The sequence below is a fragment of the Pantoea sp. USHLN298 genome, assembly GCF_037149395.1.
GTDB lineage: Bacteria > Pseudomonadota > Gammaproteobacteria > Enterobacterales > Enterobacteriaceae > Pantoea > Pantoea astica.
In genome coordinates, this window is sequence record NZ_JBBCRO010000002.1 from 1 (window position 1) to 115343 (window position 115343).

The 115343-nt window shown below is 57.4% G+C and carries 104 protein-coding genes (1 of these 104 running past the window's edge); 51 read left to right on the plus strand and 53 right to left on the minus strand.

What is annotated here, in order from left to right; all coding sequences use genetic code 11:
* The 9 genes from WFK59_RS04665 to WFK59_RS04705 all read left to right on the plus strand — a co-directional run.
* Nucleotides 1-1307: GA-like domain-containing protein (locus WFK59_RS04665; protein WP_442956295.1), on the plus strand; the 1307-nt coding region annotated here is incomplete at its 5' end.
* A 244-nt stretch (nucleotides 1308-1551) separates the two neighbouring features.
* Nucleotides 1552-3717 (plus strand): type I secretion system permease/ATPase, encoded by a 2166-nt coding sequence (locus WFK59_RS04670; protein ID WP_336755141.1) that lies wholly within the window; start codon nucleotides 1552-1554, stop codon nucleotides 3715-3717.
* Complete coding sequence (locus WFK59_RS04675; RefSeq protein WP_336755143.1) at nucleotides 3707-5095, plus strand: HlyD family efflux transporter periplasmic adaptor subunit; 1389 nt, start codon at nucleotides 3707-3709, stop codon at nucleotides 5093-5095. Before WFK59_RS04670 ends, WFK59_RS04675 begins: the two co-directional genes overlap by 11 nt.
* Before the next feature lie 3 nt (nucleotides 5096-5098).
* Entirely contained in the window at nucleotides 5099-6424 is a 1326-nt protein-coding gene (locus tag WFK59_RS04680) for a TolC family protein (protein ID WP_336755144.1), read from the plus strand.
* Between the two features lie 453 nt (nucleotides 6425-6877).
* Entirely contained in the window at nucleotides 6878-7297 is a 420-nt protein-coding gene (gene umuD / locus WFK59_RS04685; protein WP_336755534.1) for a translesion error-prone DNA polymerase V autoproteolytic subunit, read from the plus strand.
* A 2-nt stretch (nucleotides 7298-7299) separates the two neighbouring features.
* The gene (gene umuC, locus WFK59_RS04690; protein WP_336755146.1) at nucleotides 7300-8562 is read left to right on the plus strand and encodes a translesion error-prone DNA polymerase V subunit UmuC; all 1263 of its coding nucleotides are present in this window, start codon (nucleotides 7300-7302) and stop codon (nucleotides 8560-8562) included.
* Between the two features lie 440 nt (nucleotides 8563-9002).
* Complete coding sequence (locus WFK59_RS04695; RefSeq protein ID WP_233984426.1) at nucleotides 9003-9281, plus strand: hypothetical protein; 279 nt, start codon at nucleotides 9003-9005, stop codon at nucleotides 9279-9281.
* A gap of 291 nt (nucleotides 9282-9572) precedes the next feature.
* Nucleotides 9573-10103 carry a TetR/AcrR family transcriptional regulator gene (locus tag WFK59_RS04700; RefSeq protein WP_442956296.1) on the plus strand — a complete coding sequence of 177 codons (531 nt, stop codon included), beginning with the start codon at nucleotides 9573-9575 and terminating at the stop codon, nucleotides 10101-10103.
* 477 nt (nucleotides 10104-10580) lie between these two features.
* A complete protein-coding gene (locus tag WFK59_RS04705) occupies nucleotides 10581-10721 on the plus strand; it encodes a hypothetical protein (RefSeq protein WP_293000984.1) in 141 nt (46 codons plus the stop codon).
* 203 nt (nucleotides 10722-10924) lie between these two features.
* Here WFK59_RS04705 and WFK59_RS04710 read toward each other — a convergent pair whose 3' ends face one another.
* From WFK59_RS04710 to WFK59_RS04720, 3 genes are all read right to left on the minus strand, one after another.
* A complete protein-coding gene (locus WFK59_RS04710; protein WP_233984424.1) occupies nucleotides 10925-11197 on the minus strand; it encodes a hypothetical protein in 273 nt (90 codons plus the stop codon).
* A gap of 404 nt (nucleotides 11198-11601) precedes the next feature.
* Nucleotides 11602-11832: a YgdI/YgdR family lipoprotein gene (locus tag WFK59_RS04715; RefSeq protein WP_031377364.1), complete on the minus strand. Its 231-nt coding sequence runs from the start codon at nucleotides 11830-11832 to the stop codon at nucleotides 11602-11604.
* A 14-nt stretch (nucleotides 11833-11846) separates the two neighbouring features.
* Entirely contained in the window at nucleotides 11847-12080 is a 234-nt protein-coding gene (locus WFK59_RS04720) for a YgdI/YgdR family lipoprotein (protein ID WP_233984423.1), read from the minus strand.
* 305 nt (nucleotides 12081-12385) lie between these two features.
* Here WFK59_RS04720 and WFK59_RS04725 point away from each other — a divergent pair, with 305 nt between their 5' ends.
* The gene (locus WFK59_RS04725; RefSeq protein ID WP_233984422.1) at nucleotides 12386-13066 is read left to right on the plus strand and encodes an SOS response-associated peptidase family protein; all 681 of its coding nucleotides are present in this window, start codon (nucleotides 12386-12388) and stop codon (nucleotides 13064-13066) included.
* A gap of 81 nt (nucleotides 13067-13147) precedes the next feature.
* On the opposite strand, the gene WFK59_RS04730 is transcribed toward WFK59_RS04725, so the two are convergent.
* The gene (locus WFK59_RS04730; protein ID WP_031377361.1) at nucleotides 13148-13351 is read right to left on the minus strand and encodes a hypothetical protein; all 204 of its coding nucleotides are present in this window, start codon (nucleotides 13349-13351) and stop codon (nucleotides 13148-13150) included.
* 189 nt (nucleotides 13352-13540) lie between these two features.
* On the opposite strand from WFK59_RS04730, the gene WFK59_RS04735 reads away from it, so the two are divergent.
* From WFK59_RS04735 to pdxY, 4 genes are all read left to right on the plus strand, one after another.
* Nucleotides 13541-13855 carry an MliC family protein gene (locus WFK59_RS04735; RefSeq protein ID WP_336755148.1) on the plus strand — a complete coding sequence of 105 codons (315 nt, stop codon included), beginning with the start codon at nucleotides 13541-13543 and terminating at the stop codon, nucleotides 13853-13855.
* Between the two features lie 25 nt (nucleotides 13856-13880).
* A complete protein-coding gene (gene pdxH, locus WFK59_RS04740; RefSeq protein WP_336755149.1) occupies nucleotides 13881-14537 on the plus strand; it encodes a pyridoxamine 5'-phosphate oxidase in 657 nt (218 codons plus the stop codon).
* Nucleotides 14538-14677: 140 nt separating this feature from the next.
* A complete protein-coding gene (tyrS, locus tag WFK59_RS04745; protein WP_233984420.1) occupies nucleotides 14678-15952 on the plus strand; it encodes a tyrosine--tRNA ligase in 1275 nt (424 codons plus the stop codon).
* Nucleotides 15953-16003: 51 nt separating this feature from the next.
* Nucleotides 16004-16864, plus strand: a complete 861-nt coding sequence (gene pdxY, locus WFK59_RS04750) for a pyridoxal kinase PdxY (RefSeq protein ID WP_233984419.1) — start codon at nucleotides 16004-16006, stop codon at nucleotides 16862-16864.
* A 49-nt stretch (nucleotides 16865-16913) separates the two neighbouring features.
* Here pdxY and gstA read toward each other — a convergent pair whose 3' ends face one another.
* The 3 genes from gstA to WFK59_RS04765 all read right to left on the minus strand — a co-directional run bounded on the left by gstA (nucleotide 16914) and on the right by WFK59_RS04765 (nucleotide 20812).
* The gene (gene gstA / locus WFK59_RS04755) at nucleotides 16914-17519 is read right to left on the minus strand and encodes a glutathione transferase GstA (RefSeq protein ID WP_336755150.1); all 606 of its coding nucleotides are present in this window, start codon (nucleotides 17517-17519) and stop codon (nucleotides 16914-16916) included.
* 144 nt (nucleotides 17520-17663) lie between these two features.
* A complete protein-coding gene (gene dtpA, locus WFK59_RS04760) occupies nucleotides 17664-19160 on the minus strand; it encodes a dipeptide/tripeptide permease DtpA (protein ID WP_233984417.1) in 1497 nt (498 codons plus the stop codon).
* A gap of 746 nt (nucleotides 19161-19906) precedes the next feature.
* Nucleotides 19907-20812 carry a LysR family transcriptional regulator gene (locus WFK59_RS04765; RefSeq protein WP_336755151.1) on the minus strand — a complete coding sequence of 302 codons (906 nt, stop codon included), beginning with the start codon at nucleotides 20810-20812 and terminating at the stop codon, nucleotides 19907-19909.
* Nucleotides 20813-20980: 168 nt separating this feature from the next.
* Between WFK59_RS04765 and WFK59_RS04770 the strand changes: the two genes are divergently transcribed.
* Together WFK59_RS04770 and WFK59_RS04780 are read left to right on the plus strand one after the other, a co-directional pair.
* Nucleotides 20981-21994: a zinc-dependent alcohol dehydrogenase family protein gene (locus WFK59_RS04770; RefSeq protein WP_233984415.1), complete on the plus strand. Its 1014-nt coding sequence runs from the start codon at nucleotides 20981-20983 to the stop codon at nucleotides 21992-21994.
* A gap of 301 nt (nucleotides 21995-22295) precedes the next feature.
* A complete protein-coding gene (locus tag WFK59_RS04780; protein WP_336755152.1) occupies nucleotides 22296-22994 on the plus strand; it encodes a CTP synthase C-terminal region-related (seleno)protein in 699 nt (232 codons plus the stop codon).
* A gap of 37 nt (nucleotides 22995-23031) precedes the next feature.
* Here the strand turns inward: WFK59_RS04780 and WFK59_RS04785 are convergent, their stop codons facing one another.
* From WFK59_RS04785 to ydgT, 12 genes are all read right to left on the minus strand, one after another.
* Nucleotides 23032-24378, minus strand: coding sequence for an enolase C-terminal domain-like protein (locus tag WFK59_RS04785; protein WP_336755154.1), 1347 nt, complete (start codon nucleotides 24376-24378; stop codon nucleotides 23032-23034).
* Nucleotides 24356-25699 (minus strand): MFS transporter, encoded by a 1344-nt coding sequence (locus tag WFK59_RS04790; RefSeq protein WP_336755155.1) that lies wholly within the window; start codon nucleotides 25697-25699, stop codon nucleotides 24356-24358. Before WFK59_RS04790 ends, WFK59_RS04785 begins: the two co-directional genes overlap by 23 nt.
* Before the next feature lie 199 nt (nucleotides 25700-25898).
* Nucleotides 25899-26621: an HPP family protein gene (locus tag WFK59_RS04795; protein WP_336755156.1), complete on the minus strand. Its 723-nt coding sequence runs from the start codon at nucleotides 26619-26621 to the stop codon at nucleotides 25899-25901.
* 186 nt (nucleotides 26622-26807) lie between these two features.
* Nucleotides 26808-27440, minus strand: coding sequence for an endonuclease III (gene nth / locus WFK59_RS04800; protein ID WP_233984410.1), 633 nt, complete (start codon nucleotides 27438-27440; stop codon nucleotides 26808-26810).
* Nucleotides 27437-28141 (minus strand): electron transport complex subunit E, encoded by a 705-nt coding sequence (locus WFK59_RS04805; RefSeq protein ID WP_233984409.1) that lies wholly within the window; start codon nucleotides 28139-28141, stop codon nucleotides 27437-27439. The genes nth and WFK59_RS04805 overlap by 4 nt, the downstream gene beginning before the upstream one ends.
* Nucleotides 28134-28766 (minus strand): electron transport complex subunit RsxG, encoded by a 633-nt coding sequence (gene rsxG, locus WFK59_RS04810; protein WP_233984408.1) that lies wholly within the window; start codon nucleotides 28764-28766, stop codon nucleotides 28134-28136. The genes WFK59_RS04805 and rsxG overlap by 8 nt, the downstream gene beginning before the upstream one ends.
* 3 nt (nucleotides 28767-28769) lie before the next feature.
* Nucleotides 28770-29828: an electron transport complex subunit RsxD gene (rsxD, locus tag WFK59_RS04815; RefSeq protein ID WP_336755157.1), complete on the minus strand. Its 1059-nt coding sequence runs from the start codon at nucleotides 29826-29828 to the stop codon at nucleotides 28770-28772.
* Nucleotides 29829-32714, minus strand: a complete 2886-nt coding sequence (rsxC, locus tag WFK59_RS04820) for an electron transport complex subunit RsxC (RefSeq protein WP_336755158.1) — start codon at nucleotides 32712-32714, stop codon at nucleotides 29829-29831.
* Nucleotides 32707-33285: an electron transport complex subunit RsxB gene (gene rsxB, locus WFK59_RS04825; protein ID WP_233984405.1), complete on the minus strand. Its 579-nt coding sequence runs from the start codon at nucleotides 33283-33285 to the stop codon at nucleotides 32707-32709. The genes rsxC and rsxB overlap by 8 nt, the downstream gene beginning before the upstream one ends.
* Nucleotides 33285-33866, minus strand: a complete 582-nt coding sequence (rsxA, locus tag WFK59_RS04830; RefSeq protein WP_031377346.1) for an electron transport complex subunit RsxA — start codon at nucleotides 33864-33866, stop codon at nucleotides 33285-33287. Before rsxA ends, rsxB begins: the two co-directional genes overlap by 1 nt.
* A 123-nt stretch (nucleotides 33867-33989) precedes the next feature.
* Nucleotides 33990-34433 carry a DUF2569 domain-containing protein gene (locus WFK59_RS04835; protein ID WP_233984404.1) on the minus strand — a complete coding sequence of 148 codons (444 nt, stop codon included), beginning with the start codon at nucleotides 34431-34433 and terminating at the stop codon, nucleotides 33990-33992.
* A gap of 111 nt (nucleotides 34434-34544) precedes the next feature.
* Nucleotides 34545-34760, minus strand: a complete 216-nt coding sequence (ydgT, locus tag WFK59_RS04840) for a transcription modulator YdgT (RefSeq protein WP_233988181.1) — start codon at nucleotides 34758-34760, stop codon at nucleotides 34545-34547.
* A 604-nt stretch (nucleotides 34761-35364) separates the two neighbouring features.
* Between ydgT and ytfQ the strand changes: the two genes are divergently transcribed.
* From ytfQ to yjfF, 4 genes are read left to right on the plus strand one after another with little or no spacing between them, the layout of a single operon-like run.
* A complete protein-coding gene (gene ytfQ / locus WFK59_RS04845; protein ID WP_336755159.1) occupies nucleotides 35365-36321 on the plus strand; it encodes a galactofuranose ABC transporter, galactofuranose-binding protein YtfQ in 957 nt (318 codons plus the stop codon).
* Between the two features lie 54 nt (nucleotides 36322-36375).
* Entirely contained in the window at nucleotides 36376-37896 is a 1521-nt protein-coding gene (locus tag WFK59_RS04850) for a sugar ABC transporter ATP-binding protein (RefSeq protein WP_233984402.1), read from the plus strand.
* Nucleotides 37889-38905 carry a galactofuranose ABC transporter, ATP-binding protein YtfT gene (ytfT, locus tag WFK59_RS04855; protein ID WP_233984401.1) on the plus strand — a complete coding sequence of 339 codons (1017 nt, stop codon included), beginning with the start codon at nucleotides 37889-37891 and terminating at the stop codon, nucleotides 38903-38905. The genes WFK59_RS04850 and ytfT overlap by 8 nt, the downstream gene beginning before the upstream one ends.
* Complete coding sequence (gene yjfF / locus WFK59_RS04860) at nucleotides 38902-39888, plus strand: galactofuranose ABC transporter, permease protein YjfF (protein ID WP_233988180.1); 987 nt, start codon at nucleotides 38902-38904, stop codon at nucleotides 39886-39888. The genes ytfT and yjfF overlap by 4 nt, the downstream gene beginning before the upstream one ends.
* A gap of 36 nt (nucleotides 39889-39924) precedes the next feature.
* Here yjfF and WFK59_RS04865 read toward each other — a convergent pair whose 3' ends face one another.
* The 4 genes from WFK59_RS04865 to WFK59_RS04880 form a co-directional block, all read right to left on the minus strand.
* Nucleotides 39925-40392: a GNAT family N-acetyltransferase gene (locus WFK59_RS04865; protein ID WP_336755160.1), complete on the minus strand. Its 468-nt coding sequence runs from the start codon at nucleotides 40390-40392 to the stop codon at nucleotides 39925-39927.
* 708 nt (nucleotides 40393-41100) lie between these two features.
* Entirely contained in the window at nucleotides 41101-41253 is a 153-nt protein-coding gene (locus WFK59_RS04870) for a hypothetical protein (protein WP_336755161.1), read from the minus strand.
* A gap of 355 nt (nucleotides 41254-41608) precedes the next feature.
* Entirely contained in the window at nucleotides 41609-43108 is a 1500-nt protein-coding gene (araA, locus tag WFK59_RS04875; RefSeq protein WP_233984397.1) for an L-arabinose isomerase, read from the minus strand.
* 146 nt (nucleotides 43109-43254) lie between these two features.
* Nucleotides 43255-44952, minus strand: a complete 1698-nt coding sequence (locus WFK59_RS04880; protein ID WP_233984396.1) for a ribulokinase — start codon at nucleotides 44950-44952, stop codon at nucleotides 43255-43257.
* Between the two features lie 365 nt (nucleotides 44953-45317).
* Between WFK59_RS04880 and WFK59_RS04885 the strand changes: the two genes are divergently transcribed.
* From WFK59_RS04885 to WFK59_RS04905, 5 genes are all read left to right on the plus strand, one after another.
* Nucleotides 45318-46301: an arabinose ABC transporter substrate-binding protein gene (locus WFK59_RS04885; RefSeq protein ID WP_312056167.1), complete on the plus strand. Its 984-nt coding sequence runs from the start codon at nucleotides 45318-45320 to the stop codon at nucleotides 46299-46301.
* A 102-nt stretch (nucleotides 46302-46403) separates the two neighbouring features.
* A complete protein-coding gene (araG, locus tag WFK59_RS04890; RefSeq protein ID WP_336755162.1) occupies nucleotides 46404-47924 on the plus strand; it encodes an L-arabinose ABC transporter ATP-binding protein AraG in 1521 nt (506 codons plus the stop codon).
* 12 nt (nucleotides 47925-47936) lie between these two features.
* Nucleotides 47937-48923 carry an L-arabinose ABC transporter permease AraH gene (araH, locus tag WFK59_RS04895; RefSeq protein WP_031377613.1) on the plus strand — a complete coding sequence of 329 codons (987 nt, stop codon included), beginning with the start codon at nucleotides 47937-47939 and terminating at the stop codon, nucleotides 48921-48923.
* Nucleotides 48924-49000: 77 nt separating this feature from the next.
* Nucleotides 49001-49918, plus strand: a complete 918-nt coding sequence (gene araC, locus WFK59_RS04900; RefSeq protein ID WP_094121553.1) for an arabinose operon transcriptional regulator AraC — start codon at nucleotides 49001-49003, stop codon at nucleotides 49916-49918.
* Between the two features lie 226 nt (nucleotides 49919-50144).
* Nucleotides 50145-51191 carry an oxidoreductase gene (locus WFK59_RS04905; protein WP_233984393.1) on the plus strand — a complete coding sequence of 349 codons (1047 nt, stop codon included), beginning with the start codon at nucleotides 50145-50147 and terminating at the stop codon, nucleotides 51189-51191.
* Between the two features lie 304 nt (nucleotides 51192-51495).
* Here WFK59_RS04905 and add read toward each other — a convergent pair whose 3' ends face one another.
* The 3 genes from add to malX form a co-directional block, all read right to left on the minus strand.
* A complete protein-coding gene (gene add, locus WFK59_RS04910; protein ID WP_336755163.1) occupies nucleotides 51496-52491 on the minus strand; it encodes an adenosine deaminase in 996 nt (331 codons plus the stop codon).
* Nucleotides 52492-52634: 143 nt separating this feature from the next.
* Nucleotides 52635-53807, minus strand: coding sequence for a MalY/PatB family protein (locus WFK59_RS04915; RefSeq protein ID WP_336755164.1), 1173 nt, complete (start codon nucleotides 53805-53807; stop codon nucleotides 52635-52637).
* 16 nt (nucleotides 53808-53823) lie between these two features.
* The gene (malX, locus tag WFK59_RS04920; protein ID WP_233984390.1) at nucleotides 53824-55413 is read right to left on the minus strand and encodes a maltose/glucose-specific PTS transporter subunit IIBC; all 1590 of its coding nucleotides are present in this window, start codon (nucleotides 55411-55413) and stop codon (nucleotides 53824-53826) included.
* 174 nt (nucleotides 55414-55587) lie between these two features.
* Between malX and malI the strand changes: the two genes are divergently transcribed.
* Entirely contained in the window at nucleotides 55588-56613 is a 1026-nt protein-coding gene (gene malI, locus WFK59_RS04925; protein ID WP_233984389.1) for a Mal regulon transcriptional regulator MalI, read from the plus strand.
* Between the two features lie 42 nt (nucleotides 56614-56655).
* Here the strand turns inward: malI and WFK59_RS04930 are convergent, their stop codons facing one another.
* Together WFK59_RS04930 and manA are read right to left on the minus strand one after the other, a co-directional pair.
* Nucleotides 56656-58155: a YdgA family protein gene (locus WFK59_RS04930; RefSeq protein ID WP_233984388.1), complete on the minus strand. Its 1500-nt coding sequence runs from the start codon at nucleotides 58153-58155 to the stop codon at nucleotides 56656-56658.
* Nucleotides 58156-58288: 133 nt separating this feature from the next.
* Complete coding sequence (gene manA, locus WFK59_RS04935; protein ID WP_336755166.1) at nucleotides 58289-59464, minus strand: mannose-6-phosphate isomerase; 1176 nt, start codon at nucleotides 59462-59464, stop codon at nucleotides 58289-58291.
* Nucleotides 59465-59664: 200 nt separating this feature from the next.
* On the opposite strand from manA, the gene fumC reads away from it, so the two are divergent.
* On the plus strand, nucleotides 59665-61062 hold the full coding sequence (fumC, locus tag WFK59_RS04940; RefSeq protein ID WP_233984387.1) for a class II fumarate hydratase: 1398 nt from the start codon (nucleotides 59665-59667) through the stop codon (nucleotides 61060-61062).
* Between the two features lie 48 nt (nucleotides 61063-61110).
* On the opposite strand, the gene tus is transcribed toward fumC, so the two are convergent.
* On the minus strand, nucleotides 61111-62040 hold the full coding sequence (tus, locus tag WFK59_RS04945) for a DNA replication terminus site-binding protein (RefSeq protein ID WP_233984386.1): 930 nt from the start codon (nucleotides 62038-62040) through the stop codon (nucleotides 61111-61113).
* A gap of 204 nt (nucleotides 62041-62244) precedes the next feature.
* Here tus and WFK59_RS04950 point away from each other — a divergent pair, with 204 nt between their 5' ends.
* The 4 genes from WFK59_RS04950 to WFK59_RS04965 all read left to right on the plus strand — a co-directional run bounded on the left by WFK59_RS04950 (nucleotide 62245) and on the right by WFK59_RS04965 (nucleotide 64900).
* Nucleotides 62245-63429 (plus strand): MFS transporter, encoded by a 1185-nt coding sequence (locus tag WFK59_RS04950; RefSeq protein ID WP_336755169.1) that lies wholly within the window; start codon nucleotides 62245-62247, stop codon nucleotides 63427-63429.
* A gap of 206 nt (nucleotides 63430-63635) precedes the next feature.
* Entirely contained in the window at nucleotides 63636-64130 is a 495-nt protein-coding gene (locus WFK59_RS04955; RefSeq protein ID WP_233984384.1) for an RrF2 family transcriptional regulator, read from the plus strand.
* A 137-nt stretch (nucleotides 64131-64267) separates the two neighbouring features.
* Nucleotides 64268-64450 carry a type II toxin-antitoxin system HicA family toxin gene (locus tag WFK59_RS04960; RefSeq protein WP_336755170.1) on the plus strand — a complete coding sequence of 61 codons (183 nt, stop codon included), beginning with the start codon at nucleotides 64268-64270 and terminating at the stop codon, nucleotides 64448-64450.
* Nucleotides 64451-64474: 24 nt separating this feature from the next.
* The gene (locus WFK59_RS04965; RefSeq protein WP_336755171.1) at nucleotides 64475-64900 is read left to right on the plus strand and encodes a hypothetical protein; all 426 of its coding nucleotides are present in this window, start codon (nucleotides 64475-64477) and stop codon (nucleotides 64898-64900) included.
* Between the two features lie 207 nt (nucleotides 64901-65107).
* Here WFK59_RS04965 and oqxB read toward each other — a convergent pair whose 3' ends face one another.
* Nucleotides 65108-68260: a multidrug efflux RND transporter permease subunit OqxB gene (gene oqxB / locus WFK59_RS04970; RefSeq protein WP_336755172.1), complete on the minus strand. Its 3153-nt coding sequence runs from the start codon at nucleotides 68258-68260 to the stop codon at nucleotides 65108-65110.
* Nucleotides 68261-68272: 12 nt separating this feature from the next.
* The gene (locus WFK59_RS04975; RefSeq protein ID WP_336755173.1) at nucleotides 68273-69427 is read right to left on the minus strand and encodes an efflux RND transporter periplasmic adaptor subunit; all 1155 of its coding nucleotides are present in this window, start codon (nucleotides 69425-69427) and stop codon (nucleotides 68273-68275) included.
* A gap of 300 nt (nucleotides 69428-69727) precedes the next feature.
* On the opposite strand from WFK59_RS04975, the gene WFK59_RS04980 reads away from it, so the two are divergent.
* The 3 genes from WFK59_RS04980 to WFK59_RS04990 all read left to right on the plus strand — a co-directional run bounded on the left by WFK59_RS04980 (nucleotide 69728) and on the right by WFK59_RS04990 (nucleotide 70859).
* The gene (locus WFK59_RS04980) at nucleotides 69728-70069 is read left to right on the plus strand and encodes a helix-turn-helix domain-containing protein (protein WP_009090299.1); all 342 of its coding nucleotides are present in this window, start codon (nucleotides 69728-69730) and stop codon (nucleotides 70067-70069) included.
* Between the two features lie 86 nt (nucleotides 70070-70155).
* Nucleotides 70156-70590, plus strand: coding sequence for a ribonuclease domain-containing protein (locus WFK59_RS04985; RefSeq protein ID WP_233984379.1), 435 nt, complete (start codon nucleotides 70156-70158; stop codon nucleotides 70588-70590).
* Between the two features lie 2 nt (nucleotides 70591-70592).
* Nucleotides 70593-70859: a barstar family protein gene (locus WFK59_RS04990; protein ID WP_094121570.1), complete on the plus strand. Its 267-nt coding sequence runs from the start codon at nucleotides 70593-70595 to the stop codon at nucleotides 70857-70859.
* Here the strand turns inward: WFK59_RS04990 and WFK59_RS04995 are convergent.
* The 4 genes from WFK59_RS04995 to WFK59_RS05010 form a co-directional block, all read right to left on the minus strand.
* Nucleotides 70856-73225, minus strand: coding sequence for a virulence factor SrfC family protein (locus WFK59_RS04995; RefSeq protein WP_336755174.1), 2370 nt, complete (start codon nucleotides 73223-73225; stop codon nucleotides 70856-70858). The two genes, WFK59_RS04990 and WFK59_RS04995, sit on opposite strands and share 4 nt — an antisense overlap.
* Entirely contained in the window at nucleotides 73222-76185 is a 2964-nt protein-coding gene (locus tag WFK59_RS05000) for a virulence factor SrfB (protein WP_336755176.1), read from the minus strand. The genes WFK59_RS04995 and WFK59_RS05000 overlap by 4 nt, the downstream gene beginning before the upstream one ends.
* Nucleotides 76186-76187: 2 nt before the next feature.
* Complete coding sequence (locus WFK59_RS05005; RefSeq protein ID WP_336755178.1) at nucleotides 76188-77501, minus strand: SrfA family protein; 1314 nt, start codon at nucleotides 77499-77501, stop codon at nucleotides 76188-76190.
* 162 nt (nucleotides 77502-77663) lie between these two features.
* Nucleotides 77664-78839 carry a benzoate/H(+) symporter BenE family transporter gene (locus tag WFK59_RS05010; RefSeq protein ID WP_336755180.1) on the minus strand — a complete coding sequence of 392 codons (1176 nt, stop codon included), beginning with the start codon at nucleotides 78837-78839 and terminating at the stop codon, nucleotides 77664-77666.
* A gap of 118 nt (nucleotides 78840-78957) precedes the next feature.
* Between WFK59_RS05010 and WFK59_RS05015 the strand changes: the two genes are divergently transcribed.
* The 3 genes from WFK59_RS05015 to WFK59_RS05025 all read left to right on the plus strand — a co-directional run bounded on the left by WFK59_RS05015 (nucleotide 78958) and on the right by WFK59_RS05025 (nucleotide 80578).
* On the plus strand, nucleotides 78958-79512 hold the full coding sequence (locus WFK59_RS05015) for a helix-turn-helix domain-containing protein (protein WP_233984374.1): 555 nt from the start codon (nucleotides 78958-78960) through the stop codon (nucleotides 79510-79512).
* 68 nt (nucleotides 79513-79580) lie between these two features.
* The gene (locus WFK59_RS05020; protein ID WP_336755181.1) at nucleotides 79581-80012 is read left to right on the plus strand and encodes a MarR family winged helix-turn-helix transcriptional regulator; all 432 of its coding nucleotides are present in this window, start codon (nucleotides 79581-79583) and stop codon (nucleotides 80010-80012) included.
* Nucleotides 80013-80023: 11 nt separating this feature from the next.
* Nucleotides 80024-80578: an isochorismatase family protein gene (locus WFK59_RS05025; RefSeq protein WP_336755182.1), complete on the plus strand. Its 555-nt coding sequence runs from the start codon at nucleotides 80024-80026 to the stop codon at nucleotides 80576-80578.
* Nucleotides 80579-80640: 62 nt separating this feature from the next.
* On the opposite strand, the gene WFK59_RS05030 is transcribed toward WFK59_RS05025, so the two are convergent.
* The 4 genes from WFK59_RS05030 to WFK59_RS05045 all read right to left on the minus strand — a co-directional run bounded on the left by WFK59_RS05030 (nucleotide 80641) and on the right by WFK59_RS05045 (nucleotide 87460).
* On the minus strand, nucleotides 80641-83757 hold the full coding sequence (locus tag WFK59_RS05030; protein WP_336755183.1) for an autotransporter outer membrane beta-barrel domain-containing protein: 3117 nt from the start codon (nucleotides 83755-83757) through the stop codon (nucleotides 80641-80643).
* Between the two features lie 446 nt (nucleotides 83758-84203).
* Nucleotides 84204-86330: a TonB-dependent receptor PqqU gene (gene pqqU / locus WFK59_RS05035; RefSeq protein ID WP_336755184.1), complete on the minus strand. Its 2127-nt coding sequence runs from the start codon at nucleotides 86328-86330 to the stop codon at nucleotides 84204-84206.
* Nucleotides 86331-86559: 229 nt separating this feature from the next.
* A complete protein-coding gene (locus tag WFK59_RS05040; protein ID WP_233984369.1) occupies nucleotides 86560-87117 on the minus strand; it encodes a diguanylate cyclase in 558 nt (185 codons plus the stop codon).
* Nucleotides 87118-87124: 7 nt separating this feature from the next.
* The gene (locus WFK59_RS05045; RefSeq protein ID WP_336755185.1) at nucleotides 87125-87460 is read right to left on the minus strand and encodes a hypothetical protein; all 336 of its coding nucleotides are present in this window, start codon (nucleotides 87458-87460) and stop codon (nucleotides 87125-87127) included.
* Nucleotides 87461-87471: 11 nt separating this feature from the next.
* Between WFK59_RS05045 and WFK59_RS05050 the strand changes: the two genes are divergently transcribed.
* Nucleotides 87472-88335 carry an NAD(P)-dependent oxidoreductase gene (locus WFK59_RS05050; protein WP_233984367.1) on the plus strand — a complete coding sequence of 288 codons (864 nt, stop codon included), beginning with the start codon at nucleotides 87472-87474 and terminating at the stop codon, nucleotides 88333-88335.
* Nucleotides 88332-89108, plus strand: coding sequence for an AraC family transcriptional regulator (locus WFK59_RS05055; RefSeq protein ID WP_336755186.1), 777 nt, complete (start codon nucleotides 88332-88334; stop codon nucleotides 89106-89108). The genes WFK59_RS05050 and WFK59_RS05055 overlap by 4 nt, the downstream gene beginning before the upstream one ends.
* Here WFK59_RS05055 and leuA read toward each other — a convergent pair.
* Entirely contained in the window at nucleotides 89035-90744 is a 1710-nt protein-coding gene (gene leuA, locus WFK59_RS05060; RefSeq protein WP_336755187.1) for a 2-isopropylmalate synthase, read from the minus strand. The genes WFK59_RS05055 and leuA overlap by 74 nt on opposite strands.
* Before the next feature lie 189 nt (nucleotides 90745-90933).
* On the opposite strand from leuA, the gene WFK59_RS05065 reads away from it, so the two are divergent.
* The 8 genes from WFK59_RS05065 (at nucleotide 90934) to WFK59_RS05100 (ending at nucleotide 98378) form a co-directional block, all read left to right on the plus strand.
* Nucleotides 90934-91950, plus strand: coding sequence for a dipeptidase (locus tag WFK59_RS05065; RefSeq protein ID WP_233984364.1), 1017 nt, complete (start codon nucleotides 90934-90936; stop codon nucleotides 91948-91950).
* A 145-nt stretch (nucleotides 91951-92095) separates the two neighbouring features.
* Nucleotides 92096-92167 carry a pyrroloquinoline quinone precursor peptide PqqA gene (gene pqqA, locus WFK59_RS05070; RefSeq protein ID WP_009090272.1) on the plus strand — a complete coding sequence of 24 codons (72 nt, stop codon included), beginning with the start codon at nucleotides 92096-92098 and terminating at the stop codon, nucleotides 92165-92167.
* 54 nt (nucleotides 92168-92221) lie between these two features.
* Nucleotides 92222-93139 (plus strand): pyrroloquinoline quinone biosynthesis protein PqqB, encoded by a 918-nt coding sequence (gene pqqB, locus WFK59_RS05075; RefSeq protein WP_233984363.1) that lies wholly within the window; start codon nucleotides 92222-92224, stop codon nucleotides 93137-93139.
* Between the two features lie 3 nt (nucleotides 93140-93142).
* Entirely contained in the window at nucleotides 93143-93898 is a 756-nt protein-coding gene (pqqC, locus tag WFK59_RS05080; protein ID WP_233984362.1) for a pyrroloquinoline-quinone synthase PqqC, read from the plus strand.
* Nucleotides 93899-93901: 3 nt separating this feature from the next.
* Nucleotides 93902-94180 carry a pyrroloquinoline quinone biosynthesis peptide chaperone PqqD gene (pqqD, locus tag WFK59_RS05085; RefSeq protein WP_094120093.1) on the plus strand — a complete coding sequence of 93 codons (279 nt, stop codon included), beginning with the start codon at nucleotides 93902-93904 and terminating at the stop codon, nucleotides 94178-94180.
* Complete coding sequence (gene pqqE / locus WFK59_RS05090; protein ID WP_409520415.1) at nucleotides 94143-95309, plus strand: pyrroloquinoline quinone biosynthesis protein PqqE; 1167 nt, start codon at nucleotides 94143-94145, stop codon at nucleotides 95307-95309. Before pqqD ends, pqqE begins: the two co-directional genes overlap by 38 nt.
* Before the next feature lie 2 nt (nucleotides 95310-95311).
* Nucleotides 95312-97675 carry a pyrroloquinoline quinone biosynthesis protein PqqF gene (pqqF, locus tag WFK59_RS05095; protein WP_336755188.1) on the plus strand — a complete coding sequence of 788 codons (2364 nt, stop codon included), beginning with the start codon at nucleotides 95312-95314 and terminating at the stop codon, nucleotides 97673-97675.
* A gap of 118 nt (nucleotides 97676-97793) precedes the next feature.
* Nucleotides 97794-98378, plus strand: coding sequence for a YceI family protein (locus tag WFK59_RS05100; protein WP_336755189.1), 585 nt, complete (start codon nucleotides 97794-97796; stop codon nucleotides 98376-98378).
* A gap of 113 nt (nucleotides 98379-98491) precedes the next feature.
* Here the strand turns inward: WFK59_RS05100 and WFK59_RS05105 are convergent, their stop codons facing one another.
* The 13 genes from WFK59_RS05105 to WFK59_RS05165 form a co-directional block, all read right to left on the minus strand.
* Nucleotides 98492-99517 carry a HoxN/HupN/NixA family nickel/cobalt transporter gene (locus tag WFK59_RS05105; protein ID WP_336755190.1) on the minus strand — a complete coding sequence of 342 codons (1026 nt, stop codon included), beginning with the start codon at nucleotides 99515-99517 and terminating at the stop codon, nucleotides 98492-98494.
* The gene (hypF, locus tag WFK59_RS05110) at nucleotides 99504-101840 is read right to left on the minus strand and encodes a carbamoyltransferase HypF (RefSeq protein WP_336755191.1); all 2337 of its coding nucleotides are present in this window, start codon (nucleotides 101838-101840) and stop codon (nucleotides 99504-99506) included. The genes WFK59_RS05105 and hypF overlap by 14 nt, the downstream gene beginning before the upstream one ends.
* A 129-nt stretch (nucleotides 101841-101969) precedes the next feature.
* On the minus strand, nucleotides 101970-104141 hold the full coding sequence (gene fdhF / locus WFK59_RS05115) for a formate dehydrogenase subunit alpha (protein WP_233984356.1): 2172 nt from the start codon (nucleotides 104139-104141) through the stop codon (nucleotides 101970-101972).
* Nucleotides 104142-104164: 23 nt separating this feature from the next.
* Nucleotides 104165-104710 (minus strand): electron transport protein HydN, encoded by a 546-nt coding sequence (gene hydN, locus WFK59_RS05120; protein WP_233984355.1) that lies wholly within the window; start codon nucleotides 104708-104710, stop codon nucleotides 104165-104167.
* A 214-nt stretch (nucleotides 104711-104924) separates the two neighbouring features.
* Nucleotides 104925-105410 (minus strand): hydrogenase maturation peptidase HycI, encoded by a 486-nt coding sequence (gene hycI / locus WFK59_RS05125; RefSeq protein ID WP_336755192.1) that lies wholly within the window; start codon nucleotides 105408-105410, stop codon nucleotides 104925-104927.
* On the minus strand, nucleotides 105403-105882 hold the full coding sequence (gene hycH, locus WFK59_RS05130; RefSeq protein WP_336755193.1) for a formate hydrogenlyase maturation protein HycH: 480 nt from the start codon (nucleotides 105880-105882) through the stop codon (nucleotides 105403-105405). The genes hycI and hycH overlap by 8 nt, the downstream gene beginning before the upstream one ends.
* Entirely contained in the window at nucleotides 105882-106679 is a 798-nt protein-coding gene (locus WFK59_RS05135) for an NADH-quinone oxidoreductase subunit B family protein (RefSeq protein WP_336755194.1), read from the minus strand. Before WFK59_RS05135 ends, hycH begins: the two co-directional genes overlap by 1 nt.
* A complete protein-coding gene (locus WFK59_RS05140; RefSeq protein ID WP_233984351.1) occupies nucleotides 106679-107233 on the minus strand; it encodes a formate hydrogenlyase complex iron-sulfur subunit in 555 nt (184 codons plus the stop codon). The genes WFK59_RS05135 and WFK59_RS05140 overlap by 1 nt, the downstream gene beginning before the upstream one ends.
* Nucleotides 107234-107246: 13 nt before the next feature.
* Nucleotides 107247-108971, minus strand: coding sequence for a hydrogenase large subunit (locus WFK59_RS05145; RefSeq protein ID WP_233984350.1), 1725 nt, complete (start codon nucleotides 108969-108971; stop codon nucleotides 107247-107249).
* A 43-nt stretch (nucleotides 108972-109014) separates the two neighbouring features.
* The gene (locus tag WFK59_RS05150) at nucleotides 109015-109968 is read right to left on the minus strand and encodes a respiratory chain complex I subunit 1 family protein (RefSeq protein WP_336755195.1); all 954 of its coding nucleotides are present in this window, start codon (nucleotides 109966-109968) and stop codon (nucleotides 109015-109017) included.
* A 10-nt stretch (nucleotides 109969-109978) separates the two neighbouring features.
* The gene (locus WFK59_RS05155; protein ID WP_336755196.1) at nucleotides 109979-111883 is read right to left on the minus strand and encodes a proton-conducting transporter transmembrane domain-containing protein; all 1905 of its coding nucleotides are present in this window, start codon (nucleotides 111881-111883) and stop codon (nucleotides 109979-109981) included.
* Nucleotides 111880-112491: a 4Fe-4S dicluster domain-containing protein gene (locus WFK59_RS05160; protein ID WP_336755536.1), complete on the minus strand. Its 612-nt coding sequence runs from the start codon at nucleotides 112489-112491 to the stop codon at nucleotides 111880-111882. The genes WFK59_RS05155 and WFK59_RS05160 overlap by 4 nt, the downstream gene beginning before the upstream one ends.
* Before the next feature lie 153 nt (nucleotides 112492-112644).
* Nucleotides 112645-113112 carry a formate hydrogenlyase regulator HycA gene (locus WFK59_RS05165; protein ID WP_233984347.1) on the minus strand — a complete coding sequence of 156 codons (468 nt, stop codon included), beginning with the start codon at nucleotides 113110-113112 and terminating at the stop codon, nucleotides 112645-112647.
* Nucleotides 113113-113467: 355 nt separating this feature from the next.
* Here WFK59_RS05165 and hypA point away from each other — a divergent pair, with 355 nt between their 5' ends.
* The 4 genes in view from hypA to hypD are tightly spaced (at most 30 nt apart) and all read left to right on the plus strand, a layout consistent with a single transcriptional unit that may run on beyond the window.
* A complete protein-coding gene (hypA, locus tag WFK59_RS05170) occupies nucleotides 113468-113812 on the plus strand; it encodes a hydrogenase maturation nickel metallochaperone HypA (RefSeq protein ID WP_336755197.1) in 345 nt (114 codons plus the stop codon).
* Between the two features lie 30 nt (nucleotides 113813-113842).
* Nucleotides 113843-114622: a hydrogenase nickel incorporation protein HypB gene (gene hypB, locus WFK59_RS05175; protein WP_233984346.1), complete on the plus strand. Its 780-nt coding sequence runs from the start codon at nucleotides 113843-113845 to the stop codon at nucleotides 114620-114622.
* Complete coding sequence (gene hypC / locus WFK59_RS05180; RefSeq protein ID WP_233984345.1) at nucleotides 114613-114891, plus strand: HypC/HybG/HupF family hydrogenase formation chaperone; 279 nt, start codon at nucleotides 114613-114615, stop codon at nucleotides 114889-114891. The genes hypB and hypC overlap by 10 nt, the downstream gene beginning before the upstream one ends.
* Nucleotides 114891-115343, plus strand: the start of a protein-coding gene (gene hypD / locus WFK59_RS05185) for a hydrogenase formation protein HypD (RefSeq protein WP_336755198.1). 720 nt of this gene lie beyond the right edge of the window; 453 of the gene's 1173 nt are visible here — the first part of the coding sequence; the start codon lies at nucleotides 114891-114893; its stop codon lies beyond the right edge, outside the window. The genes hypC and hypD overlap by 1 nt, the downstream gene beginning before the upstream one ends.

Below are 115343 nucleotides of genomic sequence, written 5' to 3' on the forward strand. Positions count from 1 at the left end.
TCACGCCGGCCGGGGCGAAGGCGGTGGAGGACGCGAACCAGGCGCTGGCCGCGGCGAAGCAGGCGGCGCAGGACGCGGTCAGCCGGGTGCCGGATGAGGCCGGAGAGAAGGGAGATCTTCAGGCGCGTACTGATGCGCTGAAGGCGGCGGACGTGCCGGCGATCACCGATGCGGACGGCAACGGCGTGGCGGACTTTTTTAAAGCCAATAACGATTTCGCAAATTACATCATTCCTAAATCTGCAGTTAAACCTAAAGAAACATTTGTCTCTGGTTCGATCAAAGACAACCAATCCAATACCAATAATGGTCTGAGTCTGTTCTTCAGATTTGGTAACAAACCAGAAATTAATGTGACAGTAGATAAAAATACCACAGGGAAAGTGATTGCCACCTTTACTGGCATTAACATCAAGCTCGGAACCCCCTATCTGGAGGTCTACAGGTTAGAGGGTAACGGAAAAGAAACGTCCGTTAAAACTATCAATGGAGAGGCCGAATCATGGATTGGCTCTATTATAGGGGGCATTACTGATATCATTCCAAAATATGCCACCTTAGACTTGAAAGATTTGACGCCAGGGAATTATAAAGTAAAAGCGTGGGGGAACTCAGGGATCGCCGCCGGTATCGATTCGACTGAAATCACTCTCGACAAGGTCAGAGTTGAAACGTATGACGTACCTGAGGCTATAAATAAAAACGCATTACCTTTGTTAAAAGGCGATGTGATTAAAAACGATGCTAACGATGGCGTGAAAAATATTAAGGTTTCGGCTGTTGAGGGTAAAGAGATCGCACACTCCAGGGGTTCAGATTCGGTGACAATAAAAGGAAAGTATGGAGAGCTTAAGGCTTTTGCTAACGGAAATTACGAGTATAAAGCAAATAATCTGAGCGTTAATGATATCAAAAAAGAAAATGTCGATAAGTTTACCTATAAGGTCTCTTCTCCGGATCTGCCCGGTTTAGAATCTTCTGCGGTGCTTGAAATTAAAATTCAGAAATTTGATGTTACGGCAGTTGATAGTCGTGTCAAACGCGCTGTCAGCGACGATAACCCTACTCAAAGTGCAGAGGCTGAAAGTCACAATAACAGTAAAGCAACTGAGGTAAATAAACCGACTTTATTTGGTAAATTGCTCACCACCAGTAATGGCCATATAAATCTTGACAGCTTATCAGGAAAAGATAAAACGTCGGACCTGAAAGTCGTTACTGCAGATAGCCGCGAAATGTACTCAGGCGGCGCCTGGCATTCTGACGTCAAACTCAACCATGATGAGCATACTTTAATCGATATCTGATAGCAGTTGAAACCACGGTGAACCCCATCTGCCTTTGCAAAAACAGATGGGGTGTAAAGAAGTAATTAAAAAAACATCCTCTCAATGTATAGATGCGAAGGGGATAGAGGTTTTATATATTCTTTTTTTGAATGTTTAATATCCAGGGCTTTGAAAGAAATTATTTAAGTGGAAGGTGTGGCCTGCCAGCGCGATAAAACTTTTAAAGAGAGTCACTAGCAACATGATGATGAACAGGTAAAGAATGGGCGCACCAAATAATGATAATCAGGCATCGCATTCAAATCGTGATTTTCTTAATCTCTATCGGGAAGCAATACTGTCTATAGCAAATTATCACCGTCTGGATTACTCACCTGAGAATGTTAAGCTGGCAGCCGAATGGTATCAGTGTCTCGATAAAGAAGTAAATCTCCAGAGTATTATTATGATCATGGCCAGAAAAACCGGCATGGTAGCAAAGTTTATCCCCCGCAATCAGGTCAGATTTAATACATGGAGTTTGCCTGTCGTTATTGAATTGAAAAATGGTCGGGTAGGCGTTGTGACAAGTTGCTCAGAGGCTGGGGGAACGATACAGTTCAGCGGCCAATATGGCACATCTGCTGTGATAAGTCTTGCTGAAATAGAGCTGAATCTCAAGCATGCTTTTATTTTGCAGCCACTGGTGAATGCCCCTGACCCACGGGTCGATACTTACATTAAACCAGCGGAACGCCATTGGATTTGGCGTCTTCTGATGCGGGATAGTGCCCCCTATAAGTACATCATCCTCGCCTCTTTTTTAATCAATGTCCTGGGACTTGCCGGCATTACCTATTCGATGCAGACATACGACCGTATCATTCCGGCACAGTCATATCCGACTATGGCGGTTCTTCTGACCGGCGTTTTGCTTGCGTTTATTATGGATTATGTCCTCAAAATGTTGCGCTACAGCATTATCGATATTTTGGGTAAACAAGCAGATTTGAGGATTTCAGACAGGGTGTTTGGTCATTCTGTGCGTATCAAAAACTCACACCGTCCTGGCTCTACGGGAACCTTTATCACGCAGCTCAGGGATCTTGAACAGATCCGGGAAATGATGACCTCATCGACTATTTCAGCGATAGCCGATTTGCCATATTTTATATTCTTCCTCTGGGTTCTTTACATGATGGGAGGTGTGGTTGTATTCGTTCCGCTGGTTGCATTTTTTATTATGGTGCTGCCGGGAATATTGCTACAAAAGAAACTTTTCCTTCTTTCGAATGAGTCAATGCGAGAGGCATCACTGCGCAGCGGTATGCTTGTCGAGGCTATACAGGGGCTGGATGATATTAAATCCATGCAGGCAGAACACCGATTTCAGGCGCAGTGGAACCACTATACAAAAACGAGTGCAGAAAGCAGTCTTCGGCTCAAGCATCTCACACATCAGTTAGCAAGCTGGGCGTACCTTATCCAGAATGGTACGTTTATTGGCGTGATTTGCGCCGGAACTCCGCTGGTTATCGCCGGTGAGCTCTCTACAGGAGCCTTAGTTGCCTGTTCAATCCTGAGCTCTCGTATGATGGGTCCTGTATCTCAAATAGCGAGCCTGATTACCCGGTGGCAGCAGACAAAAGTTGCCGTGAAGGGTATTGATGTGCTTATGGCACTGCCAGTAGATCAACCCGAAAAACAAAAAAAAATCCATAAAAATTGCATAGAAGGACTCTTTTCACTGAATAATATAGATCTCTATTACCGGGCTGAAAGTCGGGTAAGCGCACTACATATCGATAAGCTGAATATCTATCCCGGGGAAAAAATTGCTGTACTTGGGCGAAACGGCGCCGGGAAAAGTGCATTGCTGAATGCATTATACGGCAATATGATCTATTCAACAGGCTCTTTGAAAATAGATGGTACGGAAATTTCACTTATAGATCCGGCGGATGTCAGAAGAGATGTTGCTTATTTATCGCAGAATGCCAGGCTATTTTACGGGAGCCTTCGTGAAAATATTGTCATGGGAAACCCCAGTGCCAGTGAACACGATATTATTCGTGTGTTGAAAATGACGGGTTCGGCTGATTTTATTAACAGGCTGCCTGAAGGGCTTAACTATATTATTCAGGAAGGGGGCAATGGCCTGTCAGGCGGGCAAAAGCAATCCATTCTTCTCTGCCGTATGATGCTCAGGGAACCCACCGTTTTACTGCTTGATGAGCCAACCGCTAATCTTGATGAGATAACAGAAGCAGAACTGATTGATCAGCTCATGGCATTTACTGCCTCCAGAACGCTTATCATCAGTACGCACCGAATGAAAGTGCTCGAACTGGTCGATCGAATTATTGTTATTGATAGTGGAAGCGTTGTTCTTGATAAACCTAAAGCTCTGGCATTGCGTATTTTATCAGGAGCAGATAATGACTGTTAATCGATCTCGCAGATGTCGGAAAAACAGCACTATAGAAAACAACGATCAAGAAATCGCTGCCTGTTCTGGCTGTAAATTTTTTCATTCCGTTCTGCATTTCTTCAAAAAAAAACGTCTTCGCAAGCGTAAGCGACAGAATTTATTTAATGTCGAAAGTGATACGGGAGATACTGGCTTTCTCGGCCTAAAGGATGATGTTCGGTATACTCGCTCAACGCGAGTTGTGATGGTGATAAGTATTTTTTCTTTTGCTTTTTTTATCTGGTCTTATGTCGGGGAAATAGCAGAAGTGACCAGAGGAACCGGGATAGTTATACCCAGTCAGAAGGAGCAGGTAATACAGTCGCTTGATGGTGGGATTCTGGAAAGAATCAATGTCAGGGAAGGGGACGTAGTACAGGCTGGGCAGGTTGTCGCTGAACTGGATACGATTCGCACTATGTCGAGTATTAAAGAAAGCCAGGCAAGGTATCGTGCAGCACTTGCTACTTCAGTCAGGCTTAAAGCCGAAATTAATAACCAAAGCGTTGACGAATTAAAGTTTCCAGACGAGTTGCAAAATTATCCTGACCTGATAAGCAGAGAGAGAACCTTTTTCATTAATAAACGGCAAAAACTTTCAGAGCTGACACAAAATTTTCGGCAGTCAGGGAAGCTGATTAATCGGGAACTTGCCATTAATCAGGAGCTGGTCAGCAAGGGAGCAAGCAGCGAGGTGGATGTTCTTCGCCTGCAGCGTCAGTTGGTTGAACTGCATACTAAAGAGGAAGAGGCTGTACGGGAGTATTACATTACCGCCAGTCAGGAGCTTGCCAGAGCAGATGCTGAGGTACAAACTCTGGCTCCGGTCATTATCGGGAAAAGAGATTTAGTTAATAAATCTAAAATAAGATCGTCGGTAAAGGGCATGATAAAAAGCATCAATATTTCTACGCTAGGGGGTTCTATCCCTCCTAATGGTATATTAATGAATATTGTCCCTATTAATGACCGGCTTCTGATTGAGGCGAAAATTTCCCCCAGAGATATCGGCTTTATTCGCGTGCGGCCAGAAAAAGAAGATAAAGCTAAATTACTCCCAACCCAAAAAGCCAGAGTGAAAATTACCGCGTACGATTATTCGATTTACGGCGGTCTCGAAGGAGAGGTGGTGTTTATTTCACCCGATTCCACAAAAGATGAGCACAAGCCAGGGCAGTACTATTACAAGGTTTTTATTCAAACCTACAAAGATTATATGGAGACGAAATCAGGACGGAAAATGTATATCTCTCCCGGGATGATGGCCACCGTAGAGATTACCACCGGTAAAAGAACGGTATTACAGTATCTTATTAAGCCGTTTAATAAGCTCAACGAAGCTATGAGGGAGAGATGATCTGTGATTAAAAGGATTTTCTGGCAGGTTTTAATAATGTTTTTGGCTTCCACCAACAAAGGCGCAGCTGCCGTGGTTACCCCTGACAGCATTACGGATGATAGTGTTCAGCACCGGCAGAAAGCGCCAACCCGTACGGTGAAACATTATGATGTGGACATGGCGATGAAGATTTCGCTTTCAGCACACCCATCTATTGGGGCCGGTCAGGCATTAGTAGCCAGCGCCGAAGCTGCAGGGCGTGTTGCCAGGGCTGGATACTTTCCAGAATTAAACCTGAGTACAGCTAAAACACTTGATGAAAAGGATAACGGTAATCAGTTTATAGTGACACTGGAGCAGCCGCTGTATACCTTTGGTAAGATATCCGGTCGTGTCGATGTAGCCGAATTAAATGAGATCAACGCCAGACTGGATTTAGATAAAGAGGCTACAGACCTGGCTTACAATGTAGCGAAGGCCTATATCTCTGTGCAGCAGTACCGGATGTTGATGGGTATTGCCGAGAAACAGCTACAGGGCTTTGAGGCGATAAGGACCCTGGCCCGTGACAAAGTATCGGCTGGAGCGTCGGCTGAATCAGATTTAAGCCAGACCGAAGCGCGGACTGCCTCTGCGACCGCATCCTTATTTACCTATAAAGCTGAATTTAAAAAATGGAGTGAAGAGTTGTCAGGGCTGACGGCTCATCGCGTGTCGGAGGCAGATGTTTTACCCGGCATAACCCACTTTTTTCGTGACAGCTGTAAAACAATGTTCTCCGATGAGTCTGCCAATGTAAAAAAAGCGAAAGTGGAAATGCTCATTAAGGAGAAGGAACTCGAACTGGCTAAGAACAATATGTATCCTACCGTCTCATTGAGAGCAACTTATGAAAAGGGGGCGGGGCATCAGCGGAATCGTTATAGAGATGACAAATCAGTTTCGGTGAACCTGTCAATGCCTGTTAGCGTCGGGAATTTTTACGAAATTGAAAAAAGCCAGTATGAATTTCAGCGCAACAGATATCACTTTGATGATGTATCTTTAAGAGAGAAGACGAGCCTCAATGCAGCCAGAGAGCAGTTGCCGGGTTATCAGGGCCTGATGGTGGCGGCGAGGAAAAGAGCAGCCGCAGCGACCAGAACCCGTGATATTTATCGGGAACAATATACCCGCCTTGGCAGCAGAACGTTACTGGATTTCCTGAATGCTGAAAGTGATATACACCAGGCCGGTATTGAAGTTGTTATTAGCCTTTCACGAATACAATTACTGAATCTTGATTGTCAGTATTATAGCGCCCGGCTTATAGCCGGTCATACGGAAATGAAAGAGGCGATCAATTAAATATATTTTTTTTCAGCAAGAATGATTGCTGTTTATTTAATCTCAACAAGATCGAACTCAGATTTACTGACACGTTAAATGTGCGTAATTTTTTGGATGAATATCCAGATACTCATTAGTACATCTGCATGATGCTGAGCTGGGCAAGCAGATGTTGTGATTGAATTTTGTTCTGCCTTTCCGTCAATACCCGCAGCCTGTCCGATAGGGCTGCTCATCCTGAGATCCAGACAGGCCGGTTACATTAAAATGCTGATAATTTCTGGTTAATTACTGATGGAAAAATTAACAAAGCCTAAGAAAGAAGAGTGATTCTACTGTGATATCAGCGGTTTTGTTTAGTTAATTAACTTATTTTTCATGTATTTAATCGCTATTTTTGACAAGGGGATTGATCTGCCGCTTTCTATGGCAAATACTGTATATAAATACAGTTTAAAGGGACTCAACATCATGCTGCTCATTCGACCTGTGGAGAGCGTCCTACCCGTTCTTCTGCCACTTTTCACTGAACGAGTAGCCTGCGGCTTCCCCAGTCCCGCCCAGGACTATGTCGAAGATAGGTTGAACCTCAATACGCTGTTGATAGCCCATCCGGGTGCAACCTACTTTGTCAAAGTGAGTGGCGATTCTATGGTGGGGGCCGGAATTGGCGACGGCGATCTGCTGGTCGTCGACCGGTCGCTGTCGGCTTGCCATGGGAACATCGTTATCGCCGCCGTCGACGGTGAATTTACGGTCAAGGAGTTACGGAAGCATCCCTATCTGCAACTGGTACCACACAACAGTAACTATTCGCCCATTACTTTTCAGGATGCGGAAGAGCTACAAATATTTGGTGTGGTGACATTTTCAATTAAGTCGCATAAATGAAGATGTTCGCGCTAGCTGATGTCAACAGCTTTTATACCTCATGCGAAACCGTGTTCCGACCAGATTTAATCGGAAAGCCGGTGGTGGTGGTATCCAATAACGACGGCTGTGTCATCTCCCGATCGGCAGAGGCAAAAGCACTCGGTATTACCATGGGCGAACCCTTCTTTAAATTGAAAAATAAATCCTTCTCGTCACCAGTACATATTTTCAGTTCAAACTATGCGCTCTATGCCGATTTGAGTGAGCGTGTTATGCAGACCCTGACGGATATGGCGCCTGCAATTGAAATCTACTCGATTGATGAAGCATTTATCGATCTTTCCGGTGCCGCTCGTTACCTCTCCTTGACGGCGCTGGGCCATCAGATGCGCAGCCAGGTGCTGAAAAATACCGGCCTGACGGTCGGCATTGGCATTGCGCAAACCAAAACGCTGGCAAAATTAGCCAATTATGCCGCCAAGAAGTGGCCAGCCACTGGCGGCGTGCTGGATCTGTCCGACGCGGCTCGCCAGCGAAAGCTAATGGCTCGGGTACCGGTGGACGAGGTATGGGGAGTCGGAAGACGTATCAGCAAGCAGCTGAACAGTATGGGGATCCACTCCGCGCTGGAACTGGCCAACAGCTCACCCTGGGTGATTAAGAAACATTTCAACGTGGTTCTTGAAAGGACATTACGCGAGTTGCGCGGCGAGTCGTGCCTTGAGCTTGAAGAGTTTGCCCCGGTCAAGCAACAGATTATGTGCAGCCGATCTTTTGGTCATCGCATCACCGGCTATGCAGATATGCGCCAGGCGATCTGTACCTATGCTGAACGGGCGGCAGAAAAATTGCGCCGTGAGCATCAGTTTTGCGCTTTTGTCAGCGTTTTTGTGCGCACCAGCCCGCATGCGGATAATGAAATTTATTATGGGAATCAGGCCTCGATGAAACTGATGACGCCATCTAATGACACCCGTGACATTGTCCGTGCCGCAACTGAATCACTGGATCGAATCTGGGTTGACGGCTATCGCTACATGAAAGCTGGCGTGATGCTGGCTGATTTCTTCAGCCGCGGTACCGCACAGCTGAACCTGTTTGACGATATTGTACCGCAGGCAAACAGCGCCACCCTGATGGCAGCGATTGATAGCATCAACGCATCAGGTAAAGGTAAGGTCTGGTTTGCTGGTCAGGGGATTCAGAAAAGCTGGGCGATGAAGCGAGAGATGCTCTCACCAGCCTACACCACGCGCTATGCTGACCTGCCCGTGGTCAGATAAAGTCCGCTAACCGGTAACAGTGCATCATTCGATAGCAGCACGTTTTTGCTGGCCACCGCTACCAGCCTGAGCACTTTTTTAGCCAGCATCTGGCTGGCATTACGGTCCCGATGAGCAGTATGGCTTTTATCCGCCAGACGTGACGACTCTGCCGACGACTGCGCTATTTCCCGACGCCAGCGCAATAGCGTTAAGGCTCATCTTTCGCTTTGGTCAGCAGCCCTCTGCATGCGAGGCTCGATCAGCATCAGCATCAGCATCAGCATCAGCATCAGCATCAGCATCAGCATCAGCATCAGCCTCTATTCACCTTTCCTCACCGTCAGCCCGACCAATAGCTTTTTTTATCACGCAGCGAAATTATTGCAGCGCTATCCTTTACCTGGCCCGACCAGTTGTTAGCTGATCGGGTGTATTGATAAAATATTTAGGTAAATGTGATGAACTTTAGACAATTTGAAGCCAGAATTAATCTTTGGCCTGCAATACATTTCACGGCGATAGTCAAAACCCGTCGCGATGATGAATATGAAATTTATGCGGTCGATGAGAACAATAATATAAAATCTCAGCTGTTTATCTGTTTTGCAGATAATGAGAACCATGCCAGCCTGCTGAATAAACAATTTATGCTGTGGCTGACCAAAATAAATAGTGAGCGGCGCAGGCAGCAAAAGGCCGATCGTCAGGCTGAGGCCACACTTTTCCCGGATAAATAACCGGCAGATTTTTTCGCTGCCTGAGAAAATAGTGCCGGACTGAAAGTGATAAATTGAGTAGCGATGTTAACCATTGAGGTGATTAATTGATGGATCATCCGTCCGCGCGGCCGGTGAAAATAATCAGCGCGGTATACTTATTATCAGTGCCTGAGATACAATCCCCCGTTGATTTTACGGGAGTGCATTTTCCCCTGGCCGGTAATGATGATCACGATAGCCACAGAGCACAAAAACAAAGAGCGGGGCCGTCCCAGAGAGTTCAATATTGAACAGGCTCTGGATCAGGCCATGATTGTTTTTCGGCAAAAGGGGTATCACGCAGCATCGCTGAACGATCTGGGTGCGGCGATGAACCTCTCGGCAGGCAGTATTTATAAGGCGTTTAAAGATAAGCGCTCCCTGTTTCTGCAGGTATTTGAACGTTATCTGCTGTTGCGTAACGCCGAGCTACGGCGTCGGCTGCAGCCGCTTGACAGCGGGCGGGCGAAGATCGCTGAACTGTTGCAGTTCTATCTGGACTCAGCGCGCGCAGTAGAGGGACGTCGCGGCTGTCTGGTGGTTACCAGCGCGATTGAATTACAGACGCTGGATGGCGCACTGGCGCAACGCATCGGTCAGGTGGTGTCGCGCAATCAGGGCTTACTGGTCTCGCTGCTGGAGCAGGGGCAACAGGATGGCTCCATCTCCGCCACGCTGGATGTTGAGGCCGCCGCCGGGCTGATTATCTGCCTCGCCTACGGGTTGCGGGTCGCGGGCAAAGTCAGGGATGTGGCCAATGAACAGCAGACTCTCGCCCTGGCACTGAAAGTATTGGGTTGAAATTTCCCCAATTAGGAGGTGATCGCTTCCTAAAGTGGCCGTTAAACGGGCGTCAGTAATGCACGGCAAAAAAAAGCAAAAAGAGCAAAAAAGAAAAAGCGAGGGGACTCACCCGCTTAATCACTGGCGTGACCATTGCCGCCAGCCAGACGTCAGGGAGTAAGCAGTGACAGACGACGACCTAACCATCAATGATGAGATCCGTGCTCTGATAGGAAAAGTGGTCTCACGCCTTATCAGGCCAGATGAGCCGCTGAGTGTGCATGAAATTATCAACGCGCTGCACAGCCTGCGTGTTCGCTCTCCCGACCGGAATACACGCTTATCCTGCAGGAAAGCGATTCGTATTCTGGCGCGTAAACTTCACTAGCCCGGCCGTTTCCGGCCAGAGAAATCGCGTTCCGGTCTTTCCGATTACCCCGTAGTGTGCCAGGCTTCCTGCTCCATTATCCTGCGTAAAATATTAAGGCCTGTTTTGTGAAAACCTCTATCTTACTGACGCTTGTGGCAGCCATTGGTTGTTCCGTTTTTGCTGCCCGTGGCGGATTCGAAACCGATGCGGCGAAACATCCGTTGCACCAGAGCGTCACCGAAAACGGCGAACCAGTCGCTGAGTAGCAGGCCAGCCACGATGACCCTGACCGCCGTGCCCGGTGCAGCACCTGATGCTGCGGCACAGGGTGCCCTGAGCACAGCGAATCAGCGGCCGGAGAGGCACTTTTCTGGCTGTAGGACGGCATAAAGATGTCAGAGGGCGATAAGGTGGGGCGAGGCGGGCACCGGATGAGGTGCCCTCGGCTGAACGGCAGCCAGAGAAAAGGTTAACGGGTGTTTTTAAGTTCTACCGGTTCCTGTCCGGTCACCACCAGCCAGTTCAGCTCGGCGCGATCGCGGGTAGAGGCATTGATAAAACTTTTCAGCCAGTTGCGCGCATCAGCAATCTGCGCCACGCGATCGTCGTTACTCTCATTTTCAGCCATCTCACCCAACTGTCGGATCAGCGATACCAGCGTAATATCCTGTTGTTGAAAGGCCAGGTTAATGGCTGCTTCACCAAGAATCATATGTCCGGTTGATTTATCGTGAAATACCATGGGTAACCTCCTGAGTGAAAACGTAAATAACACAATAATTATTCTAGTAAAAAACAGCCTGAACGAAAGGTTACTAACCCAGGGCAGAGACTATTAAAACCATCAGGAAATAAAATGAACTTTTTTTAATCGCTTTAAATGGCTGATATTGTTCTGAAAGAAACGTCGCTGCTTTTTTTATAGCACCGGGGGAATGAATGAGAGTGGTAAAAAATTGCGGATGTGCCTGAAATTCAGATAAGCGAAGGGGCAACCAGCGGACGTTATTTCAGCTGAATGCCCGGGTGAGAAAGGGTGAGACAGCCGCGCAGACGAGGCATATCCTCAGCGGCGGGGTTATTTCGGCAGCCAACAGGCAAAAATAAAGCCGCACAGCGGCGGCTTTATAACGGGATGGCCAATAATTATTTATTTGGCACTTCAGATACGGCTTTGACGTCAGCTTTATTAATCTGTTGCTTCACGCCATTGGCATCTTTATACGCCAGCAGACCGGCATCTGATTCAGACGGTTTGCCGTCACTAATAATGGTACGGCCGTCATTGGTGTGAATAGCGTAACTGGTACGGGTGCAACCGGTTAATACGGTCATACCGATCAATGCAGCAAGAGGTAAAATCAGCGCTTTTTTCATCGTATTCACCTTTATTAGTTGTCGAGTTCACTCATGTTACTAATTTCATTGCGATTGATTTGCTCAGTTTTGCCTGTCTGAGCATCGCGATAGGACACCAGACCGGTATCATCATCAATTTGTGGCTTACCATCGGTGACAATAGTGCGGCCATCAGTAGTCTTAATCGATTGGTTAGACGCGCAACCTGCCAGCGTACCTAAACAAAGTGCCAGCAACGCGACCGCTGACAGAGATTTCATTTTCATTTTTTCTTCTCCTTGAAGTGAATCCAGACGTATACAGCATAGACGCCTTTATCATTTTTGCTGGCCCTGCCGCGCTTCGTTGCGCGATTTTTAATCAGAAACCGGCGTAACAGGGAATAATCGCGCTGCTGCCGCCGGGATATAGCATTTATTGCCAACGAAACGTGCCGCGCAGAATATTTCTTCACTCGGTTAAATCTTACGCAAATAATCCGCAGGCCAGAGGTTTGACCAGTGGAATAATAGTGCTGCCGTTGCCCACGTTGTGCCGCCAGCGTCAGCTATGCTTGATGAGGGAGGTGATTATGTGTGGACGATTTGCGCAGTACAGCAGCCGGAATGACTATTTCGATGCGCTGGCGATTCCGGAAGATGAGATTATTTACGATCCGCAGCCGATCGGACGCTACAACGTTGCGCCCGGCACCCGGGTGCTGGTACTGAATCAGCGTGACGACCAGCTGCAGCTGGACCCGGTGCTGTGGGGGTACGGTCCCGACTGGTGGCATAAGGCGCCGCTGATCAATGCGCGCAGCGAAACCGCCGCGCAGGGGCGTATGTTTAAACCCTTGTGGGCGCACGGTCGGGCCGTGGTGCCGGCAGATGGCTGGTATGAGTGGCAAAAGCACGGCAGGCAAAAGCAGCCGTGGTTTATTTATCATCGCCAGAAGCAGCCGCTGTTCTTTGCCGCCATCGGTAAAGCGCCTTATGACCGTGAGCATGGCAAAGAGGGGTTTGTGATTGTCACCGCCGCCAGCGACAAAGGAATGGTGGATATTCACGATCGGCGGCCGCTGGTGCTGGCTGCCAGTGCCGTGGCGGAGTGGTTAAGCCCGCAGACCACGCCAGAGCGGGCGGTTGAGATTGCGCAGCAGGCGGCGCTGCCGGAACAGGAATTTGCCTGGCATCCGGTAAGCCAGGCGGTGGGCAATATTCATCATCAGGATGCCAGTCTGATTGCGGAAATTGATGACCCGGTAGCCTGATGCGCTACCGGGCCGGAGCGTGAGGATCACGCGTGGCGATGAACCGTACCGATCGGTCAGACGGTTCAGCAGGCAGAGCCATCAGAGCAGCGAGTCTTCCCCGGCTTTGGCGGCCGCTTTCTCGGCTTTCATCGCATTGATCGGATCGGAGGCGCTCAGCCAGCGATCGAATTTCTGGTAGGTGTCGATAAAGGTTTTAAAGTAGCTGCTGGCTATGGTGGCATTCTCTTTGTGGTTCATAAAGGCCACCGCCAGTTTAAACGCATCTTCGTTATCAAATTTCATTTTTGTCTCCCTCGCTTCAGATCTATAGAGCGTAGCCTGATTAAGCCGCGCGTGCATTCAGACAACCGGCTGATAAACCGCAATAAAGCACCTCAATGTCAGCTGTCGGCCAGATTGGCGTGGATTCCCACTTACTTCACGCCAAATCCTTCTTATAATGCCAGCTTCACTCGTGAAGGAGACCCGCTTATGTTGAAAGGATTAACCGTTGCCGCTGCGCTGCTGCTGTCGGGCTGTAGCCTGATGCATAAACAACCGCCGGCCCCCCAGACGCTGCACTACCGCTGTGGGACGCTGCCGCTGACCGTCACGCTTGATGAAGCGCAGCAGCAGGTCAGTTTTATTATGGATGGTCAGCCGCTGACGCTGAAACAGACGGTGTCCGCCTCTGGCGCCCGCTACAGTGACGGCAACTACGTCTTCTGGTCCAAAGGAACCGGCGCGTTTATCGAACGTAACGATAAAATTGTCGTCAATGATTGTGAGCTGCAACCCGCCAGCTGACTGTTTATCTGAATAGGCGAACATTATGAGCGACAGCGAAACGCTACACACCATCGCCCACCTGCGGCGTGAATATACCCGCGGCGGGTTGCGCCGCAAGGATCTGCCGGACAATCCGATCGCGCTGTTTGAACAGTGGCTGAGCCAGGCCTGCGAAGCGAAACTGCCCGATCCCACGGCGATGACCGTGGCGACGGTGGATGAGGAAGGGCAGCCGTGGCAACGCATCGTTCTGCTGAAGCATTTTGATGCGCAGGGCATGGTGTTTTATACCAATCTGGGCAGCCGCAAGGCACTGCAGCTGGCGCACAACCCGCGCATCTCGCTGCATTTTCCGTGGCATTTCCTGGAGCGTCAGGTGCTGGTGCTGGGCGAAGTGGAAAAGCTGTCGCCGCTGGAGGTGCTGAAATACTTCCACAGCCGTCCGCGTGACAGCCAGATTGGCGCCTGGGTCTCGAAGCAGTCGAGCCGCATTTCGGCGCGCGGCATTCTGGAAGGCAAGTTCCTTGAGCTTAAACAGAAGTTCCAGCAGGGCGAGATCCCGCTGCCCAGTTTCTGGGGTGGCTACCGGGTGAAATTTCACACGGTGGAGTTCTGGCAGGGCGGCGAACATCGCCTGCACGATCGTTTCCTCTATCAGCGCGGTCACGACGGCTGGAAAATCGACCGACTGGCACCCTGAATCGGTAACATTCCCGCCTTTCAGCGCTGGCACAGAAGGCGTCAGCGCTTTATGCTATAGCCCTTATTTTTTTCGATTCCGCAACTCAGCGGAAAGCTGTGTACCAGCATAGGTGCAGTCTGATCAATTTGGAGTCAGTGATGACCAGCAGTAACCTGATACAACAATTGCAAGAGAGGGGCCTGATCGCCCAGGTGACGGATGAAGACGCGTTAACAGAGAAACTGGCGCAGGGGCCAATTTCGCTCTATTGCGGCTTTGACCCCACTGCTGACAGCTTGCATTTGGGCCATCTGGTACCGCTGCTCTGCCTGAAGCGTTTTCAGGATGCCGGACACAAGCCGGTGGCGCTGGTTGGCGGGGCGACCGGCCTGATTGGCGACCCCAGCTTTAAAGCCGCAGAGCGTAAACTCAATACCAGCGAAACCGTCAATGAATGGGTTGAAAAGATCCGCCAGCAGGTGGCGCCATTCCTTGATTTCGATTGCGGCAGCAACAGCGCTATCGCCGCCAATAACTACGACTGGTTTGGCAGCATGAACGTGCTGACCTTCCTGCGGGATATTGGCAAACACTTCTCCGTGAACCAGATGATCAATAAAGAAGCGGTGAAGCAGCGTCTGAACCGTGACGACCAGGGCATCTCTTTCACCGAGTTCTCCTACAATCTGCTGCAGGGCTACGACTTCGCCTGTCTGAACGAGCGCCACGGCGTCTCGCTGCAGATTGGCGGCTCGGATCAGTGGGGCAACATCACTTCCGGTATCGATCTGACCCGTCGTCTGCATCAGAACCAGGTGTTTGGCCTGACGGTTCCGCTGATCACCAAGTCTGACGGCACCAAATTCGGTAAAACCGAAGGCGGCGCAGTCTGGCTGGATGCGAAGAAAACCAGCCCGTACAAGTTCTATCAGTTCTGGATCAACACCGCGGATGCTGATGTCTACCGCTTCCTGAAGTTCTTCACCTTTATGAGCATTGAAGAGATCAATGCGCTGGAAGAAGAGGACAAAAACAGCGGCACCGCGCCACGCGCGCAGTATGTGCTGGCTGAGCAGGTAACGCGCCTGGTACACGGTGAAGCCGGACTGGCCGCCGCAAAACGCATTACCGACAGCCTGTTCTCCGGCGCCATCAGCGAGATGACCGAAGCAGACTTCGACCAGCTGGCGCAGGATGGCATGCCAACCATCGTGCTGGGTGCTGACGATGATCTGCAGCAGGCGCTGGTGAAAGCGGAGCTGGTGCCGTCACGCGGCCAGGCACGTACCATGATCGGATCAAACGCAGTCTCACTGAACGGTGAGAAGCAGTCGGACGCCGAGTACCGCTTCAGCGACAGTGATAAGCTGTTTAATCGCTACACGCTACTGCGTCGCGGCAAGAAACATTACTGCCTGATTAACTGGCAGTAAGATTTCAGGGCCGGTTTCCGGCCCTTTTTTATGGCAGGACAGGGCAAACAAGTGAAAAATATTTTAGCGATTCAGTCGCACGTTGTTTTTGGTCATGCCGGTAACGCGGCGGCTGAGTTTCCGATGCGCCGCATGGGCGCGAACGTCTGGCCGCTGAATACCGTACAGTTTTCTAACCATACCCAATATGGTCACTGGACCGGCACGGTGATGCCCGCCACCCACTTAACCGATATCGTGAAAGGCATTGCTGACATTGACCGCCTGAAAACCTGTGATGCGGTGCTGAGCGGCTATCTGGGATCGGCGGAGCAGGGCGAACAGATATTAGAGATTGTCCGTCAGGTGAAAGCGGCCAATCCCGACGCCTGGTATTTCTGCGATCCGGTGATGGGTCACCCGGAAAAAGGCTGCATCGTGGCACCGGGCGTGGCGGAGTTTCACTGCAAAATGGCGATGCCCGCCAGCGATATCATCGCGCCGAATCTGCTGGAGCTGGAGATGCTGAGCGAGCGCAGCATTACCGATGTCGCTGCCGCGGTGGATGCCGCACGGGCGCTGATCGCCCAGGGACCGAAAGTGGTGCTGGTCAAACATCTGGCACGTGCCGGCCGTCGCAGCGATCGCTTTGAAATGCTGCTGGTGACCGCTGAAGATGCCTGGCACATCAGCCGTCCGCTGGTCGATTTTGGCGTACGTCAGCCGGTCGGCGTGGGCGATCTGACCAGTGGCCTGCTGCTGGTCAATCTGCTGCATGGCAAAAGCCTGCAGGATGCGCTGGAGCACGTAACGGCGGCAGTGTATGAAGTGATGCTGAAAACCCATCAGATGGGCGAGTATGAACTGCAGCTGGTGGCGGCTCAGGATGCGATTGCCGCGCCAACGCAGCACTTCGCGGCAGAAAAACTGTAAAACGGAACAGGGCCGCTTCAGCGGCCCTGTTTATTAAGCGGTTCCCTTCTTACTGTAACCCTTCGGCTTTTAACGCCGCCTGCACCGCCGGACGCGCCGCTACCCGACTGAACCAGCTCTCCAGTGCTTCACATCCCGATAAATCGAGCTTCAGCGCTTTCGCCCAGCGCGTCACCACATAGAGATACGCATCGGCCACGCTGAAGCGCAGCCCCATCAGCCACTGTCTGTCATGCAGGCTCTCATCGACGTAGCGAAATTTCGCCTCCAGCTGCGTACGTGCCCGCGCTTTCTCCTCGTCCGTGGTGTCCGGACGAAACAGCGGCGTAAAGCCTTTGTGCAGCTCGCTGCTGGTGTAGCTCAGCCATTCAATGGTGTGATAGCGCGTCAGGCTGCCGGCAGGCGCCAGCAGATGGCGATCGGGCTTGAGATCTGCCAGGTACTGCACAATCGCCACGCCTTCAGTCAGTACCGTGCCATCACTGAGCTGCAGCGCCGGTACCTGACCTTTGGGATTGATTTGCCGAAAATCGTCGCCCCGTTCCGTGAGTTTTTTTGCCAGATCAACGTTCACCTGAGTGAAGTCGAGCCCGCATTCGCGCATGATAATGTGGGGTGAGAGAGAGCAGGCACCCGCTTTGCAAAACAGTTTCATGACCAGGCCTCCTTGATGCGATGGGATCACAGCATAGTAAAGGCTCAGCGAAGAATTGCCAGTGACGCGGATCAGGATCTGCGACCGGAGCCGCCGCCGCAAAAAAAAAGCCGGGCAGAGCCCGGCTGGAGAAGCGTCAGGAAATTACGCCTCAGCTTTTTTCGTTTCTGCGTCAGTATCCTGGGTCATGCGGTTAAGCAACGGCGCAGTAACCAGCATCAGCAGAGCAATCACCGCGGTAACGATACCGATCTGCTGGAATACGCGGCTGTAGGTCGCCAGCGACATCAGCGGATCGGTCACGTTTTCCGGCACCGCCATCAGATTCGCCACTTTACCGGCGATCACTGCCGCGCCAGCGGTGGTCAGGAACCAGGAGCCCATGATAAAGCCCATCAGACGCTGCGGCACCAGCTGGGCCACCATCGCCAGGCCGAGACCGGAGATCATCAGTTCACCGATACTCTGCAGCGCATAGCTCAGGATCAGCCAGTTAACCGAGACAATACCGGCATCGCTGGCGAACTTCGCGCCCACCGGCAGCACCAGAAACGCCCCTGAGCAGAGCACCATGCCGAAAGCAAACTTATGCGGCATCGGCAGCTTATCGCCCAGCTTGTTGTAGAGCGCCGCCAGCAGCGGGCTGGCCAGCATGATCCAGAACGGGTTCAGTGCCTGGAACTGTTCCGGCGCAAAGGTGATGCCGAGAATGCTGTGTTCAACGTTGCGGATTGCAAAGAAGTTCAGCGAGGTGGGCATCTGCATGTAGAGCACAAAGAACAGGATCGCTTCCACCATCAGCAGGAAGGCCACAATCATCTTACGACGCGCGGCACCCTGCAGGGCAAAGGCCTCTTTGGCAAACACCAGTACGATACCCAGCGCAATCACTGCCAGCACCAGGCGGGCGATAGACTGGTGATGCAGCATCCAGTTAGCCAGCGCCACCAGCACCACCACGCCAACCAGCGTCATCAGCAGCTTACCAATGTGCAGGGGGGCGAAGTCCGGTTTAGAACCGTAATCTTTCACCATGCGCTTGCAGAACAGGAAGTTGAACAGGGTGATCACCAGACCAATCACCGACAGCGAGAACGCCACGTTATAGCCATATTTCGCCGCTAACCACGGGGTCAGCATCATCGAAAACAGCGAACCGATGTTGATCGACATATAGAACATGGTGAAAGCACCGTCGATACGCGGGTCATCTTTGTCGTAGCAGGTGGAGAGCAGCGAAGAGGGGTTGGCTTTGAACAGGCCGCTACCGACAGCGATGGTCGCCATGCCGATATAGACAATGCTCACGTTGTGACCGGAGAACGCCACCAGCGCATAACCCAGCGCCAGCACCAGGACACCCAGCACAATCACGCGTTTGGTGCCCAGCACTTTATCGCCGAGCCAGCCGCCAATCGCCACCAGCCCGTAGACCAGGGCGCTGAACGAGGAGAACAGCGTGATGGAATCGGATTCAGACATCCCCAGCTGTTTCACCAGGTAAACCGCCATGATGGCCTGAAGACCGTAAAAACCAAACCGCTCCCACAGCTCAATCGAGAAGATTAAGTAGAACGCCTTTGGCTGTTTAAACGCATTGAGACTAACGGTCTCATCAGTGTGTTTGTTTGCAGTTGACACATGTACCTCAGTTTTATCACACCCTGTTTCGGGACAGGAATTAAGTCCGCGTCATGTGAGTTGTCCATGCGCAAGATTGTTATTAGAAGGGAAAAGCGGCGCCTAATTTGGCTGATTAAGCGCGACAGGGCAAGAATTTTCTGACCACTGGATGACCCTGATATTATCGGGTTAAAAAACTTATAACAAACTGTTAATCGGATTTAAATATGGCAAGCGGGGATTATAGCAGTATAAATAGGGTGGGTGCGAGTCACGGCCTGGATAATATTGATATTAACTGCTAATAGACGATTATCCAGATTAATAGTTTGTTGAATAATCACTATCCAGCACTATGAGTCAGTCAGCGGCTATTTATCAGGCGAAGCGATGAAAAAACCCTCATTTACCCACCTGCTTTGCGCTAAAAGTGAGCAAATGACGATCCTGCGCACAAACAGATGATTTAATTCAGGAAGAAAAAGAAGAAACCGTTTGCGTGGCGGAAATCTACGCAGCAAAAGCGGTGCGCGAGTGGCAATCGAAGCATAAAACTTCTGTCTGCGGCAGTTATCAGGTGCGCGGGTTATCCGGCAAAAATCGACCGTGATGAAGAGGCCGCCGGGCAGACTCGACAAAAAATTAACATTTAATCACCTTCCCGCGCCCGTCATAAGGCTCGTCCCAGGTGCTCTCCTTTACGTTGTTCTCCCGCTGTGATTACCGCGCTGATGTTATTGCCGCAGCCTGTCTGTCGAGCAACATTAACGCTGGTAATACTGCTTAAATAATTCATCGAACCATTCGATAAAAACCCTGACCTTAGGAGGAAGATAGCGTCGGTCAGGATAGAGGATGGAAACCGGTTTGGTTACCGTTGCGTAGTCAGATAACAGTTCCGTCAGCCTGCCCGCTTCAATGTCAGTTTCTAATGCCGCGCGTATGGCATGAAGTATACCAAGGCCTTGCAGGCCGCAGGATAACAACACATCTGAATTATTAACCCGCATACTGTGTGCCGGTCGCCGTGAAATAACCTCACCGTTAACAACAAATCTCCATTCATGGAGGTCACGGCTATGCTCGCTAAAAAAACAGACGGCTTTATGATCAGCAAGATCATCCGGCGTCTGAGGCGTGCCATATTTTTTCAGATAGGAGGGGGCTGCACAGGTCACCATCTGCAGATCGCCGACACGACGCGAAATAAAATTTGAATCCGCAAGCTCACCGAGACGTATAACACAATCGACGCCTTCGGAAATCAGGTCAGTCAGACGATCTGAAGCCGTTAAGACAATGTCAATCTGCGGATACAGAGCCTGAAAATTAGCCAGGAAGGGGATCAGAATACTGTGCGTCAGGGCCAGCGGAGCATCAATGCGAAGCTCGCCGTGCGGCAACTGATCGGGCGAATAAGAGGCCATCATCTCGCTGACATCGGTCAGAAGCGCTTTGGCTCGCTGATAAATTTCCTCTCCTTCAGCCGTCACACTCAGACTGCGTGTGGTGCGATGCAGCAGTTTAACGCCCAGCGTATCCTCCAGCTGCTTCACCGACTTGCTGACCGCAGGGCGATGCAACTGCAAAGCGTCAGCGGCACGGGTGAAGCTGCGCAGTTCTACAACCTGAACAAAAATGTCCATCAACTCAAGCATGTTCGGGCGCACGTTTTTAACTCCGCTGAAATAGTATGACCAAAATTGTGATAGCCGGGAGTATAACCCAGCTCAATTGTTTCTCCTGCAGAAACACTGAACCTCTTTTTGATGGCTTTTTACCCGCGATCGCTTTGCTTATCATGCCTCTCTGATACAGGCACACAGGAAATGACAGAAATGAAAGCATGGTTATTAAAAGATTTTGGTCTTGAAAACTTAAAACTGGAAGAGGTTGAGACCCCCACACCCGGTCCGGGTGAACTTCTGGTAAAAGTTGGCGCGGTTTCGCTGAACTTCAGGGACAAAGCCATCGTGGAGGGTTTTTATGAGCCACATCTGGTGCCAAAGCCCCTTATCCCGGTCTCTGATGCGTCAGGAACCGTGGTTGCCACCGGTGAGGGGGTAACCCGTTTCAGCATTGGCGATCGCGTTAATTCACATCTCTATTCCCGCTGGCTGGATGGCGAACCGGCTGCCGACGAGCCAGCCTGGTGTATAGGCATGCCGTTACCTGGCGGACTCGCTGAGTACATGATTCTTCATGAAGATAGCGCGGTCAAAGCCCCGGACAGCATGACAGATGAGGAAGCCTCCACTCTTCCTATTGCGGCGTTGACGGCATGGTACTCGCTAATGGATATCGGTAATTTGCAGCCCGGACAAACCGTGCTGGTACAGGGAACCGGCGGTGTATCCGTGTTTGCTGCTCAGATAGCGCATGCCTATGGCGCGCGGGTGATTGCGACATCCAGTAACGATGCCAACCTCGAACGGATTAAATCGCTGGGGGCGGATGAGGGGATTAATTATAAAAAATGGCCTCAATGGCAAAATAAAGTTCTGGAACTGACCGGGGGTAAGGGCGCTGATGTCACGGTGGAGGTTGCCGGTGGCAGCGGCATTAACCAGTCAATTACGGCAACCAAAGTGGCCGGAACGATTGCACAGGTAGGTTTTCTTACCGGTCAGACAGCGCAGCTTGATTTAATGCCGTTAATTTTCCGCCAGACAACCATCAGAGGCATTGCAGTGGCACCCCGTTCCTCGTTTGATCGGATGAACCCATTCCTGAATAAACACCATATCAAACCCGTTATTGAACAGGTTTACCGCTTTAGCGAGGCAGTCGACGCTTTTGAGCATCTCTCCCGGGGTGCATTTGGCAAAATCGTTATTAAAATGGATAGCTGATAACGTCAGTCGTCGTTGTCAAAAAGAAAAGGTACCCGACGTGGGCGACAATGATCGCCTGCGTTTGCCCTTCCGGTTTTACCCGGATCAGCAGGGTGACAAGCGGTAAGGCAGCGAGCAGACCGCCCGGTCGATCGCTGTGCTTCGCCGTTTCGGAAATCAGCACCACCTTAACAGCGGCTATCAGGTCGTTAAGATGAGCCAGAGCCGCGTTTTCCGGTAAAGTTGAGGCGTAGCAAGGGCGCTAGACAAGAAATTAACATTCCTGTAACCTCTTAATTTCCCTCATAAGGATCGTCCCATGTCTTCCCCTTTACGTTTATCTCTGGTTGGCGACTACCGTGCTGACGCCGTAGCCCATCAGGCCATTCCGCTGGCGATTGAACGTGCCGCCGCCCATCTGAATATCCGCGTTGACGCTGAATGGATTGCCACTGAACAGCTGGGCGATCTGAGCCGCCTGCAACAACGTGAGGCGATCTGGGTGGTACCTGGCAGTCCTTACCATAATGATGCGGGCGTTTTCGCCACCATCCGGCTGGCGCGGGAACAGGGCAAACCCTTTCTCGGCTCCTGCGGCGGATTTCAGTACGCGGTGATTGAATATGCCCGCAACGTGCTGGACTGGCAGGATGCGGCACATGCTGAGACCGATCGGGCCGGGCGGATGGTGATAGCGCCTCTCAGCTGTTCGCTGGTGGAGCAGCGGGGCGCGGTGAGATTTGAAGCCGGTTCACGCATTGCGCAGGCCTACGCTACGCTCAGCAGCGATGAAGGCTACCACTGTAACTTCGGCGTTAATCCTGAGTTCACGGCAGCGCTGGCCGGTAAGACGCTGGATATTACCGCATGGGATGCCGACGGTGACGTGCGCGGCGTAGAACTGCAGGATCACCCTTTCTTTGTAGCAACGCTGTTCCAGTCAGAGCGTGCGGCCCTGCAACAACAGGATTCACCGCTGGTGATTGCCTGGATGCAGGCCGCACTGGCACAACGCTAATGCGCGGCACGCTGTGACACTGTCACAGCGTGCCCGGTTAATCACGCAGCAGCGCCGGGCGTCTGGCGTCAAACGCCCAGTTTTCGATCAGAAACTGCATCCCGATCGCATCATTGCGATTTTTATCCGGCAGCGCGTTGTAGAGCGCATGTGCCGCGTCGACCCGCTTCATATCCAGCGTAATCCCCAGGCCGGGTCCTTCAGGCAGCTCCAGAAAGCCGTCGCGGATCTGCGGTGCCTGCTGCGTCAGCTGCTGTCCATCCTGCCAGATCCAGTGCGTGTCGAAGGCGGTCAGCCGATCGCCAGGTGCTGCGGCACCCAGATGCGCTACCATCGCCAGCGATACATCAAAATGGTTATTCGAGTGACAGCCGGTAGTCAGTCCCCATTCATGGCACAACTGCGCCACGGTGTGCGCATTGCGCATCGTCCAGAAGTGCGGATCGGCCAGCGGGATGTCGATGGCATTGAGCTGTAAAGCGTGCTGCAACTGACGCCAGTCGTTGGCGATCATATTAGTGGCAACCGGGATACCGGTAGCGCGCTTAAATTCCGCCAGCGTCTCACGGCCGGAATAGCCGTTTTCCGCGCCACAGGGATCTTCCAGATAGGGAATACGGCCCGCCAGCTGACGACCGTAGTAAATCGCTTCATCCAGTGACCAGCTGGCGTTGGGATCAACAGTGACCCGCGCCGTGGGGAAGCGCGCCAGCAGCGCATTCACCGTCTCCACTTCCACTTCGGGGTGATGCACGCCGCCTTTGAGTTTGAAGTCACGGAAACCGTAGCGATCGGTGGCGGCTTCTGCCAGCCGCACCACCGCTTCGGCATCCATCGCTTTTTCATGGCGCAGGCGGAGCCAGTCATCGCCACCGGCCTGGCCCGGCTGGTAATTCATGGTGGTCAGATGCCGGTCGGCGATATAGAACAGGTAGCCGAGTACCGGCACCCGATCGCGCTGTTTGCCGCTGGCCAGCAGCTCGGCGACCGGCAGATCGAGGTGCTGCCCCAGCAGGTCGAGTAACGCCGCTTCAATCGCCGCGGCGGCGTTGTAGAACTTCTCCGGATTCATCTGCGGAATATGAATATCATCGGTATGCGCACTTTGCTGGTGGCGCGCATCGCTGGCGAACAGCGTCGAAATCGTGGCGTTGAGCCGCAGCAGATCGCTGCCCTCAATCTGTGGCCGAAAACGCTCAAGCAGTGCCAGCGTCGAGGCGTGGCACGGGCTTTCGCCGACCCCGGTGCGGCCGGCGGAGTCAGTAAGAATCACCAGAATGCGGGTGAAAAAGCAGTTATGCGCGCCGCCAATATTCAGCAGCATACTGTCATAGCCGGCGACCGGCACCACCCGCATAGATTTAATGACTGGACTGGCTGACATGTTGATTCTCCATAGGGACAAGGGAAGACGGGGCCGGTTTGCGACGCAGCAGCAGCCACAGACCGGTCAGCAGCGAGACGCTGGTCAGGGCGTAGAGACCGCCGGTGGTTGAGCCGGTCTTCATTTCCAGATAGCCAAATACCGTCGGCGCGAAGAAGCCGCCGAGATTACCGATTGAGTTCACCAGCGCAATGCCGGGTGCCACAATCGAGGCGGGCAGTTCGCCCTGTGGCATCGGCCAGAAAAAGGTGGCGCTGACTTTCGAGCCGATGCAGGCGACGATCATCGCCACGAAACCAAACCACGGCGATCCCAGCGTCGCCATAAAGGTGCCGCAGGCGGCGACCAGCATGGCGGCACCCAGCGCCTTATCCAGCTTGTCACGATGACGATCAGAAAAGCGGCTCAGCAGGTTGATGGCGACAATCGCACACAGCCAGGGCACGGCGGTCAGAATCCCGATGCCAAAACTGCTGAAGCCCTGAATACGCTGAATAATCTGTGGCAGCCAGAACACCAGCGTGTAGCCGGTCATGGTCATGGTGAAGAAAATAACGCCGAAGAACAGCAGGCTGCGGTTACGCAGCAGCGACATCCGGCCCGGCTGCTGATTAAGCTGGTCGCGATGGGCTTCTTCGTTGTGCAGCTGCTGTGCCAGCGCCTGCTTTTCCGGTTCGCTGAGCCAGCGGGCATCGGCAGGTCGCGAAACCAGCACCCAGGCGGCCAGAATCCCCACCAGCACCGAAGCGCCACCTTCCAGAAACATCACCCACTTCCAGCCCGCGATGCCGAGAAAATTATGCATCATCAGGATCGCGCCGGTAATCGGGCCGGAAAAGAGAAAGGCCCCGGCGGTCGCGCTCAGCACCATCGCGGTAGCCCGACCGCGCCAGGCATTCGGCACCCACTGGCGAAAATAGAACAGTACGCCGGGAAAGAAGCCCGCCTCGGCGACGCCGAGTAAAAAGCGCAGCAGATAGAACTGCGTCGCCGAGGTGATAAAGCCGGTCAGCACCACGACCAGCCCCCAGGTAATCATGATGCGCGTCAGCCAGACCCGGGCACCAAAACGCTTCATCATCAGGTTACTCGGCACCTCAAACAGCGCGTAACCGATAAAAAACAGCCCGGCGCCCAGCCCGAAAGCCGCGGCGCTGATGCCGGCATCGGTCTGCAGCTCTGCTTTGATAAAGCCTATATTGGCGCGGTCGATCTGATTAATGATCAGCATAACGGCCAGCATCGGAATGATGCGGGTGAAAAACTTTTTGATGGCGGAGGCAATCAGCTCATCGTGATCGAGTGACAGGGCGCTTTCCATCGGTCTTCCTCGCGGTTGCGTAAAGAAGAGTAAAGTGTAAGGAGATGAAAAGGCGGGCTCTATGGGCAATCGCCCAGGGCAGACTGGGCGTCCGGCCTGGGCGAGAGTGTTATCAGTATGTTATGGAAAAGCCGCTGCGCTTTGGCTGACCAAATCTGTGGCACGGATCAAGTTCGGCGCTGACGCCATACGGCGGGAATCAGGCGCTGGCGGTCTGACGGCGCTGGGCGATCAGTTCCGCGCGCTGCAACAGGGCCTGCAAGTCATCTTCGTCGATATCCAGCAGTTCACCGGCTTCCAGCGCCTGGTGCAGATCCGCGCGCGTCAGCGGTACCGGCATCGCTACCGGCTCCGGTTTCACTTCTTCCGGGGCCAGCGGGTGCGGATAGCGGCGTCCGGCCAGGTTATTAAACAGCATAGCCAGCAGGGCCAGCGTCACCGAGTTGATCAGCACCGGCGTCAGCACAAAGTGGTAGCCCATCTGCTGCACCGTCGGACCGCCTAAAATGGCGGTCAGGGCTACCGCACCACCCGGTGGATGCAGGCAGCGCAGCTTAAACATCAACAGAATGGCCAGACCGGCGGCAACGCCCATGGCAATAGCGGGATGGGGGATAAACTGACTCACCGTGACGCCAGCCAGTGCCGACAGCGTATTTCCGCCAACCACTGCCCACGGCTGCGCCAGTGGACTGGCCGGCACGCCAAACAGCAGCACCGCCGAAGCGCCGACCGGGGCGATAAACCATAAATTCAGCTCGCCCAGCAGCCAGTGGCTGAGCAGACTGGTCAGAATCAATCCGCTACCGGCACCCAGGCTGGCAAAAAAGATATGCTTTTTACTCACCGCCAGCGGATGTGGCCAGAGACGGGCCAGAAACAGGCGTACCGCGTGCCTGCCGGTGCAAGGGCTGTTATTCATTACTTTACTCACCGTGTCATAACATTTTCTTATCGTCAGGGGCGGCGATTTTCCATCATCAACATCAATGTAACAACCCGACAAACTGTGCAGGTATCAACGGCGGGACATGGGAGCGGAAGAAGATCATTGCGTGGCGGCGCGACCAGCAATAAAAAACCCGCCGTAGCGGGTCAGAGCAGCCGGTTAATCGACTTTATCGGGATACTCACACAGGTCTTCAATCAGACAGGCACCACAGCGCGGCTTGCGCGCCACGCAGGTGTAACGACCATGCAGAATCAGCCAGTGATGACAGTCGACCTTGTACGCCGCCGGCACTACCTTCAGCAGTTTCTGCTCCACCTCTTCAACATTTTTACCCGGCGCAAAGCGGGTGCGATTGCTGACGCGAAAGATATGGGTATCGACCGCGATGGTTGGCCAGCCAAATGCGGTATTCAGCACCACGTTAGCGGTTTTACGGCCAACGCCGGGCAGGGCTTCCAGCGCGGCACGATCTTCCGGCACCTCGCCATTGTGCTGTTCCAGCAGGATGCGGCAGGTCTTAATCACATTCTCCGCTTTGCTGTTAAACAGCCCGATAGTTTTGATGTATTCCTTCACGCCCTCAACGCCCAGCGCCAGCATCGCCGCCGGGGTATTCGCCACCGGATAGAGCCGGGCGGTGGCTTTATTGACGCTGACGTCAGTCGCCTGGGCCGAGAGCAGTACCGCAATCAGCAGCTCAAACGGGGAGCTGAAGTTAAGCTCGGTGGTCGGATGCGGATTATTCTGCTGCAGCCGACGCAGGATCTCATTACGTTTCGTCTGGTTCACACCGCTTTCCCGGTTGCGCCCTGTGGCGTCGCAGTGGCTGCGGCTTCTGCCCGCTGTGCGGCGCGCTGCTTCATCTTCTGGTCGATCAGATATTTGCCTGCCAGCATCATGCCAAGGCCGATAAAGGCGCCAGGCGGCAGCATAGCCAGCAGCATCGGCGAGTCAAAATGGACCACCTCGATGCGTAACGACTTCGCCCACGGCCCCAGCAGCTGATCGGCACCGTTGAACAGCGTGCCGCTGCCGATGATTTCGCGCATCGAACCCAGCACGACCATGGCGCAGGTCGCGCCCATACCGATAGCGAATCCATCCAGCGCCGCCAGCGGGATACTGCTTTTTGAGGCCACCGCTTCGGCCCGGCCAACCACGATGCAGTTAGTGACAATCAGCGGGATGAAGATGCCCAGTGACTGATACAAACCGTAGGCGTAGGCGTTGATCAGCATCTGTACGCAGCTCACCACCGAGGCGATGATCATCACGTAAATCGGGATGCGGATCTCCGACGGCACCCAGCGGCGTGAGGCGGAGATAAAACTGTTGGTCAGGGTCAGCACCAGCGTGGTCGCCAGACCCAGTCCCAGCGCGTTGGTGGCGGTGGCGGTCACGGCCAGCAGCGGGCAGAGGCCCAGTAGCTGAACCAGCGCGGAGTTATTTTTCCACAGCCCGCCCACCAGCAGGCTTTTAGCTTCACTCATTTGCGTCTCCACATGCCGGTAACGAAGAGAATCTCTCCGGAAGGGTTTCAATTAACAGGGCGGTGCGTCTGGTGGCATTGACCACCGCGCGCGGCGTGATGGTGGCACCGGTAAACTGGTCGAACTCACCGCCATCCTTTTTCACCGCAAAGGCTTTATCGGTCGGCCCCTGAACCACTTTGCCATTAAAACTGTTGATCCAGTCGGAAATACGCAACTCAATTTTATCGCCCAGACCGGGCGTTTCATGGTGTTCAACCACCCGAACCCCCAGCACTTTACCGCTAAAATCAGCACCGACCAGCATCTGAATCGCACCTGAATAGCCGTCCGGCGCGGTCGTTTCCAGCGCAGCCGCCACCGGCTGACCCTGTTTCCGCGCCAGATAGAGGCGGTGAGGAGCACTATTGCCCAGCGCGGGATCGGTGACAACGTAACAATCCTGCTGAATATTGTTGTCGTAGAGCGTAGCCGGTACCACCTGATCCAGCAGGTTTTTTTGCTGCAGCTGGGTCTGATGCTCCACCGTGGGTTTGGTCACGGTATTCACCACGGCGGTGGCGGCAGTGGTAATCGCGGCAAAAATTGCCAGCGTCACGCCATTTTTACGAATCGTCTGCAGCATCGCTTAATCCTTGAGATGGCCGTAAACGCGCGGCTGAGTATAGTAATCGATCAGCGGCACGCAGATGTTAGCCAGCAACACCGCAAAGGCGACGCCATCCGGATAGCCGCCAAAACTTCTGATCAGCCAGACCAGCAGACCAATCAGCGCGCCGTAAAGCAGACGGCCGCGGTTCGTGGTGGAGGCGGTCACCGGATCGGTAGCGATGAAAAACGCCCCCAGCATGGTCGCGCCAGAGAACAGGTGAATCAGCGGGCTGTTCAGTGAATCAGGTGAGAACAGCCAGCCCAGCGTTGCGCACAACGCCAGCGACAGCAGCATAGCGGCAGGAATATGCCAGCGGATAGCCTTTTTCCACAGCAGAAACAGACCACCAGCCAGATAAGCCAGGTTGACCCACTGCCAGCCGAGACCCGCCAGTACGCCGCTGTAGATCGGCTGCGCCAGTAACTGATCGGCGCTGTGACCGGCGCGCAGACCGGTTTTAAAGGTATCCAGCGGCGTTGCCTGACTGACGCCATCCACACCCATCTGCAACTGCTGCATGGTTTCGCCTGCCAGCGTGTGGCCGCGGAATACCATGCTCAGGCTATCCAGCAGCGTCGGTTTGATCGCCTGAAGCGTGTCGGGCGGCAGCCAGCTGGTCATCTGTACCGGGAAGGAGATCAGCAGCACCACATATCCCACCATCGCCGGGTTAAACGGGTTCTGACCCAGCCCGCCATACAGCTGTTTGGCAATCACGATGGCAAAGACCGTACCGATCACCACCAGCCACCAGGGCGCCAGCGGTGGCAGGCTGATGCCGATCAGCACCGCGGTCAGTAGCGCGGAGTTATCCGCCAGGTTGCTGCCAATCGGGGTTTTACGCAGCCGTAAAATCGCGGCTTCGGTCAGCCAGGCGGTCAGCGTTGCCAGTAAAACCTGCAAAAAAGTGCCGTAGCCAAAGAAATAACACTGCGCGGCAAAGCCCGGCACCGCCGCCAGCACCACCAGCAACATGATATTGCCGGTACTGCGGCGGTTATGGGTATAAGGGGAACTTGCGATACGAAAAGCCATTTAATCCTCAAGCGTCGTAGACGACTGCGCTTTACGCGCTTTGGCACGGGCGATGGCGGCCGCTATGGCAGCTTTACGCGCATCATCGGGTTGATTCAGTTCAGGTGCCTGTTCCGGTTCCGCGTTGGCGTTGTTGGCCTGCTCCTGCGCCTGTTCGGCTTTTTCTACGGCGTGGTGGGCGGCAGTGGCTGCTACCGCAGCATCCCGCGACGCTTCTTCTGCGGCCGCCGCCTGCGCCTGCGCTTTCTTCGCTTTGGCGCGGGCGATGGCCGCCTGCACCGCGGCTTTGCGCGGGTCTTCGGCTTCCGCAGCAGGCTCAGCAGCCGTCTGCGGCTCAGCATCCGCCGCGTTTTCAGCCTGTGCGGCTTTCTTCGCTTTGGCGCGGGCGATAGCGGCCTGCACCGCGGCTTTGCGTGGGTCTTCGGCTTCAGCAGCAGGCTCAGCAGCCGTCTGCGGCTCAGCATCCGCCGCGCTTGCCGCCTGCGCTTTCTTCGCTTTGGCGCGGGCGATAGCGGCCTGCACCGCGGCTTTACGCGGGTCTTCGGCTTCAGCAGCAGCCGTCTGCGGCTCAGCATCCGCCGCGCTTGCCGCCTGTGCTTTCTTCGCTTTGGCGCGGGCGATAGCGGCCTGCACCGCGGCTTTACGCGGGTCTTCGGTTTCCGCAGCAGGCTCAGCGTCAGCTACCGTATACGGCTCAGCATCCGCCGTGCTTGCCGCCTGTGCGGCTTTCTTCGCTTTGGCGCGGGCAATGGCCGCCTGCACCGCGGCTTTACGCGGGTCGTCGGTTTCCGCAGCAGGCTCAGCGTCAGCTACCGTATACGGCTCAGCATCCGCCGTGCTTTCAGCCTGTGCGGCTTTCTTCGCTTTGGCGCGGGCGATAGCCGCCTGCACTGCGGCTTTGCGCGGATCGTCGGCTTCCGCGACAGGCTCAGCGCCAGCTACCGTCTGCGGCTCAGCATCCGCCGCGCTTGCCGCCTGCGCGGCTTTCTTCGCTTTGGCGCGGGCAATAGCCGCCTGCACCGCAGCTTTACGCGGGTCTTCGGCTTCTGCGGCAGGCTCGGCAGCAGCCGTCTGCGGCTCAGCATCCGCCGCGCTTGCCGCCTGTGCGGCTTTCTTCACTTTGGCGCGGGCAATGGCGGCTTCGACGGCGGCTTTACGCGGATCAACTTCCGCATCTTCACTGACTTCAGCCTCGGCTGGCGTCATTTTCTTCGCTTTGGCGCGGGCGATGGCCGCCTCAACCGCCGCTTTACGCGGATCGGTTGTCTGACGAGTCAGCGGCTGGGTTTCCGCCTGAGCCTCGGCCTGACGCAAACGTGCCTGTGCATGACGGGCTTCACGCTGCGCTTCGGCCGTGGCTTCATCCGGCTCGGCGCGACGGGCGGTTGCTCGTGCTTTCGCTGCGGCCAGTTCGCTGTTGTCACTGCGGGCAACGCGCTGTTTCGCTTCTTCGTGTCGCGCTTCACGCGCCTGCTTCTCACGTTCCAGTCGCGCCTGACGCGCTTCAAACCGCGCTTTGGCTTCGAGAGTCCGTTTCGCTTCCAGATCGATGGCGCGCAGCTCCGCTTTTTCCTGCCGGTAATATTGCACCAGCGGGATATTGCTCGGGCAGACATAGGCGCAGGCACCGCATTCAATGCAGTCATCAATATGATGGGCGCGCGCCTTGTCGTGATCGCCGCCCTGGCTGTACCAGTAGAGTTGCTGTGGCAGCAGCTTCGCCGGACAGGCATCGGCGCAGGCGGAACAGCGAATACAGGACTGCTCTTCGTCGTTATTGCCCATTTCGCTGCCGGAAGGCGCCAGAATACAGTTGGTGATCTTCACCACCGGCACATCCAGCGACGGCAGGGTAAAGCCCATCAGCGGACCGCCCATGATCACCATCTGGCGCGGACCAGGACGGAATCCAACCTGATGCAGCAGATGACTGATAGGCGTGCCGAGACGGCTCCAGACGTTGCGCGGCTGGGCGATCGCCTCGCCGGTCAGCGTCACCACGCGTTCGGTAATCGGTTCACCGTTGATAATGGCGCGCTTAACTGCCCAGGCGGTACCGACGTTCTGCATCAGCACGCCGATATCGGTCGAGCGTCCGCCGTGTGGCACCTCCATCCCGGTCAGGATGCGGGTCAGCTGTTTAGCACCGCCAGAGGGGTATTTGGTCGGGATCACCCGGATTTGCAGATCGCGCTCGCCGCCCAGTGCCTGCTTCAGCGCGGCAATGGCTTCAGGTTTATTATCTTCAATGCCAATCAGTACCCGCTCTGCCTGTAATACCCAGGCGAGAATCCGGCTGCCTTCCAGCACTTCAGCGGCGTAGTCCTGCATCAGGCGGTCATCCGCCGTGATGTAAGGTTCGCATTCCGCGGCGTTGATGATCAGCGTTTTAACACCGCGCAGGCCGCCTTTCAGCTTGGTGGCGGTGGGAAAACCGGCGCCGCCCAGGCCGGCAATACCGGCATCGTGAATGCGCTGCACGATGTCAGCACGCGAATGCTGCCGGTAATCGGGGAGCGGATCGAGTGGCATCCAGCGGTCTTCGCCATCGGGCGTCAGGAAAATGCACAGCTCTGACAGGCCCGATGGATGGGCGGTCATGTGCTGACCGATTCCCTCAATGGTGCCGGAGGTCGGCGCATGCACCGGTAACATCCGGCCGGTGCCAAACGTCAGCGGCTGACCGCGCAGCACCTTATCGCCAGGCGCGACGCAGATTTCACCTTCATGACCGATATGCTGTTTCAGCGGGATGATAAAACGGTGCGGCAACGGCAGTTCGCTCAGTGGCGTGCCGTTGGACTGGGTTTTCATTTCCGGCGGATGAATGCCGCCATCGAAATCCCAGATCTTATCTTTTTTGAAAAAATTCAACAAATTAAGCATGGTTTTCTACCGGGATCACCCGCACCGGGATGCTGTTCAGATCCCATTTCCAGTTGGCAGGCGTCGTCTCAACCGGCCGCATCTCGATGCAGTCAGTCGGGCAGGGTGCCACGCAGAGATCGCAGCCGGTGCAGACATCGCTCAGCACGGTATGCATCGCGCGGGTCGCCCCGACAATCGCATCGACCGGGCAGGCCTGAATACACTTGGTGCAGCCGATGCAGTTCGCTTCATCAATAAAGGCCACGGTGCGAACCGGCGCTTTGGCGGTTTCGTCGCCATCAATCGGCTGCGGCTCAACATTGAGCAGCTCCGCCAGCTTGAGCATGGTCTGCTCTCCGCCTGGCGCGCACTTGTTGATCGCTTCTCCGTTATTGCCTACCGCATCGGCATAGGGACGGCAGCCGGGATAGCCGCACTGTCCACACTGGCTCTGCGGCAGAATGGCATCAATTTGTTCAACGATGGGATCTTCTTCGACTTCGAAGCGACGTGAGGCGTAGCCCAACAGCGCGCCGAACACCAGACTAAGCGCACTTAATACAGCAATGGCAATCCAGATCCCGGTCATCAGAATTTCACCAGGCCGGTAAAGCCCATAAACGCCAGCGCCATCAGGCCAGCGGTAATCAGGGCAATAGAGTTACCTTTGAACGGTGCCGGGACATTGGCCAGCACCAGACGTTCGCGCATGCCAGCGAACAGCACCATCACCAGCGAAAAGCCGAGCGAGGCGCTAAAGCCGTAGAGCGCCGCCTGTAAAAAGGTGTGATTCAGGTTCACGCTCAGCAGCGGCACGCCGAGCACGGCACAGTTGGTGGTGATCAGCGGCAGGAAAATGCCCAGCAGGCGATAGAGTGACGGGCTGGTTTTACGGACCACCATCTCGGTGAACTGCACCACCACGGCGATCACCAGGATATAGGCCATGGTGCGCAGATAGACCAGATCCAGCGGCAGCAGGATCAGGTGGTTCACCAGCCAGGCGCAGATCGAGGCCAGGGTGATGACGAAGGTGGTGGCCAGGCCCATGCCGATCGCCGTTTCCAGTTTTTTGGAAACGCCCATAAACGGGCACAGGCCAAGGAACTTCACGAGCACGAAGTTATTAACCAGCACAGTACCAACAAAGAGAAGCAGATAATCGGTCATTTTTTCGCCTGGGAACCAGAAAGCGGCTTATTATCATAGATAGTGTGGCGTATCTCAACACCTACGCCGCGACCGGTCTGGCAGACCGCACTCAGAATTAAATTCCTGACATAACTCACGCGATTACGGCTCGATAAAGGTGTTTTTAACCCGTTGTGAGCGTTTGAAGTAGGGAACAAACACCGCTGCCGCCAGCAGTGACAGCAGGAGCGTCTGCAGGGCGCGGCTGTCAGAAACCGGGGTAAAGGCAAAGGTTTTCAGCGCTAACAGCACGGTAATCAGCAACCACAGCAGATAATGACGCGGCAAACGGCGTGAGCGTTTAAAGAACAGCCAGCTGATCCACAGGCTATAGGCCCAGACCGCGACGGTGGTGAGCAGAGAGATGGCCCAGTACGAGAAAAGGGTGCTGCCGTGAGAAAAGAGTGTGGCACGCCATTCCGGGTTAAACAGCGGTGTAAGGTACATCGCCATCACCAGCGCGGTGGTTAACAGGGTCATAATCAGCCAGGCCAGCGGCAGCAAAAGCCAGCCACCGATGCGCGGCGCAGCAACCTGTTCATTCATAGCGGGTATTCCTGTTTCGGGAGGTTGAAGCGCAGCAGAATAGCATGTCCAGATGGGGTGTGCCCGCCTGGACAACGTGACCGATAAAAAAGGCGATCGGGCAGCAGGAAATTAAACCACGTAACGCCACACCGTCTGAGGCACACAGCCCAGATCATATAACCGTCCGCCCGACGCCAGTTCGGCACGTCGATGATCGGCAGCGCGGTACATATTGATGATTTCCATGTCATCGGTGAGCGAGTAATTGAGGTGATCGAAGAGCTTTTCCAGACTGTCTGAGTTATTCACTTTGCGAAATTTAAGCAGGTAGTCGTACGCAGTCATCATTGCCATAACAGTAGAAGGAACGAAGGAGTGCTCAGTATAGGGGGCAACCTAAAGCTGTCCAGATCCTGCCGTGAAAAAAAGGCGAAAATCAGACAAAAGACCGGGATACGCCGCTAAAAGTCCATTTTTGCACGTTTTATTATTGAGCAACAGGCTTGCCTGTTGGGCTGAATCACCGGTCTGCAAACTTCTCCCCGTCAGTGATGACCTTTCAGCGTGCTATAGAGCGGGAAAGTCAGCCGAACCCACCAGAGAAACGTTTCGCCCGCCAGCAGGCCAGAAATCGCATTGTGCGGGTAATCACAAATCCCATTTTTTGTTCATCGGACGGGCAGATAACCCATTTAGTACGCCTGGCTGTAATCGCTTCCAGAGAGGCTGCGCATAAGCGATTCTGTTTATTACAATTATTTAACCTGCCCGGATTTTGCTTTCAGTTATTTTATCCATAATCGCCCATGAAAAAAACCGCATGCCTGCACGTAACTCCTTTAATTTGCTCAATTTTGTGAAGCATGTCGCCATTATGCACCCTTTTTTAGTCCAGGCTAAGCGAGCTCTCTACCCTAAACAGCAAATGCCCTTCAGAGGAATAAAAACTATGTGGAAACGTTTACTTCTGACCACGCTGGTCAGCGCCGCGTTGACTGGTCCGGTGCTGGCTGCGGATATGACGGTCGGCTTCTCGCAGGTGGGTTCGGAATCTGGCTGGCGTTCAGCGGAAACCAACGTGGCGAAAAGCGAGGCTAAAAAACGCGGTATCACGCTGAAAATCGCCGATGGTCAGCAAAAACAGGAGAACCAGATAAAAGCGGTGCGCTCATTTATTGCTCAGGGCGTGGATGCCATCTTTATTGCGCCGGTGGTGCAGACCGGCTGGGAACCGGTGCTGGAAGAAGCCAAAGACGCCAAAATCCCGGTCTATCTGCTGGACCGCGCCATCGTCGTTAAAGACAAATCGCTCTATCAGGCAGTGGTCACGGCGGACAACGTGCTGGAAGGTAAGCTGATTGGCGACTGGCTGGTGAAAACCGTCGGCGATAAGCAGTGTAACGTGGTGGAACTGCAGGGCACGGTCGGGGCCAGCGTAGCGATCGATCGTAAGAAAGGCTTTGCCGAAGCGATCAGCGGCCATCCGAATATCAAAGTGATCCGCTCTCAGTCGGGCGACTTTACCCGCAGTAAAGGTAAAGAGGTAATGGAGAGCTTCATCAAGGCGGAAAACAACGGCAAAAACATCTGCATGGTATACGCCCACAACGATGACATGGCGATCGGTGCCATTCAGGCAATTAAAGAAGCGGGCCTGAAACCGGGCAAAGATATTCTGACCGGCTCAATCGACGGTGTGCCGGATATCTATAAAGCGATGCTGGCGGGCGAAGCCAACGCCAACGTGGAGCTGACGCCAAACATGGCCGGCCCGGCATTTGACGCGCTGGAGAAATTTAAGAAAGAGGGCACGCTGCCGCCAAAAGTGATCAAAACCGAATCAAAACTGTTCCTGCCTGCTGACGCGCAGACCGAACTGGAACGCAAAAAAGGCATGGGTTACTAAGCCGCAGACCGCCCTGCGGGGCGGTTTTTCATGACGTGAGGCGGAGTTAGCAGAATGACCACACCCAATGAAACATCGCTGTTAACCATTAGCGGCATCAGCAAAGGATTTCCCGGCGTGAAGGCGCTGAGCAACGTTTCGTTTGATATACGCAAAGGCGAGATTATGGCGCTGCTGGGCGAAAATGGCGCGGGCAAATCGACCCTGATTAAAGTGCTGACCGGCGTCTACAGCCGCGATGCCGGCACCATTACCCTTAACGGAAAACCGATTTCCCCACACAACACGGCCGAAGCGCAGGAGATGGGCATCGGCACGGTTTATCAGGAAGTGAACATGCTGCCGAATATGTCGGTGGCGGATAACCTCTATATTGGCCGTGAGCCGCGTCGCTTCGGTATGCTCGATCGGCGGCGTATGGTGCGCGATGCCGATGCGCTGATGCGCAATTACGGTTTTTCCCTCGACGTGACGCGTCCGCTGGGACACTACTCGGTGGCGATGCAGCAGATTATCGCCATCTGCCGGGCGGTCGATCTCTCCGCCCAGGTGTTGATCCTCGATGAGCCGACCGCCAGCCTCGATGCCAGTGAAGTAGAGATGCTGTTTACCCTGATGACGCAGTTAAAAGCCAAAGGGATGAGCCTGATTTTCGTGACCCACTTTCTCGACCAGGTGTACCGCATTACCGATCGCATTACGGTATTACGCAACGGGCAGTTTATCGCGACCCGCGATACCGCTTCGCTGCCGCAAATTGAACTGATCAAACTGATGCTGGGCCGCGAACTGCTGGAGACCGCGCTGCAGCGACAGGGCAGTACCCTGCGCAGTAATCAGCCGGTGGTGTCGTTTGAAGATTATGGCAAAAAGGGCACCATCGAGCCGTTCAACCTGGAAGTCCGGCCCGGTGAAGTGGTAGGTCTGGCGGGGCTGCTCGGCTCCGGGCGTACCGAAACGGCGGAAGTGCTGTTTGGTATTCGTCGCGCCGATCGCGGCACGGCAAAAATCAAAGGCAAAGTGCAGCGCATTACCAATCCGGCCAGAGCATCGCAGCTGGGCATGGGGTTCTGTCCGGAAGATCGTAAAACCGACGGGATCATTGGCGCGGCATCGGTGCGCGAAAATATCATTCTGGCGTTGCAGGCGCAGCGCGGCTGGTTGCGGCCGATTAAAAAGCGCGAGCAGCAGGCGATCGCCGAACGCTTTATCAAGAGCCTGGGTATCCGTACGCCGCACGCCGATCAACCGGTGGAGTTGCTGTCGGGCGGTAATCAGCAGAAGGTTCTGCTGTCGCGCTGGCTGGTGACTAAACCGCAATTTCTGATCCTCGACGAACCGACGCGCGGCATTGATGTGGGCGCACACGCCGAGATTATCCGTTTAATCGAATCCCTGTGCGCTGATGGACTGGCGCTGCTGGTGATCTCCTCTGAGCTGGAAGAGCTGGTGGGTTATGCCGATCGGGTGCTGATTATGCGCGACCTGAAGCAGGTGGCAGAAATTCCGCTGGAACAACTTTCGGTCGCGTCGATCGTTAACGCTATCGCTGACGGAGGGGCACAACATGCTTGAGACCCCTATGACACCTGAAAAACCGCAACGCCGTAAGCTGAAACTGCCGCCGGGGATGCCGCAAATCGCCGCGCTGCTGCTGGTGCTGCTGATCGATAGCCTGGTGGCGAACAACTTTTTTGCTGTTCATCTGCAGGATGGTCGTCTGTTCGGCAGCCCGATTGATATCCTCAACCGCGCTGCGCCCGTGGCGCTGCTGGCGATTGGCATGACGCTGGTGATCGCCACCGGCGGTATCGACCTTTCGGTGGGCGCGGTGATGGCGATTGCCGGCGCGACGGCGGCAACCTTAACCGTGGCCGGACACAGCCTGCCGTTTATTATTCTCGCCACGCTGGGAACCGGTCTGGCGTGCGGCATCTGGAACGGGGTGCTGGTCGCGCTGCTGCGAATTCAGCCGTTTGTTGCCACGCTGATTCTGATGGTGGCGGGGCGCGGTATCGCCCAGCTGATTACCCAGGGACAGATTGTGACGTTCGACAGCGATGCGCTCGGCTGGTTTGGTAACGGTTCGTTGTGGATGCTGCCGGTGCCGGTCTGGATCACTCTGGTGGTGGCGCTGGCGGTCTGGCTGCTGACGCGAAAAACCGCGCTCGGTCTGTTTATTGAAGCGGTGGGCATTAACCTGCGCGCTGCGCGCAATGCGGGCGTTACCGGCTGGCTGGTGGTGATGTCCACCTACGCCATCAGCGGTGTCTGTGCGGCGGTAGCGGGGCTGATTGTGGCCGCGGATATTCGCGGTGCGGATGCCAATAACGCTGGCTTGTGGCTGGAGCTGGACGCGATTCTGGCGGTGGTGATTGGGGGCGCGTCGCTGATGGGTGGACGCTTCAATCTGGTGCTGTCACTGATTGGCGCGCTGATTATTCAGTCCATGAACACCGGCATTCTGCTCTCCGGCTTCCCGCCTGAGCTGAATCAGGTAGTGAAAGCGGTGGTGGTGATGTGCGTACTGTTACTGCAGTCACCGCGCTTTATTGCGATGTTGAAACGGAGACGCCCGACATGATCAAACGCCATCTGCCGTTGATGATCACCTTGCTGGTGTTCGTGGCGGGTTATCTGTTCTGCCTGAGCCAGTTTCCGGGCTTTGCCTCAACCCGGGTGATCTGCAATATTCTGACCGACAATGCCTTTCTCGGTATTATCGCGGTCGGCATGACTTTTGTGATTTTATCCGGCGGTATCGACCTGTCGGTCGGCGCGGTTATCGCCTTTACCGGCGTGTTTCTGGCGCGGGCAATCGGCGATTTCCACCTCGATCCGCTGCTGGCCTTCGCGGTGATTCTGTCGCTGGGGGCGCTGTTTGGCGCGATGATGGGCTGGCTGATCGATGCGCTGAAGATCCCGGCGTTTATTATCACCCTGGCGGGCATGTTTTTTCTGCGCGGCTGCAGCTATCTGGTGTCGGAAAATTCGATTCCGATCGATCATCCGTTCTACACCACGCTCTCCAGCCTGGCGTGGAAAGTGCCGGGCGGCGGACGCCTTAGTCTGCTGGCGGTGATTATGCTGGTGGTGGTGCTAGGCGGCATCATTCTGGCGCACCGCACCCGCTTCGGGAATCAGGTCTACGCCATCGGCGGGAATCTGACCTCGGCGCAGCTGATGGGGGTTTCGACCCGCGCCACCACCATCAAAATCTATATGCTCTCTACCACCTTAGCCACGCTGGCCGGTATTGTCTTTTCGATCTATACCTCGGCTGGCTATGCACTGGCGGGACTCGGTGTGGAGCTGGATGCGATTGCCTCGGTGGTGATTGGCGGCACGCTGCTGTCGGGCGGCGTCGGCACGGTGCTGGGGACGCTGTTTGGCGTATTGATTCAGGGGCTGATCCAGACCTGGATTAACTTCGACGGTACGCTCAGCTCGTGGTGGACCAAAATCGCCATTGGTATCCTGCTGTTTGCCTTTATCGCGTTGCAGCGCCTGCTGACGGTGATCTGGGATCGCCAGCAGAATGCACCGGTAAAACGATTGAGTTCCTGAGTTTCCAGCTAAAAGGCGGCTCGCAGGAGCCGCCCATTACTGCGCCAGATGCAGCCTCATCACCGTGACCTCTTCACCCGCTATTTGCCGCTGTTCCACCGCCTGCCATCCTGAACGCTGATAGTACGCCTGTTGATCGGGAGTATAGAGCCAGAGCTCGCTAATCTGCTGCTGTTTTGCTCGCGCGATTGCCTGCTGGATCAACGCTTTTGCCACGCCCTGGCCCCGGAATTTCTTATCCGTTACCACTTCACCGATCCAGTATTCCCTTGCCGCGATGTCATCCAGTTCATAACGAATGAGGCTACAGGTAGCGGCAACCGTTTCGCCATCCGGCGTGGCGATGAGGGTAAATCCTGCAGCAGGCGCCTGATTCCGCTGTTTTATGCGCTCAAGGATGGTGGGCTGATGCGACCATGCAGGCAGTGCTGACCATTCCGTGTGCAGTAACTGTGCGGTTTGTCCGGCGTAGCCGGGATGTTGGTTCAGTTCGGCAATTTGCATGGCTCTGGCTACCTTTGTTTTTTCAGGCTACAAGCAATACAGGCTGATGGGGAAAAGCACAAGATCAGGAAGAGGAGACATTGCAGTAAAGGATGTTTGTACTGCCTGGGGTCAGATGCTCTTTTTATGAACGGATAAAACAATTGCTGTTGGTTGCTGGTGCTAGGTCAGGAAAGGGATGCCCGATCGCAAAGGATTCCCGCATCCATGCGGATCGGCCGAGCCTTCCCTGGCGCGGACGCTTTGCTCTTCAGACATGCCTTTCCTTCCCGGTTGGGCTGATGCATCGCTTTGAGAAGCAGAAGAGTGGACTTTTTATTGATGTGTTGAATAAAACAATTGCTGTTGGTTGCTGGTGCAGGGTCAGGAAAGGGATGCCCGATCGCAAAGGTTTCCCGCATCCCTGCGGATCGGCCGCGCCTTCCCTGGCGCGGACGCTTTGCTCTTCAGGCATACCTTTCCTTCCTGGTTGGGCTGATGCATCGCTTTGAGAAGCAGAAGAGTGGACTTTTTATTGATGTGTTGAATAAAACAATTGCTGTTGGTTGCTGGTGCAAGGTCAGGAAAGGGATGCCCGATCGCAAAGGATTCCCGCATCCATGCGGATCGGCCGCGCCTTCCCTGGCGCGGACGCTTTGCTCTTCAGGCATGCCTTTCCTTCCCGGTTGGGCTTGATGCATCGCTTTGAGAAGCAGAAGAGTGGACTTTTTATTGATGTGTTGAATAAAACAATCGCTGTTGGTTGTTGGTTGTTGGTTGCTGGAGCAAGGTCAGGAAAGGGATGCCCAATCGCAAAGGATTCCCGCATCCCTGCGGATCGGCCGCGCCTTCCCTGGCGCGGACGCTTTGCTCTTCAGGCATGCCTTTCCTGCCCGGTTGGGCTTGATCATGGCTTTTAAAAATATGCGCTGAACTAGCAAAAAGGAGGAGGTGACGGGCAGTGGAGTAAAGCGTCCGCCGCATGGACAAAAACGCCGGGAGCGTTTTTGAACAACGCGAAGCGTGGGCCCGCTTGCGGGCGAGCCTGACGGATGAGGCGAGTAGCCCGGCGGCCGGGGCTACCGGGATCTATTTATGGCGACTTTACGGAACGCCTGTTATTCCCGACTGAATAGCACCGTTTATATAAAAAAACCGATGCCGCAAAAGCCTGCATCGGTGGTTTCATTTAATCTGGCGCGTTGCTAATTAAAAAATGAACAGCGCCTTTTGGTTATTAACGTTTCAGCCGGTAATACGCTTCGTTCCAGCGCAGCGCATCTTTAAACGCAGGTAACCGGGTGTGCTCATCAATCACCAGCACTTCGATGTCGTTCATTTCACCGTACAGATACATATCATCCAGCGTCAGCGCCTGGCTGAACACCGTATGGTGCGCGCCGCCGCCCAGAATCCACGCTTCGGACGCGGTCGCCAGTGATGGCTGGGCTTTCCACAGTGCGCGCGCCACCGGCAGCTTCGGCAGCGGCTTAGGCTGTTCTATCGCATCCACCACGTTAACCAGCAGACGGAAACGATCGCCCATATCGATGACGCTGGCGTTAATTGCGCGACCCGCCGGTGTAGAGAAGATCATGCGGGCCGGATCGGCTTTATCGCCAATGCCGAGGAACTGCACATCGATCAGCGGCTTCTCTTCAATGGCGATCGAGGGGCAGACTTCCAGCATGTGAGAGCCAAGCACCAGATCGTTACCCGGAGAGAAGTGATAGGTGTAATCCTCCATAAATGAGGTGCCACCTTTGCGGTCGCCAGCCAGCACTTTGAAGATGCGCAGCAGCGCAGCGGTTTTCCAGTCGCCTTCACCGGCAAAGCCGTAGCCCTGGCCCATCAGACGCTGAACCGCCAGACCTGGCAACTGCGTCATGCCGTGCAGCGTCTGGAAGTTGGTAGTGAAAGCGTGGCAGCCTTCCGCTTCCAGGAAACGCTTCAGGCCGAGCTCGATGCGTGCGGCATCCAGCACGTTCTGCCGTTTTTCGCCACCAGAAGCCGCCACGTCGGTAAAGCGATAGAGGCTTTCATACTCGTCGATCAGCGCATTGACGTCGCCGTCACTCACCTGATTGATCACCTCAACCAGGTCGCCAACGCCCCAGCCATTGACTGAGTAGCCGAACTGAATCTGCGCTGCGACTTTATCGCCTTCGGTGACCGCCACTTCGCGCATGTTGTCGCCGAAGCGTGCCACTTTCAGCTGCTGGCTGGCCTGTTTCGCCAGCGCTGCGTGCATCCAGTGACCCAGACGCTGCTGGCTGGCGCCATCCTGCCAGTGACCGGTGACCACGCTGTGTTGCAGCCCCATGCGCGCGCCGATAAAGCCAAACTCACGGCCGCCGTGTGCGGTCTGGTTCAGGTTCATAAAGTCCATGTCCATGCTGTCCCACGGGATTTCAGCATTGAACTGGGTATGGAATTGCAGCAGCGGTTTATTCAGCACGCTTAGGCCGCCAATCCACATTTTGGCCGGTGAAAAAGTATGCAGCCAGGTAATGATGCCGACGCACTGGTTATCGTGATTGGCGTCGCGGCACAGGGTCAGCGCTTCGTCCGGTGATTTCACCAGCGGTTTCAGCTCCAGACGCAGTGGCAGACCGGCCTGATTTAATCCCTCGACCACCTGACGCGCATGTTGTTCGACCTGGCGTAATGTCTCCGCCCCGTAGAGGTGCTGCGTGCCAATCACAAACCATACGCTGTAGCTGTTTAACTGTTCCATAAGATCGCTCCTTTACTTTGAGCCTACCCCAATAGGCTATTTTATTTGTCAGTCTGAACCTGGGCAGTGCTCACAATCCTCACGTACTCGGTGTACGCCTGATTGTTCCGCGCTGTCCGTGTCCAGACTGCCTGCAACAATTACGCCTACTGGGATAGGCTCTTAGCGGAAGCGGGGCGGGCGGCGTATTGCGGTTCAGCCGTCACGCACCATTGTTGATAGCGTTGATAGAGTTGTTGATAGCGCGCCACGCGTGCCGGATCGGGCTGCAGCGTGACGGCGATCGGACTGGCCATCACCTGCTGGGCCTCCGGCACGCTGGGGTAGACGCCCGCCGCGACGGCGGCAAAAATCGCCGCGCCCAGCGCACAGCATTCGTCAGAGGCGACGATATCCAGCGGACGGTTCATCACGTCACAACAGGCCTGCATAATGGCGGGCGATTTACGCGCGATGCCGCCGAGAGTCAGGATATTTTCCACCGGGATCTGCTGCTGCTCAAAGCATTCCATAATGGCGCGCGCGCCAAAGGCGGTGGCGGCAACCAGGCCGCCAAACAGCGCGGGCGCATCGGTGCCGAGATTCAGGTCGGTAATCACGCCTTTCAGGCGCTGGTTGGCGTTCGGCGTGCGGCGACCGTTAAACCAGTCGAGCACCACCGGCAGATGATCGAGCTGCGGATTGGCCGCCCAGGCCTCGGTTAGATCTTTGATCAGCGTCTTCTGCATCTCTGCCAGCTGCGGTTTCAGCGCCGGATGACGTTCCGCCGCCAGCTGCAGCGGCCAGCCCAGCAGGCGGCTGAACCAGGCATAGATATCACCAAAGGCTGACTGTCCCGCTTCCAGCCCGATAGCGCCTGGCATTACGCTGCCATCGACCTGACCACAGATGCCTTTGATGTCGCGATCGCCGACCTTTTCAGTATCCGCAATCAGGATGTCGCAGGTAGAGGTGCCAATCACTTTCACCAGGGTATAAGGCTTCGCGCCGCCGCCGACTGCGCCCATATGGCAGTCAAACGCGCCGCCGGAGAGGGTCACCGTCTGCGGCAGACCGAGCCGCTGCGCCCATTCCGGGCTCAGAGTGCCGACCGGCAGGTCAGCGGTCCAGGTGTCGCTGAACAGCGGAGAGTCGAGCTGTTGCGTCAGCATCGGGTCGAGGGCGTTAAGGAAATCGGCCTCGGGCAGGCCGTTCCAGTCACCGTGCCACAGCGCTTTATGTCCGGCGGCGCAGCGTCCACGACGCAGACGATCGGGTGCGGTGGTGCCGCTCAGCAGCGCCGGGACCCAGTCACACAGCTCCACCCAGGAGACCGCCGCGTCACGTACCGCCGCATCTTCGCGTGAAACGTGCAGAATCTTGGCCCAGAACCATTCAGAGGAGTAAATGCCGCCAATATAGCGGCTGTAATCCTGAAAACGGCCGCTGTGACAGAGCTGGTTAATCTCTTCCGCCTCTTCAATGGCGGTGTGATCTTTCCACAACACAAACATGGCGTTGGGGTTGTCAGCAAACTCGGGGCGCAGCGCCAGCACGTTGCCGTCGCGATCGATCGGCGCCGGGGTCGAGCCAGTGGTATCGACGCCAATCCCGACCACGGCGGCGCGCTGCGTCTCGCTAAGTGCATTCAGAACGCCGAGCATCGCCTGTTCCATCGCATCGATATAATCCTGAGGATGGTGACGAAAACGGTTGGTGTGTGGATCGCTGTACAAGCCCTGTTGCCAGCGCGGGTAACTGACCACCGCACTCTGCAGCTCTTTGCCGCTATGACAATCGACGGCCAGCGCACGCACCGAATCACTACCAAAGTCCAGCCCAAGGGTGATGGCTCCAGCACGCATCGGAATCTCCTGTAGTTAATGAACCCTTACATCCTGTGTCCGACGCGCCAGAACGGTTAGTCATGGCTGGCTGACAATATGCACTTTTCTGTCATCGACAGTGATTTTGTGATCCATTGCAAAAGTTAACGTCCGGTTAAATTTGCTGAATATATGGACCATTCTGCCGTGATTTTAAGATGTGATACCGCTCTACATTTTTCTTCGCTAATCCCGTTAAAACTAGCGCAGCGTCTGAACAGGCTTTCAGCAGTTAGCGTCCTAACGCACTGATTTATGGCTGTACCCACAAATCAAAACAAACTGGTAACGTTTACACCGATTCGTTAATAGCAGAGAAAAACAACCTGGTACCGGAGAGCATCATGCATAAATTCACTAAAGCGTTCGCGGCCATCGGCCTGGCAGCGGTTATGTCACAATCCGCTATCGCCGAGACCATGAAGCTCGGTTTCTTAGTCAAGCAACCGGAGGAACCCTGGTTCCAGACCGAGTGGAAGTTCGCCGATAAAGCCGGTAAGGATTTAGGCTTTGACGTGATTAAGATTGCCGTTCCCGATGGTGAGAAAACCCTTAACGCCATCGACAGCCTGGCCGCCAATGGCGCAAAAGGCTTCGTTATCTGTACGCCCGATCCCAAACTCGGTTCCGCCATCATGGCCAAAGCGCGTGGCTACGGTCTGAAGGTGATTGCGGTCGATGACCAGTTCGTCACCGCCAAAGGCAAGCCGATGGATACCGTTCCGCTGGTGATGATGGCCGCCACCAAAATTGGTGAGCGTCAGGGTCAGGAACTCTACAAAGAGATGCAGAAGCGCGGCTGGGATGTGAAAACCACCGGCGTGATGGCAATTACCGCGAACGAACTCGACACCGCGCGTCGCCGTACCGGCGGCTCGATGGACGCGATCAAAGCCGCGGGCTTCCCGGCCGCGCAGATCTACCAGGTGCCGACCAAATCCAACGATATTCCTGGCGCATTCGATGCCGGTAACTCGCTGCTGGTGCAGCATCCGGAAGTGAAACACTGGCTGATTGTCGGCATGAACGACAACACCGTGCTGGGCGGCGTGCGCGCCACCGAAGGCCAGGGTTTCAAAGCGGCTGACGTCATCGGTATCGGCATTAACGGCGTTGATGCCATCAGCGAACTGTCGAAAGACAAAGCGACCGGCTTTTACGGCTCGCTGCTGCCAAGCCCCGATGTTCATGGCTACAAAAGTAGCCAGATGCTCTACAACTGGGTCAGCAAAGGCGAAGAGCCACCAAAATTCACCGAAGTTACCGACGTGGTGTTAATCACCCGCGACAACTTCAAGACCGAACTGGCGAAAAAAGGGCTGATGTAAACCTTGCGCGTGCCGGTGTCTGACCACACCGGCGTATCTGAGTGTCAGCCTGAATTGTTCGCGCCGCTGGCCTGCCTGCGGCGCGAAAGAGTGAGGATAAACATGAACACTGATTCAGCTTTTCTGTCGTTTCATGGCATCAGTAAAACCTTTCCTGGCGTGAAAGCGCTGCAGGATATCTCGTTCGACTGCCGCAGCGGTGAAGTCCACGCCTTAATGGGCGAAAACGGGGCGGGCAAATCAACACTGCTGAAAATTCTCAGCGGCAGCTATCAGCCAAGCGGCGGTGAGATCCGGATTAAAGGCCAGCCGATGAGCTTTCAGCGTACGACCGATGCGCTGGACGCGGGCGTCGCCATTATTTACCAGGAGCTGCATCTGGTGCCGGAAATGAGCGTGGCGGAGAACATCTACCTCGGTCAGATCCCGCACAAACATGGGCTGGTCAACCGTAAGCTGATGCGTTATGAAGCTGGCCTGCAACTGAAAAACCTCGGCATGGATATCGATCCCGATATGCCGCTGAAATACCTGTCGCTGGGTCAGTGGCAGATGGTGGAGATCGCCAAAGCGCTGGCGCGTAACGCGCGCATTATCGCCTTTGATGAACCGACCAGTTCGCTGTCGGCGCGCGAAATCGACAACCTGTTCCGCGTCATCCGCCAGCTTCGTCAGGAAGGCCGGGTGGTGCTGTATGTATCACACCGGATGGAGGAGATTTTTGCCCTAAGCGACGCCATCACGGTATTTAAAGATGGCCGCTATGTCCGGACCTTTACCGACATGGCAAATACCCATCATGACGACCTGGTGCAGGCGATGGTGGGCCGCAACCTCGGTGATATCTACGGTTATACGCCGCGTGAAAAAGGGGCTGTGCGCCTTGAGCTGGACCAGGTGGAAGCGAAGGGCGTCCGTACGCCGATTTCGCTCAAGGTCCACGCGGGTGAGATTGTCGGGCTGTTTGGTCTGGTCGGTGCCGGTCGCAGCGAACTGCTGAAAGGGCTGTTCGGCGGCACGCGCCTGCGCGGCGGCCGGGTATTGCTGGACGGTAAACCGCTGACGCTGCGCGAGCCGATCGACGCTATCCGCGCCGGTATTATGCTCTGCCCGGAAGATCGGAAAGCCGAAGGCATTATTCCGGTCCACTCGGTGCGCGACAACATCAACATCAGCGCCCGGCGTCACAACCTCACCGCGGGCTGCCTGATCAAAAACGACTGGGAAAGCCGCAACGCCGACAGCCACATCCGTTCGCTCAACATCAAAACGCCAGGCGCAGAGCAGCTGATCATGAACCTCTCCGGCGGCAACCAGCAGAAGGCGATTCTCGGTCGCTGGTTATCCGAAGAGATGAAGGTGATCCTGCTGGATGAGCCGACGCGCGGCATTGATGTTGGCGCAAAACACGAAATTTATAACCTGATTTACCAACTGGCCAGCGACGGTATCGCCGTGCTGTTCGCCTCCAGCGATCTGCCGGAAGTGATGGGGCTTGCCGATCGCATCGTGGTGATGCGTGAAGGGGCGATTGCCGGTGAAGTGCTGCATGACGACGCCACGGAGCAGCAGACGCTGAGCCTGGCAATGCCAAAAACCACACAAGCGGCCGCCGTGGCCTGACAGGAGAGCAACATGGCTTCATCCACGACCTCAAATACGCCGCCGCCAGCCTCACGCAGCGGCCTGCAGTTTGGTCGCATCTGGGACAATTTCGGCATGCTGGTGGTGTTTGCGCTGCTGTTTATTGCCTGTGCGGTGTTTGTGCCGAACTTCGGTTCCTTTATCAATATGAAAGGCCTCGGTCTGGCGATGTCGATGTCCGGCATGGTCGCCTGCGGCATGCTGTTCTGCCTGGCGTCCGGCGATTTTGACCTGTCGGTGGCGTCGGTGATTGCCTGTGCCGGCGTCGTCACGGCGGTGGTGATCAACATGACCGAAAGCCTGTGGATTGGCGTCGCCGCTGGCCTGGTGCTGGGTATGCTGACCGGCTTTATCAACGGCTTTGTGATTGCCCGGCTGAAGATCAATGCGTTGATCACCACCCTGGCGACCATGCAGATCGTGCGCGGTCTGGCCTACATCTTCTCTGACGGCAAAGCGGTTGGTATCGAAGATGAGCGCTTTTTCGCGCTGGGTTTTGCCAACTGGCTGGGCGTGCCTGCACCCATCTGGCTGACCATCGCCACCATGCTGATCTTCGGCTTTTTGCTGAACAAAACCACTTTTGGCCGCAACACGCTGGCCATTGGCGGCAACGAAGAAGCGGCGCGACTGGCCGGTGTGCCGGTGGTGCGTACCCGCATCATCATCTTCATCCTCTCCGGTCTGGTTTCTGCGGCGGCGGGCATCATTCTGGCCTCACGCATGACCAGCGGGCAGCCAATGACCTCGCTGGGTTATGAACTGGTGGTGATTTCCGCCTGCGTGCTGGGTGGCGTCTCGCTCAAGGGCGGCATCGGTAAAATTTCCTATGTGGTGGCCGGGGTGCTGATTCTCGGTACCGTTGAGAATGCGATGAATTTATTGAATATCTCGCCATTCTCACAGTATGTGGTGCGCGGTCTGATACTGTTAGCGGCGGTGATATTTGACCGCTACAAACAGAAACATAAAGCCTGATTTGGCCAGCCGTTAACCCGCAGACGCCGCACGCGTCTGCGGGTGATTCGATCAATGACAGACTGAGTGAGGACACTATGTATCACCGTGAATCCCCGGCCGGGCAGCAAAACCCCTTGCTGCCGGGTTATTCATTCAATGCCTGGCTGGTAGCCGGGCTGACGCCGATTACCGCCGACGGCCCGCTGGACTTTTTTATCGATCGTCCGCACGGCATGAAGGGTTACATCCTTAATCTCACCATTAAAGGCAAAGGACGGGTATTTGACGGCGAGCGGGCGTTTGACTGCGAGCCGGGCGAAATGCTGCTGTTTCAGCCGAAAACCGCACACTACTATGGCCGCGCGCCCGACAGCCCGCAGTGGTTTCATCGCTGGGTCTATTTCCGTCCGCGCGCTTACTGGCACGACTGGCTGCGCTGGCAGGATGAGCAGGAGGGCGTTGGCCGTCTGCTGCTGCCGGAGTCGCTGCGTGGCGAGTTTGACCGGCTGTTTGCCAGCATCGAACAGACCCATAACTCCGGCCGCCGCTTTGCCGAAGAGCTGGCGATGAACCTGCTGGAGCGGCTGTTGCTGCGGGCGGTGGAAGAAGATCCGCGCAGTCATCAGTTAATCCGTGATCCGCGGGTGATCGAAGCCTGTCAGTACGTCACTAATCATCTGGCCAGCGAAGTGAAAATTGAAGAGGTGGCGCGCCATGTCTGTCTGTCACCGTCACGGCTGGCGCATCTGTTCCGCGAGCAGATGGGGGTGAATCTGCTGCGCTGGCGCGAAGATCAGCGAGTGATCCGCGCCAAACTGCTGCTGCAAACCACCCAGGAACCGATTGCAACGGTGGGACGGGAAGTAGGCTATGACGATCAGCTCTACTTTTCCCGCGTGTTTCGTAAGCGGGTCGGTGTCAGCCCCAGTGACTTCCGTCGCCGCAATCAGGACGCCCATGACAACCTGGCCGCGCAGACCGCCTGGCCGATGACCCAGAGTGCTATCTCTTAGTTTTTTCGGGATATTCCTCCTTGTCCTGGCCTGGTTAATAGTCTTAAATCAATCAGGTTAGCAACTAAGCGCCTGGCCAGTCAGGCAATATTATTTGTCATTCTGAACCCGGGCAGTGCTCGCCATCCTCACGTACTTCCAGTACGCCCCGGTTATTCCGCGCTGTCCCGGTCCAGACTGACTGCAACAATTACGCCTGATGGGTAAGGCGCTAAGAGGAATTAAAATGAGCGATAAATTGCGTGTTGGTCTAATCGGTTACGGTTTTGCCAGCAAAACATTTCACGCCCCGCTGATTGCGGGCACCCCGGACGTTGAGCTGGCCGCGATTTCCAGTAGCGACGCCAGCAAAGTCCACGCCGACTGGCCTGCCGTTCAGGTAGTGGCCGATCCGCAGGCGCTGCTGGACGACCCCTCTCTGCACTTAATCGTTATCCCGACCCCCAACGACACTCACTTTCCGCTGGCAAAAGCGGCGCTGAATGCCGGTAAGCATGTGGTGGTCGATAAGCCCTTTACCGTGACGTTGTCACAGGCACGCGAGCTGGATGCGTTAGCCAAAGCCAAAGGGCTGCTGCTATCGGTGTTCCATAACCGCCGCTGGGACAGTGACTTCCTGACGCTGAAATCGCTGATTGAGGCCGGTACGCTGGGTGAAGTCCGCTACTTTGAGTCGCACTTTGACCGTTTCCGGCTGGAAGTGCGTAATCGCTGGCGTGAAATGAAAGGCGCCGGCAGCGGCATCTGGTACGACCTGGGGCCGCATCTGCTGGACCAGGCGCTGCAGCTGTTTGGCCCGCCGGTGGCGATCAATGTCGATCTGGCCGAGATGCGTCCTGGCGCGCAAACCACCGACTACTTCCACGCCACGCTGACCTATCCGCAGCGCCGCGTGGTGCTGCACGCCAGCATGCTGGTGGCAGCCGAGTCGCCGCGTTATACCGTTCACGGCACGCGCGGCAGCTACGTCAAATATGGTCTCGACCCGCAGGAAGATCGCCTGAAATCCGGGGATTTCCCGCCGAAAGAGGATTGGGGCTACGACATGCGCGATGGCACTCTGACGCTGGTTGACGGTGATTCACTGAAGGAAAGCAGCCAGCTGACGCAACCGGGTAACTATCCGGCTTACTATGCCGGCATCCGTGATGCGATTGCCGGTCGCGGCAGTAATCCGGTGACGGCAGAAGAGGCGATTCAGGTGATGGAACTCATCGAACTGGGTCTGCAATCCGCCGAGAAACGCCAGACGCTGTCGCTGAAGCGCGTTTAAAGGGTCAGTGCTAAACGCAATAAGTAAAAAAGCGAAACGGGCCGGATATCCGGCCCGTTATGTTTGCTGTTTTAGCGGGGAGTTCGAACCTACGAAGGGAACACGGTCAGATCGGAAAGACGCAAAAGCCGCCATCCATGGCATGCTCGGCCCGTGCCGTCCTGGCGCGGGACGCTTTCCTATTCTGACCGTGTTCCCTGCGCGTCAGGCATATGCGTGGCTGTCAGAATTGCCCTGAGTGAGTTGGAGCAGCAGAGTGACGGGCCGGTTATCCGGCCCGTTTTTTTTCGCTGACGCGACAGAATTACTGCACGCGGGCGCGAATCGCGGCTTTCTCGGCGTCGCTGAGAAACGCGATGGTGAGACCATTTTCCTGCGCCTGGCGGATCTGCGCCGCGCTCAGGCCCGCCGTAGGGGCGGCATGGTGGTACTCATGCGCCAGCTCAATGCCCTGAACGGCCGGATCGTCGGTGTTCAGGGTGGCCAGAATGCCGTGCTCAAGGAAGGCCTTCAGCGGATGCTGCGCCAGTGACGCCACGGTGCTGGTCTGAATGTTGGAGGTCAGGCAGGATTCAATCCCGATGTGGTGCTCCGCCAGGAAATCCATCAGCGCACGATCTTCAATCGCCTTCACGCCGTGGCCGATACGCTCGGCACCCAGTTCACGAATCGCCTGCCAGATGCTCTCCGGACCGGCCGCTTCACCGGCGTGTACCGTCACCCGGAAACCGGCATCGCGCGCCTGGGTAAAGTGGCTGAGGAACTCGCTGCCGGGGAAACCCAGTTCATCGCCCGCCAGATCGACGGCGGTGATGTGATCGCGATGGGCCAGCAGGCCATCCAGTTCGGCCAGGCAGGCCTCTTCGCCGAAGGTGCGGCTCATGATGCCGATCAGCCGTACATCGATATTGTGCTGCTGGCAACCGGCTCTGACGCCCTCAATCACCGCTTCGACCACGCCAGCGATCGGCAGATGGTGGCTCATTGCCATGTAGCCCGGCGAGAAACGCAGTTCCGCATAGTGAATGCCGGCACGCGCGGCATCTTCAACATTTTCCTGCGCAATACGGCGGCAGGCATCGAGATCGCCCAGCACCTTCACGCCCCAGTCGAGTTTCTGCAGAAAGCTCACCAGGTCAGGCTCGTTGTCGCCCACCTGCACATGCGGACGCAGTGTCTCCAGCGTGGTAGCGGGCAGGGCGAGATTAAACTGGCGACCTAAATCAAGAATGGTTTGTGCACGGATGTTGCCGTCGAGGTGGCGGTGAATATCGGTAAGAGGAATCGTGGTATCGATCATGGTGCACTCGCTCAGTGGTAACTAAAGTGCATAACATTATAAAAATATCTTGCGCAACAGCGCCAGCAATTTGCGCAACAACTGACGTAGATGCTGGTTAATTACCCATAACCGGCCAGCGATCGCCGCCTGGCCGGTTGATTTCAGGCAGATAAGGCGTGAAGGGCGGCAATCAAGCGGCTGACGCCATCTTCCACCTTGCTGCGTGGACAGCCCACGTTGAGCCGCAAGAACCCCTGGCCGGCGCTGCCGTAGGTTGAGCCGGGCATAATCGCCACCCGTTGCTGGATCAGCGCCTGCTGCAGCGCCTCTTCGCCAATACCAAGCGGATTAATATCGATCCAGGCGAGATAGGTGGCCTGCGGCGGCTGCCAGTTAAGTTGCGGAAACGCGGCGTTAAGCCGATCGGCAACCCAGGTCAGGTTGCCTGATAAGTAGTCGCGCAGCGCATCGAGCCACGGCGCGCCGTGCCGGTAGGCGGCGATGTGTGCGGCGACGGCAAGCACCGCCGGTGAGGAGAGCCCATCGGCATTTTTCAGCGCCTGGAACCAGGCCGCCCGGTCAGCAGCATCCGGGATGATGCCCCAGGCACCGGTCAGGCCCGGCAGGTTGAAACTTTTCGATGCCGAGGTAAACAGCGCCCAGTCGCCACGCGCCACGCGGGCCCACGGCGTATGAGGCTGGTCAGCCATCACCATATCCATATGGATTTCATCGCTGATCACCCGCACCTGATAACGCTCGCAGAGTTCAGCCATCTGCTGCAACTCATCTGCCGTCCAGACTTTGCCGGTGGGATTGTGCGGGCTGCACAGCAACAGGATTTTGCAGCGCGGACGCGCCAGCCGCGCTTCCAGCGCCGTCATATCACATTGCCAGCCTTCGGCTGTCCGCTGCAGCGGCATCTCCAGCACCTGGCGCTGGTTACCGCGCACCGTTTTATAAAAGGCATCGTAGGCGGGCGTATGGATGACCACTTCATCATCCACCTCACTCCAGTGACGGATCATCTGCGCCACCATGTAGATCACCGAGGGTCCATACACCAGCGTCTCCGGCTGCGGCTGATAATCAAAACGGCTGACCATCCAGTGACAGCAGGCGGCCAGGAAATCATCATGCTGCCAGCGGCTGTATCCGAAAACGCCATGCTCCAGGCGCTGGGCCAGCGCCTGTAACACCACCGGGGCGGTTCTGAAATCCATATCGGAAATGGTGAACGGCAGCAGATCGGGCACGCCAAAGCGATCGGCAACAAAATCCCACTGGGTAGACCAGCTGCCACGGCGATCGACCACCTCATCAAAATTAAACATATCAGCTCCCGGTGCGTTAAGCGGTGACGTTCATCAGCGTCGACAGTTCATCTTTCACCGACTGCACCTGCGGGCCGATCACCACCTGCAGGCTGGTCTGATTAAGGTGTACCACGCCAATGGCACCGTTGGCTTTCAGGGCCGCATCGTCCACTTTACTCATGTCGGCAATGGTCAGGCGCAGGCGCGTCAGGCAGTTATCCAGCGAAGTGATATTCTCCACGCCGCCCAGTGCGGACAGAATAGCCGGTGAGTTATAGCCCGACTTGCCTTTACCGGCATTGCTGACCTGCTGCGCCAGCGCGCTGGCACTCTCTACTTCGCGTCCCGGCGTTTTGATATTGAAGTGCAGAATCGCGAAACGGAAAATCAGGTAGTAACCCACAAACCAGATTGCTGCGACTACCGGCACCCAGTACCACTTAGTTGACAGGCCGTGCAGCACGCCAAACACCACGAAGTCGATGATATTGCCGTCGGTGTTACCGATGGTGACGCCGAGAATAGCCATCAGGCTAAAGCCAACGCCGGTCAACAGCGCATGGATCAGATAGAGGAACGGCGCGACGAATAAAAACAGGAACTCGATCGGTTCGGTGGTGCCGCCCACCACACAGGCCACCACGCCGGAAATCAACAGGCCTTTAATTTTGTGTCGATTTTCCGGACGGGCGCAGTGATAGATCGCCAGCGCAGCACCCGGCAGGCCACCGAGGAAGGCCGGCATTTTGCCCTGCGACAGGAAGCGGGTGGCGCTTTCAGCAAAACCGTGGGTTTCCGGACAGGCCAGCTGCGCCTGGAAAATTGTCAGGGCGCCGCTGACGCTTTTGCCGCACACCTCAAGCGTGCCGCCCGCATCGGTAAAGCGCATGATCGCCACCAGAATATGCTGCAGGCCAAACGGCAGCAGCAGGCGTTCGCCGGTACCAAAGATCATCGGACCGAAGTCGCCGGCGCTGTTGATCATCCAGCCCAGTCCGGTAATGCCGCGAGCGAAGAAAGGCCAGATCAACGGCACTACCAGTCCCAGCATACCAATCACCAGCGTGGTGATGATCGGCACAAAGCGGGTGCCGCCAAAGAAGGCCAGCGCATCCGGCAGCCGGATATTGTGAAAGCGCTCGTGCAGCCAGAACACCACGATACCGACAATCACCGCACCCAGAATGCCGGTGTCGATCGACGGGATACCGAGTATCGACTGGACGTTGTTGGCTTTCAGCACCGCGGCATCGGTGGTCGGCAGAATGCCATTCACATTGAGCCAGAAGTTGATACTAAGATTGAGCACCGCATAGCCGACGAAACCGGCAAACGCCGCCACGCCTTTATTATCGCGCGCCATCCCCAGCGGGATCGCAATGGCAAACATCACCGGTAAATAACTGAAGGCGAAGGAACCGAGTTTCGCCATCCACAGAAACAGATATTGCAGCCACGGCTGATCCAGCACCGGCAGCAGCGTCAGCACATCATGGCTGCTCAGCGAACTGCCAATGCCGAGCATGATGCCGCAGAACGAGAGCAGGGCAACCGGTAGCATAAAGGTTTTCCCCAGACTCTGGAAAAACTCCCAGACGGACATTTTTTGGCGAGGTGCGGGCATGATCTCTCCGGCAATGATGATTCACAGTGATAAAGTGCAGCGATGATAAAACGTTTTACCACGCTGATATGCGCGCTTAATCACACTATCCCGGCCAGGGCTGATATTATTTTCGGACTTTAAGGTGTAACGTTTTATCTTCTTTTCAGGCGTTTTATTCGGACAAGTAATGGCATGAGCAGAATTACCATCCATGACGTGGCTGCCGCCGCAGGCGTTTCGGTCACCACCGTCTCTCTGGTGCTCTCCGGCAAAGGGCGTATTTCTGCTGACACCATGGCGCGCGTTAATCAAACCATTGAGCAGCTTGGCTTTGTCCGTAACCGTTCGGCGACCATGCTGCGCGGCGGGCAGAGTGGGGTGATAGGCCTGATCGTGCGCGATCTCAGCCAGCCGTTTTATGCCGAAATGACCGCAGGGCTGAGCGACGCGCTGGAAAAACAGGGCAAACTGCTGTTCCTGACCCAGAGCGGCCGTCAGGGCCAGCATCTGGAGCGCTGCTTTGAGTCGCTGGTGGCGCAGGGCGTTGATGGCGTAGTGCTGGGTGGTGGTGCGGATAAAGCCAGCCAGATGGTGGCTCGCGCGCGGGAATTGCAGATCGCGCTGGTCTGCGCGGCGCGGGCCAGTAGTCTGGAAGAGGTGGATGCGATCCGTCCCGATAACGCACAGGCTGCGCGTCTCGCCACCGAATACCTGATTCGCCAGGGTCATCAGCGCATCGCCTGGCTGGGCGGCCACAGCGCCTCGTTAACCCGGGCGGAGCGTCTTGGCGGCTATTGCGCCACCCTGTTGCAGTACGGTCTGCCGTTCCGGCCGGAGTGGATTATTGAGTGCGGTAACAGCCAGAAAGAGGCGGCGGAGGCGGCGATTGAACTGTTTCAGCACCATCCGCGCTTAACCGCGGTGCTGGCCTACAACACCCCGACGGCGCTGGGATGCTATTTCGGCCTGCTGCGCACCGGGCGGACGTTCGCCCGCGGTGCGGTCGACAGTTACTATGGGCAACAGCTGGCGCTGATGGGATTTGGCGATGAACCGCAGGCGGAGCTGACCGATCCGCCACTGACCGTGGTGACCAGCTCAGCGCGGGAGATTGGTCGCGTTGCCGCCGAGCGCATCCTGCAACGGATGGCGCAACCGGACGCTGCGCGGCAGAATGTGATCATGCCGCCGCAGCTTATCATCCGCGGTTCAGCATAAAAAAAGGCGACCGGAGTCGCCTTTTTTACGGCTGCCTGAAAATTATTGCGGCATCCCTTCACTGGTCGGCATACCCAGCATATAGCGTGACATGAACTGCTCCAGCGTCATCTTGTCGCCGTTCATGTTCACCTGGCCGTTAGCGTACTGCAGGCTGGTGATGATGTTGTTATCCTGCTGCTGGGTCAGGCGGAACATCTGGCCCATAGCGGCCAGACCTTTCACCTGCTGATCGGCCAGCTTCTGTGCATCATCGCTCTGATAGCCTTCTGCCAGGCCGACTTTATGCATGGTCTCGGTCGCCATCGGCATATTGATGGTCAGCTTCGCATCCAGCGTTTTCAGTACCCGATCCACCATGCCGCTCAGGGTTTGGGGTTCGCCGGTGACGGTGGCGGGATCGTTAAAATTGGCGGTCAGATTGAAGGTGCTTTCGCCCTTATCATTCTTCCAGCTCAGCGGCGCGATGCTGATCGACGGCGTGCCTTTCAGCAGCGTCGGCAGGTTATTCATCAGGATGGTATTGACGCCCGCCTGATAGCGAATCGGATCGTCAGCCAGACCTTTCTGGTTCTGCAGATCCTGCATCTGCGCGTTATAGCGATCGGAGAAGGCTTTAACCGCCTGGGCATCAAACTGCGACAGCTTCATCTTCAGCGCCGCCTGACCAAAGTCCTGCTTCTGCAGCTGAACGCTATCGACCTTGTAATCAATATTGCCGCTGATCTTACCGGCACTGTTATCGAAAGAAGAGTTGCCGGTCATTTTGTGCAGCGTCAGGGCATCCTGGCCGTTAATGCTGGCATTAACCTTTTCAATATCCACTGACTGATCGCCAACCCGCACGCCTTCCGGACTCAGATGGGTATTACCGTTCAGCTTCAGGCCGTTAAGGGTAAACAGCACCGGCTGACCCATCTCATTTTTGCTGGTCAGCGCCAGGCTATCGACATCGCTGTCCAGCGAGACTTTATCGCCTTTGCGGTCGGCGCTGACGTTAAGCGTGCCGCCATTGGTAGCCAGACGTTCGCCGGTTTGCGCGTTCTGGTAGTCGATCGGCAGAATACGCAGTGCGGTATCGGTGGCACCACTGTAGCCAATGCGGGTATCCGCATTGATCAGCGATTTGTTTTGCGTCAGCTCAAACAGCTTCTTCACCGCATCGGTATTTGCCAGTTCAGTGTGCACCGACGCCATGCTCGGGATCAGATTGACGTGTTTCAGCTGCGCAAACGGGAAAGGACCATGATCGATGGTTTCATTCAGAATGACGCTCTGGCCCGGTTTCAGCAGGGCGTTATCTTCGGTCTGTGAGCTGGCCTGGATCACCAGGTTAGCTTTGCTGCTGAAGATACCGCGCTGGTAATCCTGATAGCTGATCTTCAGTCGACTGTTAGGTGCATAAGCATTCAGCTGGGTATTGGCATTCTGCACCAGCTGGTCCATGTGGCTTTCCAGTTGCTTGCCGGTGAACCATGCTGCGCCGGTCCAGATTACGCCCAGCGCGATGATCACGCCCACGGCAACGTTGGTCTTTTTCATTGCTGATTCGTCCTTATCCTTGAGTCCGCTTACGCCGCAGGTTACCCCGACGACTGAAGAAAAAACGCCCGCAGGCGTTTTAAATGCTAATAGGTTGAAATAATAGCAGTTAACCGCAGGTCCGTCAGCCGTATCACCCTAACTGGTTAAACACCCGCGCCAGCCGGCCGGTTCCGGCGACCGTAACCGGTGCTTCACTGGCGGCGATAAAGCAGGATTCGCCCGGTTGCAGCGTCAGTTGTTGCTGATCTTTCGCCACCACCGCCTGGCCCTCAATGCAGAACAGCAGCGCCGCGCTCGACTGATTCAGCGTCTGCGGCTGTGCGCTCAGGGTGTGAATAGCAAAGGCGAAATCATCGACCGGAATCGGGAAGTTCAGGCTATGACCCTGCTGTTCCGGCTGCGTCAGCAGCGCGCTGGCGGGCTTCTCCTCAAATTTGAGGTTGGCCATCAGCTCAGGAATATCAATATATTTTGGCGTTAGCCCCGCGCGCAGCACGTTATCGGAGTTCGCCATCACTTCCAGCGCCACGCCTTTCAGGTAGGCGTGTGGCGTTTCAGCATACAGGAACATCGCTTCGCCCGGTTGCAGGGTAATCACGTTCAGCAGCAGCGGTGAAAACAGGCCGCTGTCGTCCGGGTAGTCCGCCGCGATCGTGCTGATGGTCTGCCAGGGTTCGCCCTGCTGGCCGTTAAGCACCGATTTCAGCAGGTCCAGCGCCAGCGATTTTGCCTCACCTTCCAGCGACAGCAGGGTGGAGAACAGGGTGGCCAGGTTATCCCGATCGGGATGCTGCAAAAAATGGGCAATCTGCGGATGCGCACCGGCGACCGGCTGAAGCAGCGACACCATTTCACTCAGCGGGCGGAAGCCGTTCATCGCCTGAAACGGCGTCAGGGCATAGACCAGTTCCGGCTTATGGTTGGCATCTTTATAGTTGCGTTCGGCGGCTGTCAGGGGAATGGCGGCGGCATTTTCACGGGCAAAACCCGCTTCAGCGGCGCTTTTGCTGGGATGAACCTGAATCGACAGCGGCTGATCGGCGCACAGCACCTTGAACAGGAAAGGCAGTTCACCGAAGCGCTCTGCCACGGCAGCGCCGAGGGTTGCGGTCGGATTGGCCTCGATCACCTCGCGCAGCGAACGCGGCATGCCGTGGTCGTCAACGGTTGACGGACTTTTGGGGTGCGCCCCCATCCACAGCTCCGCCATCGGCAATCCCTGCGGATTGGCAATGCCGTAGAGTTCAGTTAACGCCGTTTTGCTGCCCCACGCGTAATTCTGCAGCGAATTGTTCATTTTTTGCATCATTAAACCCTTTATCACGGGATGTTATTGGCGCTATTAAAGCAGAAAGTGCCAGGGAAAATACATATCAAGCGCAAAAGGACGCTAAGCTCTCATAATGTTAAATTATTGTATGTCATTATCTTGCCCGCCCGAATGTCGCCCACAGGACGATGCATCGGGCGGTCATTCATCTAAAACAGAGCGAAGGAGACCTATTCATGGCAGGCAACCGCATTGAGAAAGATTCAATGGGCCCGATTGATGTACCGGCTGATAAACTGTGGGGCGCGCAGACGCAGCGCTCGCTGGAACATTTTCGCATCTCAACCGAAAAAATGCCCACCGCACTGGTTCACGCGCTGGCGCTGACCAAACGCGCCGCCGCGGCGGTTAACCGCGATCTTGGGCTGCTGCCCGCTGAGCGCGCAGAGGCGATCATCAATGCGGCGGACGAAGTGCTGGCGGATAAGCACAGCGACGAGTTTCCGTTAGCCATCTGGCAGACCGGTTCCGGTACCCAGACCAACATGAACATGAACGAAGTGCTGGCCAACCGCGCCAGTGAAATTCTGGGTGGCGAGCGCGGTATGTCGCGCCTGGTCCATCCCAATGATGATGTGAACAAGAGCCAGAGCTCCAACGACGTCTTCCCGACCGCGATGCACGTTGCTGCGGTGATCGCCCTGCGTGAACAGCTGATCCCGCAGATTCAGGTGTTAAAGAAAACCCTGAGCGAGAAGTCAGAAGCCTTCAAAGATATTGTCAAAATTGGCCGTACCCATCTGCAGGACGCCACGCCGCTGACCCTTGGCCAGGAGATCTCCGGCTGGGTCGCGATGCTTGAACATAATCTGAAGCACATCGAGCAGAGCATCCCGCACGTGGCGGAGCTGGCGCTGGGCGGCACCGCCGTCGGCACCGGCCTCAACACCCATCCGGAATATGCGGTACGGGTGGCGAAGGCGCTGGCCGATCTGACGCAGCAGCCGTTCGTCACCGCACCCAATAAGTTCGAAGCGCTGGCAACCTGTGATGCGCTGGTTCACGCTCACGGCGCGCTGAAAGGGCTGGCCGCCTCGCTGATGAAAATCGCCAACGATGTGCGCTGGCTCTCTTCCGGTCCGCGTTGCGGAATTGGTGAGATCGCCATTCCGGAAAACGAACCAGGCAGCTCGATCATGCCGGGGAAAGTGAATCCGACCCAGTGTGAAGCGATGACCATGCTGTGCTGTCAGGTGATGGGCAATGACGTGGCGATCAACATGGGCGGCGCATCCGGTAACTTCGAACTCAACGTGTTCCGCCCGATGGTGATCCATAACTTCCTGCAGTCGATTCGTCTGCTGGCGGACGGCATGGACAGCTTCAATCACCACTGCGCGATTGGCATTGAGCCGGTGCGCGAGCGTATTGAGCAGTTACTGAATGAGTCGCTGATGCTGGTGACGGCGCTGAATACCCATATCGGTTATGACAAAGCGGCCGAAATCGCCAAGAAAGCCCATAAAGAGGGGCTGACGCTGAAAGGCGCGGCGCTGAAGCTGGGCTATCTGACGGAAGAACAGTTTGATGCCTGGGTACGTCCGGAAGAGATGGTCGGCAGCATGAAGTCGTAAAAGATCTGCGGTGACGGAGGCCAGCCGACGCTGGCCTTTTTTTATGGCTTAAATCGGGCAGTCGACCCACAGATGCAGCCGTGGGATCAGCAGGTTGAGCGGCTCGGCGGCAGGCTTATGGCGATAGGTAATGTTATCGGCATCGTAATTGAGCAGTTCACCCAATACCGGCACCTGGCTGCGGTCGCGGCAGATCACCAGAATCGGCGACGGGCAGGCCAGCTGCGTCTGCTTTTTCTGGTCAGCACGCCAGACGCGCGCCACCGGCTGCACTTTGACCGGTCGCTTGATTTTCAGCCGGGCCGAGGCGGGCAGGGCGCGCACGCTGGCTAACTCCTCCTGCACCTTTTCTGCCCACTGTTCGCGTGACCACGGCGCCTGAGCCCGTCCGGCTTTCAGGCTTTTTTCCAGCTGGGCAATCACCTCTTCGCGCTTCATATTTTTGATGATGTGCTTATTCGCCCAGCCGAAACGCAGGCTGTCCGGTGCGCTGAGCAGGGTGATGGTGCGATAGGCATTAAGCGTAATCAGCCCGCGCAGGTGCTGATGGACAAATTCGAAGCGTGCCTCGCTGGGCAGGCCGGAGTCGACCGTAATCAGCTGCTCCAGTTGCGCTTTAAGCTGATTGATGCGATCGACCTGGGCGCGGATCTCCGCTTCTCGCGGCTCATCACACTCAATGCACAGCGCGCCCGGCAGCCGGACCGCCGCTTTGGTGCTGAGCTGCTCCGACTGGTGCTGCATAAACAGCCGACAGTAGTGGTTCAGTGCCAGCTCTAAGGCCTGTTGTCCCAGCTGTTGCTCAACGGTGATTTGGGTAATCGCTTCATGCTCGCGGCCTTTGACAATTGGCGGCAGGCTGAACACGCGGGCGATCAGCAACGGCTGTGCCTCAATCTGCTGGCGCAACTGGCCCAGCGCCTGTTCTAAATCGTTTACGCATTGATGCATATCTGACACTAAATCGTAGCGCGCCATTCCGGGCCTCCATAGTTACAACGTTCATAATGTGGCAGAAGCGCACGGTGGACGCAATAGCGATACTAGTTACAACATACTTTAAAGGTAACCACTCAAACCGGTGCAGCCATCCGGGCGAAAGCAGGGTGAAAAGGCGGCGTGCATTTTTCCTTATCTCAGAACATGTTATAAAAATGGTTTGCTCGCTAACGGATAGCTGATGTGAACCAGACTAACAAACCCGGCGTCGCCGCCATTATCACGCTCGGCTGGGTACAGATCCTGTCGTGGGGCGGATCGTTCTACCTGATGGCGGTGATGGCAACCCCGATCGCGGCGGAAACCGGCTGGTCACAGCAGTGGATTTATGGCGCGCTCTCGACCGGTATTCTGGTGTCGGGACTGCTGGCACCGCTCAGTGGCCGGATTATTGCCCGCACCGGTGGCCGGCTGCTGCTGGCGATGAGTGGCATCGTCATGGCGCTGGGTCTGGTGATAATGGCCTTCAGCTATCAACTGCCGCTGTTGCTGTTCGCCTGGGTGATTATCGGCATCGGGATGGCGATGGGGCTGTATGATGCGCTGTTTGCCACGCTGGGTACCTGTTACGGCGGGCAGGCGCGAGCGGCGATTACCGGCATCACCCTGATTTCCGGCTTCTGCACCACGCTGGTCTGGCCGGGTACCGCGCTGTTGATTCACGCGCTGGGATGGCGGGGCGCCTGTCTGGCGATTGCTGCGCTGTTGACGCTCTGCGTGCTGCCCGCTTATCTCTTTGCCTTACCGGCGAGCCAGACGGTCAGGCCGATTAAAGCGCGTAACCCGGTCACCACCCATGCGGAGATTGCGCCTGCCATCTTCTGGCTGCTATGCGCCATTTTCACCCTGGCCTCGGTAATCATGACCGCCATTTCGGTGCAGCTGATCGCCCTGTTGCAGGCCAGCGGCCATACGCTCACCTCAGCGCTGGCGATCAGCGCGGTGCTGGGTCCGTGCCAGGTGGGGGCGCGAATAGTGGATATCGCCTTTAAACGCAGCCATCCGATCCGTACCACCTTATTTTCGGTCGGGCTGGTGGCGCTGGGCTTGCTGTTACTGGCGCTGGCGCCGCAGATGGCGCTGCTGAGCATGGTGCTTTATGGTGCCGGTAATGGTTTACGTGCCATTGTGCGCGGAACTTTACCGCTGGCGATGGTCAAACCAGAGTCCTATGCCATTGTGGTCGGCCGGATGGCGCGTCCGGCACTGATGGGACAGGCGCTGACGCCGTTGATCGGCGGGTATGTATTTGAAAGGATGGGCGCTTCAGCAACACTGTGGTTGCTTTGCGCGTTAGCAATCTTTAACGTGGTGCTGGTAATGATACTGAAACAACGGTTGCCCGCGTCACCCGCCGCGACCGCATAACCCGCGGGTCGTTATGCGGCAGTCAGCGCGGGCCGTTAGCAGGCTAAGCACCTTGTGCTATCAGGCCTCAGACTTTGGTGAATACGTGCCTTGTCACCGCTGGCTTGCTTCTAAAAAGCAACTGTGTTTGTTATATTTATTGCTCATTGATTGTTCACTTATGCGGCAATAAAACAATAAGATGCACCGCAACTCAGGATAAATAAATGCTTGATTACCGCTTCCCGACAGCTTTGCAAATGGTTCTGAGCGTAGCGATGGCGGAGCAAATGGGAAAACGCTCTACCAGCGCGATTCTGGCCTACGGGCTGGAAGCGAATCCCAGTTTCATTCGAAAATTAATGGTTCCGCTGACCCGTGACGGCATCATCGTCTCGACGCTGGGCCGCACCGGGTCGATCCATCTGGGTCGCCCCGCCGCAGAAATTACGCTGCGTGATATCTACGTCTCGGTGATCGAAGACAAGAAAATCTGGGCGGCGCGTCCTGATGTCGCGCCGCGTTGCCTGGTCAGCGCCAATCTCTGCTGGTATTTCAAATCGATTGCCGATGAAGCCGAGCAGGCGTCGCTGGACGTGCTGGCGAAACGCACCGTTGCCGATGCGCTCAATGAGCTGAAAAAACGCGACACCAGCAACTGCACCGCGGTTCCGGAACCGGAACCCGATGAGATTGAAGACCTGTGTAAAAAGAGCCGCTGATGCGGCTTTTTTTATGCCTGCAAAATCAATTAACTCGGTCAGTCTGGGTTGAAAAATAGACAAAATAAACATAAGTGTTGTGTAAGACATCACTGTTGTTATGATGAGTAACGGATGAACTGAAGCGAGGGATCGCGATGAAATACAGTGAATTTCGGCGCTGGCTGTTACAACAGGGCGCCATTTTAATCAAGCACCGTAGCGGAAGCAGCCATTTCAAAGTGTTTTTGGGCGAAAGACAGTCTGTTTTTCCCGATCACGGTGCAAAGGAAATGCCCGAGGGAACCCGAAAAAAAATTTTAAAGGATCTGGGGCTGTAATCCTGAGATTGATGAGGTGAGGGTATGTTTAATTACGCAGTCAGATTAAACCATGATGCGCAAAGTGGCTGTTATGAAGTGTCATGCCGGGATTTACCGTTAATGCATTCAGTAGGCGACACGATTGATGGCGCGCTGTTAGAAGCGGAAGATGGAATTGTCACCGCAATCTCGCTTGAAATGGATATGCGCCGTCCCATCCCGGCAGCCAGCGAACCGCAGCCGGGCGAATATGTGGTTTATCTGCCGGTGCTGGTGGCGATGAAAGCCGCGTTATATAACGCCATGATCGAAACAGGAACCCGAAAAGCCGAACTGGCACGTCGACTGGGCGTCAATGGTCCTCAGGTTGATCGCCTGCTGGATGTTGAACACTCATCAAAAGTCGAAAAAGTGGAACTGGCGCTGGCCCAACTGGGGCGCAAAGCGCAAATCGAAATCCATACTTAACGCTGTTGTTACCCGCAAAGCGCATGGCAGTGAACCGATGTCTAAAGCCCGCCCTGGCGGGCTTTTTTAGTGTCAATCTCCGGCTCAACGCGGCGATGAATAACGGCGAATTATCTTGCCTGCCATCGTCAGCAGCCGCGAGAGCAGGTTCAGTGGCTTCCAACGACAGCCAAAAAAAGGGCGACCCCGCGGTCGCCCTTTTGCAGTTTACACCGTCTGCAACGATGCTTTATCCGCTTTTCGCGTCACCAGCTTACGCAGGGTGACGTAGAACACCGGCGTCAGGAACAGCCCGAACAGCGTCACACCCAGCATCCCGGAGAACACCGTAATGCCGGTCACGCCGCGCACTTCTGCACCGGCGCCTTCGCCCAGAATCAGCGGGATGGTGCCAGCGATAAAGGCGATGGAGGTCATCACAATCGGCCGCAGACGCAGGCGACAGGCTTCCAGCGCCGCCTCGACAATCCCTTTGCCCTGCATCTCCAGTTCGCGCGCAAACTCAACGATCAGAATCGCGTTCTTACAGGCGAGCCCCATCAGCACCACCAGTCCGACCTGCACAAAGACGTTGTTATCGCCGCCGGTCAGCCAGACGCCCACCAGCGCCGAGAGCATAGTCATCGGCACGATCAGGATCACCGCCAGCGGCAGCGTCCAGCTCTCATACAGCGCAGCCAGCACCAGGAAAGCCAGCAATACCGCCATCGGGAAGACAATCAGCGCCGTATTGCCCTGGGTCGACTGCTGATAACTCAGATCGGTCCACTCGATGTTCATGCCGTTGGGTAATAGCTGACCGGACATCGTTTCCAGCTGGCTCATCGCCTGAGCGGAAGAGAGCACGCGCGGGTCAGCATCGCCAATCAGATCTGCTGCCGGATAGCCGTTATAACGAATCACCGGATCGGGGCCGTAAGTGGTGGTGATGTTCACCATGCTGCCAATCGGCACCATCTCACCGCGATCGTTGCGGGTACGCAGATTCGCGATATCCTCAACGCTGTCGCGGAAATCACCATCGGCCTGTGCCATCACGCGCCAGGTGCGGCCAAATCGGTTGAAGTCATTAACGTATGACGAACCGAGATAGGTCTGCAGGGTGCTGAAGAGATCGGTCAGCGAGACGCCCTGGGCTTTAGCTTTATCCCGGTCAACCTGCACATCCAGCTGTGGCACGTTGGCCTGATAGGAGGAGATCGGGAAGTGCATACCCGGTGTCTGCATAATCGCACCCGACATCGTATTGATGGCGGTCTGCAGCGCACCGTAACCCAGCCCCGCGCGGTCCTGCACATAGAGCGAGTAGCCCGAACCCTGACCCAGCCCCAGAATCGGCGGCGGCATGATCGAGAAGCCGAAGCCCTGCTGAATCTGTGCGATTTTGGCATTGATCTCAGCGTTGATCTCCGCCGCCGTATGTTTGCGCTCATTAAACGGCTTCAGACCGAAGAACACCGTGCCGCTGTTCGGCGTATTGGTGAACTGCAATGCATTCAGGCCAGGGAACGCCACCGCATAGGCGACGCCTTCGGTCTGCATACCGATTTCGCTCATCTTACGAATCACTTCATCGGTGCGCGCCAGAGAGGAACCTTCCGGCATCTTCACGCCACCAATCAGGTAGAGCTTGTCCTGAGTCGGGATGAAACCGCCTGGCACGGTGTGGAACATAAATCCGGCACCCGCCAGCAGCAGAATATAGACGCCAAACACGGCGCCACGGCGACGCAGCGTACGGCCCACCAGCGATTCATAACCATGGGCACTGCGCTGGAAGAAGCGGTTAAACGGCCGGAACAGCCAGCCAAACAGCGCATCAATGATCCGCGTCAGCCTGTCTTTCGGCGCGTGATGATCTTTCAGCAGCATCGCCGCCAGCGCCGGTGACAGCGTCAGCGAGTTGATGGCTGAGATCACGGTCGAAATAGCGATGGTGGTGGCGAACTGTTTGTAGAACTGACCGGTCACGCCAGACAAAAACGCCATCGGCACAAACACCGCACAGAGCACCAGCGCGATGGCGATGATCGGGCCGGAAACCTCACGCATCGCCTGATGCGCCGCCGCCCGCGGCGTCAGTCCCATCTCAATGTTACGCTCGACGTTTTCCACCACTACGATGGCGTCATCCACCACGATCCCGATCGCCAGCACCAGGCCAAACAGGCTCAGGGTGTTCAGCGAGAAGCCGAGCAGATAGAGCACGCTAAAGGTACCGACTACCGACACCGGCACTGCCAGCAGCGGGATAATCGAGGCGCGCCAGGTCTGCAGGAACAGAATCACCACCAGCACGACGAGAATGACCGCTTCCAGCAGGGTCTGCACCACGGCTTTAATCGAGTCGCGGACAAACACCGTCGGATCGTACGGCGCGGCCCATTTCACATCGTTGGGGAAACGGGTTGCCAGCTCATCCATTTTGGCGCGAACCGCATTGGAGAGATCGATGGCGTTGGCGCCAGGCGCCTGGAAGATGCCGATACCGACCGCATCTTTGTTATTCAGCTGCGATCGCAGGGCATAGCTGCCGGAGCCCATTTCGATACGCGCCACGTCGCGCAGCCGCACCAGTGAGCCATCTTCTGAGGTTTTCAGAATGATGTCGCCAAACTGCTGTTCGCTCTCCAGTCGTCCCTGGGTGTTGATCGACAGCAGAAAATCACTCTGCTTTTTCAGCGGCTCGGCACCCAGCTGACCGGCAGAAACCTGCACGTTCTGTTCCTGCATCGCGGTGACGACATCTGAAGCGGTTAAACCGCGCGCCGCCACTTTATTCGGATCGAGCCAGACGCGCATCGCATACTCACCAGCACCGAAGATCTGAATCTGACCCACGCCCGGCAGGCGCGCCAGTTCATCTTTCACTTTAAGGGTGGCGTAGTTACGCAGATAGAGCGAATCGTAGGTGTTGTTCGGCGAGAACATGTGTACCACCAGCGTCAGGGTCGGTGACATCTTCTGGGTGGTGATCCCCAGCCGACGCACATCTTCCGGCAGGCGGGCTTCAGCCTGCGCCACGCGGTTCTGTACCTGAACCTGAGCCTGGTCGGGATCGGTGCCGGGACGGAAGGTGACGGTGGTCACCAGCACGCCATCGGAACCGGCCACCGATTTCATGTACATCATGTTCTCGACGCCGTTAATCGCCTCTTCCAGTGGCGTCGCCACCGAATCGGCAATGACTTTCGGGTTAGCGCCGGGATATTCAGCACGCACCTGCACGCTGGGCGGCACCACATCAGGATATTCACTGATCGGCAGCAGCGGAATTGAGATCAACCCGGTAACGAAAATCAGAATCGATAACACCGCCGCAAAGATCGGCCGGTCGATAAAAAAGCGGGAAAAGTCCATAGCGGCCTCGGATTATTGAGCGGTTGCCGCACGCATGGCGACCTGCTGAGCAGTGACCGGCATGCCGGGCATAAACACTTTTTGCAGACCGGAGACAATCACCCGATCGCCCGATTTCAGGCCCGACTTGACGATGCGCAGGCCATCCACCATCGCGCCCGGCTCGATATCACGGCGCTGAGCTTTACCTTCGCTGTCCACCACGTAGACATACTTACGGTCCTGGTCGGTTAACACCGCTTTGTCATCAATCAGCACCGCCTCGAACTGCGCACTGCCAGGCAGACGGACCCGCGCAAACAGACCCGGCGTGAACTGACGCTGCTGGTTGTCGAGCAGGGCGCGCATGCGAATGGTGCCGGTGCTGGCGGTCAGCTGATTATCCAGGAAATCGACTTTGCCCTGATGCGGATAACCCTGCTCGCCGACCAGCGCGATTTCCACCGGCAACGCATGGCGCTGCTGGCCCTGACGCGCCATCGCCTGATAGTGCAGGAAGGTGTTTTCATCGACGTCGAAATAGACATACATGCTTTGCTGCGACACCAGCGTGGTCAGCACGCTGGCGCTGTCACCAGCGGTCACCAGGTTGCCAGCGGTGATCATCGCCCGGCTGGCCTGACCATCAATCGGCGCGGTAACGCGGGTAAAATCGAGATTCAGCTGCGCCATATCCACGGCGGCCTCGGCGGCCAGCACATCCGCCTGCGCCTGGCTGGCGGCTGAGCGGCGCTGCTCCCACACTTCACGCGAGATCGCCTGGCTGCCAATCAGCTTCTCGCTGCGTCCTGACTCACTGCGCGCCAGACTCGCCTGGCTGCGGGCGCGGGCTAATTCCGCTTTGGCCTGTTCCAGCGCCGCGCGATAGCTGCGATCGTCGATGGTGAACAGCACCTGACCTTTCTTCACCTCTTCGCCTTCGCGATAGTTAACTGACTCGATGTAGCCAGAGACGCGCGGACGCAGCTGCACGATCTGCACCGCCTCAACCCGGCCATTGAAACTGTCCCACTGGCTGACCGGCTTGATCAGCACCGGCGCAGCACTCACTTCGGGCGGCGGTGGCGGGGCGTTTTGCGCCACGCCATCATCACAGCCGCTTAGCTGAACGATCAGCAGTACCATCCCTAAAAGGGTAAAACCCTGACGAACCCAGTTGGTAATCATTGTTGTTATTCCGCGATAAGGTGAAAACGACCCGCAGGCCAATATTTGCAACTTTTAAGATTGCAATTAATCGCGAGGAGTGTAGGCTGGCGTCGCTGGCAACTGCAAGAATAACAGATACACTTTATGTGCGGTTTGTTGCCCACCGGTTAAAAGCTAAGCGGCAGGTGAAAGACCCTGAAAAGTGTGCGGCATTTAATGTACTAATAAAACTTGCATTAAATGACATAGTCAGTCACCCTTTAAGTGTAACTGCAACTGATACTAATACTGTTCGCCACGGCGACGGGAGAGACTGGAATGATGAGTGACGCCTTTATTCACGATTTAATCGACTGGATTGATAACAACATTGAAGCACGTCTGGATCTGGACACCGTATCCGAGCGCGCGGGCTACTCGAAATGGCACCTGCAACGGATGTTCAAAGAGCATACCGGCTATCCGCTGGGTGAATATATCCGGGTGAAGAAACTGAAGAAATCAGCCGATCGCCTGACCAGCACCGATGAACCGATCCTGAACGTAGCGATTTCGTTGGGTTTTGATTCGCAGCAGTCCTTTAATCGCAGCTTCAAACGTCAGTACGGTGTGGCACCGGGTGCATGGCGTCGACACAGCGGTGATTCGCACGCTGCATAACCTCGCCAGGGCCAGCCTGTCTGGCCCGCGCTTTTCTCAGCGCGCAAAACTGGTATCATCTGCATCCTGTCGTCACGGATGCCATCATGTCAAAAAAACTCTGGATTGGACTTTTCCTGGTCCTCGCGGCCTGTTTCTACGGCCTTAAACCTTATCTGAACTCTTCTGTAGCGCCTGCTCAGGCAGACATTGCTGCGCTGACCGACGCCCATACCGTGGCGCGCTGGGTGCTGCAACATCAGCAACTGCCGGACTACTACCTCACCAAAAATGATGCCCGCAAGCGCGGCTGGAACCCGGCCAAAGGCAACCTGTGCGAGGTGCTGCCCGGTAAAGCCATCGGCGGCGATCGCTTTGCCAACCGGGAAAAACGCCTGCCGCAACGCGCTGGCCGCCAGTGGTATGAGGCGGACGTTAACTATCGCTGCGGACGGCGCGATGCTGACCGGCTGGTCTACTCCTCCGACGGGCTGGTGTTTCTGTCCACCGACCACTATCGCAGCTTTAAACAGGTACCCTGATCATGCTGATTATGCAATTTGATCTGCGCCAGCTGACCAGCCGCGCGGCGTTCTACCAGCAGTTTGCCGCACAGAGCGGCGGGACGCCTGCCTATTTTGGCAACAATCTGGATGCGCTGTGGGACTGGCTGACCGGCGGCATTGCGTTGCCGGCAGAGGTGCGGCTGCAGCATTACGCCGAACACCATGCCGATCTGGCCCCGGTGCTGGCGTTACTGGAAGAGGCGGCGCAGTCGCTGGACGGCGAACTGCGCCTGGTGAAGGATTAAGCGCGCAGCGGTTTAAGCAGGGCGATCAGCGCCTCGCGCGCCGCCAGCGGCAGGTCACCGCCGCCGGTATAGCCATTATTCTCGATAATTACCTGATTCAGACCCACCAGCCAGTCGTAGATATAATAAGCGGTGTGGTTAGCCGGAGCCGCCGACAGTTTAGTCAGCCGCTGTCCGGCACTGAAGCTGACGCTCGGTGTCGGCGGGCGGGTAAAGATCGCCTGACCGCGATTGACGCGGCTGGCCGGACGTTCGGCTTCCGGGCGCTGTAAAAAGCCGAGCCAGGCGACGAAGTCCCCCAGCACCGTCATCGCACGCGTCACCTGACGATCGGCACGCGACTCATGGGTCATGCTGTGGCTGTCAGGCTCATGCAGTGCCTGCTGCAGTTTTTGCGTCATGTCGGTGCGGAAACTGGCGGTGATCAACTCTTCTACCAGCCACTCCATGGTCGCTTTATCAATATTCAGCAACGCCAGCAGGCTGCGGTTTTCCGGCAGCTGGCGCAGGTGATCGAGCCACAGCAGCAGCACCTGACGCGGAAACTGCTGCGCGCCGTGTCCGCTCTGACGCGGCTGAACCGGCACTTCCGGCTCTGACTGGCTGAACAGATCAAATTCAAACCCAATGCCAAACTGATTTTCCGGTGCCTGCGGATGGGGCGTGGTGGGGCTGCTCAGGTTCGACTGATTGAGCCACAGCTGGCGCAGCGCTTCCCGCGGCGGTTGCAGACGCTCCAGCAGTTCGCCGTGCAGGCCGGTACGGTGCTGTAAACATTTCAGCAGGGTATCGGCGATAGTCTGTTTGCGCGCCGCCTGTTCCGGGCTGGCGCCCGCCTCGGTCCACGGCAGTAACCGCCGCTCAACCACGGTGTGCTGAATCTGCGCCAGCTGGGCCAGCAGCAGGTCGCGACGGGCTTCCGGCTGCATCTCATCCTGCAGCCAGCTTGCCATCCGATCCACACCAGCGCGATCCAGCACCAGCATCGATCCCCAGTGTTGTCCCGGCTGGCCTAACTGGCGCTGTACCGCTTCATCCACATTGATCTGCTGATGACGGGCATCATAGGGAGTGATGGCCCAGATCAGCCGCGGTTTTTCGCTGGATTGCTGGGTCGGTTGCAGCCGCTGCCACTCGCGCAGCGTCTGGCTGACCCGATCGGCATCCTGACGCTGACTGGCGGAGGTGCAGACCAGCAGCAGGTCGATGCCCTGACGCGCGGCATACAGGCCGGGCAGCAGGGCGCGCTTCTGTTCCAGCAACTGCGCCCGCAGCGGATCGCGCTGCTGCAGACGCTGGCGATCTTCCTGGGCGGCGCTGTCGTTCGGCTGGCCTGGCGCAGGCAGCTCCAGCATATCGGCTTCGTCATAGAGCGCGGTACGCGGCGTCGAACTCAGCGGAATCACCACTTCCAGCGTCAGTAGCGCCAGCAAACCCAGCGCCACGTTTTGCGGTTTGCCTGGCCGGTTGCCGTTCATCGGGCAGACTTCCACCGGCTGCTGCAGATCCTGCTCGCTGGCGGGCACAATCAGCTGCTCGGCCGGCAGCAAAGCACTGTCGGTCAGCAGGCTGAGCGGTGCCAGCACCCGGCTGCTATTGCGCAACTGATGGCGCAGGTGAAGCAGGCTGCGCAGCGTATCGTTCAGCGCCGGCTGCGCTGGCCACAGCAGCGAAAACAGCGCTACCCGGTCATCGACGCTCAGCCAGGGTGCCAGCTCAACCGCCTGCGGCCAGAAGTGCCGATCGAGACGGACGTCATAGTGCTGACGGCGGCGGCACCATGACCATAAGGTCACCAGCGCATCGCTCTCCAGACCGGCCTGCGGGCTGGTCAGACGATGACGCTGTAAACGCTGCAGGCCGCTGTCGATCAGCGCCACATCAGGCGCTACGGTGCTGGCGGCGCAGGCCATGACCAGCCGGACGATCTCGGCATCCGTCAGCAGCGTCAGTTCAACCGGCCATTCATTTGACAGCGGCTCACGCTGGTGACTGAAGCGGGTGGCGGTCGCAAAATCGAGATTACCGGGATTGATGTGCTGGAAATAGCTGAGCGACTTATCGCCCAGCCGGGTCATCAGCTGGCCCTGAGCATCGGCGACCATCTCATTCAGCAACCAGGCCTTACCGGCCTGCGACTGACCAAACAGGGCCAGCGTGACCGGGCGCGCCACCTGCTGCGCCAGCGCCTGGGTCTGCACCCGCGCCTGACGCAGTTGCAGGGTCAGGGTATCGGCTTCCAGCGCCAGACGCGGCGACTGTTCACGGGTCGTCTCGATCCAGCTCAGGCTGCCGTTCAGCGCCTCCTGCAGCAGGGTCAGGCGTTTGGCCAGCGTCTGTGGCTGGCGGGTTTTCAGGGCTTTCATCGTTTACATACGCTCCCGCTGTCAATCCAGTACTGCGCATTAGCGTTGCCGGTGGCCGACAGGGTATTCAGTTTCAGACTCAGCTGCTCCAGCGGCACGCGGGTGCCGTCGTCCAGCCGCGCATCGCTCAGCACCAGCGTTTCCGGGCCGGGCGCATCAGGTCCGGCTTTCACCGCCAGCTTGATGCGCAGCACGCTTTCACCGGCCACCTTACGGGCCAGCGTCGCATCATTCAGCGTCAGGCTGTAGAGCGGTGACGCGGGCCAGCGATCGTTATCCAGCTGACGGAAGCCGAGGCAGACGTTGCCGCGAATACGGAAGCTGCTTTTCTTATCCAGCGCAAAGCCCGCATCGTCGAGGTCGATCTCGCTGTAGCAGAGGTTTTCGTCGGTCAGGGCCTGGTTTTCATCCAGCATCCCGAGGTAACGGATGGTGGAATAGGGTTCAAAATCACCGGCGCGGAACCAGAAGCTGCTGAGGCGCAGATCCAGCGCCAGCAGGCAGAGCATCGCGCCGACGGCAGCGGTAGATTTCGGGTTATCGATCCGGCCATGCTTGTTAAACGGATACCAGTCGCTGGTGTGGTAGCCTTCCAGCGACAGGATGCGGCTGCCCGGCAGCGGCTGCAGATGGCGAACCAGCGCCTGAATGCCAGGGAAGCGCGACGGACGCCCGGTGAGCAGCAGCACATCGCACTGATAAAGCGACACCACTTCGCACATGGAACGCAGCGCCGGAATGATCGCCATCCGATGCTGCATAAATTCGCCGTGCAGCTGCGCCAGGCTGACCACCAGCGGAACCTGCAACAGGTCGAAGCGACTGTTGACGCCCAGTTCACGCTGAATTTCACCGTTGACGAAGGCCAGCACTGATTCGCCCGGCGATTGCCCGACCAGTTCGCCAAACAGCGCGTTGATCTCTGCGTGGCTCTCCAGCGGGTCCCAGTTTTCATAGCGCTCCAGCACCGCCTGCGCCAGCGGAATAAACAGCTGAAGCGTCACCTGCTGGCGCAGGGTTGCCTGACCGTCCATGCGACTGTCGTGACCAAACAGTTTGTTCATCAGTGGCTCAGCCAGTGTCAGTCCGGCTTTCTGCAGATGCTGTTGCAGCGCGGGCAGAATCCACAGCTGGATCACATCCAGCAGGATATCGTCACCCGCCACTTTGAAACCTTCACGGAACAGCAGCCGTGGGGTGATTTTGACGTTGTTGCCCTGACCATCATCCAGACGATACTGGGTGATGGCGAGATCGGTAGTGCCGCCGCCGATATCAATCGAGGCGATGCGCAGGCTTTTACCCGGCAGCTCATCCGCTTCACGCGGACGGTCCGGCCGCGCCATGCTGCTGAAGAAATCTTCGGCACGTCCGGCAAAGTTCACCTGGGTTTCATTAAACAGCCAGACCATCTGACCGCAGGTCGCCTCATCCCACTCCATCTGCACATCCGGCAACGGTTTCGGGGTCTGATGCGGGCGGGATGGCGCGACATCGTCCTCATCGCTCAGCCAGCCTTCCGCTTTCCAGACCAGCGCAATCGCTTCCTGCATCCGGCGGCGGAAAATTTCACGCTCCGGTTTTGGCATCGCTGAAGGCAGCGTCAGGATCACATGACGCAGCTGACGCGGCGCGTGACTTTGCGGCATCCGCTGGCGCTGTGCGGCGCTGTTCATCTGCATCATCGCCTGCGCCAGCAGTTCGCACAGCATAAAGGTCATCAGTGAACTGCGGCTGTAGTGCGGCGAGAATACCGGCAGACGATCGTCAGGCGGCAGCGTATAAAGCGGCTGGCCTTCGTCATTCAGCAGGGTGGTGAACGGCGCGGCACAGGCCAGCGGTTCGGTTTGCGCACCGGCGTTGTTAAAGCGCCAGCCGGGCTGATAGCGCGCTTCATCCCACAAATAACGACGCGGGCTGGAAAGACCGGTACTGCCTTCCAGACCGACCCGTTGCAGGGCCAGACGGCTCGCCTCGCGGCCAACGCGGGTCAGCGACGGCCACATAAAGGCGTGTTCGCGGCCGCTCTCCAGCGAGAAGTTTTCTTTACCAAAACGGGTTTCGGCAAACTCCAGACGGCTATCAAACAGTTCGTTATAGACCTGGTGCGGCTGGGATAAATCGCGTAGCTGCAGCTCATAGGTCTGCCTGAGTCCGTTGCTCTCTTCCGGGTGATCTTCCACCAGAATGCCGCAGGTATGCGAGTTGCCGACGTCCAGAATGATATCGACGTTGACCGCTGGCGTTTGCAGCGTGGCGGCCTGAATGTGGATCTCGCTGAGATTGAGTTGCTCGCCCAGCAGCTCCAGCAGGTTGAGGTAGTGCGCCTGATATTCAAACTCACGCAGCGCCTGATTAATCGCCTGTTCGCGACGATCGGAGACCCGATCGGTAAAGGCTTCACGCAGCCAGCCGTCGACCCAGGTGTGGTCGAGAAACTCGCCCAGCTCGTAGTTGTGCCACGCCAGCGCGAAAGTGACGCCATTCTGTGCGTCGGCTGCCGACAGACCCAGCTTTTCGCCGCCATCCTGTTCCGCCACGCAGCGGGTATCGAAGGCGAGGCTGACGCGATGGGTATTGCCCGCCGCATCCGGGCTATTCAGCGCCACCAGACGCATCCGCGCCCAGTTCTCCGGTCCGCCGATAAAGCGGCGTCCGCTGGCGCAGCGCAGCATCGGCAGCGGCAGCCAGCAGGCAGAGAGCAGGCTCAGCGAATCAGCCAGCGCGATATCGGACTCCGGGCGCACCACTTCCGGCGCGCCGCCATCTTCCGGGTAGAGCAGGAACTTACCGCTGTTGCCATCGACATTCAGCCGCAGCAGCGGGCCGTTGGCGGTCTGACGCACGAACTGGCGACGCGCCTGCGTCGCAGAGAGTTGCAGGCCAAAATCCAGAAACTGCACGCCGCTATTTTCAATCAGCGAAATTTTTTGTTTGTCATCGATCAGGGGAGCCAGCATGTTTATTTACTCTCACGCTTAATCGTCATCGGGAAAACCCGGTCATCAGCATATTGCGCTTCGCAGACTGCGGCACCGATGCTGGCATGGCAGATCAGCAGCGGCATACGATAGCGGGATTTGTTCTCGCATCGGGCGGTATAGCGGCTTTCGATCACCAGATTACCGGCGCTGGTCATTGCCGCGCTGACATCCGCCTTACAGCGGGTGTTGCCCTGGGTAATCTGCACGCTGCCTTTGCCGTTTTTAAACTGGAACTGCATCACCGGTGGCTTGCCGGTTGGGGTTGGCATCGGACCGATAGTGACGCGCCAGCGGCCATCAATCACCGCAACCTGACCGTCGCGCACCGCATCCGGGGTAACGATCAGATCGTCTGGCCGGGCTGGCACGGCCGGTGTGACCACACTGGCAAGGGTAGCAGCAGCGGGCGCAGGCGTCGCGGCGGCGGCATTCACCGTGGCGGCTTTCTGCGGCAGGGTGGCGGCCAGTTTTCCGGCGGCATTGACCACCGCGGGCGGTTTAACCGGAGTCACCAACGCCTGGACTGCCGGCATCGCTGACGGCGCAGGAGCCGGTTGTGGGCGGTGCAACAGCACCGTCATCACCACGGCAGCGGCAATCGCCAGCGGCGGAAGAATCATCCAGACCCGGAAACGACCACGGGCAGCCACAACCGGCGGCGTGACGGCCACAGGCGGCTCAGGCGCAACCACCGGTTCCGCTTCGGGTTGCGGTTCCACCGGCAGCGGCTCGGCCAGAACCGGCTCGGCGCTGACCGGTTCGGCGATGGGCTCAGGTGGCTCGACCAGCACGGTCGGCAGGCTCTCTTCCAGCGTGTCGCGCAGGCAGGCTAGCGCGTCATCACGGCTGCGAGCCTGCGCATCGACAAAGCCCCAGAAGGTGATAACCGGTTTGCCATCCACCAGATAAACGTATTGCTGATCGGGAAACTGCAGGCTTTTGCTGAGCAAGGCGCCGAACAGGCGCATCGCCGGGTTCTCAGCCGCGCGCGCGCGCGTACTGAGATCCTGCATATCCTGCTGGCAGGCGGTGAGGTGTTGCAGGGCGGCGCGACGTTCATGATCGCTGGCGCCCAGCCAGGATTTGACCCTGCCGCTGAAAGGCGCATACCAGTCGAGGCGATCGCCCCGTTCATTGGCCTGCGGAATCGCCAGGCAGTCTGCCAGTGCGCGCTGACGGCGCAGGCGCAGGGTCTCACGAATTTGTAGCGCCGAGGCGTAGACCGGCTGGCCATTTTCACCTAACGCCAGAACCGCATCTAAATTACCGCTGCGCAGAAAAGTTTTTGCCACCTGTTGGGCCCTTATCGGTCGTTGTCTGAGGCAGAAAATCGCGTGTTATCGACGATTGGGTTGATTTTACGCGGGACAATGACAAATCAAACGGCGGAAAAGGGGCCAAATGCAGCGGTTTTTTCACCGGCTGGCGCAAAAACAACCTGCCAGCACGGCAGCTTAGCGTGCTTTTCGCACCAGCAGCAGATGGGCGAGTACGCCGCCGACCAGTCCCCAGAACGCCGGACCGATGCCAAGCAGCGAGACACCGGAGGCGGTAATCAGAAAGGTGATCAGCGCACTGTCGCGCTCAGCTGGCTGATCCAGTGCCCGTTGCAGGCTGCCGCCCAGCGTCGCCAGCAGCGCCAGTCCGGCCAGCGCCTGAATCAGCACCGGCGGCAATGCACTGAACAACACCGCGATCAGGGCACCGGCCGCGCCAGCCAGCAGATAAAACAGCCCTGCCAGCGCGGCTGCCCGCCAGCGCCGCTGCGGATCGGCATCCACCTCATCACTCATGCAGATGGCGGCGGTGATGGCGGCAATACAGACCGAAAAGCCGCCAAAGGGTGCCAGTAACAGCGCGATAAGGCCGGTCCAGCTGATCAGTGATGAGACCGGCGGGCGGTAACCGTGCGCCTGCAGCGTGGCGATGCCGGGCGCGTTCTGTGACGCCATGGTGACCAGAAAATAGGGCAGGCCGATGCCGATCAACGTGGTCAGGGTAAAATGTGGCAATACCGGCTGCGGCAGCGTCAGCACAATCGGCTGTGGCGGAAAATGGATCGCCTGCTGCGCCAGCGCGACGCCGGTTCCAATCAGCAGGGTGATCAGAATGGCGTAGCGCGACAGCCAGCGGCGGGCCAGCAGCCAGGCCAGACACATACTGCCGCACAGGGCAAAGTTGGTCTGCAAATCGGCAAAGGTCTGCAGGCCAAAGCGCAGCAGAATACCGGCCAGCATCGCCGCCGCCAGCGAGGCGGGAATGGTGTTCATCAGGCGCGCAAACAGGCCGGTCACGCCGGAAAGGACGATCAGCAGATTGGCGAAGACAAACACCCCGACAGCTTCGTTGAGGCTGATGCCGTGAAAGCTGGTTGCCAGCAGCGCCGCGCCAGGGGTTGACCAGGCCGCCAGCACCGGCATCCGGTAGCGCAGCGATAATCCCAGCGAGGCAATACCCAGCGCGATGCCCAGCACCGCCAGCCAGCCGCCGATTTGGCTGGGTGACGCGCCAGCCGCCTCGAAGGCCTGATAAACAATCGCGCCGCTGCTGCTGTAGCCGACCAGCACAGCGACAAAGCCAGAGACCACCATCGGCAGGGTCAGTCGGGGTTGAACAGATGTCTGAATCATGATGTTAGCCGGTTTGTGCGTTATAGCGCACATGGTCGCATGATGCGCTATAACGCACAAGTGCTACACTGCCGCCATAAGGTCAGCGTGTGGACTGGCGACAGAATCAGGAGCAGAAGTGGAGAGCATTCAGCACCATCTGAGTAACGCGCTCAGACAGTTACGTCAGGCCAACGGCTGGAGCCTGACGCTGACGGCCGAACGAACCGGCGTCAGCAAAGCGATGCTGGGCCAGATTGAGCGCGGCGAATCGAGCCCGACGGTGGCGACGCTGTGGAAAATTGCCACCGGCTTTAACGTGCCGTTTTCGTTTTTTATCGACGGCAATCCGTTGCCCGGCGCGCCCGCGGGCTTCAGTCAGCCCAACGCCGAGATGTCGGTCCAGCCGCTGTTACCTTACGATCCGCAACTGCGGTTTGATCTGCTGGCGGTTGAGCTGGCCGCAGGCGCACAGAGCATCTCTTCGCCCCATGAAGCGGGCTGCGTTGAGCAGGTTGTGGTCATAGAGGGGGAACTGCTGCTTGGGGTCGGCGATCTCTGGCGGCGTCTGCCCCGCGGTGCAGCGTTTCAATTCCGCGCTGACGTCACCCACAGCTACCGTAATCCGCTCAGCAGTCCGCTACGGTTTCACAGCCTGATCCACTATCTGCAGCGCCCCGAACTTACAAATTGAAACCAGGGTAAACTACACAGTTTACCTTCGTATCTCTATACTGGCCGCTAAACCTGAGGAGAAGGGCGATGTGCGATTTAAGCGAACCTGCCGCCACCTTGCGTATGCTGGTGGGTAAACTGGCTCGTCGGCTGCGTGAGTCCGCGCCGCCCGGCAATCTCAGCTGGTCGCAGGTGGCCGTACTGGGCTATCTGGTGCGTGACGGGGCGATGACGGTCACTGAACTGGCCGCGGCAGAAAGCGTGCGCAGTCAGTCAATGGGCACCACCGTCGCCACCCTGCTCGACGCGGGCATGGTGACCGGCGAGCCCGATCCCCATGACGGACGCAAAACCCGCTATCGCCCCACGGAAGCCTGTCTGGCGGTCATCGCGTCCAGCCGTGCGATGCGTGATGACTGGTTGATCGGGGCTTTTGAGGCACAGCTGAGTGTGGCCGAGCAGCAGCAGTTGATCGATGCCATTCCTTTACTTCAACGACTTACTGAACATGAATCCTGAGAGGAGACGATATGGCTGTAACCACACTTGATGCGAAAACGGCGCTGATTGTTATTGACCTGCAACATGGCATCGTTGCGCTGCCGCTGGTCCATCAGCCGCAGCCGGTGGTTGAACGCTGCGCGCGCCTGGCACAGGCGTTTCGCGCCAGCGATCTGCCGGTGGTACTGGTTAACGTCGCGGGCGGGGCGCCGGGCCGGACTGAGCAGGCGCGTCACGGCGGCGAACTGCCGGCTGACTGGGCGACACTGGTGCCGGATATGACACCGCAGCAGAACGATCTGACCATTACCAAAAAAACCTGGGGCGCGTTTCACGCCACGCCACTGCATGAAGAGCTGCAGAAACGCGGAATTACGCAGGTGGTGATTTGTGGCATCGCCACCAGTATTGGGGTGGAATCTACCGCACGTCAGGCGTACGAGCTGGGTTACAACGTCACGCTGGCCACCGATGCCATGACGGACTTAGACCTCAATACTCATAACAATAGCATCAACCTGATTTTCCCTCGTCTGGGCGAAACCGGCAGCAGCGCGGATATTGTGGAATTATTACCACAGTGAGATAACAGCCTTTGAAGGTGGAAAAATGTCCTGCCAGGCTGGCAGGACATTACTGCTAAGAATTAAAAACTGAAGCGGTAGCCCGCATTGACCTGACGCTGATCAAAGCGTTGACCGGTGGTGAGATCGGCTTCCAGATAGAAATTGTGCACGTTATTCAGACTTGCGCTCACGCCCAGGCCATTGTTCCAGCCGTTACCGCGAAAATCGGTCTTCTCGCGGGAGCCGTTTAAGGCATATTGCATATTGGCTGAGAACTCACGCACCAGTCCGGTTTTGACATAAACGTTATATTTGCTGCCCGCTTTATCCTCGCTGTAGCCTGCCAGCGCGCTGATCCGGCCATTAACCGCATCATAATCTTTGAACGCAATCACCAGACCGTTACTTGCCCGGGTCTGCGAGCCTTTCTGGCGGCCTGCGGTCAGCTGAACCTGGGGTTCGAGGTAGAAACCCTGATTGTCGGCTGAGAAGCTGAAACGTTTACCCGCTTCAACAGAGGCGCTGTAGCCGGTCGATTTTGCTTTACCGGAAACCTGATTCTGCTGGCTGTCTTTAACGTCGAACTGGTTGCTGAGGCGGTTAATTTTGTAAACCTGATCGATGTAAAAGCCATTGTCAGCCATCCAGGTCAGGTAGGCACCAAAATGCTGTGATTCTGCTGTTCCGTCACCGCCGCGATATTTAGGTGAGGCGTGAGTCGTTCCCATGAATAAGCCGCCATACAGCTTCTTACCTTCAATCAGGTTCTTATCCACACCAAACTGGAAGCCGCTGTAGTCCATGTCAAAACCGCTCAGCTTTCCGCTTGAGAAAGAACTCAGCTTACCGCCGTAGCCCCTTAACCAGACGTTGCCTGTGCCGCTGCTCTGACGGATATCGCCCATGCGCTGCAGCAGCGTCTGGTTCTCGACATAGTTAAGCAGATAGCCGATGTGCAGGAAATTGCCGCCGGCATCAGCGGTGGTGGTGATCGGTTTAGTCTGTTGAGGTGCCGCTGGCGCAGTCGGGACAACGGGAGCGTCAGGTTCCGCGCCACGCTCAGGCGTGACGGGTTCATCAGCAGGGGTTGCGGGTTCCGCAGGGGTTGCAGGTTCGCCAGGCGTAACCGGTTCTGCAGGCGTTGCGGGTTCCGCAGGGGTTGCCGGTTCTGCAGGGGTTGCAGGTTCGTCAGGCGTTACCGGCTCTGCAGGGGTTGCAGGTTCGTCAGGCGTTACCGGCTCTGCAGGGGTTGCAGGTTCGTCAGGCGTAACCGGGTCTGCAGGGGTTGCAGGTTCGTCAGGCGTAACCGGTTCTGCAGGCGTTACCGGTTCGTCAGGCGTAACCGGGTCTGCAGGGGTTGCGGGTTCGTCAGGCGTAACCGGTTCTGCAGGCGTTACCGGTTCATCCGGCGTAACCGGGTCTGCAGGGGTTGCGGGTTCGTCAGGCGTAACCGGTTCATCAGGAATTACCGGTTCATCCGGGGTAACCGGATCTACCGCAGGCACACGACCGGAAGAGGCTAACGCCCAGTTATTACCCGTTTTGCTTACGCTATAAAGATAGCCACCCAGTTCGACATCAGAGTCTGAGGTAAAACTGGCCTGACCATCTGGGGTTTCCACCACGGTTAATGTCTCATTACCCGTGGTGGCCAGACTTCCCTGGTTAACAAAAGAGAGTGAATAATCGCCAGCACTGCTGTTGGTAACGACCAGCTTATCACCGCCGTTATTTACGCCATCTCCTTCACCGACCAGATCAACACGCATGTTGAAATGACCCGTACCCTGAAGATCCGCAACGGTTAAGGTGGAATACCCGCTGGCAGAGGTTGCCCGGCTAAAGTCAACGTTACTGTTGGTGAGGGTTAACCGATCGAGATTTGACGTTCCGCTAACATACCAGTCGCTATTATCGAGGGTTGCGTTTAAATAGCCGCTATTAATATTATCGCTGAACGCACTCCCTTCCCAGACCGATCCCGGCTGCAGTGATAAATCAATTTTTCCGCCGTTGGAATAAACTGAACCCATCATATTCAGTTTGCCATCAACGTTAATGTTACCCGCCGCGTAACCCGCGTCATATTGTGTTGCGATAGCCAGCTCATCTGATGAGGGCAGGGTAATCGCTAAATCGCCGGTTAAATCGATATCACCGCCTGCCATCGCAAAAACAGCGGCTTGTTCTGTTACTGCATTTTTAATGGTGATGTTATTACCGGTAATGTGACCCGAATTAATTGCCCATAAGCCCATATTGGCGCTGGTAATATCGGTCTCATCCAGATTAACGGTTGAGGCAGAGGTTTGTGCAGAAGCCCCATAAGAGCCACCGGCATCGATGGTATTCCGCTGTTCTGCTGTACCCTTAAAATTAATCGTTGTGTTGGTACCACTGGCGACAATACCGCCCGCCAGCGCGGAAGTGACGTGGCTGTCGGCACCGATATTGGCAACACCATTGCCTCTCACTTCCAGAGCGATAGCGTCATCGCCAGAGGTAGAAATTGTCAGACTTTCAGCGGTGAGATCACCAAAGTTCCACAGACCGGTTGAATCAGCGCCGGTGGTGGTGATGACACTGCCAGCGCCTAAATCCGCGAGGGTATTTTCCTGCAGCTCAAGGCCATTTGAATAATCGCCAGCGGTGGTAATGCTCAGCTGGTTGGCCTTCAGTGATGAAAGGGCGGATGACGCCGTTCCATTTAATGCATCAACCACAATCCCACTGCTTCGATCACCGTTTGTCGATATCGTACTCAGGTTTCCCAGGTCAGCGCCACTGCCGGGATTGGTAATTGTGAGGCCGGTGCCGGTGCCGCCCACGGTTGTAACAGAAAGGGCATCGGCGGTTAAAAAGGACCCGCCTTTAACGGTCACCCCGCTGGCAATCATATCGCCGGTGCCGGTCACATTGACGGCCGTTCCGCTGCCCAGATTGGCGGTGACATTATCCCCGATGATATTAATACCCACAGCCCGATCGCCGCTGACATTGACGGTAAGGCCATCGGCAGTCAGCGTACTGTTTCTGCCCCAGATGACCACACCCCGTGCGTAATTAGCCGCATCATTAACATTAATCACTGACTGGCTGCCTAAATTAATGATGCCAGTCTGACCATAGGGATTCATTATGCCGTAAAGGCCGCCGGAATAGAGCGCATCACCAGTCAGGATGTCGCCATTATTCAATGTGATATTTGTTCCTGTCTGGCTTCCGATATTTTCACCCGCAGCAGAACCACTCAGGATAAATCCTATTAATAGGGCTAATGGGGTTAAATGACGCGTGTTTATTTTTTTCATTGACTAAGCATCCCTGTATGGCATCAAAGCTCAACGCACAATTGAGGATTTAAGCCGTCAAGATGAGCGGCTGAGTTGATGAGTTTAATTTGACGCTAATCTATCAGGAAACAGGCGGATTCCTGTCACTTTAATTGAGGCGCTATTTCCATTTTTATTCTCAAAAGAGAATACAGTTTAATAACAGGTTATAAATGTTTTGCTATCAGGCAGCCAAATAAAGCGGAGCGCGATTTATCTTAAATAACAGCGTTGAATAATAAAGCGGTGAGATTATATTAATCTGAATGGCGGGCGAAAATAAGCTGGCTTTTGCAAGCCAGCCTCTTTAATTAGCGGAAGGCGTAACCCAGCGTTAAGCCGACGCTGTAATTGCGGCCAGGTGCCGATTCGAAGTAGCGGCCATTGCTCTCATTAACGATCACCGACCCGACATACTCGCGGTCAAACAGATTATCGACCCGGCCAAACAGATCCAGCGTCCAGTCACTGACCTGCCATTTATAGCCGCTGTTCAGCGCGACGACGGTATAGGATGGGGTATTGACCTCATTCTGGTCATCGGCGGCGATCTGGCTCAGGTAGCGCATTTCCGCTCCGGCATAGAAGCCCTGTTCCGGCGCATAGCCCAGTCCGGCGTAGAGCATATTACGGGCGATGCCGGGAATGCGATTGCCGTCGCAGCTGTCACTGCCGCAGGCGTTGCTGCGATAGCGCGCATCCAGCAGGGTATAAGCCATTTTCAGCTGCCAGTCCCAGCCAAACTGCTGATCCAGCGCTAACTCCAGCCCGCGACGTCGGGTTTCGCCGGCGTTTTTATAGGTGGTGCGTCCGCCACTGCTGGCGTCAGCGACAATTTCATCCTGGGTATCGGTCTGAAACAGCGCCGCGCTGACCAGGCCATTGCCAATCCGTTTCTTGCTGCCGATCTCCAGCGTATCGCTGGTGGACGGTTTCAGGCCGAGATTGAGGCCCGACTGACCATCTGAACGGTAAGACAGCTCATTAATCGTTGGGGTTTCAAAGCCGCGACCGGCCGAGAGATAGGCGTTCCAGCTCGGGTCAAACGCATACTTCAGCGACGCCGCCGGTAACCATTTGTGATAGCGCGCATCGCCGCTGTCATCAACGTTGCCGTTACGAACATAAAAGTCATTGGAGTCGAAGTTAACGGTGCTGAAGCGCACGCCGGCATCCAGCGACAGCTTATCGGTCAGTTGCCAGGCCGTCTGCAGATAGGGATCGAGGTTCCACATCAGGTTGCGCTCATTGCGGCGCAGGTTGCCCTGATCGCCGTAATGGGTCACGCCATTGCTGACGGTAAAGTTCTCGTAGCCTTTGCGCCGTTCCGTCATGGTTTCGTAATCGAGGCCGCCGGTCAGCGTCACCGGAATCGACAGCAGGCTGTCGCGGTGGGTCCAGCGGGTATCGATGCCCTGATAGTGGCGGGTCAGGTCGATTACGCCGCCGGGATGGCTGGGGCTGCTCTGAACACTGGCGGGAATCGACTGAAACTGGGTGGTTTCGCGTACACCGGCATACACCATCACGCTGAGATCGTCGTTTTCACTCATCTGGCGCTGGTAGTGCAGGCCGCCTTGCGTCTGGTCAACGGTTTTACGCGTATCGTAGAGCGAGACATTACTCACCACCTGACGGGGATTGTCGCGCCACTGGGCGGGCGTCAGACCGCCGGGGTCCTGCGCATCGATATGCACGCTGTTGAACAGCAGCGTTAAGGTGCTGACATCATCAATCCGCACCCCGAGCCGGGCATTGCCGAGATTTTTCTGGGCGGCGCTGTGGTCCCGGTAGCCGTGCGTGGTAAAGCGTGAGGCGGATACGGTGTAGTTCACATCACCGGCGTGGCTGCCGTCGCCGGTCGCGCCGCTGGCTTTGACGCTGTTGCGCCAGCTGCCGTAGCTGCCGTACCAGCTACTCGCCTCCAGCGAGGGCGGCTGTTGCCCGGCCTGAGTCGTCACATTCAGCACGCCGCCGGAGGCATTGCCGTACAGCGCGGAAAACGGCCCGCGCAGCACCTCGACGTGATCGATGGAGCCGATATCAATATTTGAGGTTTGCGCCTGACCGTCCGGCATGGTGGCGGGAATACCGTCGACATAGATGCGTAAACCGCGAACGCCATAGGTTGATCGGGAGCCAAAGCCGCGGATCGACAGCTGCAGATCCTGGGCGTAATTCTGTCTGTTCTGGATCTGCAGGCCGGGCACGCTGCTGAGATTTTCCGACAGGTTGACGCGCGGCGCGGCCTGGCGCATCTCATCACCACTGACCACGCTGACGGCGGCGGGCGTATCAAGCACGTTCAGGCCGCTTTCCGCCGGAGTCGCGCTGACCACCAGGGTATTGTCATTTTCCGCCGCCAGCGGCGACAAAGGATAGAGGGCGGGCAGGATCAACAGCGGCAGCGTCGCCTGACGTAGTAAGGTTATTTTCATTTTTAGCGGCCTGAGAAAAGATCAACAATGAACCAGCTGGAACAATTGGCGCGTATGGTAATGCTTTGCCGGGGTCGGGTATAGCCTTTTACGTGGCGTCACGCTTATTCCGCGCAGATCCTGCGGCGGGGCCGTCGGCGTTATTTTATCCGTTCTACGCCCGGCGACCGCTATTTCGTTTTCTGCCGGGCAGCAAAATGAAAATAGCGGGCGATAAGGTCATCGGCGGTTATTCCCCGGCGGCGCGGTTATTCGCGGCACGCCTGCGGGCTTTTTTACCGCGCCAGTACTCTTCCAGATAGGGCAGCATCTCCAGCAGGAAAATAGCCGACAGCACGAAAATAATATAACCGGTCGGTAGCGGATCGGCGCGCCACTTCAGTTCAAAACGGGGCGACTCATCGCCCAGACCAAATAGTGCCTGGAACTGCGGCCAGTGCCGTGAAATAACCAGCAGCAGCGCCATCAGCGGCACCATCTCAAGAAAACTGTGAACATGTTGCTCAACCGGTTTGACCTCGCGCGCCGTTACCGCGTAGCTGACATCCCACAGCGCTGTGGCTTCGTGGCAGAAGAACAGCACAATCATGAAACCGATCACCAGCGCATTCACCTCCAGAAACAGCGCCGATAATAACGGCAGCCCCATCTCCAGAAACATCAGAATATGGATCCAGGTTTCTTTCAGCCCGGTGGTGTTTTCAATATCGGTGGCACGATGACAGATCCAGTCGGCAAAGCCAGCAATAAGCCAGACGGGTAATACGAAATAAAGTAACAGAAGCATCTGCGGATCAAATTGCTGCATAGCGGGCGCTCTCAGAAATAAAAGTTAATAAAGCATAGTTCTGGGGTGACAGGACGCAAAATGAGGCCGCGGCAGAATACCCAATATTGCCCGGCCCGGTCGGTTGCGGTAAATCTGAACCTGGGGTGTGGACACATAAAAAAGAGAGCGTGCTGGCGAAAGAATATTCTTTACCGGCAATGGCCGCGCCGCATTCTCCGGGATGACGCATTCTGTTGCGCTGGATTTTTTGGCCGTTTGCCGCCAGGCTGGAGACGGCCTTTTTTACCCATGATGCGTACGTGCCTGCGGGGCGGTGGCGCATCACCTCGATAATGATCAAAGGGAGTCAGCATGAGTCAACAACCTGAAGTGGCGGTTCTGGGATTGGGTGCAATGGGGCACGCGTTTGCCGCTAACCTGCTGAAGAAAGGTTTTAAGGTTCATGGCTGGAACCGCACCCGCGCGCGCGGCGAGGATCTGCTGGAGGCCGGATTGCAGCTGGCCGATTCCCCGGCCGGGGCCGTGGCGCAGGCCGATGTGGTGATTGCGATGCTCTCCGATGGCGAAACCACGGAGCAGGTGCTGCAGCAGAGTCTGGATGCGTTTAAATCGGGTGCCATCCTGTGCCAGATGGGCACCATTGGCGTGGAAAAAACCGACGCGCTGATCGCGTTATTCGCTGACGCGCGCAGCGATATGCTGTTTATCGATGCGCCGGTCTCCGGCACCAAAGCGCCGGCAGAGAATGGGCAGATTCTGGTGCTGGCCAGCGGCGATCGCAGCCGCGCAGCCGCGGCGGAAACGGTGTTCGCTGCGATTGGCAAAGGCACACAGTGGCTGGGCGAGGCGGGCAAAAGTTCGCGCATGAAGCTGGTGATCAACAGCTGGCTGATCGGCATGATGCAGAGCCTGGCGGAGAGCACCCAACTGGCGGCGCAGTTTGGTTTCTCTACCGACGATCTGTGGCAGGTGCTGGAGGGCGGTCCGCTGGCGGCACCCTATGCAAAAATGAAGCTGGCGATGATCGCCAGCGACGACTATACCCCGCAGATGAATCTGGTCTGGGCGCTGAAAGATGCGCGGCTGGCGCTGGAAGCCTCCGACACGCCACTGCCGGCGCTGGCAAACATTGCGGATGTCTGGCAGCAGGCGGTGGATGACGGCCTCGGCGAACAGGATCTGGCGGTGGTTTATCGTTATCTGAAGGCGCAATGAGTTGTCCGCCGGGCTTTGACTTCAGCCAGCGTCCGCTGGTGCCGCTGGCGCATGATTATGCGCACGGTGCCAGCGAGCCGTGGCACCATCACGATTGCGCCCAGCTGATCCACACGCTGAGCGGCGTGGTGCGGGTCGAAACCGAGTATGGCAGCTGGATTGTGCCACCGAGCCGTGGCGTCTGGCTGCCGGCCTTTACCCGTCATGCGTTGCAGATCACCGGCAGGGTGGCGGCCCGTACGCTGTTTATTCATCCGCTGGCGCGCGCCGATCTGCCTGCCAGTTGTCAGGTGGTGCAGATCACGCCATTACTGCGCGAGCTGATTGTCAGTGCGCTGAGCTTGCCAGACGCCTATAGTGCGGACAGTCGGGCTGAACGGATCCTGGAGTTAATTCTGGATGAAATCCGCGGCATGGACGTGCTGCCATTTGCGCTGCCCGCGCCACACAGCGCCCGCCTGCAGGCGCTGTGTGACCGGATTCAGCAGACGCCAGGCGAGAGCTGGACGCTGCAGCGTGCCAGTGACAGCCTTAACGTCTCGGGACGCACGCTGGCGCGTTACTTCAGCCGCGAAACCGGCCTGCAGTTCAGCGACTGGGTCCGGCGCGCCCGTCTCGCCATCGCCCTGACGCGGCTGGCGCAGGGCGATTCGGTGCTGCAGGTGGCGCTGGATCTCGGCTATGAGAGCCCGAGTGCCTTCAGCGCGATGTTTCGTCGTCTGCTGGGCGTGGCACCAACAGACTACTTTCCCTCAAACGACTCGCCGCATTAAACAGCGCCTGCAGTGCGGCGCGCGCCGTGTCGTTATCGATGCTCACGCCCCAGTAGCGGTGACCACTGGCATCCAGACAGCTAATGTAGGCGACCGAGCGGCTCTCGCTGCGTTTTCCCAGCGTGTGCTCATGATAATCCTCAATCGTCAGCGACAGATCGAAGCACTGCCGCAGAGCATTCACGCCAGCCGACAGCCAGCCATTGCCGCGGCCCTGTAACGTCAGGGTGCGCGACCGATCGCTGACGCTGGCGGTCAGCGTCGTCTCTGCGCCGCTGTCGCTCTGGCTGCTGGCATTCAGCAACTGCAGCGTCGGCTGGTCTACGCCATAGTGGCGGCAAAACAGCTGCCACAGCGCGTAGTGGGTCATTTCACCGCCGTGACGATCGGTGTGCTGTTGCACGCAGCGGCTGAAATCCTGCTGCAAGCCGCGCGGCAGCTGCAGGCCGTGATTCTGCTCCAGCAGCCAGGCGGCGCCTCCTTTGCCTGACTGGCTGTTCACGCGGATCACCGCTTCATAGCTGCAGCCGATATCAGCCGGATCGAGCGGCAGGTAGGGCATCTGCCAGCGGGTTTCCGGCTGGCTGGCGCGCCAGGCAAAGCCCTTGCGGATCGCATCCTGATGCGAACCGGAGAAGGCGGTAAACACCAGTTCACCGGCGTAAGGGTGGCGCGGATGGACCGGCAGTTGATTACAGCGGGTCACCACCTCGATCACCTCACTCATCTGACTGAAATCAAGCTGCGGAGCCACGCCCTGGGTATAGAGATTGAGCGCCAGCGTCACCAGATCGACATTACCGGTGCGTTCGCCGTTGCCAAACAGGCAGCCTTCGACCCGGTCTGCCCCCGCCAGCAGCGCCAGCTCGGCGCAGGCGACACCGGTCCCGCGATCGTTATGCGGATGCACGCTGATACAGACCGCATCACGGCGGCTGAACTGGCGGCAAAACAGCTCAATCTGGTCGGCATAAACGTTGGGCGTATTGACCTCTACCGTGGCGGGCAGGTTGATGATCATCGGCCGGTCGGCCTCCGGTTGCCAGACATCGGCCACCGCTTCACAAATCTCCAGCACAAACGCCATTTCAGTAAAACAGAAGGTTTCCGGCGAATATTCAAAGGTCCACGCCGTCTCCGGCTGCGCCTCGCAGGCGGCGCGGATCTGCTGCGCAGCGCGGGTAGCCAGCACCACAATCTCCGCTTTGCTCTGTTTAAACACCCGTTCACGAAACAGCGGGGCGGTGGCGTTATAAAGATGCACAATCGCCCGTGGCGCGCCCTGCAATGCCTCGAAGGTGCGCTCAATCAAATCGTGGCGCGCCTGGGTCAGTACCTGCAAGGTCACGTCATCAGGGATTTGGCGCTGCTCAATCAGGTCGCGCACAAAATCGAAATCGGTCTGCGAGGCGGAGGGAAAGGCAACCTCAATCTCTTTAAAGCCGCAGCGCAGCAGCAGCGCCCAGAACGCCATTTTGCGGGCGCGATCCATCGGCTGCGCCAGCGCCTGATTACCGTCGCGCAGATCGGTCGCCAGCCAGCGCGGTGCCTGAGTGATCTGACGGGCAGGCCACTGGCGATCGGGCAGGTTAATCAGCGGGGATGGGCAGTACTTCTCAGCGGGATGGGTCAGCATTGTTCTCTCCTGGTGGTTTTTTTACCAGTCTGGCGGCAGCGCGGCAGTGGCGCGCGCGCAAGGCTGACAACCTGAAGCGCAAAAGTGACAAGTGCGCTTTTGCCGTCACTGAACGCTGGGTGCGCTGTGGTTTGATGAATCCGCCCTGCAGCGGTAGCATGGCGCGATCTTTCTTACAGTCGGGTATTTATGTTGATTTTTGATGGTCACAACGATCTGCTGCTGAACCTGTGGCTGCATCACCGCGATGCGCCCGTGCAGGCGTTTTATCACGGCATTGCGCGCGGGCATCTCGATTACCCACGCATTCAGCAGGGCGGCATGGGCGGCGGGCTGTTTGCGATTTTTGTTCCGCCACAGGAGTATGTCGCCCGGATGGCACCGGAACGGGCGGCAGAGCCGTGGCAACCGCAGGCGATCATGTGGCAGCAGCTGGCGATATTGCAGCAGCTGGCCGATGAATCGGACGGGCGGGCGCAACTCTGTCGTGACAGCGAGCAGATCGCAGCCTGCCGCGCCGCGGGCGTGCTGGCGATGGTGGCACATATCGAAGGGGCCGATGCGCTGGACGGTGACGGCGAGGCGTTACAGGCGTTCTGGCAGGCCGGGGTGCGCAGCATCGGGCCTTTCTGGAACCTGCCGAACCGCTTTGGTCACGGAGTGAATGGCGCATTTCCCGGCTCGCCCGATACCGGGCCGGGGCTGACGGCGGCCGGTGAAGCGCTGATCCAGCAGGCCAATGCGCTGCGGATGATGATCGACGTCTCGCACATGAACGAAAAAGCGTTCTGGGATACCGCACGGCTCTCCGCTGCGCCGCTGGTCGCCAGCCATTCCAATGCGCATGCGCTCTGTCCACAGCCGCGCAATCTGACCGATGCGCAGCTGCTGGCGATTCGCGACAGCGGCGGACTGGTCGGTATCAACTTCGGCAACGCCTTTTTACGCGCTGACGGTCAGCGCGACGATAACACTCCGTTGACAGAAATTGTTAAGCATTGTGATCATCTGATGAGGATAATGGGCAGCGACCATGTGGCCTTTGGCTCCGATTTCGACGGTATCACGCCGCCGGCAGCGCTGGGCGATGTCAGCGGTTTACCGCGTCTGCTCGCCGCTTTGCGCGAAGCGGGCTATGATCAGAGACTGACAGAGAAGCTGGCGTGGGGAAACTGGCAGCGGGTTTTAAGACAAACCGGTCTGTGATAACAATTTCCTTACTTCTTTCGGGTTGATCTCGACGCGCCATTGGCGCAACATCTGTCGGCAATTTTGTGACTCGGATCGCGTTTCACATCTGGCCGTTGTTTTTAAGGCCGCTAATTTACTGTTACTAAAGAGGAAAAAACTCATGTGGAAAAAACCAACTTTCGTTGATCTGCGTCTCGGTCTGGAAGTCACGCTGTACATCTCCAACCGTTAATAATTCTGCCCGCCCTCTGTGCGGGCATTTTGTTTCAACTTCTGGTTTTCCTTCATGTTTATTAAAGTCCTCGGCTCGGCCGCGGGTGGCGGATTTCCGCAGTGGAACTGCAACTGCGCCAACTGCCACGGCGTGCGCACCGGCTCCATTCAGGCCCGTCCCCGCACGCAATCATCGATTATTCTCAGCGATAATGGCGAAGACTGGGTGTTATGTAACGCCTCGCCTGACATCAGTCAGCAGATGCTGCATACGCCTGAATTAGTCCGTCACGGGGTGCTGCGCGGCACGGCGATCGGCGCCATTATCCTCACCGACAGCCAGATCGACCACACCACCGGGTTGCTCAGCCTGCGCGAAGGCTGTCCGCATCAGGTGTGGTGTACGCCGGAAGTGCATCAGGATCTCAGCAGTGGCTTTCCAATCTTCCCGATGCTGACCCACTGGAACGGCGGTCTGCAGCACCGGCCCATTGCGCCGCTGACGCCGTTCAGCGTTGACGTCTGCCGCGATCTGCAGTTCACCGCGATCCCGATTCTCAGCAACGCACCGCCTTATTCGCCTTACCGCGATCGGCCACTGCCGGGCCACAACGTGGCGCTGTTTATTGAAAACCGCGCCAGCGGTCAGACGCTGCTGTATGCGCCGGGCCTCGGAGAGCCGGATGCGGTGATCCTGCCGTGGCTGCAGAAAGCCGATTGCCTGCTGATTGACGGCACCGTCTGGCAGGATGATGAGCTGCTGACCACCGGCGTCGGGAAAAATACCGGCAAAGCGATGGGCCACCTGGCGCTGGCGGAAGAGCAGGGGCTGATGGCGCTGCTGGCCTCGCTGCCGGCTAAACGCAAAATTCTGATCCACATTAACAACACCAATCCGATCCTCAACGAGCAGTCACCTCAGCGTCAGTTCCTGACAGAACAAGGAATAGAGGTAAGCTGGGACGGGATGGCGATCCACCTTCAGGACTAAATCATGCAGATCACTGACACGCTCTCGCCGCAGGCTTTTGAACAGGCGCTGCGCGACAAAGGCGCTTACTACCATATTCATCATCCGTATCACATCGCGATGCATAACGGTCAGGCGACGCGCGAGCAGATTCAGGGATGGGTGGCGAACCGTTTTTACTACCAGACCACCATTCCGCTGAAAGATGCCGCTATCATGGCCAACTGTCCCGATCCGGCCACCCGCCGTAAATGGGTGCAGCGTATTCTCGATCACGACGGCAGCAACGGCGCAGAGGGCGGCATTGAAGCCTGGCTGCAGCTGGGCGAAGCGGTTGGGCTGACGCGTGAAGCATTGATCTCTGAGCGGCACGTACTGCCGGGCGTGCGTTTTGCGGTTGACGCCTACGTCAACTTTGCCCGTCGCGCCAACTGGCAGGAAGCGGCCTGCAGCTCCCTGACCGAACTGTTTGCGCCGCAGATCCATCAGTCGCGCCTCGACAGCTGGCCACAGCACTATCCGTGGATCAAAGAAGAGGGCTATTTCTACTTCCGCAGCCGTCTGAGCCAGGCGAACCGCGATGTGGAACATGGTCTGGCGCTGGCGCTGGAATTTTGTACCACCGTCGAAAAGCAGAACCGGATGCTGGAAATTTTGCAGTTTAAGCTCGATATTCTGTGGAGTATGCTCGACGCGATGACCATGGCCTATGAGCTGAAGCGGCCGCCTTACCACACCGTCACCGACAAGGCGGCGTGGCACACCACCCGACTGGTATAAATGATGAACGAAAAATCGATAGCGGTGTTCCGCCGTGGCTACCGGCTGCAGTGGGAAGCGGCGCAGGATAGCCATGTGGTGCTCTACCCGGAAGGGATGGCGAAGCTCAACGAAACGGCGGCGGCGATCCTCGCGCTGGTGGACGGTAAACAGGATATCGCCGCAATCATTGCCACGCTGGATAGCCAGTTCCCGGAAGCGGGCGGCGTCGGTGACGATGTGAAAGAGTTCCTGCAATCAGCCTATGAACAGAAGTGGATACAGTTCCGTGACCCCGCATAAACCTGACGTCAATTCGCCGCTCTGGCTGCTGGCGGAGCTGACCTATCGCTGCCCGCTGCAGTGCCCGTACTGCTCGAACCCGCTCGATTTTGCGCAGCAGGAGAAAGAGCTGACCACCGAACAGTGGATCGAGGTGTTCCGTCAGGCCCGCGCTATGGGCAGCGTGCAGCTCGGTTTTTCCGGCGGTGAACCGCTGGTGCGTAAAGATCTGCCGGAGCTGATCAAAGCGGCGCGCGACCTTGGCTTCTACACCAACCTGATCACCTCGGGCATTGGCCTCACCGAGAAAAAGCTGGATGCGTTCAGCGAGGCCGGGCTGGATCATATTCAGATCAGCTTCCAGGCCAGTGATGAAACCCTGAATGCCGCGCTGGCCGGATCGAAAAAAGCCTTCCAGCAGAAGCTGGAGATGGCGAAAGCGGTGAAAGCGCACGGCTATCCGATGGTGCTGAACTTCGTGTTGCATCGCCATAACATCGATCAGATCGATAAAATCATCGATCTCTGCATCGAACTGGAAGCGGATGATGTTGAACTGGCGACCTGTCAGTTTTATGGCTGGGCGCAGCTCAACCGGGAAGGCCTGCTGCCGACCCGCGAACAGATCGCCCGCGCTGAGGCCGTGGTCAGCCGTTACCGCGAGCAGATGAGCGCCAGCGGCAACCTGACCAATCTGCTGTTCGTCACGCCAGATTATTATGAAGAGCGTCCGAAAGGCTGTATGGGTGGCTGGGGCGCGATTTTCCTCAGCGTTACCCCGGAAGGGACGGCGCTGCCGTGCCATAGCGCGCGCCAGCTGCCGGTGGAGTTCCCGTCGGTGCTCGATCAGCGGCTGGACGACATCTGGTATCACTCGTTTGGTTTTAACCGCTATCGCGGTTACGACTGGATGCCTGAGCCGTGCCGCTCGTGCGACGAAAAAGAGAAAGATTTCGGCGGCTGCCGCTGTCAGGCTTACATGCTGACCGGCAATGCCGACAACGCCGATCCGGTCTGCAGCAAATCGCCTCATCATGGCAAAATCCTTGAAGCCCGCCGCGAAGCGGATTGCAGCGACATCAAAATTGGTCAGCTGCAGTTCCGTAATCGCAGCAATTCCCAGCTGATCTACAAGACCCGGAATCTGTAACGGTGCGCCGCCTGGAAATTAACGGCCTGCGGATAGAACTGGTGCATCAGCCCGATGCGCGCCAGGCCGCCGCGTTAATTCAGGTCGGCGCGGGCAGCCACGATGAGCCAGACCGCTGGCCGGGACTGGCGCACCTGCTGGAGCATCTGCTGTTCACCGGCAGCGCGGGCTGGCCGGAGGATGGGCGACTGATGAGCTGGATTCAGGCGCAGGGCGGCCGGGTGAACGCCACCACGCTGGCGCGGCGCAGTGCCTGGTTCTTTGAGGTAGCGCCGCCCCAGCTGGCTGACGGGCTGGCACGGCTGCAGGATATGATCACCCATCCGCTGCTCGATCATCAGGCAATCCGCCAGGAAGTGGCGGTGATAGAGGCCGAATATCAGCTGATAGCCCATCATCAGCCTTCCCGTACCGAGGCGGCGTTGCTGCATCTGGCTGCGTCACCGGCCGCGTTTCAGCGCTTTCAGGTGGGCAGCCGGGCGGCATTTGGCGAGGAGATGACTGCGCTGCAACAGGCGTTACGCCAGTTCCACCAGCGTCATTTTTATGCCGGCAATCTGCGGCTCTGGCTGCAGGGACCGCAGTCACTGGATCAGCTGGAACAGCTGGCGCACACCTTTGCCGCAGCACTGCCGCAGGGCCAGTGGCAGCAGGAGACGCCGCGCCCCAGGCTGCCCGCCAGCGCCGCATTCCGGCTTGGCAATAGCGAACCGGCCGCGCTGTGGCGCAGCTGGCTGCTGGACAGCAGTGACGGTGTCACGTTGTGGCGCGAGTTTTTGCTGGATGAAGCACCGGGTTCGCTGCTGGCCACGCTTCGCCAGCAGCAACTGGCGGAGAACCTGAGCCTGAAATGGCTCTATCAGGCGGATAACGCGGTCTGGCTGGCGATGGGCATTGAGACGGATCAGCCTGAGGCGGTCAATGCGCTATTCGACCGCTGGTTAACCGCACTCAGACACAGCGGTGAGCCGCAGCAGCAGCACTACCTTCAGCTGGCGCAACAGCGTTTTACGGCGCTGACGCCGCTGGATCAGTTACGCGAGCGCGCTTTCGGTTTTGAGCCGCAGGCGGCGATTGATGCGTTTCCGGCATTGCTGGCAACGCTGGCAGAGGCGCCCGGCACCACGCTGGTGTGCAGCCCGCAGGCGGCGGCGGAAAACGTGCGGACCCAGGGCTTCAGCCTGGCGCTGCATCCCTGGCAGCCCGCGCTGCCCGCTGCTCACCAGGCGACAGACTTCACCTTCTATCCGCTGGCGGCGGAACTGACCGCCGGGCCACTGCCGTCACATGCGGTCCCCTTACCGCATTGTCATCCCGATCCCGACCCATCCAGCCCGGTTCCGATCCCCACTCCAGGCGCTGACCCTGATCCCGACGCCGGTCCGGCCGACCCCACCGCCACGCTGCTGCTGCGGCCGGAATTTTTTTCGACCTTCAGCCAGGCCGTGGGCGAGGCGTATGGTCGTCGGCTGCGTCCGCTGTTTGCCGCCTTGCGTCATCTGGGCGGCCGGGGCGAGTGGCAGGAAGTGGAGGGCGTGTGGCAACTGACGCTGCAACTGACCGCCGATCTGAAAGTGGCGGACTGGGCGCTGCATCAGCTGGTGCTGGCGCTGATGCCGCCGGTCAGCGTGGAACCGCCCTCATCGCCTGATACGATTGCCATCCGCGCGCTGCTCCGGCAGTTGCCTTACCAGCTGGCAACCCACTTTACGCCGGGCTGCTGGCGTGCCCTGCTGACCGGCGGCAGCACGGCGCTGCATACGCTGATTGCCCGACGGCTGAGCGCCCTGGCGCTGCCGGTCAATCCGGCGTTACCGCCGATGCGGATGACGGCACAGAGTGGCATGACCGCGCTGCCGCATGTCAGCCGCGACAACGCCTTGCTGCTGTTTATTCCGCTGCACAATACGTCCCGCTCGGGGCCACAGGATGCGGAGCAACGGGTCGCGCTGCGGGCGCTGGCGCTGCTGTATGAGCCGCGTTTTTTTCAGCGTTACCGGGTGGAACAGCAGATAGGCTATGTGGTCAGCAGCCGCTACCTGCGCTGTGCCGATCAGGATGGCGTGCTGTTTGCGTTGCAGTCGCCCGATTACAGTGCGCTGTCGCTGCTGCGCTACTGCCGTAACTTTCTGCGTTCGCTGAATGAGACGCTGGCGACCTGCGACCTGGAGGCAATCAGGGCCGCTCTGCACCGTGAGCGCCCTGACCAGGCGCTGGCCCGGTTGCGCCAGCTGAATGGTCTGGCTGAGCCGGATGCGGCGGCGATTGAGACGCTGGACCACGCGCGGTTGCAGCAGCTGCATCAGGAGCTGATTCAGGCCCGTCGCCGCTGGCGGGTACTGTTTACTGCCGGTGGCGCGGCGTAAGCGCCATCGGCAAGGTTGCTGAATTTATTTGAAAATTACCGACAAATCTCTTCACTGTTTATTCCCGCCGAATTGCACCACACTCACTCTACATTTTGAGTTGTACAAGGAATTTACCGTGAAGAACCTCAAGCGTGTTGCGCTGCCCCTGTTAGCCGTTGCCAGCCTGTATGTCCCTTTCTCTCAGGCAGAAGCGATGCACTATCAGCTCAATCCGGAGCACACCTCGGTAGTGGTCAGCTGGAATCATTTCGGTTTCTCACATCCGACGGCGGACATCCCGGATGCCAGCGGTTCGCTGGTGTTTGATAAAGACCATCCTGAGCAGTCGCGCGTTGACGTCACGCTGCCCGTCACCAAAATCGACAGCCACGTTGCGGCGCTGACCAAAGAATTTAACGGTGCAGACTATTTCGACACCGCCAAATACCCGACCGCGACCTTCCACAGCACCAAAGTGGTGGCGAAGGGCGACAACAAATTTGACGTTGAAGGCAATCTGACCCTGAAAGGGATCACCAAACCGGTAACGCTGCACGCGACGCTGAACCAGCAGGGCGAGCATCCGATGGTGAAGAAGCAGGCAATTGGTTTTGACGCCACCGGCACCATCAAGCGCTCCGACTTTAAGCTGGATAAATATGTGCCAGCAGTGGGTGATGAGGTTGAGCTGACCCTGTCGACCGAAGCCTACGCTAAATAAGTGCGGGCCTCGCAATAAGGGCAGCCGCCCTTATTGCGTTTATCCGTCACCTGCCACCATAACGCCGATCGGCCTGGCTGTTGCGATCCGCCCTGATGCCGGACCGGCAGCGGTTAACTGACCAGACGATCATATCCTTTGCGGCGATAATTCAGCGCAGAGAGCGCCCAGAACACCACAAAAGCCCCCACCGCAACGTAGCCCACACTGCCCATATTGTCGTTCAGCTGGCCGACGGTCGCCCACATCCCGCCATGTAAATCCAGCTTATCTGCCATCAGCCCGAGCGCTTCCAGCCCACCGATAAACAGCGCGATCACCACGCTGGTGGCGGTAATGGTGATGTTGTAATAGAGCTTGCGCACCGGCTTATTAAAAGCCCAGCCGTATGCGCCGACCATCACGAAGTTATCCAGTGAATCCACCAGCGCCATGCCGCTGGCAAACAGCGCCGGGAACACCAGAATGCTCCACACCGACATCCCGGAAGAGGCACCCGCCGCCGACATGCCCAGCAGGCCAATTTCAGTCGCAGTATCAAAACCCAGTCCGAACAAAAAACCGACCAGATACATCTGCCAGCTTCGGTTCACCAGATTAAACGCAAACCTGAATATCCGGCTCATGATCCCACCTTGCAGTTCCTCCAGCGCCACCTGCCGCTCAGGGATTTTACCCTGTTTGACCCGCTGAAAGCGGCGACAGACATCGCGCAGGATCAGCGCATTCAGCAGCGCCATCAGCAGCAGGAACAGGGCTGAAATCAGCGTGCCGAGGGTGCCACCATAATCATGCAGCCAGCCGATGTTATGGCCGGACATCAGCGCGGTAGCGGCAATCGCCACGCAGGCCAGCACCACGATGGTTGAGTGGCCGAGAGAGAAAAAAGCGCCGACGGCCACCGGCTGCTGACCCTGCTGCATCAGTTTGCGCGTCACGTTATCAATCGCCGCGATGTGATCGGCATCGACGGCGTGGCGCAGACCATAACCGTAAGCCAGCAGCGCGGCCGCGATCAGCGCCGCGTTGTGCTGAAACAGCAGCAGCGCCCAGCCCCAGCTGAGTAAATTAACCGCCACCAGACCGGTTAACAGCCAGCAGGCGCGACGATGGGTGTGAAAAAAATCACGCTTTATCATGGAGATCCTTGTCAGTAAACGAAATGTCACAATGCTGAAGGCGGGCGCAGGCGATAACCGCCTGGCCCAGCGCCAGTCCGCCGTCTCCGGCAGGGAACTGTTGCGGCATCAGCACGCGAAGCGGTGCCAGATAGTGCGGCAAAAGCTGACGCAGCAGCCGGTTGTGCAGCACGCCTCCGCCCAGCGCCACGGTATTGCAGCCCGATCGCCGCGCCTGATAATGGGCGAGGGCGGCAAAGCCCTGCGCCAGGGCGTCATGAAAGGCAAACGCGCGTTCGGCGGAGGGTGCCCGCCACGCCAGCCACTGTTGCCAGAAGCGGGCCAGATCCAGTCGGATGCCCTGCGGGGTCTGCCGCAACGGCAGCGTGACCGGATGCCTCGCGCCTTGTGCCTGTCGCGCCAGCGTCTCCAGACGGCAGGCCGCTTCACCTTCCCAGCTCAGGGTGGCGGGCGCGCAGCCGAGGGCGGCAGCAACGGCATCAAACAGACGGCCACAGGAGGAGGCGAGCGGCGCGTTTACGCCGGCGGGGATGGCTCTGGAGAGCGGCTGCCACGGATGTGCTGACAGCGCCTGTGCATCGGGATGCGTCTGCCAGTCCGGCACAAACGCCTGCCACTGCGCCAGTAAGTTACGCCAGGGCTGCCGGGCGGCACGGTCACCTCCCGGCAGCGCGACAGCCGGTAATCCGCCTGCATGTTCACAATGCCGATAGTCGGCCAGCACACATTCTCCGCCCCACAGCGCCCCATCCTCACCGTAGCCGAGACCGTCCAGCGCCAGTCCCACCACTGTCCCGCCGTCCAGCGGCCACTGATGTTCAGCCAGACAGGCGGCGATGTGGGCGTGATGGTGAAACACCTCAATTTTGCTGATGGCGAGGCGCTGCGCCTGCGCCTGGCTGACCGAGCCGGGATGCGCATCACAGACCACGTAGTGCGGCGTGCAGTCATAAAGCTGCTGAAAATGGGCGATCGCCTGCTGCTGCTGGGCGGCAATATCGCTATAGCTGACTGAACCAAAATGCGGGCTGAGAATGGCCTGCTTACCCGGTACCAGGCAGAAGGTGTTTTTCAGGTCACCGCCCAGCGCCAGCAGCGGCGGCGGGCGATCAAATCCGGCGGGCAGCGGCAGGGCGTCCGGTACGTAACCGCGCGCCCGGCGTAACACTTCCGTTCCCGCTGGCGTCGCACGCACCAGCGAATCATCGGCGCGCTGCACGATATCCCGGTTATGCAGCAGCCACAGGTCGGCGATCGCCGCGAGCTGACAGCGGCCCGCCTCATTGGTAAGCGGTGGTGCCGCGTCGCTGATATTGCCGGAGGTCATCACCAGCGGCGTCTGACAGGCCTGCATTAACAGATGATGCAGGGGCGTAAAGGGCAGCATCAGCCCGACCTCATCCAGTCCGGGCGCAATCGCGGCGCACAGCGGTGACGTCGCGCTGTGCGGAGTCAGCACAATCGGCGCGGCAGATGAAGTCAGCAGCGTACGCCGCTCAGGCTGCGCGCCGCTATCACCGCCTTCATCGCTGCACCGCATCAGCCAGCTGATATCCGGCAGCATCACCGCCAGCGGCTTCGACGGTCGCCGTTTGCGTTGCCGCAGACGCATCACCGCTGCCTGCTGCGTGGCGTCACAGGCCAGATGAAAACCACCGAGCCCTTTAATGGCAACGATGTTGCCGGCCCGGAGTGCCCGCGCGGCCCGCGCTATGGCTGCTGCATCCTGCGCCAGCAGATCGCCATTCTGTAACGTCGCACTGACGCGAGGGCCGCAGTGCGGACACGCGACCGGCTGCGCGTGAAAGCGCCGATCGGCGGGATTCTGATACTCCTGCTGACAGGCCGGACAGAGAGTGAAGGCGGCCATGCTGGTAAAAGGGCGATCGTAAGGCATGGCGCGGATCAGCGTAAAACGCGGGCCGCAGTGGGTACAGTTGGTGAAGGCGTAGCCAAACCGGCGATCGTCCGTGCTCGCCATCTCCTGCAGACAAGCCGGACAGGTTGCCGCATCGGGCACCACCTGGGTATTCATCCGGCTGCGACGGCTGTCAGCGATCGTGAAGTTTTGCGGCGACGTCTGCCAGTCGAAAGGTTCCACACTCAGGCTATCGATACGCGCCAGCGACGGACAGTCGCGTGCTATCTGTGCTAACAAGGCGTCGATGTTAAGCGGTTGCAGCAGCCTGACTTCCACACCGGCGCTGTCGTTGCTGACCTCACCGCGCAGCTGCAACTGGCTGGCCAGCTGCCAGATAAAAGGCCGGAAGCCGACGCCCTGAACTTTACCGCTAATGCGGATGCGTAAGCCGGAAGCAGACATGAACGGCGACTCCTTTTTTTCAGTTTCGCGCGGCAGACCGGCTGAGCGGTTTTGCCAGCCGGATACCGGGCGTTGCGCCTTGACCGCGACCCGCACGAAACGGGCCGCGACTCAGCAGGCTGGTCAGCATCAGACCGCGACGATCGGGATCACATCTTCCACCGCGCTGCGCAGGCGCGCTTTCATATCACTGTAGGTCTGATGAGCGTAGTTTTCGGCCCAGCGCTGATCGGCAATCTGCTCGACGTTGACCGCACAGTATTTGGTCTCTGGCGTTTTGGAGATCGGATCAAGATTATCCTGCGTCAGTTCATTACAGGCGCCGATCCACCACTGATAGGTCATGTAGACCGCACCGACGTTGATACGCTCGTTGTAGTTGACGCGTGAGATCACCTTGCCGCGCCGTGAAGCGACCCATACCAGCTGCTGATCGCCGATATTCAGCGCCTGCGCATCAGCCGGATTCATCTGCACAAAGCCCGGTTCGTCGGCCAGCGTCTGCAAGGCGGCACAGTTACCGGTCATTGATCGGCAGGAGTAGTGACCGACCTCGCGCACGGTGCAGAGCACCAGCGGATAGTCGCCGTCGGGCAGTTCAGCCGGTGCGCGCCACGGCGCGGCAAACAGCTGACCTTTACCGGTAGGGGTGTCGAAGTGATTGTCAGCGTAGAGCCAGGGCGTGCCTGGGCTTTCAAGCGTGGTGCAGGGCCACTGAACGTGTCCCAGTTCACCCATTTTTTCGTAAGTGACGCCGTAAAACAGCGGGCAGAGGCTGCGCATTTCGTCCCAGATTTGCTGGTTATCCTGGTACTGCATCGGATAACCCATCTGGGTCGCCAGCAGGCTGATGATCTCCCAGTCGCGTTTGACGTTATATTTCGGTTCGATGGCTTTCTCAAAGCGCTGGAATCCCCGGTCGGCGCAGGAAAAGACGCCGCCGTGTTCGCCCCACGAGGTCGCCGGTAGAATGACGTCGGCCTGCTCCGCGGTTTTGGTCATGAAGATATCCTGCACTACCACAAATTCCAGGGCCTCAAAGCCTTTACGTACCAGCCCCAGGTCAGCTTCGGTCTGTAACGGGTCCTCGCCCATGATGTAATAGGCTTTGACCTTGCCTTCCAGCGCCAGATGCGGAATTTCGGTGATGCGGTAACCGATTTCGGCATCCATCTGATCCACATCAATGCCCCAGGCTGCGGCGAATTTCGCCCGAATCTTCGGATCGGTGACCGACTGATAGCCGGGAAATTCGTTCGGCAGTACGCCCATATCACAGGCACCCTGCACATTATTTTGTCCGCGCACCGGGCCGACGCCGACGTTGGCCCGGCCAAGATTGCCGGTGAGTAAGGCCAGGCCCGCCAGGCCTTTCACCACATCAACCGCCTGACCAAACTGGGTAACGCCCATGCCCCACATGATGGTGGCAGACGGGGCGGCGGCGTAGGTGCGCATCGCCTGACGGATTTGCCGGGCGGAGACGCCGGTCTGCTCCTCTACGGCTTCCGGGGAGTAGCTGGCAACATTTTTACGGTATTCCTCAAAGCCTTCGGTGTACTTCGCCACATAGTCGTGGTCATACAGATCTTCCTCGATCAGCACATGGGCAAAGGCATTGACCAGCGCCATGTTGCAGCCGTTTTTGATTTGCAGGTGCTGATCGGCAATCCGGGCGGTTTCGATGCGGCGCGGATCGCAGACGATGATCTGCGCCCCTTTTTCTTTGGCTTTGATCACCCGACGGGCGACGATGGGATGCGAGTCTGCGCAGTTATAGCCGATCACCAGCAGGCATTTTGAGTTTTCGATATCACCGATGGAGTTACTCATCGCGCCGTTACCCAGCGTGGCCTGCAATCCTGATACTGAGGGTCCGTGGCAGACGCGGGCACAACAATCGACGTTGTTGGTGCCGATCACCGCGCGGGCAAATTTCTGCATCACAAAGTTGGTTTCATTGCCGGTGCCGCGTGACGATCCGGTGGTCATGATGGCGCGCGGGCCATGTTTTTGTTTGATCGCCGCCAGGCGCTGCGCGGTGTAGCGGATGGCTTCATCCCAGCTGACGGCTTCAAATTTACCGCCTTTTTCACGGCGAATCAGCGGCTGGGTCAGCCGCGGCGTGAGCAGTTTGGTGTCATTGAGAAAATCCCAGCCGTAGTAACCTTTCAGGCACAATTCGCCCTGATTGGTGACGCCATTCGCCGCTTCCGCGCGGATGATTTTTCCATTATCGACAACCAGGTTCAATTTACATCCAGCCCCGCAATAGGGGCAGACGGTCGTGACTTTATTCATAAGAGGGTTTCCTTAATCCGGGGTTAAAACAGCAGCGGAGAGGGGCTGTCGAGCGCCGCACGGCGGCGTTTTTCTGCGTTCATTTCCTGCAACTGGTTGCGATCAATGGCGAACAGCGCCTTGGTCGGGCAGGTTTGCATACAGGCCGGGCCGTCCGGGCGGGTGTGGCACAAATCGCATTTGTGCGCCTCGGCTTTATCTGAGGTGGCGACCATCGCTGCCCCGTTCTGACGGAAAACGGGTCGGGTGATCACCTCCATCGCGCCGTAGGGACAGGCGACCACGCAGGTTTTACAACCGATACAGCGTTCCTGCATCACCTGCACATGATCGGCGGCGCGAAGAATGGCACCGTTCGGACAGACATTGGCACAGGGCGCATCTTCACACTGGCGGCACATCACCGGCGTACTGAGATTGACGCCTTTGATAACGTGCAGACGCGGTGCGAAGGTAACGGCGTTAAGCTGTGAAATATCCTGCGATTCACTGTGCGCCATCACACAGGCAATTTCACAGGTGCGGCAGCCGATGCATTTTTTCGGGTCGGCGATAATAAACCGGTTCATCTGAATCTCCTGATTGGGGATTTCGTCTGACGCCGGATCACACCGGCCTGACGAGAGGGCTGTAGGGGTAATACATAAAGCGTGCCAGCTTGCGTATTTAATTTTTTTAGTTTTTATTCAGTGGGTTATATCGGCTGTCGTCGGAAGTGACGAAACCGGCTGCTGACGTCAGCTGGGTTTCGTCATCATTCCGACAGTTATGACGACGCCGTTGTCAGGCGCCTGCCGCCCGGAAAGGGGCGATTCCCAGCCCCTGTTCCAGCGCAGGCAGCCGCTGATGCAGATCGATAACGGCCCGCTCAACAGCGGCGCTGATCGGGTAGTAAAAGGCCACCACGTCGGGCTGAATGCCGACAAAGGTGATAGCCGGAATATCGCTGCGCAGTTGCTGAATCAGAAAGCTCAGCGGCAGGTTGTGGGTGGTCATCATGAACAGGTCGGCAATATCCTCTTCGTCGATAAGACGCATCTCGCCCGCTGCCAGTCCCATATCGGTGGCATCAACGATCACCAGATGCTGCGGGCGCAGTTCACGTAAATACCCGATATCGTTTTCCGGGGCCGCGCCGCCGTCCACCACCGTCCAGCCGGGCAGCGGATGTTCAGCGCACCGCTCCGCCAGGCACGGACCGGCACCGTCATCGCCCATCATGCTGTTTCCGACGCACAGCAGCGCGTAACGCGAGGTGAAATCAGGCATCGTATCTCCGGACCATCAGGTAGAGGGCGGGGTCGTGTTCAATCCGGGTCAGCAGGGCGATGAGCCGATCGCTCCAGCCCTGCTGCAGGGCACTCATCTGCGGACGAGCCGCACGCAGCGCCAGCGCCAGTAAATGGGTATGCGTGCTGTCGATGGTGATCTCCCCGAAGCGCTGCACCCCATCCAGTTTGTGCCGGGCTGCGCTGTTTTCTGGCAGGCAATTTACCCACTGCTGATAGTCATCAAGCGGGCACTCAAGACGGGATTGCAGGCAGTCGATGACGCCCAGATGATGGCCGATGGCCAGGCTGTAATAGACCACCTCCTGTACCGGCTGCGCACTGCGCTGCTGCGCACTTTTCTCATCGACAAACTTGCTGCTCAGCGAATAGAAGATCACTTTGTTTTTGTGCGGCTGATGACCGGCCACCGGCTGATGGCGCGCGAAGCGCTGATCGTTATCCGTGCGCATTACAGGCGTACCTCGCCACGCTGAACCTGCTGATAGATCTGCTGCAGCTGGCCGATGATTTCGTTAAGACGTGGATCGCCCTGTTGCTCAAGGTACGCCGACAGGCGCTGGTCCACCGGCTGAGCGCCCGGCGCCGTCATCAGCGCCATAAACCGATCGGCAATCTGGCGGCCATAACGGTAACCGGCCATCCGGCGCGCTTCGCGATCCAGCAGTACCCGCAGCGGCTGCGGCAGTCCGGGATGTAATAACGCGGCCGGTTCGGCCGCCAGCGCATGATGGGGCTCCGCTTTGATTTTCTGGTCCAGCAGGCCCAGCGCCAGCGCAAACCCGTAAATTGTCGCGGCTGGCGTTGGCGGGCAGCCAGGAATATAGACATCGACCGGTACGATTTTGTCAGTGCCGCCCCAGACGCAGTAAAGGTCATGGAAAATGCCGCCGCTGTTTCCGCACGCGCCGTAGGAGATGCAGATTTTCGGGTCCGGCGCGCTGTCCCAGGCACGCAGCGCCGGTATCCGCATGGCGCGGGTTACGGCACCGGTAAACAGCAGAATGTCAGCGTGGCGGGGCGAGGGCACCACTTTGATGCCAAAGCGTTCAGCATCGAACAGCGGCGAAATGGCAGCAAAAATCTCAATTTCGCAGCCGTTACAGCCGCCGCAGTCCACGCGGTATACATAGGCTGAACGGCGGATACTGTTCAGTAAGGTGGATTTCAGTCGGGCGATACTCTGGTCCAGCGTGATCGGCTGTGGCAGACCATTTTCGTCGCGGGGCGCAATCGGCAGTTGACTCATCAGTGGGCCTCCCCGATCAAATGGCGACCGATATCAATCCGGTCACTGGCGCAAACCCTGAGCCGCTGTTTGCATTCCGGGCAGGTTTCATACTGCTGACGCCGGTCAGCCAGCTGCTGGTCACTCAGCGCGGCGCTCTCCTGTAACAGACTCAGCGCGAAATCGATCTCCTTCTGTACCGCATAAGGTTTACCGCAGCCCCGGCAGCGGCAGATCGGGAAGTCAGCGCTCTCGAACAGATCCTCTTTGCGCCACACCGCCAGTTCAAATTCTGACGAGAGCCGGATGGCGGCGGTCGGGCAGACCTCTTCGCAGCGGGCGCAGAAAATGCAGCGGCCGAGAAACAGCTGCCAGCGGAGGGATGCGCCATCGTCCGCCGTGGTCATGGTCAGCGCATTTGACGGACAGGCGTTGGCGCAGGCCCCACAGCCGACACACTGCTGGGCGTTATATTGCGGTTTGCCGCGAAAATTTGCGGCCAGATCCAGCGGCTTAAACGGATAAGCTACCGTCACGGTCCCGGTTTTGAGCACTTTTTTAATCAGTTTCAGCATGATGCGCGGCTCCTCAAAGCGGCGAATTTTTACGTTCGATGCCGTAACGCTCGATCTCTTTATACGGCACGACGATCGTGGTTTTCTTGCGCACATCGACCACCGTCATGCGGTCGGTGCAGGAGTAACAGGGATCGAGGCTGCCGATAATCAGCGGGGCATCAGAGACCGTGTTGCCGCGCAACATGTAGCGCAGCGTCGGCCAGTTGGCATAGGTCGCCGCCCGGCAGCGCCAGCGAAACAGTTTCTGGTTGTCGCCGGTCATGCTCCAGTGGATGTCATCACCGCGCGGCGCTTCCGCGAAGCCGAGAGCAAAACGGTGTGGAATATAGGTAAACCCATCAACCGCCAGCGGACCACCGGGCAGGCTTTGCAGGCCGAACTCGATCATATTCAGGGCGTTAAACACCTCATGAATCCGCACCTTCAGGCGGGAATAGACGTCGTTACCGGTTTCGCTGCAGAGCTCGAACGGCAGTTTCGCGTAGCTGGCGTAGGGGTGATCCTGGCGCATATCACGGCGGTGGCCGCTGCCGCGCACCATCGGCCCGACGTTAGCGAAATCACGCGCAACCTGCGGGTCGAGAATGCCGACGCCGATGCTGCGCTGGCGGGTATTTGGCGTGCTGAGCAGGATATCGACCAGTTGGTTAAGCTCCTGGCGCATACTGGCCGCCAGCGCCAGCGTGGCGATCATGTCGTCTTTGAGAATGTCACGGCGGATGCCGCCGATCAGATTCATGCCGTAGGTTTTTCGCGCGCCGGTCAGGATTTCCGCCATCTTCATCGACTGTTCACGCACGCGAAAAAACTGCATGAAGCCGGAATCAAAACCGACAAAGTGACAGGCCAGCCCGAGGTTCAGTAAATGGCTGTGCAGGCGTTCAACTTCGAGCAGAATCGAACGGATCATCTGGGCGCGCTCCGGCACCACAATGCCCATCGCGTTTTCCACTGATGAGGTGTACGCGACGCTGTGGGTGAAGCCGCAGATGCCGCAGACCCGATCTGACAGAAAGGTCACTTCGTTGTAGCCCATTCGGGTTTCAGCCAGTTTTTCCATGCCGCGATGGACGTAGAACAGGCGGTAGTCGGCGTCGATAATATCTTCACCATCGACGAACAGCCGAAAATGTCCCGGTTCATCTGAGGTGACGTGTAGCGGGCCGATCGGCACAATTTTATTGCCTGCTCTGGTTTCAGAGATAAACGGGTAGGTTTCTTCGTCGGTGGTCGGGGCGGGACGCTGACGGTAATCCATCGCATCTTTCCGCAGCGGATAGAGATCGTCCGGCCAGTCATCCGGCAACACCAGCCGCCGTTCGTCCGGCAAGCCGACCGGTCGTAAACCGTACATATCCCGGACCTCACGTTCACCCCAGACCGCCGCCGGCACGCGCGGGGTGACGGAAGGAAACTCCAGTGACACCGGGTCCACTTCGGCACGCACGGTAATCCAGCACTTCACGCCTTTTTCCATCGACAGCACGTAATAGAGCGCGTAGTTGCCGCACAGCGTGCGTTCGTCATTGCCAAACAGCACCGACAGCCAGCCGCCCTGCTGGTAGCAGAGCCATTCGACCACTTCCGGTAGCCAGTTGAGCCTGATGGTGACCGTTACCTGCGTATCGGTCTGCCATTCACTGCCTGAAAGTGCCGACGGAAACTGCTGCGCCAGCGCGGCCAGATACTCTTTGCCGACCGGGTTTTGATTTAATGCGCTACTGAACTCATTCATGACAAAGCCTCTTCCCGCCGCAGCGGGAGCAGAAAAGGGGGGATCAGCCTGTGACCAGCCAGGAAACCAGCGCCAGAAACGCCAGCCCGAAGCCTGCCCAGGTGGTTCGGGAGGTTTTAAGAAAGCGCAGACGCGCCACGCTGTTCTCGATCAGTGCCACCACCAACAGCGCGATCAGCAGTTTCGCCACACAGGCGATGACGGCAATCAGCAACGCCAGCGGCGTCAGCTGTTGTGCCATCCCGAACGGGAAAAACAGGCCGAGGAACAGCTGTAACACCACCAGCTGTTTCAGGCTGATGCCGAGTTTCAGCACGCCCAGCGCGGCACCGGAATATTCAGTCAGCGGACCTTCCTGCAGTTCCTGTTCGGCTTCGGCCATGTCAAACGGCAGCTTGCCCAGCTCGATATAGCAGGCAAAGGCGCAGGCCAGCGCGGCCAGCATCAGGGTTAACGACGAGGAGATCGGCCAGTGCAGCACCCGGGCAGCTATCGCGCTGAGCGAAGTGGAACCGGCGACCAGCGCCGCCACCCACAGCCCGAGCAGCAAAATCGGCTCCACCAGCACGCCAAGCACGGCTTCACGGCTGGCACCGATGCCGGTGAACGGGCTGCCGGTATCCAGCCCGGCAAGGGCAAAGACCAGCCGCACCACGGCAAACAGGTAAAGCACGGTGATGAGATCGCCTGCCGCACCCATCGGCGATGCCAGCGTCACCATCGGTAGCGCGCTGGCGATGGTCAGCAGTCCGCCGATCAGCAGACAGGGCATACTGCGAAACGCGATGCCCGCCGCGGCCGGTGCCACGCTCTGACGTTTAAGCAATTTGCCGAGGTCGCGGTACTCCTGTAACAGGCCTGGCCCTTGCCGGTTTTGCAGCCGGGCGCGCAGGACCCGGCTGAAGCCGGCAAACAGCGGTGCCAGCGCCAGCAACGCGATCGCCTGCAGCAGCGCCAGCGGCCATAACGATCCGGCAAACAGCAGTGAAGTTTTCATAGTCAGTTCCTCAGGCAACGGCTACCACCAGCAGCACGGCCAGTTCGATAAACGCCAGACGTCGGCAGAACGCCGCGAGCCAGCCACGATGCAGCGCAGCCACCAGCGGGGCGGGTGTCAGTTGCTGACGCAGGCGATAAAGCGGGGCAAACATCACGCGCAGCGGCTGGGCAAAACCAGTTGCGGTCACCACCATGTCGGCGGAATGTGCGTAGCCGCAGGCCCAGGCATCACCGCGTGTCCGGTTGGGCAGGCGCGGGCCGCGCAGCAGAGCGGCGATGATCCACGGCAGTAACGGCATCGCCAGCAGCAGCACAGCGATCATCGGCGCGGAGACCGCAGAAGAGGTGGAATAGGTCACGCCATGCCCGGCCGCCGCCAGCACCGGCAGATGCAGCACCGAGGCGGCCACGGCGGAGAAGTGCGGAACTATCCACGGCGAGGCGATGCCGCTCATCACGCACAACAGCGCCAGCAGGCTGCTGCTGAGCGTCATGGCCCGCGGCGCAGGGCTGGCCTCTGCCGCCGCCTGACTGCGCGCAACACCCAGACAGGTCACGCCGAACACTTTGGCAATACACATCAGCGCCAGCGCACCGGTCAGCGCCAGACCCACCGCCAGCAGCGGTCCGATCAGGCGTCCAATGATGGCGTGACTGGCGCTGAGCTGGAACAGTGACTGATAAAGCAGCCATTCACTGGCAAAGCCGTTCAGCGGTGGCAGCGCCGCCATCGACATCAGGGCGATCAGCATGGCGATGGCGGTAAACGGCATCCGACGGGCGATCCCGCCGAGCTTTTCCATATCCTGAATGCCGGTCTGCATTTCGATTTCACCGGCAGTCAGGAACAGCGCGGTTTTAAACAGTCCGTGATTAAACAGATGGAACAGGCCCGCCAGCAGCGCCAGCGAGGCCAGCTGCGGCAGGTTCAGCGCCACACCGACCATCGCGCCGCCGATACCGAGCAGAATAATGCCGACGTTTTCCAGCGTGTGCCAGGCCAGCAGGCGGCGAATATCGTGCTCCATCAGGGCGTAGAGTCCGCCGAGAAAGGCGGTAAGCATCGCCAGCAGCAGCACCGTTATTCCCCACCAGAGTGGTGGCGCGCCCAGCAGGTCCAGACCGACTTTCACCAGGCCAATAATGCCGATTTTCATCAGCACCGCAGAGAACAGCGCGGCAACGTGAGCGGGCGCGCTGGCGTGCGACTGCGGTACCCAGGCGTGCAGCGGAATAATGCCGGCGTAGAGCCCGAAACCGGCCAGCGCCAGCAGGAATGCCACGGATTTCGTGCCTGCCGTCAGGGATGACTGGCGCAGCAGGTCGAAATCGAGACTGCCCGCGGCGTGATGCAGCAGCCCGAACGCCAGCAGCAGGCACAGCGTGCCGAGACGACCGGATAAATAGTGATTGAGACCGGCACGGCGGCTTTTAACATCATCGACCTGCACGATGATGAAATAGGCACACAGCGCGGCGATTTCCATCATCAGGATCAGCGCGACGGCATTGGCGGCAACCGTGGCGGCGGTCAGGGCCGCCAGCAACAGATTACACAGCAGGCCAGTGCGGGCGCGACGCCGCCGATCGACCCGCGCCAGCCAGGCGCAGGCATAGAGGCTGCAGCACAGGGCGGTTACGGCGAGCGTCAGCAACAGCAGCGCATTCAGCGGGCTGAACGCCGCACGGTAAGGCAGCGGCGGCAGCGGCAGCGTCTGCGATGTGCCGCTGTTCAGCAGCTCAAAGGCGGCTACCGCTAGCGCGCCGGCGGCCACCATGCCGCCGATGCCGGAAATCAGGCTGCTGACTCGTGCCGCCGCCGCCAGTAACCCGCCAGCGAGGCCACTGCCAACAAACAGCAACAGCGCCAGCGTCACCAGCGCCGCCGGTGATAAAGCAAACAGTGACATCATGATCGGCTCTCTCCCTCAGGGGCACTCAGGGCGATCAGCCCGACCGGCAGCACGCTGATGGCATTCAGTCGTTTTTGCTGGCTGGCTTTTTCCGCCAGCTGCGCGGTAACCAGCGTGATCGCCTGGGTCGGACAGGTTCTGATACAGGCCGGACCCTCGGAACTGAAGCTGCACAAATCGCACTTCACCGCCACCGCGCGCAGCCCCGGCACGCAATCGAGAAACGGGCTGACGGCACGCGGCAGCAGCGGAGCCGGCAGTGCTTTGGCGCTGTTGCAGTCGCGCGGAATTGCCAGCGGAGCACTGCCGGAAAAGCTGATTGCCCCGAACGGGCAGGCGATACCGCACAGCTTGCAGCTCACACAGAGGCTTTCATTGAGATGAATCGCGTGGTTTTCCCGGCGGATGGCATTGACCGGGCAGACCTGGGCACAGGGCGCGTCTTCACACTGGTGGCACATCACCGGCGCGGAATCGAGCCGGTTACGCATCACCTGCAAACGGGGCGCGGATTGTAAACCGTGGCGCTGGTGTTCCTGTGAACAGCTGGCCATACAGGTATTGCAGCCGATACACCGTTTCGGGTCAGCGATAATATATTGATTCATGGCAGCGTTAACGCTCATGAAGTCTCCTGTTAATTTCGTCAAAGCTGACGAAATCGTCACTTAAATCGACATTTATGTCGGAATGATTCGCGCACACGACCGGCAATAAAAGCCCTTACGGTTTTAACCACAAAGTTAAAAACCGAAACAGGTTCAGCGACGAATGAATAATTGTTCCAGCTGGGAATAGACCGGCTGGTCATTTTTTAATGCGTCAAAAATACACTGATAGAGCCCCGATATTTTATTGAGGTAGTGTTCCAGTACCGCGTTTTTATCTTTTATATCCACGGTGCGATCGACCCAGCCTTCTTCACTCAGCGAGGCCTCGGTAAACGGCCTGAAGTCAGGTTGTTCGCCGTCGTGTGCCATGTTCAGGCTGTAGAGGATCTTCTGGCTGTAGAAGTCGTCGCTGAGATGAATGCTGACGCTAAAGTGGTTAAACAGCGTGAAGCGGACATCCTGCTGCTCCCCGCAGCTAAATTCATGATTTATCTTGCTGTTAAGCTGCGTGATGGCCTGTATCAGGCTGTTCTGATAGGTTCGCCATTGTGATTTCAGATGACCATTTTTGCAGGCGATGTAATCCGCCTTGCTGGTCAGTTCGCTGAGAGTGCTCATTGTCATTACCCGTCATTGAGTGGTGCGTTAATGCCTTTTTATTCCTCTGGCTGCCAGGGTGGCGATGAATAAAAAGGACAGCATTAACGCTCTCTAAGCATAAATCGGGCCAGCTTTTTACCGCATTGCTTAAATGAATGATTATCAGGCGATTACGGGCCTCATCAGCGTTATTCATTCTGCCAACCAAATAGCCGCAGGTGTCGATGGTCGCTATTTCGTCATTTATGTCGGAAAGAACGACATTATTTTGACAGAGGATTGGGCAGCTTTTTATTTCATTGCTTTTCCTGGCATCAATATTGCAAATGCCCGTGGGTGTCCGCTTTATTTAACGCCAGGCAGAGGAGGCGCAATGCATGAAATTACGCTGTGTCAGAACGCGGTAGAAATAATGCAACAGTTCGGGCAGCAACACTGCGCCAGCCGAATTACCGCAGTGTGGATCGAAATTGGCGCGCTCTCCTGCGTTGAGCCGGATGCGGTGCAATTCTGCTTTGCGCTGGCGTGCCGTGAAACGCTCGCCGAGGGCTGCACGCTGCATCTGGAAACGCCGGAGGCGGCAGGCTGGTGCCACCGCTGCCAGCAGGCCATCGGCTTACTCAGCCCTGGCGTGCTGCGCTGTCCGCATTGCGGCGGCCAGGATGTGCGGGTGGTGGCCGATAGCGGCATGAAAATCAAACGCATCGAAATTGAATAACCGGCAACACAGTTGCCTGGGGAGAACGCTATGTGCAGTACCTGTGGTTGCGCCAGCGGTGAACGGCGTATCGAAGGCGTCAGCCGCGACGATCGTCCCGGTCACGCCTTTTCGTCTGATCCTTCGGGTCATCATCCTTCTGGCCTGCCGTTTGCGCCGCGCCGGCTGGTGGATATCGAAATGGACGTGCTGGCGAAGAATAATCAGATTGCTGCGCACAACCGTGCGCACTTTGCCGCTGCGGGCATTCTGGCGCTGAATCTGGTCTCCAGCCCCGGCTCCGGTAAAACCACCTTACTGACCCGCACGCTGGAGCAACTGGCAGCCCGCGTTGTCTGTACGGTGATTGAAGGTGACCAGCAAACCAGCCGCGATGCCGATCGCATCCGTGCCACGGGCGTGGCGGCGATTCAGGTCAACACCGGTAAAGGATGCCATCTGGACGCGCAGATGGTTCACGATGCGCTGCATCATCTGTCGCCCAGCCCGGGCAGCCTGCTGTTCATTGAGAATGTCGGCAACCTGGTCTGTCCGGCCAGTTTTGACCTTGGGGAACGCCACAAGGTGGCGCTGCTTTCGGTGACCGAAGGCGAAGACAAACCGCTCAAATATCCCGATATGTTTGCCGCTTCCCGGCTGATGATCCTGAATAAAATTGACCTGCTGCCTTATGTCAGTTTTGACGTCGACGCCTGCATCGCTTACGCCCGGCAGATCAATCCGCAGATTGAGGTGATCGCGCTCTCTGCCACCCGCGGCGCTGGCATGGCGGAGTGGCTGGCCTGGCTGGAGCAGCAGCGATGTGCATAGGCATTCCGGGACAGATTGTTGCCCTGCATGAGACGCGGATCGATCACGCGTGGGCCGAAGTCTGCGGCCTGCGTCGGGAAGTGAATATCGCGCTGGTCTGCGAAGGCGACCGCGAGGCGCTGATCGGTTGCTGGGTGTTAATCCATGTCGGGTTCGCGCTGAGCCGGCTTGATCAACAGGAAGCGCTGGAAACGCTGGCGGCGCTGCAGGCGATGGGGGAAGTCGAGGCTGATGTCGCGCTGTTTCTCACTGCGGGAGCCAAAAGCTAATGCGTTTTGTCGATGAATTTCGCGATCCGCAACTGGCGCAGGCGCTGGTTGAACGGCTGCATCAGCGGGCGGCGAGGCTGCCTTTTAGCCCCGACAAGCCGATGCAGATTATGGAAGTCTGTGGCGGACACACTCACGCTATTTTTAAATTCGGGCTGGATAAACTGCTGCCACCGCAGCTGGAATTTATCCACGGACCGGGCTGTCCGGTGTGCGTATTGCCGATGGGGCGCATTGATGCCTGCTGTGAAATTGCCGCCCATCCTGAAGTGATTTTCTGCACCTTTGGTGACGCCTTACGGGTGCCGGGTAAACAGGGATCGCTGGCGCAGGCGCGCGAGCGCGGCGCAGAAATCCGCGTGGTCTACTCGCCGATCGATGCGCTGCAGCTGGCACGGGAAAACCCGTCACGACAGGTGGTGTTTTTTGCGCTGGGGTTTGAAACCACGCTG

What these genes read in the sequence shown, in the direction of transcription:
- WFK59_RS04670 (WP_336755141.1), top strand. Translation starts at nt 1,552, where the DNA reads ATGGGCGCACCAAATAATGATAATCAGGCATCGCATTCAAATCGTGAT.
- WFK59_RS04675 (WP_336755143.1), top strand. Translation starts at nt 3,707, where the DNA reads ATGACTGTTAATCGATCTCGCAGATGTCGGAAAAACAGCACTATAGAA.
- umuD (WP_336755534.1), top strand. Translation starts at nt 6,878, where the DNA reads ATGCTGCTCATTCGACCTGTGGAGAGCGTCCTACCCGTTCTTCTGCCA.
- umuC (WP_336755146.1), top strand. Translation starts at nt 7,300, where the DNA reads ATGTTCGCGCTAGCTGATGTCAACAGCTTTTATACCTCATGCGAAACC.
- WFK59_RS04695 (WP_233984426.1), top strand. Translation starts at nt 9,003, where the DNA reads ATGAACTTTAGACAATTTGAAGCCAGAATTAATCTTTGGCCTGCAATA.
- WFK59_RS04700 (WP_442956296.1), top strand. Translation starts at nt 9,573, where the DNA reads ATGATTGTTTTTCGGCAAAAGGGGTATCACGCAGCATCGCTGAACGAT.
- WFK59_RS04710 (WP_233984424.1), bottom strand. Translation starts at nt 11,197, where the DNA reads ATGGTATTTCACGATAAATCAACCGGACATATGATTCTTGGTGAAGCA.
- WFK59_RS04715 (WP_031377364.1), bottom strand. Translation starts at nt 11,832, where the DNA reads ATGAAAAAAGCGCTGATTTTACCTCTTGCTGCATTGATCGGTATGACC.
- WFK59_RS04720 (WP_233984423.1), bottom strand. Translation starts at nt 12,080, where the DNA reads ATGAAAATGAAATCTCTGTCAGCGGTCGCGTTGCTGGCACTTTGTTTA.
- WFK59_RS04725 (WP_233984422.1), top strand. Translation starts at nt 12,386, where the DNA reads ATGTGTGGACGATTTGCGCAGTACAGCAGCCGGAATGACTATTTCGAT.
- WFK59_RS04730 (WP_031377361.1), bottom strand. Translation starts at nt 13,351, where the DNA reads ATGAAATTTGATAACGAAGATGCGTTTAAACTGGCGGTGGCCTTTATG.
- WFK59_RS04735 (WP_336755148.1), top strand. Translation starts at nt 13,541, where the DNA reads ATGTTGAAAGGATTAACCGTTGCCGCTGCGCTGCTGCTGTCGGGCTGT.
- pdxH (WP_336755149.1), top strand. Translation starts at nt 13,881, where the DNA reads ATGAGCGACAGCGAAACGCTACACACCATCGCCCACCTGCGGCGTGAA.
- tyrS (WP_233984420.1), top strand. Translation starts at nt 14,678, where the DNA reads ATGACCAGCAGTAACCTGATACAACAATTGCAAGAGAGGGGCCTGATC.
- gstA (WP_336755150.1), bottom strand. Translation starts at nt 17,519, where the DNA reads ATGAAACTGTTTTGCAAAGCGGGTGCCTGCTCTCTCTCACCCCACATT.
- WFK59_RS04770 (WP_233984415.1), top strand. Translation starts at nt 20,981, where the DNA reads ATGAAAGCATGGTTATTAAAAGATTTTGGTCTTGAAAACTTAAAACTG.
- WFK59_RS04780 (WP_336755152.1), top strand. Translation starts at nt 22,296, where the DNA reads ATGTCTTCCCCTTTACGTTTATCTCTGGTTGGCGACTACCGTGCTGAC.
- WFK59_RS04785 (WP_336755154.1), bottom strand. Translation starts at nt 24,378, where the DNA reads ATGTCAGCCAGTCCAGTCATTAAATCTATGCGGGTGGTGCCGGTCGCC.
- WFK59_RS04790 (WP_336755155.1), bottom strand. Translation starts at nt 25,699, where the DNA reads ATGGAAAGCGCCCTGTCACTCGATCACGATGAGCTGATTGCCTCCGCC.
- WFK59_RS04795 (WP_336755156.1), bottom strand. Translation starts at nt 26,621, where the DNA reads ATGAATAACAGCCCTTGCACCGGCAGGCACGCGGTACGCCTGTTTCTG.
- WFK59_RS04805 (WP_233984409.1), bottom strand. Translation starts at nt 28,141, where the DNA reads ATGAGTGAAGCTAAAAGCCTGCTGGTGGGCGGGCTGTGGAAAAATAAC.
- rsxG (WP_233984408.1), bottom strand. Translation starts at nt 28,766, where the DNA reads ATGCTGCAGACGATTCGTAAAAATGGCGTGACGCTGGCAATTTTTGCC.
- rsxD (WP_336755157.1), bottom strand. Translation starts at nt 29,828, where the DNA reads ATGGCTTTTCGTATCGCAAGTTCCCCTTATACCCATAACCGCCGCAGT.
- rsxC (WP_336755158.1), bottom strand. Translation starts at nt 32,714, where the DNA reads ATGCTTAATTTGTTGAATTTTTTCAAAAAAGATAAGATCTGGGATTTC.
- rsxB (WP_233984405.1), bottom strand. Translation starts at nt 33,285, where the DNA reads ATGACCGGGATCTGGATTGCCATTGCTGTATTAAGTGCGCTTAGTCTG.
- rsxA (WP_031377346.1), bottom strand. Translation starts at nt 33,866, where the DNA reads ATGACCGATTATCTGCTTCTCTTTGTTGGTACTGTGCTGGTTAATAAC.
- WFK59_RS04835 (WP_233984404.1), bottom strand. Translation starts at nt 34,433, where the DNA reads ATGAATGAACAGGTTGCTGCGCCGCGCATCGGTGGCTGGCTTTTGCTG.
- ydgT (WP_233988181.1), bottom strand. Translation starts at nt 34,760, where the DNA reads ATGACTGCGTACGACTACCTGCTTAAATTTCGCAAAGTGAATAACTCA.
- ytfQ (WP_336755159.1), top strand. Translation starts at nt 35,365, where the DNA reads ATGTGGAAACGTTTACTTCTGACCACGCTGGTCAGCGCCGCGTTGACT.
- WFK59_RS04850 (WP_233984402.1), top strand. Translation starts at nt 36,376, where the DNA reads ATGACCACACCCAATGAAACATCGCTGTTAACCATTAGCGGCATCAGC.
- ytfT (WP_233984401.1), top strand. Translation starts at nt 37,889, where the DNA reads ATGCTTGAGACCCCTATGACACCTGAAAAACCGCAACGCCGTAAGCTG.
- yjfF (WP_233988180.1), top strand. Translation starts at nt 38,902, where the DNA reads ATGATCAAACGCCATCTGCCGTTGATGATCACCTTGCTGGTGTTCGTG.
- WFK59_RS04865 (WP_336755160.1), bottom strand. Translation starts at nt 40,392, where the DNA reads ATGCAAATTGCCGAACTGAACCAACATCCCGGCTACGCCGGACAAACC.
- WFK59_RS04870 (WP_336755161.1), bottom strand. Translation starts at nt 41,253, where the DNA reads ATGCCTGAAGAGCAAAGCGTCCGCGCCAGGGAAGGCGCGGCCGATCCG.
- araA (WP_233984397.1), bottom strand. Translation starts at nt 43,108, where the DNA reads ATGGAACAGTTAAACAGCTACAGCGTATGGTTTGTGATTGGCACGCAG.
- WFK59_RS04880 (WP_233984396.1), bottom strand. Translation starts at nt 44,952, where the DNA reads ATGCGTGCTGGAGCCATCACCCTTGGGCTGGACTTTGGTAGTGATTCG.
- WFK59_RS04885 (WP_312056167.1), top strand. Translation starts at nt 45,318, where the DNA reads ATGCATAAATTCACTAAAGCGTTCGCGGCCATCGGCCTGGCAGCGGTT.
- araG (WP_336755162.1), top strand. Translation starts at nt 46,404, where the DNA reads ATGAACACTGATTCAGCTTTTCTGTCGTTTCATGGCATCAGTAAAACC.
- araH (WP_031377613.1), top strand. Translation starts at nt 47,937, where the DNA reads ATGGCTTCATCCACGACCTCAAATACGCCGCCGCCAGCCTCACGCAGC.
- araC (WP_094121553.1), top strand. Translation starts at nt 49,001, where the DNA reads ATGTATCACCGTGAATCCCCGGCCGGGCAGCAAAACCCCTTGCTGCCG.
- WFK59_RS04905 (WP_233984393.1), top strand. Translation starts at nt 50,145, where the DNA reads ATGAGCGATAAATTGCGTGTTGGTCTAATCGGTTACGGTTTTGCCAGC.
- add (WP_336755163.1), bottom strand. Translation starts at nt 52,491, where the DNA reads ATGATCGATACCACGATTCCTCTTACCGATATTCACCGCCACCTCGAC.
- WFK59_RS04915 (WP_336755164.1), bottom strand. Translation starts at nt 53,807, where the DNA reads ATGTTTAATTTTGATGAGGTGGTCGATCGCCGTGGCAGCTGGTCTACC.
- malX (WP_233984390.1), bottom strand. Translation starts at nt 55,413, where the DNA reads ATGCCCGCACCTCGCCAAAAAATGTCCGTCTGGGAGTTTTTCCAGAGT.
- malI (WP_233984389.1), top strand. Translation starts at nt 55,588, where the DNA reads ATGAGCAGAATTACCATCCATGACGTGGCTGCCGCCGCAGGCGTTTCG.
- WFK59_RS04930 (WP_233984388.1), bottom strand. Translation starts at nt 58,155, where the DNA reads ATGAAAAAGACCAACGTTGCCGTGGGCGTGATCATCGCGCTGGGCGTA.
- manA (WP_336755166.1), bottom strand. Translation starts at nt 59,464, where the DNA reads ATGCAAAAAATGAACAATTCGCTGCAGAATTACGCGTGGGGCAGCAAA.
- fumC (WP_233984387.1), top strand. Translation starts at nt 59,665, where the DNA reads ATGGCAGGCAACCGCATTGAGAAAGATTCAATGGGCCCGATTGATGTA.
- tus (WP_233984386.1), bottom strand. Translation starts at nt 62,040, where the DNA reads ATGGCGCGCTACGATTTAGTGTCAGATATGCATCAATGCGTAAACGAT.
- WFK59_RS04955 (WP_233984384.1), top strand. Translation starts at nt 63,636, where the DNA reads ATGCTTGATTACCGCTTCCCGACAGCTTTGCAAATGGTTCTGAGCGTA.
- WFK59_RS04960 (WP_336755170.1), top strand. Translation starts at nt 64,268, where the DNA reads ATGAAATACAGTGAATTTCGGCGCTGGCTGTTACAACAGGGCGCCATT.
- WFK59_RS04965 (WP_336755171.1), top strand. Translation starts at nt 64,475, where the DNA reads ATGTTTAATTACGCAGTCAGATTAAACCATGATGCGCAAAGTGGCTGT.
- oqxB (WP_336755172.1), bottom strand. Translation starts at nt 68,260, where the DNA reads ATGGACTTTTCCCGCTTTTTTATCGACCGGCCGATCTTTGCGGCGGTG.
- WFK59_RS04975 (WP_336755173.1), bottom strand. Translation starts at nt 69,427, where the DNA reads ATGATTACCAACTGGGTTCGTCAGGGTTTTACCCTTTTAGGGATGGTA.
- WFK59_RS04980 (WP_009090299.1), top strand. Translation starts at nt 69,728, where the DNA reads ATGATGAGTGACGCCTTTATTCACGATTTAATCGACTGGATTGATAAC.
- WFK59_RS04985 (WP_233984379.1), top strand. Translation starts at nt 70,156, where the DNA reads ATGTCAAAAAAACTCTGGATTGGACTTTTCCTGGTCCTCGCGGCCTGT.
- WFK59_RS04990 (WP_094121570.1), top strand. Translation starts at nt 70,593, where the DNA reads ATGCTGATTATGCAATTTGATCTGCGCCAGCTGACCAGCCGCGCGGCG.
- WFK59_RS04995 (WP_336755174.1), bottom strand. Translation starts at nt 73,225, where the DNA reads ATGAAAGCCCTGAAAACCCGCCAGCCACAGACGCTGGCCAAACGCCTG.
- WFK59_RS05000 (WP_336755176.1), bottom strand. Translation starts at nt 76,185, where the DNA reads ATGCTGGCTCCCCTGATCGATGACAAACAAAAAATTTCGCTGATTGAA.
- WFK59_RS05010 (WP_336755180.1), bottom strand. Translation starts at nt 78,839, where the DNA reads ATGATTCAGACATCTGTTCAACCCCGACTGACCCTGCCGATGGTGGTC.
- WFK59_RS05020 (WP_336755181.1), top strand. Translation starts at nt 79,581, where the DNA reads ATGTGCGATTTAAGCGAACCTGCCGCCACCTTGCGTATGCTGGTGGGT.
- WFK59_RS05025 (WP_336755182.1), top strand. Translation starts at nt 80,024, where the DNA reads ATGGCTGTAACCACACTTGATGCGAAAACGGCGCTGATTGTTATTGAC.
- pqqU (WP_336755184.1), bottom strand. Translation starts at nt 86,330, where the DNA reads ATGAAAATAACCTTACTACGTCAGGCGACGCTGCCGCTGTTGATCCTG.
- WFK59_RS05040 (WP_233984369.1), bottom strand. Translation starts at nt 87,117, where the DNA reads ATGCTTCTGTTACTTTATTTCGTATTACCCGTCTGGCTTATTGCTGGC.
- WFK59_RS05050 (WP_233984367.1), top strand. Translation starts at nt 87,472, where the DNA reads ATGAGTCAACAACCTGAAGTGGCGGTTCTGGGATTGGGTGCAATGGGG.
- WFK59_RS05055 (WP_336755186.1), top strand. Translation starts at nt 88,332, where the DNA reads ATGAGTTGTCCGCCGGGCTTTGACTTCAGCCAGCGTCCGCTGGTGCCG.
- leuA (WP_336755187.1), bottom strand. Translation starts at nt 90,744, where the DNA reads ATGCTGACCCATCCCGCTGAGAAGTACTGCCCATCCCCGCTGATTAAC.
- WFK59_RS05065 (WP_233984364.1), top strand. Translation starts at nt 90,934, where the DNA reads ATGTTGATTTTTGATGGTCACAACGATCTGCTGCTGAACCTGTGGCTG.
- pqqB (WP_233984363.1), top strand. Translation starts at nt 92,222, where the DNA reads ATGTTTATTAAAGTCCTCGGCTCGGCCGCGGGTGGCGGATTTCCGCAG.
- pqqC (WP_233984362.1), top strand. Translation starts at nt 93,143, where the DNA reads ATGCAGATCACTGACACGCTCTCGCCGCAGGCTTTTGAACAGGCGCTG.
- pqqD (WP_094120093.1), top strand. Translation starts at nt 93,902, where the DNA reads ATGAACGAAAAATCGATAGCGGTGTTCCGCCGTGGCTACCGGCTGCAG.
- pqqE (WP_409520415.1), top strand. Translation starts at nt 94,143, where the DNA reads ATGAACAGAAGTGGATACAGTTCCGTGACCCCGCATAAACCTGACGTC.
- WFK59_RS05105 (WP_336755190.1), bottom strand. Translation starts at nt 99,517, where the DNA reads ATGATAAAGCGTGATTTTTTTCACACCCATCGTCGCGCCTGCTGGCTG.
- hypF (WP_336755191.1), bottom strand. Translation starts at nt 101,840, where the DNA reads ATGTCTGCTTCCGGCTTACGCATCCGCATTAGCGGTAAAGTTCAGGGC.
- fdhF (WP_233984356.1), bottom strand. Translation starts at nt 104,141, where the DNA reads ATGAATAAAGTCACGACCGTCTGCCCCTATTGCGGGGCTGGATGTAAA.
- hydN (WP_233984355.1), bottom strand. Translation starts at nt 104,710, where the DNA reads ATGAACCGGTTTATTATCGCCGACCCGAAAAAATGCATCGGCTGCCGC.
- hycI (WP_336755192.1), bottom strand. Translation starts at nt 105,410, where the DNA reads ATGCCTGATTTCACCTCGCGTTACGCGCTGCTGTGCGTCGGAAACAGC.
- hycH (WP_336755193.1), bottom strand. Translation starts at nt 105,882, where the DNA reads ATGCGCACGGATAACGATCAGCGCTTCGCGCGCCATCAGCCGGTGGCC.
- WFK59_RS05135 (WP_336755194.1), bottom strand. Translation starts at nt 106,679, where the DNA reads ATGAGTCAACTGCCGATTGCGCCCCGCGACGAAAATGGTCTGCCACAG.
- WFK59_RS05140 (WP_233984351.1), bottom strand. Translation starts at nt 107,233, where the DNA reads ATGCTGAAACTGATTAAAAAAGTGCTCAAAACCGGGACCGTGACGGTA.
- WFK59_RS05145 (WP_233984350.1), bottom strand. Translation starts at nt 108,971, where the DNA reads ATGAATGAGTTCAGTAGCGCATTAAATCAAAACCCGGTCGGCAAAGAG.
- WFK59_RS05150 (WP_336755195.1), bottom strand. Translation starts at nt 109,968, where the DNA reads ATGAAAACTTCACTGCTGTTTGCCGGATCGTTATGGCCGCTGGCGCTG.
- WFK59_RS05155 (WP_336755196.1), bottom strand. Translation starts at nt 111,883, where the DNA reads ATGATGTCACTGTTTGCTTTATCACCGGCGGCGCTGGTGACGCTGGCG.
- WFK59_RS05160 (WP_336755536.1), bottom strand. Translation starts at nt 112,491, where the DNA reads ATGAATCAATATATTATCGCTGACCCGAAACGGTGTATCGGCTGCAAT.
- WFK59_RS05165 (WP_233984347.1), bottom strand. Translation starts at nt 113,112, where the DNA reads ATGAGCACTCTCAGCGAACTGACCAGCAAGGCGGATTACATCGCCTGC.
- hypA (WP_336755197.1), top strand. Translation starts at nt 113,468, where the DNA reads ATGCATGAAATTACGCTGTGTCAGAACGCGGTAGAAATAATGCAACAG.
- hypB (WP_233984346.1), top strand. Translation starts at nt 113,843, where the DNA reads ATGTGCAGTACCTGTGGTTGCGCCAGCGGTGAACGGCGTATCGAAGGC.
- hypC (WP_233984345.1), top strand. Translation starts at nt 114,613, where the DNA reads ATGTGCATAGGCATTCCGGGACAGATTGTTGCCCTGCATGAGACGCGG.